This window comes from Spirosoma litoris (assembly GCF_054776755.1).
In genome coordinates this window covers 57672-153188 of record NZ_BAAHBI010000011.1, presented here as the reverse complement: position 1 = coordinate 153188, position 95517 = coordinate 57672, and the positions used below count along the sequence as shown (strand labels likewise).

At 46.8% G+C, this 95517-nt stretch carries 80 protein-coding genes, 1 tRNA gene and 1 pseudogene (1 of these 82 cut by a window edge); 53 read left to right on the top strand and 29 right to left on the bottom strand.

The features are described 5' to 3' along the window. The first annotated feature begins 231 nt into the window (after window positions 1–231). A complete protein-coding gene (locus ACYVGR_RS10640) occupies window positions 232–1212 on the top strand; it encodes a pyruvate dehydrogenase complex E1 component subunit beta (RefSeq protein WP_157584011.1) in 981 nt (326 codons plus the stop codon). A 222-nt stretch (window positions 1213–1434) separates the two neighbouring features. Then, a complete protein-coding gene (locus tag ACYVGR_RS10635; protein WP_460956331.1) occupies window positions 1435–1773 on the top strand; it encodes a hypothetical protein in 339 nt (112 codons plus the stop codon). 155 nt (window positions 1774–1928) lie between these two features. Here the strand turns inward: ACYVGR_RS10635 and ACYVGR_RS10630 are convergent, their stop codons facing one another. Continuing rightward, window positions 1929–2339, bottom strand: coding sequence for a winged helix-turn-helix transcriptional regulator (locus tag ACYVGR_RS10630; protein ID WP_460956329.1), 411 nt, complete (start codon window positions 2337–2339; stop codon window positions 1929–1931). A 103-nt stretch (window positions 2340–2442) separates the two neighbouring features. Between ACYVGR_RS10630 and ACYVGR_RS10625 the strand changes: the two genes are divergently transcribed. After that, window positions 2443–2577 (top strand): hypothetical protein, encoded by a 135-nt coding sequence (locus tag ACYVGR_RS10625; protein ID WP_460956327.1) that lies wholly within the window; start codon window positions 2443–2445, stop codon window positions 2575–2577. Continuing rightward, a complete protein-coding gene (locus ACYVGR_RS10620; protein ID WP_460956325.1) occupies window positions 2574–3314 on the top strand; it encodes an SDR family oxidoreductase in 741 nt (246 codons plus the stop codon). The genes ACYVGR_RS10625 and ACYVGR_RS10620 overlap by 4 nt, the downstream gene beginning before the upstream one ends. A gap of 214 nt (window positions 3315–3528) precedes the next feature. Here the strand turns inward: ACYVGR_RS10620 and nadC are convergent, their stop codons facing one another. From nadC to ACYVGR_RS10605, 3 genes are all read right to left on the bottom strand, one after another. Continuing rightward, window positions 3529–4362 (bottom strand): carboxylating nicotinate-nucleotide diphosphorylase, encoded by an 834-nt coding sequence (gene nadC, locus ACYVGR_RS10615; protein ID WP_460956323.1) that lies wholly within the window; start codon window positions 4360–4362, stop codon window positions 3529–3531. 83 nt (window positions 4363–4445) lie between these two features. Beyond that, window positions 4446–5426: a DnaJ-like cysteine-rich domain-containing protein gene (locus tag ACYVGR_RS10610; protein ID WP_460956321.1), complete on the bottom strand. Its 981-nt coding sequence runs from the start codon at window positions 5424–5426 to the stop codon at window positions 4446–4448. Between the two features lie 305 nt (window positions 5427–5731). Next, window positions 5732–9328, bottom strand: a complete 3597-nt coding sequence (locus ACYVGR_RS10605) for a T9SS type A sorting domain-containing protein (protein WP_460956319.1) — start codon at window positions 9326–9328, stop codon at window positions 5732–5734. A gap of 200 nt (window positions 9329–9528) precedes the next feature. Between ACYVGR_RS10605 and ACYVGR_RS10600 the strand changes: the two genes are divergently transcribed. The 5 genes from ACYVGR_RS10600 to ACYVGR_RS10580 all read left to right on the top strand — a co-directional run bounded on the left by ACYVGR_RS10600 (window position 9529) and on the right by ACYVGR_RS10580 (window position 17195). After that, complete coding sequence (locus tag ACYVGR_RS10600) at window positions 9529–9912, top strand: hypothetical protein (protein ID WP_460956317.1); 384 nt, start codon at window positions 9529–9531, stop codon at window positions 9910–9912. Between the two features lie 137 nt (window positions 9913–10049). Beyond that, window positions 10050–13124 (top strand): protein translocase subunit SecDF, encoded by a 3075-nt coding sequence (gene secDF / locus ACYVGR_RS10595; RefSeq protein ID WP_460956315.1) that lies wholly within the window; start codon window positions 10050–10052, stop codon window positions 13122–13124. 168 nt (window positions 13125–13292) lie between these two features. After that, window positions 13293–14795 carry an APC family permease gene (locus ACYVGR_RS10590; protein ID WP_460956313.1) on the top strand — a complete coding sequence of 501 codons (1503 nt, stop codon included), beginning with the start codon at window positions 13293–13295 and terminating at the stop codon, window positions 14793–14795. Between the two features lie 105 nt (window positions 14796–14900). Beyond that, on the top strand, window positions 14901–15698 hold the full coding sequence (locus ACYVGR_RS10585) for a sulfite exporter TauE/SafE family protein (RefSeq protein ID WP_460956311.1): 798 nt from the start codon (window positions 14901–14903) through the stop codon (window positions 15696–15698). Window positions 15699–15791: 93 nt separating this feature from the next. Then, window positions 15792–17195 (top strand): MBL fold metallo-hydrolase, encoded by a 1404-nt coding sequence (locus ACYVGR_RS10580; RefSeq protein ID WP_460956309.1) that lies wholly within the window; start codon window positions 15792–15794, stop codon window positions 17193–17195. Between the two features lie 249 nt (window positions 17196–17444). Here the strand turns inward: ACYVGR_RS10580 and ACYVGR_RS10575 are convergent, their stop codons facing one another. The 9 genes from ACYVGR_RS10575 to cobA form a co-directional block, all read right to left on the bottom strand. Beyond that, window positions 17445–17753, bottom strand: a complete 309-nt coding sequence (locus ACYVGR_RS10575) for a nucleotidyltransferase family protein (protein WP_460956307.1) — start codon at window positions 17751–17753, stop codon at window positions 17445–17447. Between the two features lie 55 nt (window positions 17754–17808). Further along, on the bottom strand, window positions 17809–20670 hold the full coding sequence (locus ACYVGR_RS10570) for a M16 family metallopeptidase (RefSeq protein WP_460956305.1): 2862 nt from the start codon (window positions 20668–20670) through the stop codon (window positions 17809–17811). Between the two features lie 73 nt (window positions 20671–20743). Beyond that, window positions 20744–21139, bottom strand: coding sequence for a hypothetical protein (locus ACYVGR_RS10565; protein ID WP_460956303.1), 396 nt, complete (start codon window positions 21137–21139; stop codon window positions 20744–20746). Between the two features lie 86 nt (window positions 21140–21225). Continuing rightward, entirely contained in the window at window positions 21226–21711 is a 486-nt protein-coding gene (locus ACYVGR_RS10560) for a nitrate reductase associated protein (RefSeq protein ID WP_460956301.1), read from the bottom strand. 172 nt (window positions 21712–21883) lie between these two features. Then, window positions 21884–23341, bottom strand: a complete 1458-nt coding sequence (locus ACYVGR_RS10555; protein ID WP_460956299.1) for a rubredoxin — start codon at window positions 23339–23341, stop codon at window positions 21884–21886. Window positions 23342–23404: 63 nt separating this feature from the next. Then, complete coding sequence (locus tag ACYVGR_RS10550; RefSeq protein ID WP_460956297.1) at window positions 23405–26953, bottom strand: molybdopterin-dependent oxidoreductase; 3549 nt, start codon at window positions 26951–26953, stop codon at window positions 23405–23407. 86 nt (window positions 26954–27039) lie between these two features. Beyond that, entirely contained in the window at window positions 27040–28335 is a 1296-nt protein-coding gene (locus ACYVGR_RS10545) for a NarK family nitrate/nitrite MFS transporter (protein WP_460956340.1), read from the bottom strand. A 50-nt stretch (window positions 28336–28385) separates the two neighbouring features. Further along, the gene (locus ACYVGR_RS10540) at window positions 28386–29915 is read right to left on the bottom strand and encodes an alginate export family protein (protein ID WP_460956295.1); all 1530 of its coding nucleotides are present in this window, start codon (window positions 29913–29915) and stop codon (window positions 28386–28388) included. A gap of 367 nt (window positions 29916–30282) precedes the next feature. Continuing rightward, window positions 30283–31041: a uroporphyrinogen-III C-methyltransferase gene (gene cobA / locus ACYVGR_RS10535; protein WP_460956293.1), complete on the bottom strand. Its 759-nt coding sequence runs from the start codon at window positions 31039–31041 to the stop codon at window positions 30283–30285. Between the two features lie 278 nt (window positions 31042–31319). Here cobA and nirB point away from each other — a divergent pair, with 278 nt between their 5' ends. The 4 genes from nirB to ACYVGR_RS10515 all read left to right on the top strand — a co-directional run bounded on the left by nirB (window position 31320) and on the right by ACYVGR_RS10515 (window position 36520). Beyond that, entirely contained in the window at window positions 31320–33839 is a 2520-nt protein-coding gene (gene nirB, locus ACYVGR_RS10530) for a nitrite reductase large subunit NirB (RefSeq protein ID WP_460956291.1), read from the top strand. A gap of 143 nt (window positions 33840–33982) precedes the next feature. After that, entirely contained in the window at window positions 33983–34336 is a 354-nt protein-coding gene (gene nirD, locus ACYVGR_RS10525; RefSeq protein ID WP_460956289.1) for a nitrite reductase small subunit NirD, read from the top strand. Between the two features lie 22 nt (window positions 34337–34358). Continuing rightward, window positions 34359–35843, top strand: coding sequence for an ATP-binding protein (locus tag ACYVGR_RS10520; protein WP_460956287.1), 1485 nt, complete (start codon window positions 34359–34361; stop codon window positions 35841–35843). A gap of 2 nt (window positions 35844–35845) precedes the next feature. Next, complete coding sequence (locus tag ACYVGR_RS10515) at window positions 35846–36520, top strand: response regulator (RefSeq protein WP_460956285.1); 675 nt, start codon at window positions 35846–35848, stop codon at window positions 36518–36520. Here the strand turns inward: ACYVGR_RS10515 and ACYVGR_RS10510 are convergent. The 4 genes from ACYVGR_RS10510 to ACYVGR_RS10495 form a co-directional block, all read right to left on the bottom strand. Continuing rightward, window positions 36517–37674: an acyltransferase family protein gene (locus ACYVGR_RS10510; RefSeq protein ID WP_460956283.1), complete on the bottom strand. Its 1158-nt coding sequence runs from the start codon at window positions 37672–37674 to the stop codon at window positions 36517–36519. The two genes, ACYVGR_RS10515 and ACYVGR_RS10510, sit on opposite strands and share 4 nt — an antisense overlap. 46 nt (window positions 37675–37720) lie before the next feature. Beyond that, window positions 37721–38494, bottom strand: a complete 774-nt coding sequence (locus ACYVGR_RS10505; RefSeq protein ID WP_460956281.1) for a hypothetical protein — start codon at window positions 38492–38494, stop codon at window positions 37721–37723. A 230-nt stretch (window positions 38495–38724) separates the two neighbouring features. After that, window positions 38725–40698, bottom strand: a complete 1974-nt coding sequence (nagB, locus tag ACYVGR_RS10500; RefSeq protein ID WP_460956279.1) for a glucosamine-6-phosphate deaminase — start codon at window positions 40696–40698, stop codon at window positions 38725–38727. 127 nt (window positions 40699–40825) lie between these two features. Further along, entirely contained in the window at window positions 40826–41968 is a 1143-nt protein-coding gene (locus tag ACYVGR_RS10495; RefSeq protein ID WP_460956277.1) for a Gfo/Idh/MocA family protein, read from the bottom strand. A 237-nt stretch (window positions 41969–42205) separates the two neighbouring features. Between ACYVGR_RS10495 and ACYVGR_RS10490 the strand changes: the two genes are divergently transcribed. Further along, the gene (locus ACYVGR_RS10490) at window positions 42206–43609 is read left to right on the top strand and encodes a hypothetical protein (RefSeq protein ID WP_460956275.1); all 1404 of its coding nucleotides are present in this window, start codon (window positions 42206–42208) and stop codon (window positions 43607–43609) included. A gap of 92 nt (window positions 43610–43701) precedes the next feature. Here the strand turns inward: ACYVGR_RS10490 and ACYVGR_RS10485 are convergent, their stop codons facing one another. From ACYVGR_RS10485 to ACYVGR_RS10475, 3 genes are all read right to left on the bottom strand, one after another. Further along, window positions 43702–44304 carry a GNAT family N-acetyltransferase gene (locus tag ACYVGR_RS10485; RefSeq protein WP_460956273.1) on the bottom strand — a complete coding sequence of 201 codons (603 nt, stop codon included), beginning with the start codon at window positions 44302–44304 and terminating at the stop codon, window positions 43702–43704. A gap of 179 nt (window positions 44305–44483) precedes the next feature. Then, entirely contained in the window at window positions 44484–44885 is a 402-nt protein-coding gene (locus tag ACYVGR_RS10480; protein ID WP_460956271.1) for a ketosteroid isomerase-related protein, read from the bottom strand. Between the two features lie 61 nt (window positions 44886–44946). Further along, window positions 44947–45711, bottom strand: coding sequence for an NUDIX hydrolase (locus ACYVGR_RS10475; protein WP_460956269.1), 765 nt, complete (start codon window positions 45709–45711; stop codon window positions 44947–44949). A 230-nt stretch (window positions 45712–45941) separates the two neighbouring features. Here ACYVGR_RS10475 and ACYVGR_RS10470 point away from each other — a divergent pair, with 230 nt between their 5' ends. The 7 genes from ACYVGR_RS10470 to ACYVGR_RS10440 all read left to right on the top strand — a co-directional run bounded on the left by ACYVGR_RS10470 (window position 45942) and on the right by ACYVGR_RS10440 (window position 52608). Continuing rightward, window positions 45942–46448: a (2Fe-2S)-binding protein gene (locus ACYVGR_RS10470; RefSeq protein ID WP_460956267.1), complete on the top strand. Its 507-nt coding sequence runs from the start codon at window positions 45942–45944 to the stop codon at window positions 46446–46448. Next, window positions 46445–48634: a xanthine dehydrogenase family protein molybdopterin-binding subunit gene (locus tag ACYVGR_RS10465; RefSeq protein ID WP_460956265.1), complete on the top strand. Its 2190-nt coding sequence runs from the start codon at window positions 46445–46447 to the stop codon at window positions 48632–48634. The genes ACYVGR_RS10470 and ACYVGR_RS10465 overlap by 4 nt, the downstream gene beginning before the upstream one ends. Before the next feature lie 107 nt (window positions 48635–48741). Further along, window positions 48742–49920 (top strand): XdhC family protein, encoded by a 1179-nt coding sequence (locus ACYVGR_RS10460; protein WP_460956263.1) that lies wholly within the window; start codon window positions 48742–48744, stop codon window positions 49918–49920. Between the two features lie 2 nt (window positions 49921–49922). Next, window positions 49923–50555 carry a nucleotidyltransferase family protein gene (locus tag ACYVGR_RS10455; protein WP_460956261.1) on the top strand — a complete coding sequence of 211 codons (633 nt, stop codon included), beginning with the start codon at window positions 49923–49925 and terminating at the stop codon, window positions 50553–50555. An 89-nt stretch (window positions 50556–50644) separates the two neighbouring features. Next, the gene (gene ruvX, locus ACYVGR_RS10450) at window positions 50645–51079 is read left to right on the top strand and encodes a Holliday junction resolvase RuvX (RefSeq protein WP_460956259.1); all 435 of its coding nucleotides are present in this window, start codon (window positions 50645–50647) and stop codon (window positions 51077–51079) included. Window positions 51080–51153: 74 nt separating this feature from the next. After that, on the top strand, window positions 51154–51726 hold the full coding sequence (def, locus tag ACYVGR_RS10445) for a peptide deformylase (RefSeq protein ID WP_460956338.1): 573 nt from the start codon (window positions 51154–51156) through the stop codon (window positions 51724–51726). A 99-nt stretch (window positions 51727–51825) separates the two neighbouring features. Continuing rightward, window positions 51826–52608, top strand: a complete 783-nt coding sequence (locus ACYVGR_RS10440) for an amidohydrolase (RefSeq protein WP_460956257.1) — start codon at window positions 51826–51828, stop codon at window positions 52606–52608. Window positions 52609–52695: 87 nt separating this feature from the next. On the opposite strand, the gene ACYVGR_RS10435 is transcribed toward ACYVGR_RS10440, so the two are convergent. The 3 genes from ACYVGR_RS10435 to ACYVGR_RS10425 are packed head-to-tail and all read right to left on the bottom strand — an operon-like array spanning window position 52696 to window position 54203. Further along, window positions 52696–53115, bottom strand: coding sequence for an HAD family hydrolase (locus tag ACYVGR_RS10435; protein WP_460956255.1), 420 nt, complete (start codon window positions 53113–53115; stop codon window positions 52696–52698). A gap of 27 nt (window positions 53116–53142) precedes the next feature. Beyond that, entirely contained in the window at window positions 53143–53778 is a 636-nt protein-coding gene (locus ACYVGR_RS10430) for an IS630 family transposase (protein WP_460956336.1), read from the bottom strand. Continuing rightward, window positions 53724–54203, bottom strand: coding sequence for a helix-turn-helix domain-containing protein (locus ACYVGR_RS10425; RefSeq protein ID WP_460956253.1), 480 nt, complete (start codon window positions 54201–54203; stop codon window positions 53724–53726). Before ACYVGR_RS10425 ends, ACYVGR_RS10430 begins: the two co-directional genes overlap by 55 nt. A 418-nt stretch (window positions 54204–54621) precedes the next feature. Here ACYVGR_RS10425 and ACYVGR_RS10420 point away from each other — a divergent pair, with 418 nt between their 5' ends. From ACYVGR_RS10420 to ACYVGR_RS10385, 8 genes and pseudogenes are all read left to right on the top strand, one after another. Continuing rightward, window positions 54622–54990, top strand: a complete 369-nt coding sequence (locus ACYVGR_RS10420) for an IS110 family transposase (RefSeq protein ID WP_460956251.1) — start codon at window positions 54622–54624, stop codon at window positions 54988–54990. A 238-nt stretch (window positions 54991–55228) separates the two neighbouring features. Further along, on the top strand, window positions 55229–55678 hold the full coding sequence (locus ACYVGR_RS10415) for a transposase (protein ID WP_460956249.1): 450 nt from the start codon (window positions 55229–55231) through the stop codon (window positions 55676–55678). 33 nt (window positions 55679–55711) lie between these two features. After that, window positions 55712–56052: pseudogene (locus tag ACYVGR_RS10410) on the top strand (transposase). Window positions 56053–56151: 99 nt separating this feature from the next. After that, complete coding sequence (locus ACYVGR_RS10405) at window positions 56152–56529, top strand: hypothetical protein (protein ID WP_460956247.1); 378 nt, start codon at window positions 56152–56154, stop codon at window positions 56527–56529. 113 nt (window positions 56530–56642) lie between these two features. Continuing rightward, window positions 56643–57428 carry a phosphoribosyltransferase family protein gene (locus ACYVGR_RS10400; RefSeq protein WP_460956245.1) on the top strand — a complete coding sequence of 262 codons (786 nt, stop codon included), beginning with the start codon at window positions 56643–56645 and terminating at the stop codon, window positions 57426–57428. Beyond that, window positions 57412–58278, top strand: a complete 867-nt coding sequence (locus ACYVGR_RS10395) for a radical SAM protein (protein WP_460956243.1) — start codon at window positions 57412–57414, stop codon at window positions 58276–58278. Before ACYVGR_RS10400 ends, ACYVGR_RS10395 begins: the two co-directional genes overlap by 17 nt. Window positions 58279–58288: 10 nt before the next feature. Next, window positions 58289–59338, top strand: a complete 1050-nt coding sequence (locus ACYVGR_RS10390; RefSeq protein WP_460956241.1) for an AIR synthase related protein — start codon at window positions 58289–58291, stop codon at window positions 59336–59338. A gap of 761 nt (window positions 59339–60099) precedes the next feature. After that, complete coding sequence (locus tag ACYVGR_RS10385) at window positions 60100–61617, top strand: DUF4301 family protein (RefSeq protein ID WP_460956239.1); 1518 nt, start codon at window positions 60100–60102, stop codon at window positions 61615–61617. A gap of 100 nt (window positions 61618–61717) precedes the next feature. Here ACYVGR_RS10385 and ACYVGR_RS10380 read toward each other — a convergent pair whose 3' ends face one another. Then, complete coding sequence (locus ACYVGR_RS10380; RefSeq protein ID WP_460956237.1) at window positions 61718–62212, bottom strand: RrF2 family transcriptional regulator; 495 nt, start codon at window positions 62210–62212, stop codon at window positions 61718–61720. A gap of 483 nt (window positions 62213–62695) precedes the next feature. Here ACYVGR_RS10380 and ACYVGR_RS10375 point away from each other — a divergent pair, with 483 nt between their 5' ends. Beyond that, a complete protein-coding gene (locus ACYVGR_RS10375; RefSeq protein ID WP_460956235.1) occupies window positions 62696–65920 on the top strand; it encodes a TonB-dependent receptor in 3225 nt (1074 codons plus the stop codon). 403 nt (window positions 65921–66323) lie between these two features. Here the strand turns inward: ACYVGR_RS10375 and ACYVGR_RS10370 are convergent, their stop codons facing one another. Continuing rightward, window positions 66324–67733 (bottom strand): M14 family zinc carboxypeptidase, encoded by a 1410-nt coding sequence (locus tag ACYVGR_RS10370; RefSeq protein ID WP_460956334.1) that lies wholly within the window; start codon window positions 67731–67733, stop codon window positions 66324–66326. Window positions 67734–68028: 295 nt separating this feature from the next. Here ACYVGR_RS10370 and ACYVGR_RS10365 point away from each other — a divergent pair, with 295 nt between their 5' ends. The 3 genes from ACYVGR_RS10365 to ACYVGR_RS10355 all read left to right on the top strand — a co-directional run bounded on the left by ACYVGR_RS10365 (window position 68029) and on the right by ACYVGR_RS10355 (window position 72019). Beyond that, window positions 68029–69330, top strand: coding sequence for an APC family permease (locus ACYVGR_RS10365; protein ID WP_460956233.1), 1302 nt, complete (start codon window positions 68029–68031; stop codon window positions 69328–69330). A 126-nt stretch (window positions 69331–69456) separates the two neighbouring features. Beyond that, window positions 69457–69627 (top strand): hypothetical protein, encoded by a 171-nt coding sequence (locus ACYVGR_RS10360; protein ID WP_460956231.1) that lies wholly within the window; start codon window positions 69457–69459, stop codon window positions 69625–69627. Window positions 69628–70138: 511 nt separating this feature from the next. After that, a complete protein-coding gene (locus ACYVGR_RS10355; protein ID WP_460956229.1) occupies window positions 70139–72019 on the top strand; it encodes a heparinase II/III domain-containing protein in 1881 nt (626 codons plus the stop codon). A gap of 17 nt (window positions 72020–72036) precedes the next feature. Here the strand turns inward: ACYVGR_RS10355 and ACYVGR_RS10350 are convergent, their stop codons facing one another. From ACYVGR_RS10350 to msrB, 3 genes are all read right to left on the bottom strand, one after another. Beyond that, complete coding sequence (locus ACYVGR_RS10350) at window positions 72037–73320, bottom strand: D-alanyl-D-alanine carboxypeptidase (protein WP_460956227.1); 1284 nt, start codon at window positions 73318–73320, stop codon at window positions 72037–72039. A gap of 17 nt (window positions 73321–73337) precedes the next feature. After that, on the bottom strand, window positions 73338–75983 hold the full coding sequence (locus tag ACYVGR_RS10345) for a T9SS type A sorting domain-containing protein (protein ID WP_460956225.1): 2646 nt from the start codon (window positions 75981–75983) through the stop codon (window positions 73338–73340). Window positions 75984–76154: 171 nt separating this feature from the next. Further along, window positions 76155–76559: a peptide-methionine (R)-S-oxide reductase MsrB gene (gene msrB, locus ACYVGR_RS10340; protein WP_460956223.1), complete on the bottom strand. Its 405-nt coding sequence runs from the start codon at window positions 76557–76559 to the stop codon at window positions 76155–76157. A 161-nt stretch (window positions 76560–76720) separates the two neighbouring features. Here msrB and ACYVGR_RS10335 point away from each other — a divergent pair, with 161 nt between their 5' ends. From ACYVGR_RS10335 to ACYVGR_RS10240, 20 genes are all read left to right on the top strand, one after another. Continuing rightward, the gene (locus ACYVGR_RS10335; RefSeq protein WP_460956221.1) at window positions 76721–78634 is read left to right on the top strand and encodes a RecQ family ATP-dependent DNA helicase; all 1914 of its coding nucleotides are present in this window, start codon (window positions 76721–76723) and stop codon (window positions 78632–78634) included. Between the two features lie 241 nt (window positions 78635–78875). Beyond that, entirely contained in the window at window positions 78876–79343 is a 468-nt protein-coding gene (locus tag ACYVGR_RS10330; protein WP_460956219.1) for a DUF2141 domain-containing protein, read from the top strand. Window positions 79344–79878: 535 nt separating this feature from the next. Further along, window positions 79879–80523 carry a hypothetical protein gene (locus ACYVGR_RS10325; protein WP_460956217.1) on the top strand — a complete coding sequence of 215 codons (645 nt, stop codon included), beginning with the start codon at window positions 79879–79881 and terminating at the stop codon, window positions 80521–80523. Window positions 80524–80584: 61 nt separating this feature from the next. Continuing rightward, window positions 80585–80661: transfer RNA gene (locus ACYVGR_RS10320), tRNA-Pro, on the top strand. 276 nt (window positions 80662–80937) lie between these two features. Continuing rightward, a complete protein-coding gene (locus ACYVGR_RS10315; protein WP_460956215.1) occupies window positions 80938–82371 on the top strand; it encodes an anthranilate synthase component I family protein in 1434 nt (477 codons plus the stop codon). 101 nt (window positions 82372–82472) lie between these two features. Further along, on the top strand, window positions 82473–83039 hold the full coding sequence (locus tag ACYVGR_RS10310; protein ID WP_460956213.1) for an anthranilate synthase component II: 567 nt from the start codon (window positions 82473–82475) through the stop codon (window positions 83037–83039). An 84-nt stretch (window positions 83040–83123) separates the two neighbouring features. Further along, window positions 83124–84110: an anthranilate phosphoribosyltransferase gene (gene trpD / locus ACYVGR_RS10305; protein ID WP_460956211.1), complete on the top strand. Its 987-nt coding sequence runs from the start codon at window positions 83124–83126 to the stop codon at window positions 84108–84110. A 97-nt stretch (window positions 84111–84207) separates the two neighbouring features. Continuing rightward, window positions 84208–85032, top strand: a complete 825-nt coding sequence (gene trpC, locus ACYVGR_RS10300; protein ID WP_460956209.1) for an indole-3-glycerol phosphate synthase TrpC — start codon at window positions 84208–84210, stop codon at window positions 85030–85032. Then, a complete protein-coding gene (locus ACYVGR_RS10295) occupies window positions 85029–85673 on the top strand; it encodes a phosphoribosylanthranilate isomerase (protein WP_460956207.1) in 645 nt (214 codons plus the stop codon). Before trpC ends, ACYVGR_RS10295 begins: the two co-directional genes overlap by 4 nt. A gap of 57 nt (window positions 85674–85730) precedes the next feature. After that, window positions 85731–85946, top strand: coding sequence for a hypothetical protein (locus ACYVGR_RS10290; protein WP_460956205.1), 216 nt, complete (start codon window positions 85731–85733; stop codon window positions 85944–85946). Between the two features lie 29 nt (window positions 85947–85975). Continuing rightward, window positions 85976–86401 (top strand): DUF4262 domain-containing protein, encoded by a 426-nt coding sequence (locus ACYVGR_RS10285; RefSeq protein WP_460956203.1) that lies wholly within the window; start codon window positions 85976–85978, stop codon window positions 86399–86401. Window positions 86402–86417: 16 nt separating this feature from the next. Beyond that, window positions 86418–87617: a tryptophan synthase subunit beta gene (trpB, locus tag ACYVGR_RS10280; protein ID WP_460956201.1), complete on the top strand. Its 1200-nt coding sequence runs from the start codon at window positions 86418–86420 to the stop codon at window positions 87615–87617. 97 nt (window positions 87618–87714) lie between these two features. Beyond that, a complete protein-coding gene (trpA, locus tag ACYVGR_RS10275) occupies window positions 87715–88515 on the top strand; it encodes a tryptophan synthase subunit alpha (protein WP_460956199.1) in 801 nt (266 codons plus the stop codon). A gap of 17 nt (window positions 88516–88532) precedes the next feature. After that, complete coding sequence (gene hisIE, locus ACYVGR_RS10270) at window positions 88533–89159, top strand: bifunctional phosphoribosyl-AMP cyclohydrolase/phosphoribosyl-ATP diphosphatase HisIE (protein WP_460956197.1); 627 nt, start codon at window positions 88533–88535, stop codon at window positions 89157–89159. An 85-nt stretch (window positions 89160–89244) separates the two neighbouring features. Then, window positions 89245–89580 (top strand): phage holin family protein, encoded by a 336-nt coding sequence (locus ACYVGR_RS10265; protein WP_182459386.1) that lies wholly within the window; start codon window positions 89245–89247, stop codon window positions 89578–89580. 110 nt (window positions 89581–89690) lie between these two features. After that, a complete protein-coding gene (locus tag ACYVGR_RS10260) occupies window positions 89691–90065 on the top strand; it encodes a RidA family protein (protein WP_460956194.1) in 375 nt (124 codons plus the stop codon). Window positions 90066–90157: 92 nt separating this feature from the next. Further along, the gene (locus tag ACYVGR_RS10255; RefSeq protein WP_460956192.1) at window positions 90158–92491 is read left to right on the top strand and encodes an ATP-binding protein; all 2334 of its coding nucleotides are present in this window, start codon (window positions 90158–90160) and stop codon (window positions 92489–92491) included. Between the two features lie 120 nt (window positions 92492–92611). Further along, window positions 92612–93865 carry an OmpA family protein gene (locus ACYVGR_RS10250; RefSeq protein WP_460956190.1) on the top strand — a complete coding sequence of 418 codons (1254 nt, stop codon included), beginning with the start codon at window positions 92612–92614 and terminating at the stop codon, window positions 93863–93865. A 171-nt stretch (window positions 93866–94036) separates the two neighbouring features. After that, the gene (locus ACYVGR_RS10245; protein WP_460956188.1) at window positions 94037–94549 is read left to right on the top strand and encodes a hypothetical protein; all 513 of its coding nucleotides are present in this window, start codon (window positions 94037–94039) and stop codon (window positions 94547–94549) included. A gap of 25 nt (window positions 94550–94574) precedes the next feature. Further along, the gene (locus ACYVGR_RS10240) at window positions 94575–95360 is read left to right on the top strand and encodes a hypothetical protein (RefSeq protein WP_460956186.1); all 786 of its coding nucleotides are present in this window, start codon (window positions 94575–94577) and stop codon (window positions 95358–95360) included. 24 nt (window positions 95361–95384) lie between these two features. On the opposite strand, the gene ACYVGR_RS10235 is transcribed toward ACYVGR_RS10240, so the two are convergent. After that, on the bottom strand, window positions 95385–95517 hold the 3' end of the coding sequence (locus ACYVGR_RS10235; protein ID WP_460956184.1) for an alpha-2-macroglobulin family protein. It continues 5990 nt past the right edge of the window; only the last 133 of its 6123 coding nucleotides appear in the window; its start codon lies beyond the right edge, outside the window; the stop codon is at window positions 95385–95387.

Below are 95517 nucleotides of genomic sequence, written 5' to 3'. Positions count from 1 at the left end.
GTTGGCCCATGTCGGAAAGATACTTAATTTTATCTAATCATTAAATTGGAAGAGTACTAGTCTCTGCTGGTGAAATAAACTGTATTTCTCACGGTATTTTCCCACATACCTAAAGAAGCTATCAACCCGCATTTGACGAATCAGGTCATTTTGCCTACTTTTGATCAATTTTTCAGCCATCTGGCCTGATTTCGATCAGGCAGGTAACTAACCGAAAGCAACACACTCAGCATGAGAGAAATACAGTTCCGCGAAGCCCTGCGGGAGGCCATGACGGAAGAAATGCGCCGGGACCCACTGGTCTATCTGATGGGCGAAGAGGTCGCCGAATACAATGGTGCTTACAAAGTTAGCCAGGGTATGCTGGACGAATTCGGTCCGGAGCGCGTAATCGATACCCCCATTGCCGAACTTGGCTTTGCCGGTATAGGTGTTGGTTCAGCCATCAATGGTCTGCGCCCAATTATTGAATTCATGACCTTCAACTTCTCGCTCGTTGCGATTGATCAGGTCATTAACTCGGCAGCTAAAGTTATGTCGATGTCGGGTGGGCAATACTCCTGTCCTATCGTATTCCGGGGACCAACGGGCAATGCCGGTATGCTGTCTTCGCAACACTCACAGAACTTCGAGAACTGGTTCGCCAATACGTCGGGGTTGAAAGTAGTTGTTCCATCCAATCCTTACGACGCCAAAGGTCTTCTCAAATCATGTATCCGCGATAACGACCCTGTTATTTTCATGGAGTCGGAGCTGATGTATGGCGATAAAGGCCAGGTACCCGAAGAAGAATACTTGATTCCGATTGGCCAGGCCAAAGTTGTTCGCGAAGGAAACGACGTAACCATCGTATCGTTTGGCAAAATCATGAAAGTAGCTTTAGCTGCTGCTGACGAGCTAGCGAAAAACGGAGTTTCGGCCGAAGTAATCGACTTGCGTTCGGTTCGTCCGATTGATTACGCAACCATCATCAACTCGGTGAAGAAAACCAACCGTTGTGTGATTGTCGAAGAAGCATGGCCATTGGCAGCTATCTCGTCGGAGTTAACTTATAACATCCAACGTAACGCCTTCGATTATTTAGATGCACCGGTTGTACGCGTAAACAGCATGGACTTACCGTTGCCTTACGCCCCTACGCTCATCGAAGCGATTCTACCAAACGTGAAACGCACATTGCAGGCGGTAGAGACAGTTATGTACAAGAAGTAAGTAATGCGGTTGGTCCGCACTACACAAAAAAAGCGTTGGCCTTACAGCCAACGCTTTTTTGCTTTATTATAAACAAAAATCCCCGGTCGTTTGAAGCGGCCAGGGATTTTGATTGATGCAATTGTAGGTAAAACGCCTGAAGTATATTTTTAGTTTAGGCTTTGAAAAATAGTTAGATAGTTTTTCGGTATAATCGCATTGTAGATAAAACCAGGCATCATCATGGCAAAAACCAGTATACTACGTCCTTCAGGCCGAACAATTTATGAAGTGACCATACAGTACACAGGGTCATTAACAGCCATTCGCCAACGTGAGCCGACTGTCATCTTTTTTTCTAATTTACGTAAGGCGGTAGATGCTATTACAGCAGAATTGGCTTTGAATAACTGGCCACCGAAAGTCAATTACATGGCTGTTTATCGGGGAGTTAAGCTCCGAAATTTTTATAGCTGCGATTTCCACATGGCCGATATGCGGATTTTTCGGATTAAAATCATTCCAAGAATCCTAAATCCAGCTTTGCCTCGATTGGGGATTGATGAAAACCCAGCGAAGTAGGATAGTGCCAGGAAATGGTCATGTGCATTATTGACGCAACAAATAACCGAAAGTGAGCTGTTGATTTACGGGACGGCAATTTGAGATTAAAGTCAACTGTCTACAAATATGCTCTTCCTTTCAAATAAGGTTTGCCAAATCACTAGTAAGATTCGTTAAGGCTTACTTCTGAGGGTTTCCTGGATACGTCTGATCGTTCCTTCTTTGTCCTGCTGCAAGGCTTGGAGCAGTTGCGGATTCAGGCCGGGTGGATTATACAGGGACCCCCAAAGGCCGATTTCCATAATGACCGGTACCAGCGAAATACCCTTTTCAGTCAGCCGGTACACAAACTTTGATTTCTTATCCGGGGCTACCTGCTTGGTCACAAACCCATTCGTCTCCAACATACTGAGTCGATCGGCCAGAATATTGGTCGCGATCTGTTCCTCCGAGCTCAGAAACTCGCCATAGGTCGATTTGCCGTTTAGGGCCATATCCCGCACGATCAGTAGCGACCATTTATCACCAAAGAAGTCGAGCGTATAGCTTAATGGGCATCCCGACCGGATTTTGATCTCTTTCATAAAAACAAATAATTTAACTTGCAAATCACAAGTTAAATACCCTACCTTTGTTTACTTGCAAATTACAAGTAAAGTTAATAGTATTTTTAACGCAAACAAACCGATGCCCTTAGTAAAAGCCTTTGAGTGGCGATATGCCACCAAAAAGTATGATACGGCTCGACAATTAAGTGATGAATACCCCATCAAACAAGGTGGCGACTTATCGATCAAGATTTCTAAACAAAAACAAGTATGAATCTCACAAATAAAACCGCCCTGGTTACCGGTGGCGGATCAGGTATTGGCTATGCTATTGCCAAATTGCTGAAAGAAAAAGGCAACCAGGTCATCCTGGTCGGGCGCAATGCCGATAAACTTGATCAAGCTAGTCAGACACTCGGCGTGGACACCATTCAGTGCGATGTCAGTAAAGAAGTAGACATTGAGGCTCTGGCAGTCCGGCTTAAACAGGACTACCCCACGCTCAGCCTACTCATCAATAACGCAGGAGTGGCCAATATATATCAGTTGGGAGAAGGGGCTGATGCGTATAAAAAAGCCCAATACGAGTTCAGCGTTAACTATTTTGGACCCGTTTTATTGACTGAAAAACTCTTAGGGCTTCTCAAGCAGCAACCAGAAGCCGCCATTGTCAATATTACCTCGAATGTGACGTTTCATCCGTTAGTTGTCTTACCTACGTATTCTGATTCAAAAGCGGCTCTGCACTCGCATACCGTTGCCCTGCGCCTGGGATTAGCGAAAGATACGTCTATAAAAGTATTCGAAGTGATGCCTTCGCTGGTTGATACCGAAGCGACGAAAGACATGGGTGGTCATAACGGCATGGCGCCCTATGTGGTAGCCGAAACGATTGCCAAGGCCATTGAAGCCGATCAATACGAGGTATATGTGGGCGAAACGGCAGAGCAACGCACGGCCTACCTGGCTAATCCTGATCAGGCTATTCTGGATTTCAATAAGGGCTTATAAGTATGGCTTGGGTCAATTAAATCGTTAATTGACCCAAGCCATAGAACTTGATGAATAAGTTGGTTACGTTGTTGCATTCTGCCGGAACGCAGTTGTACATCCCTACAGGTACAAGATTTTTCTTACTATGCTTTGCCACAGCATGGTCAACTATTCCCTTATGCATTCACAATTCTTGACAACGTTTGACTATTCCCCGGCAACAACCTATCCTTTAATACGCCTTCAGGCTCAAATCCAAGCTCTTGATTTGGTGAGTTAAGGCTCCTGATGAAATAAAGTCAACACCCGTTTCGGCATAGGCTCTAAGGTTCGTTTCGTCGATTCCACCCGATGCCTCGGTAATAAATCGCCCATTAATCAGGCGCACCATGTCGCGGATACCATCTGGACTAAAGTTATCGAGTAAAATCACATCGACTTGTCCAACCCGAAGCACTTCTTCCACTTCGGCCCGATTCCGAGTTTCGACTTCAATGCGTAATTGCCGACCAGTTTCTTCCAGATACGCAACCGCTTTGGTGATGGCCGCTTCGATACTTCCAGCATAATCGACGTGATTGTCTTTAATGAGAATCATGTCATATAGACCGAATCGGTGATTCACAGCTCCACCTATTTTGGTCGCCATTTTCTCACAGATACGGAAGTTGGGCGTGGTTTTGCGCGTATCCAATAGTTTGGCTCGTGTACCTTCTAACAAGTTGACCAGTTCACGCGTATGTGTGGCAATGCCGCTCATGCGCTGCATGCAGTTGAGTACCAATCGCTCGGCAGTCAGGATATTGCGGGCGTTTCCGCTAACAGTAAGTACAATATCGCCGGGTTTAATATTGGCCCCGTCGTGCATCAATACTTCGACTTCGAAGGCTGGATCGACTTCGGCAAAAATGGCCTGGGCCACTTCCACCCCCGCCAGAATACCCGCTTCTTTGACTAACAGCCGAGCGCGTTTCTGAGCGTCGGCAGGAATCGTTGAGAGCGATGTGTGATCACCATCACCGACATCTTCGGCTAAGGCTAATTGAATAAATTCATGCAGATTCATAACGTAAAAATAGAGAAATTTAACTGTGCCTCCCGGACAGGCTTTAGCAAGTATATCAATTGCATGCTTACATGCTATAGTTTCTAAGGGACTTCAGGATGATTAGGGCGATTGGGACAGATATAACTTCCTTTCCCCTCACAGACTGGGCATGTCGTCTCCTGGCTGACAATTCGATAGTCCTTTCTATTGGTAAGACTTACAGGAATGTGCTTGGTCGTTTTAATTGTACCATTCCCTAAGCAGTTAGGGCAACGCACCTTTCCCACATTACCACAAGTAATGCAGCTCAATTTAGAGGCTCCAAAGGTCATTGCTATTGATGCCGATCCGTTCGCTTCACTGGCAACAAGGGGATTGTTAATTAAAAGTCCAGTAATTAAGTAGCCACTCGCAGGACCACCTAATAAACCTGTAGCAATCGGCATACTTTTGAAATTAACCTCTTCCAGCCCTGGTTTTACTCGCTCGAAGTACAATTCATACTGTAACGAATCGACACTTGCAGGAATCGTAATTGGCACATCCAGGTCAAATCCTACTATTTTACTGATGCGAAATGCCTCTCGAACATCCTGACGGTTGTATAAATAGGTAGCTGAACTTATAACAAACTGGGTTCCAAATAAGCCATAATTCTTATGAATAAACGTCAAAATCGTGTTATTCTCCGTATGCCTTACATTGGCTAATGTAAGTGACTGTCCCAAGAAATTCGACCACTCAAATGCAACAGGCCGAGGCAATCCATCATCAGCTGCCGATCGACTGGCTTCTTTTTTGATAAACAACGCTACCTGATCAGCTGGTGATCGACGCTGTGAAATATCAGTGGCAGTTAGCACTATACTATCTGCCATAACAATACGGTCAATGCTATTTTTGGGGATTTCCTGAATCGGAGAGCGGGGACTGTCGAAACTTTTTAGAAGTACCGTTTTCTCTTTAAACTCGATTACGCTAGCCCGTCCAGAATGGCCGTTGACAAAGAAAATGGTATGTTGGGCGATCAATTGCCCCGAGAATAGCAACCAGGAAACGAATAAAGCAATTAAAGTCTTCATCAGTAAAAGTATTTAACGCTGAACAAACACCCAATTTTAAGTAAAGTTACGGTGATGCATCAACGGATTCTTGCCTGATTATAGTCCTATCGGGTTATTGCTTATAGAAGGTCAGTAAAACTCATTTTTACCGGTTTGTTAGCAAAGGATTCCTATGCTCTATTCACAGTTACTCCTTTTATTGCTGATTAGCCAAGCAGTGAGAGCCCAGTCCGCAACAAAGGTTACCAGGAAGGCAGTTATTAACCTATAAACAAACAAGACCAATCAGTTGATCGGTCTTGTTTGTCGATTGGCTCGTCTACTTAATGCACTTTCAAAATTTTCTTAATCGTTCGATCAGTCCCCTGGTTTACTTCAAGCAAATAAATGCCGTAAGGAAGTGTCGATAAATCGACTTTCTCCGAAAAGGTCGTTGAGTTTTTTTGCAGCGTAACCTGCTGCCGCGACACGCCCAGATTAGCATCAATCAACTTGACATCCACATTGCCTACATATGGGCTATTGAGCTGGAGGACGACATGATCGATCGACGGATTTGGGTAAACACGTATCGATTCGGTATCAATTGAACCCGTTCCCAAACGCGCAGCGCCTGTACCACCCGCCGAAACGAATATGGGCGTTTCGGAGAGCGTGAGCGTAATCTGATTATTGACGGTTGGTCTAACCTGTAACGCCATCGTATCGCACCCGGCTTTAGGAGTATACACATTCGCTACGTTACCCGTCTTCAAATCCAGCGTATATTGTCCCGTTCGGCCAACTTCGTCTGGAATCCATAAGGCATACATTGACTGACCATTGTGTTCGTATCGATCCACATTTGGGTTTGTACTCAGCGACTCTTTAAACACATAATTCCCAATCAGTTTTTTCGCCTGATAAAAGTAGTCGGCAGTGGGTTTTCGAGTGAAATCAGCGTTGATAAAACCCATTGAGCAGAACTGGGTAGAACAATCCAGATTCAGGTCGTAGGTCTGGTAAAAATCAACCCGATCTATCCCTTCACGAGCATACAAAAGAGCCGTTCGCAAATTCCAGTCGGCCTGTGTAGTGGTTACCGGTTTATTGCCAATGGCTATTGTGTGTAGTGGGCTTCCCTGATTTAAATCGTAGCCCGTTTCTGATATATAAACCGGCATATCGTAGCAGGCATCGTGAGCAAGTTTCAGTACGTTTCGTGCCACATGCGTTGCAACCGACAACTCAGGGGCCGAACCCCGTGCCGAAGCCCCACTCCCATTTTGCATCGAACCAGAATTGTCTGGATAAAGATGATAGTTAATAACGTCCCAGCAAAGGTCGACGCGCCCATCAGATTTGTAGCCCCGAAACTCTTTACACCAGTCGATCATACCCCGGATATAATCGGTACCATTGGCAATTGAGCATAGGCCACCCATCACCACCGTCATACCTGGGTCGGCGTTTTTCACCCCAACGCCAGCACCCATTGTATTTTTATGTCCATCATAAAACGCCGACATATTAGCCGCGTACTCACGACCGGTTTGGTAAGCCACTCGTCCCCGCCACCATTTGTCACGCTCGTTATCGCATTCGATGTAGTTAATCAGTCCAAGGCCAATTTTCACGACGTTAGGCGGATCATTCGTCCAACGAGCGTTAGTATTTACCTTTACCAAAGCCGGATCGATCGATGTATTTTTTCCATAACGGGCGGCATACTGAAAGGCCACCTTTGCCTGTTCGATATACGACAATGGGCTTGAATAATCTTTCCCATACCGTACTGGCACGTTATCGCTACCTTGTTGATTGGCGGGGTACGTGGCATTCATCCAGGGAGCCATATCTTTCAGGCAGGCCATCACCTCAATACCGTCCGCTTTGCAGCGTTCATACATCAGATCATAATTCCAGCCACCCGAATGCGTCGGGTTAAAAGTGTAATTGCCTTCGGTCAGTTCCAGTTTCTCCCAGTCCATATAGTGCCTCATCACACCGAACGACTGCATCGCCTTTACTTTAGGGGCCGAAATACCTGAAACGCCAGTCTGATAAAAATCCCATTCAAACGCGTTTATACCGAGCAGGTTTTTAAAGGTTGGATTTTTAGTCGGTAATGCATTGGCGGTTCTACTCCCAACTTGATAGGAGCCGTAGAGTTCGAGTTCACGTGGCCAGAAATCTGTTGTATTAATCACCAGATAACGTGCTCCGGTCACCACATTGTCGAGCAGAAACTTAGCATCTCCCTGTGTACTTCGGGTTGGGTAAGGGCCTACCCAGGTATTGTATTCGAGGCCCTGGAATTGAGCGATTTCAATTCGTCGCCAATCATTGGTGATGATCGACAATCGCATTGGACTTGAGGAATTACTGCCATTTCCGTCATATAGTTTAATGGCTTTAATATCCATCGATTCACCCGGTAGCAAAGGGTAATAAGCATCGTACGTACGCAAAATTTTGCCCCAACCCGTTTGTACCTCATCGCTTGTGTTTCCATCAAACAAGGCATTCAGCCCATTGCTAACATTATTAAGTTGATACCACCGATTGGCGTCGATGGGAATTTTATCACCCAATACGACTGGCGCAGTTGTCGTTGTGCTACCCGGTGTCGTTACTGTTCCTGCATCCTCAACCGGATGCCCATACACCCGAATTTTAATGGGTAGCGCATTACAGTATTTGTGAATGACGATGGCCTCAGCAACTACCGACGGAAACGACAACTCCTGCCACTTCATATAATCTGGCCCCGTAAAAGAGCCGAGTAGCGTTTTCTGCGTTCCGTTGAGGGCATAAATCAAGGCTGGCGTACTCGAAAACTGATCTTCACCGTCGTACAATTCCAACTTAGTCAGGGTGCTTTTGGCTTCTAGTTTGAGTGTCAGATCCATCCATCGGCAATTGTCGCTACTCCAGTCGGTTTTCACCAGGCTACTCATATCATCGTTGAGGTAGGGCGTGTAGTTTTGTGGCGTGGATAGACTCGATACCACACTCGTAACATTTACGCGCTCCTGAGCGTATAAAATAGCATCGAGTGGGTCGTCGGGTAATACTTTCCCGTATGCCCGAATCTTGACAGGAATGTTGTTGCAGTATTTATGAATCACGATACCCTCGGCAACCATCGGCTCCGTTAAGGCATAGGATTTGAATTCCATGTATTTGTCGCCCGTGAACGTACCGATCAAGGTTTTCTCCTTCCCATTCAGTACATAAATCTGGGCTGGTGCCGATTCAAATGTTCCCTCCGCATCATACAAGTCCAGTTTAGTCAATAAACTCTTTTTGCTGAATTTGACGGTTACATCTGTCCATTGAAAATTAGACGGCTGCCAGTAAGAAGGCACCAGGTTAGCCAGATTATCATTCAGGTAAGCCGAATAATCTTCGCCCGTAACGGGTTTGTCTTTTGCCGAAACAAGCGTAAGCAAATCGAGCGGCTTGGGAATTGTGGTTGTCGATGTAATAGGCTGGCCAAATACCTTAATTTTTTGCGGGATATTGTTGCCATACTTATAAATCATAATGGCATCGGCTACCAACTCCTGAAACGGCGTGAGCGTTACCCAGTTCATGTACGTAGAACCATCAAACGAGCCAATCAACACCCGTTGGGTCCCGTTCATGGCATAGAGCAAAGCAGGTTGATCGGGAAATGAGCCATCGTAGTCATACAGCGACAGGCTTGATATCAGGCTTTTTTTCTCCAGTTTGAGCGTGACCTGAACCCACTTGGCATTATCCGACCAGGCACTCTGTACGAGTTTACTAACATCATCATTAAGCCAGGGCGAATAATCCTGACCCGTGTTTTCGCTGGGTGTAATGGATACAACTTTAAGGCGAATGGGAGTGGTTGCGGTGTGCCCTATGGTGGCAATAAGGACAAAGAGGAAGGTAAGTAGTAGTTTGAACATAGATGGTGTTTGCGGTTATTCAGCTACCCACAAAACCCATGCCGTTTAACTAAAACACATTGATAATCTGAAAGTTAAACCGTTTACCGTATTTTAGTATAGTTATCAGGAGACCACAACTCGTTTTTTGAAACTCTATACAATTTATACTTGCATTCTTCCAATATTGGTACGAAATTTGTCATCCGCAAAAGGAATCTATGAAGCAACCGCGCATCATACAACGTCTTTCGAGCCTCATGCTGGCCTCCCTGCTGCTGTTTACAGCTGTTTGGGGCTATGGTAATGTGGCCCGCGCCAAGACTGCTATAGTGCCTAAAGCCGTTGCCGAACAGACGAAATCAGGTAAATCGACTGATGCGCCCGCTGCGGCTAAGCTAAGTACGGCCCAATTTGAGGCAGTCGTTACTCCCGCGATTCAATTGGGAGAGTCAGGCCAGAGCGCCTTTTTTCTTCCTGCACCAACGCTCCTGATTTTATTATTGTTGAGCGTTCCGCTCCTGCGGTCTTTTACGTTTCCGCATTTCTATTTTTCTTACTTCAAGCACGTTTTTGGCCATCATATAGCCACAAATGCCCCCTAGAGTGCGCGTTTAGGCTCAGGCAGCCTTGCCATGGCCTTATTTATTCCCGTTTGAGTCAGTGCCCACCAGCGGCCGACTTCTTTATTTATCACCCTAGTAATTTATAGCCAAATCACGGGCGTAGCCTGTGTATCCCAATGCAAAACAGAACCGGAATTCTCATTCTGACAGGCGTCATTGCAGCCATCTGCATCTACTTCCTGTCGTTTACATTCGTCTCACGGAACATCAAGTCCGATGCAGAGGCTTATGCCACTGACAAAGCAGGCGTAGTTGACCGTAACAAAAAACAGCATTACCTCGATTCGCTCTGGAAAGAGCCCGTTTATCTGGGAAGTACCCTTCAGGAAGTAACCGAGCGTGAATTAGGCTTGGGTCTTGACCTGCAAGGCGGTATGCACGTTGTATTAGAGGTATCGCCTGCCGATATTCTTCGCAGTTTGTCGGGCAACAACCGAGATCCTAAATTCAATCAGGCGCTGAAACAAGCGCTGGAAGATCAGAAAACCAGCAACACCAGCTTTGTTGATCTGTTCGCAAGTGCATTTAAGAAACTGGCTCCCGATACGAAACTGGCCAGCGTATTTGCAACGAGTGCGAACCGTAGCAAAATCAACTACCAATCGTCGGATACCGAAGTACGGAAGTTGCTGAACGACGAAGTAAACGGTGCTACAACACGGGCCTTCCAGATTATCCAGGCGCGGGTCGATAAATTCGGTGTGGCTAACCCTAACATTCAACGGTTGCCAGGTTCGGGCCGGATTCAGATTGAATTGCCCGGTGTTGATAACCCAGAGCGTATCCGCCGTCTGTTAACGGGCGCTGCTAAACTTGAATTCACTGAAGTTTATCGTCTGAACGAACTGGCTCCAGCTATCGAAGGCATTGGTGCTTATCTGTTAGCCCAGGAAGCGGCTCGTAAAGCGGCTGTTAAAACGACAGCACCTGCTACAGGTTCAGCTGCTAAAGGCGCATCGAGCCTTGAATCGCAATTAGCACAGGGAAGCAAGAAGGATTCGACCGCTAAAAATGACACAGCGGCTGCCGCTGCTCAGGGTACAGCGCTGACGCAGCTGTTCTTACCCGTTGGCCAGGACCAATTAGGTGTTTACCTGAAAGATACGGCCCGTGCCAATGCTGTTCTGAATGCTCCTGAAGTAAAAAGCCTGTTCCCTGCTGATGCATTCTTTGCCTGGGATCGGAAGACGTTCAAAGCAACGGATGGCAAAGAGATTCTGCCCTTGTATTTCCTGAAAAAATCAGGTGGTCGTGCTCCATTAGAAGGCGATGTAATTACAGATGCGGCTAATGATTACGATGATCGTGGCCGTCCGGAAGTAACGATGAACATGAACCCTGAAGGTGCCCGTAAATGGCGGAACCTGACGGCTGCAAACGTAGGTCGTCCGGTTGCTATTTTGCTGGATAATCTCGTATACACCGCACCAAACGTACAGAACGAAATTCCAAACGGTCGTTCGAGCATCTCGGGTAACTTCACTGTAGAAGAAACCAAGGATATGGCCAACGTATTGAAAGCCGGGAAGTTGCCTGCTCCAACCAACATCGTTGAAGAAAGCGTTGTGGGTGCTACCTTGGGTTCTGAAGCCGTTAGTGCTGGGGTTCTTTCGTCGGTTATCGGTATTTTGTTAGTACTTGGTTTTGTGGTGTTCTACTACAACCGCGCTGGTCTTATTGCCGATGCTGCCCTGATTGTTAACCTGTTCTTCCTGATGGGCGTTATGGCGTCGTTGGGAGCGGTATTGACCATGCCAGGTATTGCGGGTATCGTACTGTCGATCGGTATGGCCGTTGATGCGAACGTACTTATTTTCGAACGGATCAAGGAAGAGCTGGAGCTAGGTAAGAGCTTTAAAGTAGCCGTTGCCGATGGGTTCAAGAACGCGATGTCGTCGATTATCGACTCAAACGTAACGACCTTCCTGACGGGTATCGTACTATTCATCTTCGGTACAGGTCTGATCCTTGGTTTTGCTACAACACTGATCATTGGTATTCTAACCTCGTTGTTCGCAGCCATTTTCATTACTCGCCTGCTACTGGAATATTACATCCGCAATGGTAAGACATTAAGCTTTAGCTCAAACTGGGCAAAGAAACTGTTTGCTGATTCTGATTTTGATTTCGTATCACGTCGGAAACTGTACTACACCGTTTCATCGGTCATCATCGGTTTAGGTATCATCTCCGCTATTTTCCGGGGCTTCGGTTTAGGTGTTGACTTTAAAGGTGGTCGTTCTTATGTCATTCGTTTCGAGAAATCAGTAAGTACGGATGACGTTCGGAACGCGTTAGAACCCGTTTTAGGTGGATCGCCAGAAGTAAAAACTTACGGTGGTACAGGTATCGGTGCCAATCAGGTTAAAGTAACGACGCCTTATCTGGTTGACGATAATTCGCAGGGTGCCGATAAGAAAGCTGAAGCTACGGTTTACAAAGGTCTCAGCAGCATTCAGGGCAATCCAGCTAAAATCGAAAGTTCACAAAAAGTTGGTCCTACCATTGCCTATGACTTGCTGACATCGGCTTTGTGGTCTATTCTGCTGGCTGTAGCGGTTGTATTCGTATACATCCTGATCCGGTTCAAGAAACTGGCTTTCGGTTATGGTGCTATTGTGGCCATGTTCCACGACGTACTGATCATCCTGGCTATCTTCTCGATCTTCAACGGGTTGCTTCCATTCTCGCTTGACGTTGATCAGGCTTTTGTGGGTGCCTTGCTGACCATCATGGGTTACTCTATGAACGATACCGTTGTGGTATTTGACCGGGTTCGTGAGTACCTGGCCGAAAACAAAGGCAAGAAAGAATCAATTGCCACGATCATTAACAACGCCCTAAACAGCACGCTGAGCCGTACGGCAGTAACCGGTTTCTCGACCATTCTGGTACTGTTAGTCCTCTTCATCTTCGGTGGCGAAACCATTCGTGGTTTCTCATTCGCAATGTTGATTGGTGTTGTGGTTGGTACGTACTCGTCGCTGTTCGTTGCTACACCGATTGTGGTTGACGCCCTGAGCCGCGATCAGGAAAAAGAAGTGATTACCCCAACTATTAGCGAGAAGAAAACAGGCTACGATGCCGTTCCTGCTGACTTCACGACGGCTGCTCCTGCTACACCAGAAGAGTTCACAGCCAAGAAGGAAAAGAAAGAGAAGAAACCTCTAATCCGCCCTTCACAATCGTAAATGATTGAGTGATTGAGCGAATGAGTGATTGAGTGAAAAAAAGTAGCGAGAAATAATTCGCTCAATCACTCAATCACTCATTCGCTCATTTTATTTCGTATCTTTCCCGACGTTTTAACCTAAGATTATTTCTCCAAACGACACAATCACCAAACTCTATTTCCCTACATGGAAACTAAATTAAAACCTGTTGATACCAGTGTCTGGCGTAAAAAGCCCCTTGCGGCTTATGAAGCCGACATGAAGAAAAGTGAACTCAAGCGCGTATTAACGCGCTGGGGATTGACCTCGCTGGGCATTGGTGCCGTCATCGGGGGCGGTATTTTTGTATTAACGGGTATTGCTGCCCACGACTGGGCTGGTCCAGCGTTGGCCTTGTCATTTGTACTAGCCGGTGTAGCCTGTACGTTTGCCGCTCTTTGTTACGCTGAGTTTGCTTCGATCTTACCGGTAGAAGGTTCGGCCTATGCGTATTCGTACGGAACAGTTGGTGAAATTTTTGCCTGGCTCATTGGCTGGAACCTGATTCTGGAATACATGATGGGAGCCACAACTGTAGCGGTGAGCTGGTCGGGGTATTTCGAGAAATTACTCCATCTCTTCCACATCGACCCACCTATCTGGTTGATGAACGATCCCGTTACAGCACAGGAAAAAGCCGCAGCACTTCGGGCTGCTGGCGTGGCTGTTCCAGACTTCTCCTTCGCCATGAACCTCCCTGCTTTCCTGATTGTACTGGTCGTCACGTACATTTTGGTGAAGGGTATTAAAGAAGCCGCCAGCACGAATAACATCATCGTAATTGTGAAAGTAGCTGTGGTTATTTTCGTGATTGTTGTCGGTGCTTTTTACGTGGATACAGCTAACTGGCACCCATTCCTTCCCGATCCTGTTATCGACAGCGGTGGCCAACAGCACTACGGCTTCAATGGTATCGTAACGGCAGCGAGTATTGTATTCTTCGCGTATATCGGCTTTGACGCCGTTTCGACGCAAGCTGGTGAAGCAATTGACCCCAAGAAAGACGTACCCTTCGCTATCATTGCTTCACTCGTTATTTGTACTATACTCTATATTCTGGTTTCACTCGTGTTAACAGGTATGGTGCCATTCAAGAATCTTGATTTGAAAGCTCCTGTAGCGCAGGCATTTGCCGATAAGGGTTTAACCTGGGCCGTTTACATCATCACCATTGCCGCGCTGGGTGGTCTAACTTCCGTAATGCTGGTAATGATGCTCGGTCAGACACGGGTTTTCCTGGGTATGGCCAAAGATGGTTTGATTCCTCCGAGCCTGTTTGCGGCCATTCACCCTAAGTTTAAAACACCCTGGAAAAGCACGATTCTGGTCGGTATCATTGTATCAATCGTTGCTGCCTTAACGCCAATTGATAAAGTGTCGGAGTTAACCAGTTCGGGAACATTGCTGGCCTTCGCCATGATTTGCGGTGCCGTTTGGCTGTTGCGGGTTCGGGAACCGAATCTGGAACGACCTTATAAAACACCCGTTTTACCCTTAATTGCTACATTGGGTATCTGTGCCAACCTGTATCTGATGTACAATCTGCGTACCGATACCAAAATATCGTTTGTGGTTTGGTGCATAATTGGCTTGATTGTTTATTTCACCTACAGCCGGAAGAATAGCCATCTGAATAAGCCACAGGAATAATTCTTGGTTTTACTAGTACCATTTAATGAAAAATGCCCGCTAGCTTTAAGTTAGCGGGCATTTTTCATTAGTCTATAGACTAAACAAGTGTAGTTTTGTTCTGCAATGAATGGACAGGAATTATTCGGATATGCTTCAGCTCTGGTAGTAGGCTTAGTGATTGGTCTGGCCGGGGGCGGAGGTTCTATTCTGACTATACCCATTTTTGTCTATATCTTCAGCATTCCTCCCATTCTGGCAACGACCTATTCGCTGTTTGTTGTAGGGTCGACTTCATTGGTAGGGTCAATCAATCATATCTGGAAAAAGCAGGTCGACTTAAACGTTACCGCAGCGTTTGCGTTACCTTCGTTCATTTCCGTCTATTTGAGTCGCCGATTTCTGGTCCCTGCCCTACCAGATCCGTTATTTCAATTCGAAAAGTTCCAACTTTCGAAGAGCGACGCCATTTTATACTTCTTCGCAATTGTTATGGTAATTGCTGCTAGAGCTATGATCCGTAGTGATCGCCCGGAGCAAGGTGAAGCCGCCGACGGACATCCACGCTATGGCAGTCTGGCCCTAGATGGACTAGCCGTAGGCTTACTGACAGGGACTATTGGCGCAGGTGGTGGATTTCTGATTGTGCCAATGCTGGTACTGATGGCTGGGCTACCGATTCATCGGGCAGTCGCGACTTCTGTTTTGATTATTGCTGTTAACTCGTTTGTTGGTTTTTTAGGTGATATTCATCATACCGGCTTAAACTGGAATTTTCTGCTGCCCTTTACGGGTTTATCCATAATCGGGATTTTTGCGGGAATGTATTTAGCCCGCTTCGTAGCCCCTGACCGACTAAAAAAAGGATTTGGCTGGTTTGTGTTAGTGGTTGCGCTATATATTATTAGCCGGGAGATTTTATAAAACTGTTTCAGGTTCCACATTCCAAGCTTAGGTTAATCAATTGCACGAGTTGCTCAGTTGGAATATGAAACCTGAAACTTGAAATAGTAATTCATGATCATCGAACAACTATACACAGGCTGTCTGGCTCAGGGAGCTTATTATATCGAAAGTGCTGGTGAAGCCGCCATCATCGATCCCCTTCGTGAAACCGCGCCTTATATCCGCAAAGCGGAGAAAGCGGGAGCCCGGATCAAGTACGTTTTCGAGACGCACTTTCATGCTGATTTCGTTTCGGGACATATTGATTTAGCCAAGAAAACAGGTGCTACCATCGTGTATGGCCCCAATGCAAACACAAGTTACGAGGCTTATCAGGCAAAGGACGGCGAAACCTTTTCGCTAGGCGATGTGACCATAAAAGTGCTGCACACGCCTGGTCATACACAGGAATCCACAACCTATTTGCTCATCGACGAAACGGGAAAAGACCACGCTATTTTCACCGGCGACACGCTTTTCATTGGCGATGTAGGGCGGCCCGATTTAGCGATTAAAGGCGACCTGACCGAGCGCGACCTTGCTGGAATGCTCTACGACAGTCTACATACGAAAATTATGCCCCTTGCTGATGACGTCATTGTTTATCCGGCTCACGGCGCGGGTTCGGCTTGCGGAAAGAACATGAGCAAGGAAACGACCGATAAACTCGGTAATCAGAAGCGCTTCAATTATGCCCTTCGCGCTAAATCGAAGGAAGAGTTTATTGAAAAAGTACTCGATGGACTAACCACGGCTCCAGCTTACTTTGCCGAAAACGCCCGGCTCAATAAAGAAGGCTACGAATCGATTGATCGTGTTATGCAACGGGGCAGTCAGGCACTTTCGCCAGAAGCCTTCGAAGCAGCGGTTAACGAAACAGGGGCGCTGATTTTAGATGTTCGTGATGCCGTTGTCTTTGCCAAAGGGTTCATTCCTAACTCCATCAATATTGGCCTAAATGGGCAGTTTGCCCCCTGGGTTGGCGCGTTGATTCCTGACTTAACCCAACCGATTGCACTTGTTACTCCCATAGGTCAGGAGAGCGAAACTGTGCTACGACTAGCCCGTGTTGGTTATGATAATTGTATTGGCTTCCTGGATGGCGGATTTAATTCATGGCACCAGGCAGATAAGGAAGTCGACACCATTGAATCCCTTTCGGCAGAGGAGTTTGCGCAACGCTGGCAGCAAAATCCTGCCATGCAAATTGTAGATGTACGCAAGCCTGTTGAATTTGCGACAGAACACGTTAAGGATGCTGAAAATCTGCCATTAGACAATTTAAACGACCATATGGCTGCCATCAGCCGCACGGAACCGGTTTACGTACACTGTGCCGGTGGCTACCGGTCGATGGTCGCCAACTCAATTCTGAAAGCGCGTGGTTTCGATAATGTCGTGAACGTGGAAGGCGGGATGGGAGCTATCAAAAAAACAAGCGTACCGATTGTAGTCGATACGCCTGTTTCTCATTAATAGGTGTTTGCCTGTCTCATATTTTCCCAGCCATCAATGTAATCTGAATTATACGGATCGACATTGATGGCTGATTTTATTCGATGCCTTTTGCCTGCAAATCGCCAATGATTTGTTTAACCTGAAAAGCTAACTCTGGTATTTCATTTTGCCCGTTTACGTAACTCATCGTCAAGCAGTTGCTCCAACGAGAGATTCTCAGATACGTTAACCAAAAAGTTGGCTTCCGTCAGAACATGTTCTAAATATTCAATCAGTGAGCGTGACATATTCAACTTCTTGAGCAACGTATTGCTTAAGTCGATTGCTTAATGATAAGGGCGTTACAAGCTCAATTTTACGATGCAGAGAATCTTCAAAAAAGAAGGCTAAGTACATCAGATTTTTAAATGATGCTTGTCCAGCCTCGTACTCAACTAGTAAATCTATATCGCTATCAGGACGTTGTTCATTTCTGACAAACGATCCAAATAAGCCAATTCTCTCGACACCGAACGCTCTAATCTGTGCCCGGTTTCGTCGTATGAATTGAAGAATCGTTTGCTTATTCAGTTCCATGATAGGCTACTATATGACTGGCAAAGGTCGTTAAAAACCAGACATCTCTCATTGACTACTTCTTCTCCGGCATTAATATCAGCTTGATATAATTTGAGCCGAAGTACTGATTCGCTGCCGCCTTCGTGCTTTCGACGGTCACTTTGTTGAGTTGTTCGCTTTCATGCAGCACTTCGTCGGGGGCATCACCATTGTAATACTGATTCTGAAGATAGCCTAGCCAGAATTGATTATCTTTTAGTTGGACTTCCGTTTCCCGGCGGGTTTCGGCTTTGAACTTAGCGATGTCGGCTGGGAGCGCGCCTTTCTGTTTTAAATCATTGATCAACTCCTGTGTTTTGGCAATGAGTTTTTCGACATTTTCAGGGGCACAACCGAAATTGATACGGAATGTATAACGAGGCACCGGGTACTTGGCATAAGCCGCGTTGGCTGAAACTCCGTAAACACCACTCTCTTCCTCGCGAAGTTTTTCAAGCAATTTGATTTCGAGCACTTCGGCCAACGCATCCAGTTGAGTAGCCGTTTCTGGCGACCAGGTAATATCTCCCGTATAAACTAGCTGCACCGACGCTTTTGGGTCAAGCCCTTTATAAACCGTTTTGCTGATTTCGCCTTTCGGTGCACGAATACCCAAATCTTTGAATTTCTCAGGTTTATCTGTCGCAGGTAAACCGCCCAGGTATTTTTCGACTAAAGGCTTCAATTGATCCTCCTTAAAATTGCCGACAAAGTAGAACGTGAAATCGCCAGCGTTAGCAAAACGCTCCTGGTAGATTTGCAACGCTCGGTCAAGATCAATTTTATCTAAATCGGCTGGCTTGAGCGGCAATCGACGTGGATTGTAATTCCCCAGCGTAACCGCCACCGTATCCTGAAATACGCCCTGCGGTGTTGGTGTATTAATCCGGTTTTGTAAGGCACTTCGCTGGTTCGAGAGAAAACCCTTTACCACGTCGGCGTCTTTACGCGGTTGTGTGAAATAACTATACAGCAATTGTAACGCCGTTTCCAGATCTTTTGGTGCCGCACTACCATTGATGCCCTCGCTCAGTTCGCCCACATATGGAAATACACTTACTTGTTTTCCAGACAGGAATTTACCCAGTTGAATCTGGTTGTAAGCGCCCGTACCACCCATAGCCGTAAGCGTAGACGAAAACCGCGCCGATTGAAAATCGTTCAGATCGTAGAGTGAAGTACCTCCGAAACTGCTGGCCGAGAAGAGAATCTGGTCATTCTTAAAATCGGTTGGTTTCAGGATCACCCGAACGCCATTTTTGAGTGTCCACTCCGTTACACCGATGTCGGCAACTTTCTTTTCATTAACGACGGGCGAACCCACTGGTTGAGTAGCCAGCAACGGGCTATCGATGGTTTTATCTTCGTAGGCAGTCAGGCCTTTTCCAGCATCATCTATAAAGCTCAGAATCTGCGCTTCAGTCGGGAGTTTGGCTTTATCCTTTTCAGGAGCCATGACAATAACGGCCCGGTTGTCGTTATGAATGAATTGATCAACCAGTGCATTCACCTCACCCAGCTTGATACCATCCTGCTCTTTTTTCAGAAAATCGTAATAGAACTCAATGCTGGTATACGGCTCTTTATCCGTGAAATTCTGAACGTATTCGTTAACATAATTAACCGAGCGGGTTTTATTCCGTTCGCTGTAGGCCTGCTCAACGTTTGTCAGGAATTCCTGCTTGGCACGAGCCAATTCTGTTGCCGTAAAGCCGAATTGTTTGACACGAGCATTCTCGTCCAATACTGCCCGAATAGCTTTTTCTACATTACCTTCCTTAGCGACAGCAATAGACGTAAATGCATCCAGATTACCCAGGAAGTCGCTATAATTGCTGTAGCCACCTAAAAATGGAGGATCAGCACGTTGGGTTAACTCCTGAATTCGGTTGCCCAGCATGGTGTTGAATAAACCCCGCTTGATGCTCTCACGTAGGTCATTCAGGGTTTTCTCTTTGATTTCAGGACGTTTGTAAATCACCTGCACTACTGTGTTGGGCTGTTCAGGATCAGTCACAATAACCACTTTCGTGTCTTTGTGCGCGGGAATCTCGTACTCGGTGCGTGGCTTCGGATTTTTCACCGCCGGAATCCGCCCGAATTTTTCGCGGATAATGCCTTCTACCTGCTTAACATCGAAATCGCCTACGGCAATAACCGCCATCAGATCAGGCCGATACCAGTCTTTATAATATTGCCGCAAAGTTTCGGGTTTAAACGTCGTCAGCACCTGCTCGGTACCAATGGGTAGCCGTTTCGAGTACTGCGAATTATTCAGCAAAAGGGGGAAATACTTATCGCGCATCCGCTGGCCAGCCCCGCGTCCAAGCCGACGTTCTTCCAGAATTACCCCCCGTTCTTTGTTTACTTCGGTTGGGTCGATTGTCGCGTTGTGTGCCCAGTCTTCCAGAATCTGAAACGCTTTCGAAAACACATTGGCTGAATCTGTTGGGACAGGCAGTTGATAAACCGTTTCATCGAAACCAGTGTACGCATTCAAATCGGCTCCAAAGCGAACGCCCGCCGATTGCAGAAAATTGACCAGTTCGTTTTTGGGAAAGTTCTTCGTGCCGTTGAACTCCATATGCTCCATGAAGTGGGCCAGCCCCTGCTGATTGTCAGTTTCCAGCACCGAGCCCGCCCGAATAACCAGTCGCAATTCAGCTCGATTTTTGGGTTCAACATTTTTACGAATGTAGTAGGTCAGGCCGTTGGGCAACTTCCCGACTTTAACCGCCGGATCGAGCGGGATGAGCGCGTTCAGATTAGGAGAACCTGCTTGTGATGTAGGCTTCGAAGCAGGTTTGGCAACGGTTGTCTTAGACTTAGGAACGGGTTGCGCTACTACCAGCGTAGCGCTCATTAACAAACTCAGTGAGAATGGAAAACGTACCATTTGGTCGTTTGAATTAGGTTATGATTTGGGGAACGAATGTACACAACAATAACGATTGGAGAATGCGAATCGTTTAATGCTTCCAGATAAGGAGAACGGTAATTACCAGTGACGCAAGCACCGAAAACCAGCAGATAGCAACAACCCATCGCGTTGGAATTTCCCACATGGGCGCGTACAACCGCTCTGTTTCCTCATCAACTTCTACAGTGCCGTAGAAATTTCGTGTACAAAAGTCATCCCAGTCCTCATAATCAACAAACTGGGCAAGGGTATCCAGAAAATAAGACGAAATAATGACCGACGATTGCCAGAAGAGCTGTAACTCCTGGGCATCGACAAGCCGATGGGTGTGTTTACGAATCAGTTCACTTAGCTGCACAAAGTCGCTGAAACGCCAGTGGGACGATTGTTCCCAGTGCAAGACGCGTTCGATCTGCTGTTTGAGGTTGTTCGTATGCCGATTCACACAGTAATACTACTGATTTAATACTAATAAGCGCAAGGGTGAATGAGTGAAAGAGCGTAAAAAACTTGCGTCAGCTTTGCGCTCTTTCACTCATTCACCCTTGCACTCATTAAGAATTCCCGAATCGCTCTGGGGAAATTTGCTCCCTCGTGGCCAGAGCGACTCAATTTAACCAGGGCAAAGCGCTGTAAACCATCAAGCTGGAGCCACTCCTGAACTGTTAATGGCCTACATTCCCACTCAAGTGCTTTCTGCTGAACCTCGTTCGGTACTTCACCGAGGTATTCCCATGTAGCATCAACCGGGCCTAGTTCGCTAACGTGATGCTGACAACGTAGCCGAACTAGATCAATTAAGTCAAGTCGATACTGGTCAATTTCGGTAGGTGTATAACAGGGTTGTTCAGCTAGTCGGGCTTTGTCGGCAACGGTGAGTTTCACCCATTCGGGGAGCTTTAGCTTGATGCCACACGTATCCAGTTTATAGCGAACAACCATCGGAATGCACCGAAGCGATTCAACAAAGTCGCTCTCAAAAGCAAAGAAAATAGGGTCTATAGCAACTGGTTTCATGGAACAGTATTTTTAAACACAGAGACACGGAGTTTACGTTTCGATGTGACCCCGACGGGGTCAAACGTTTATAGAGGTAAACTTGACTATAAACATTCGACCCCATCGGGGTCGCACTAAACTCCTATAATACTTAAGTCTGGTTCTCCGCGTCTCTGTGATTAATGTATGTTTAGTTTACCAACTCTATTGTCAGTTCGCGTAGCTCTGCTTTGGGCGCATCGCAGGTTGAACATTGATAATCAGCAGACAGCTGATCGAACGGTATACCTGCCGGAATATTACTTCGTGTGTCGCCATATTGTTCATCGTAGACGGTAAAACAATGTGGGCATTGATAGGACCTAGCCGCTTTATTGGGCGAGAACTCGGTTTTCTCGCTATCGACGCGCACCGTTTCAATGGTTTCTTCCTGCCGTCGGGCGTTAAATTTCCGGCACAGGCGATTGAGTTGATTTGGCAAATGAATCTTCAATAACCCCTTTTCAAACAGTCGGTATGTGCGACTGTTCGGGTTGAAGTTTTCAGTAAAATAAACGTCGTAAACGCTGAATAAAGCCAACTGCCCTAGCTGAAGCAGTGGCCGTTTACGCACTAGCACCGAACCAAACACTTCTGATTTGGGGCGGGTTTGAATACCAAAACATAAACCAAACGTTCGGGTATCATTTTTAGCGAAGTTCCGCAGAACGTATTTTTTCAACTCAGTTCCCTCATCGGTATGATCTTCGGTTTGCCAGGCCAGTTCGTTGGCCGCATGGCGTACGTTGATGTTGTGTTTACCCAGTACATACGACCAGGCAGCTCGGTCTTTTTCGCCAATACCTTTAATAATGAGCGATTTCCAGGGTGTGACACACAATTCGCCGATTCGGGTTTTCAGACAGAGCGCACAAACATCCAGCAAAAAGGCAATCGAAAATTGTTCGTCGCGACGGTATAAACCCAACCACGACCGTTGGCCATATCGGTTGAAACCTTCGTAATAGGGTAACGAAAATTCAGGCAATTCGACTTCCTGTGTGGCAGGTTGCGTAATGAATGTCTGTGTTTTCGTGACAGCTTTGTAAAGCGACTCTTCATCCAGATGGCCTTCTCCCAATAGGCTATGCTCAACGGCTTTAGCCAACCGGCCAATGTCGTTGGTATAAATCAATTCCGGCCAGCGAAAGAGCGTATTCGTTTGTTTCGGGCGGACATATAGATACCAGAAATGAGGATCAGGCGACGTAATGAAATTGAGATTTCCGGTAAAGAAGGGCGTAAAACTCTGGTTCGAATCCGACAAGTTAACTTTTAGTCGTGGCTGATAATCAAACTGATCCAGTACGGTATGGTACTCGCTTTCGCGCAACCAGAGCCCTGTTCTAAACACCTCTTCGCCACAATATGAACTGATAATATTGGGGTGCTGCTCCGAATTTAGTTCATAAGCAATCGAATGCTGTTTCAGGTCTTTTTCCAGAAACAGCATGTCTTCATAATGCACCGTCATCAACAATTGCTGACGCGCGCCAAAGCGCACCGTGCGTACTTTAGCGTCATAGGCCAGTTTTAGTAGCGTCTGTAATGCGCCAGGGGATACAATCCCGCCGGGCAGATTGACTTTCAGCGTATAATAGTCGCGCATGTTTTTAAAGAGCGAAAGAATGAAAGAGTGAAAGAGTGAACAAACCGACGGGAGCTAATCCGATTATAGCACTCTTTCATTCTTTCGCTCTTTCATTCTTTCACTCATTATTTCTAAAATACTCCGCACCTCTGGCCTACATGAGCCGCAGCCGGTGCCAGCGCCGGTTTTCTGGCAAAGCTGCTGGAAATCCGTGCAGCCAGCCTGAATAGCCCGTTCCAGATTACCCTGCCCGACGGTGTTGCAGGAACAAACTAGCTTGCCTTCTACCGGATCTACTTTTTTACTGGCCCGTAGAAGCTGAAGCCGTTTATCCGATAGCTCAATACCGTTTGCAATCAGGTCGCGGAATTCGGCAAACTCGTTTTTATCCCCGACCAGAATGGCACCAACCAGTTTATCGCCCTGAACGATACACTTTTTATAGTACCGCTTCGACTTGTCAATAAAGACGATTTCCTCAAAGTTAGCTGCCTGCCCCGCAGGTACTTCATTAATACCAATGCTGCATAAATGTAAACCTTCCATTTTCAGGATGTTCATCGATAAGCTTCCTCGGTACGGTTGAGAGATATCGCCCGCCAGAAAACGAGCGGCAGTTTCGGCCTGTTGCTCGGCGGCTAACGTAACACCCCACATCTGGCCATTCCATTGGGCCACTTCGCCAGCCGCAAAAATGTCAGGGTCAGAGGTTTGCAGATAATCGTTTACCACCACACCTCGATTGCAGGTGAGCCCGGCAGCGCGCGCCAGTTCAATATTCGGCTCGGTTCCAATGGCCATGACAACAACCTGACAAGCCAGCTTTCGGCCCGATTTTAGTTGAACACCGTCGAGCCGATCAGTTCCGGCAAACGTCTGGATTTCTTCATTAAGATAAATCTCGATGCCTCGATCCAGCAGTTCCAGATACAATAATTCGCTGGCCAGCGGATCGAGCTGACGTTCCATAAAACGACCTGACCGGTGAATCAGCGAAACGCGAATGCCAATCTGGCGCAACGAAGCCGCCAATTCCAGGCCAAGCAAACCACCACCAACCACCACAGCCTGTGGCGATTCTCGGTTAAGAAAAGGTAAAAGCGAATCAGCATCGAGCCGCGAACGCATATTGAAAATGCCCGGCAACCGGGGTACGCCTTTGGGCATAAACGCACGACTACCTGTTCCCAGTAGTAGTTTGTCATATGCATGCTCTACGCCGTTTGTATCTACGACGACTTTAGCGTTTCGGTCGATGTAAGCAATGCCTACACCTTTATGAACCGTGATGTTTGCTTCGGCAAACTGATCTTCACGCAGTTTGACAAGTTGCTCCCAGGTCTGCTCTCCACTAATGTAATCGGGCAGCAGGACCCGATTGTAGAACGGGTAAATCTCTTTGGAGAAGACGTGTATTTCGTCGTTAGCATTCAGGGCTCGGTACTGATTAATAAAACCTAAACCCGCTGAACCAGCCCCAATTATGATAATTTTCTCGACGGGTTTCCGGTACAGGACGACCTCAACCGCCGAGAACTTAAAATCGGGTTCTTTCGAGCGTGGATCAACGAGTGAGCTGGTCAGGTTATTAGCCCGATTCAAATTACTGTTTCCCGGAGCGCTGGTCGGCATTTTGCCCCAGTGCATCGGCAGAAAGCACAAACCAGGTCGTACATCGTCAGTTAGTTGCGCTTTTACGCGAACCTCACCACGTCGGCCCCGTACCTCTACCAGTTGACCGTCCTGAATTCCGCGCTTTTTGGCATCGTCGGGATGAATTTGTAGAAACGGCTGCGGAATGTGCTGGTTCAACTTGGCCACCCGCCCCGTTTTGGTCATGGTGTGCCACTGATCGCGGATGCGACCAGTGGTTAGTACAAGCGGAAAGTCCTCATCAACCGGCTCCGACGTATTTCCATCCGGTACGGTATGGATTTGGGCTCGGCCATTCGGTGTGTAAAACTGATGATCGGTAAACAGGCGTTCTGTCGCCCCTGCTCCCAGCTCCTTGCGCCCGGCTGGATATGGCCACTGAACTGTTCGTTTTTCTTTCAGCAACGCATAACTCACACCCGTAATGTCAATGTTGGTTCCGGCCGTGATTTGCGTATATTCCTGATATACTTCCGATGCGTTGGCGTAATTGAACTCATCACCAAAGCCCATTTTCTGAGCAAATCGCCAGATAATTTCGGCGTCGGGCAGGGCTTCACCGGGCGCATTGAGCATTTTCGGCAAGTAAGAAATCCGGCGCTCGGCGTTGGTCATGGTGCCTTCCTTTTCGAGCCAGGCAGCCGCTGGTAATACTACATCGGCAAACTGTACGGTGTCGGCCCGATTCGATACATCCTGAACCACAACAAAACGGGCATTTTTCAACGCTTTTTCGGTAGCATTGACATCTGGCATGCTCACCAATGGATTCGTATTGATAATCCAGATCGCTTTCAACCGATCATCGCCCAGGGCTTCGAACATTTCGGTGGCCGTCAGCCCCGGCTTAGCCGCGATCTTGACCGGACTTCCCCAAAACGCTTCAACTTCGGCACGGTGGGTGGCATTCGCTACCTCGCGGTGAGCGGGTAAAATGTTGGCCAATCCGCCCGTTTCGCGGCCACCCATGGCGTTGGGCTGGCCAGTTAACGAAAAGGGACCATTGCCGGGCTTACCGATACGTCCGGTAATGAGGTGCAGATTAATGAGCGATAGGTTTTTATTCACGCCAATTACCGATTGGTTCAGGCCCATTGTCCAAAGCGACAGAAAGCCTTTCGAACGCCCAATCCAGTCAGCGGCCGTTCGAATGTCGGCGGCAGAAACGCCACATAGTTCTGCAGCCTCTTCCACCGAGCGTCGCATTACCTGCTCCTGATAGGCCAGAAAACCATCGGCATGATTGGTAATAAACTCGTTATCAATGAACCCATTTTCAATCAGCAACCGCCCAATGGCGTTGTTCAGCACAATGTCGGTGCCGGGGCGAAGCGGCAAATGCAGATCCGAAGACCGGGCGGTATCGGTTCGGCGGGGGTCAACACAAATAATTTTGACGTTCGGGTTAGCCGCTTTATGCGCTTCAATCCGACGCCAGAGAATAGGGTGGCACCAGGCTGGATTTGCTCCTTCGACCAGAAAGAGGTCGGCCTCTTCGATGTCGTCGTAACAAACCGGCACCGAATCTTCACCCAGCGACAGCTTATATCCAACCACCGCCGAACTCATGCACAACCGGGAGTTGGTATCGATGTTATTGGAGCCAATAAACCCTTTGATGAGCTTGTTGACCAGATAATATTCTTCGGTCAGGCATTGCCCCGACACATAAAACGCGACGGAATCGGGGCCGTATTTTTGGATAAACGTCTTAAAAACAGCTGCTGTACGTTCCAGCGCAGCATCCCAGCTCACCCGTTGCATGGGCATGGTCCGGTTGAATCGCATCTGCGGATACAGCAACCGATCCGACTGATCCATAACCGTGTAATGCAGGTTCATGCCCTTCGAGCACAACATGCCCTTGCTGGACGGATGCTGTTTATCGCCCTCCAGGCTCAAGCGTCCGTTCGGTTCCTGTTTGACTACGATTCCACAGCCAACACCACAATAGCAACAGGTCGTTTGATGAGTCATGTCTTTCTAATGATGAATTATAAATGATGAATGATGAATTGCGGTACCGATGTATTTATCATTCATCATTTATAATTCATCATTCTTTAAGCGGTTTGCAATTCAACATCTGCCGTTTCTACCACCGTTTCTTTGCTGAAATTGACCAGGAACAAGAGTAATCCAGCGGCAGCTACCGCGCAGCCAATGTACAGAAAGGCTTGTCCGTAGCTGATGGACTGTGATTTGAACAAAAAGGCCATCAGCATACCGCCAAGGTTACCACCCGCGCCAACTACCCCAGAAATAACACCGACGGCCTTAGGATTTACAAAAGGCACAATGGCATAGGTACTTCCGTTCGACATTTTCAGGAAAAGCGCAAAGGCAATCATCGACAAAATGGCCATTGGTAAGCTTCCGGCCTGGGCAAACAGTATGATACCGGCCCCCTCCAGCACCAACATACCTGCCAGCAGAACCCCTTTGCCGCGCATGCCGTATTTGTTCCCAACTTTATCGGCTACGATACCACCCAGCGCACGGGCAAAAATGTTCATCCCGCCAAAAAGCATGGCCCAGAACCCCGCCTGCGTTTCTTCCAGTTTGAAATTGTCAAAGAAATAAAGGGCCGCCACGCCATCGAAGGTGATTTCCATACCGAAGCAGCATGCATAAGCCAGCGCCAATGCCCACACGCGAATATCCGCGCAGGCTGCCCAGAAACTCACTTTCTCCGCTTTTACCGTCGACCGTTGAATTTCGTCGTAGTTGCCAGCAGGGGTGTCTTTTGTAAAGCGGTAATAAATGAATGCCATCACGAGCATCAGTACACCCGGCACAATCATAGCCAGCCGCCATGCTTCGGCCTTTGTGTAGCCGAAGCCAACGATCGTTGCCATGATGATGGGCATAGCTAATTGCGTGATGCCACCGCCCAGATTGCCCCAGCCACCTGCTACCGCATTGGCCGTACCCTTGATTTTAGGAGCAAACATCATTGATGTATGAAACTGCGTAATCACGAACGAAGCCCCAATCACACCAATCGCCAGGCGGAACAACAGGAAAGTGGTGTAATCGTGCGCCAAACCGACGAGCATAACGGGTAACGATCCCAGCACCAGCAAAGCTGTGTAGGTCTTACGTGGGCCCCAGGTATCGCATAACCGCCCAATAACCAACCGAGCCAGAATGGTAGCCGATACGGCTGCAATAATGGTATTGCCAACTTGTGGTTTTGTCAGGCCCAGATCGGCCCGGATGGCGGGCATCAAGGGAGCCAGCCCAAACCAACCAAAGAAACAGACAAAGAAGGTAAGCCACGTAATGTGAAATGTTCGCATCTGGACACCGGTAAAGCTGAAGATGTTTAACTTAGCAAGTGGTTGATTAGCAGTCATATTCATGGTTTTTTGTGTTTAGAAAACTATAACTGATCATTTTGGGAGGTCTATTTTTGAATTGGCTTAGCAGCCAGAAAATCAGGGCGAATATTGATCATTAGGTAAGCCCAGGTACCTGTTTTGCTCCTCTGATCCATTGTGCCCTGCTTGGCGTATTCGAGGCTATTCGTTCCACTCATGATGGAATAGCCAAATTCTACGTTGGTGAACTTGTTCAGTGCATAGTTGGCAATGAAGTCGTACTCTATGCCGAGCTTGGCTGACAGTAACGTACCCGCAGGCACATCGGCCATTTTGTTGTAAGTCGGTGCGGCTAAAGCTAAATAGTGAATATCCAGACCCGTTGTCAGTCGCTTGCCGATGTACTTGAATTTCAGGAACGCATCCTGCACACCACCTGCGGGCGAGCCGGTTCCGGCATAGAAATAATCCATTGATCCCCGGAATTTGTGAGGAGTGCCGTACAATGGATCAAATCGGCTGGTTTCGCCTGATTGAATAGTCGTAGCGTTATTGCCGGAAAGTACCTCATAACCAGGACCGAAACTCAGCAAGCCTTTTTGAAGCATAACGTTTGCCCCGTAGTGATACGCATTTTTTATCGCCAGCCCATCCCGATCTTTTCCACCCTGGCCATAGGCGAAAGCCTGCCACTGTACTTTTCCTTTCCCCAGCTGACCAACCAGCATAGCGCCATAGGTTATACGGGAATTCACGCCCGCAACGTCATAACGCCTACCATATACGTAACCCTGGGATGCACTGCCCAGACTATCGATTCGATACTTCTGGAAATCATCTTTAAAGAACAGGGCCGAGAATTTCGTGGCGTTAAACTTGCGTGTCAGATAGATCATCTGAAACGACTTAAACTGCTGATTCTGGCCATTCGTGCTTAAGGGCGTTAACAAAACAGGTGCTCCCCCTTTTCCCGACGTTGGCAGAAAACCTGCCGGAATAGCGAGGGTTATGTTTTGGGTAGACAAGGCCGATGTTGGCGCGTTACCAGCTGTATAATAATCGCCCACTACGCCAAAAGCATCGGTATTCTGATTAAAGCCAACCCCTAAATCGAGTGCCCAGCCTTTATGCTGACCTTTCAAAATGGCCGCATCGAACCGACGGCCCTGCTGAAGCCAATCCAGATTTCCGATCAGACGGGAATCGTCATAAACCATTTCCTGTCGACCGATTTTCAGCGACAGATTCTGAATGGGCCTGAATTTGATAGTTGTGTCGGCGCTGTTGGCCAGTGTAATATCGGCCCAGGCTTCATGCACCATCAGCCGGTTTCCATCAGCATTATTGATCGTGGCCGCATCTTGGCCCCACACCCGAATATCCTGAACAGATGTTTGGAACTGGACGCGCTCCCATTTGTAGCCGAATGTAAGTCGGGTACGTTGCGAGGTAAAGAAGGCGGCTGGCGCATCTTTCGGAGCCAGGTTACCAACGCCATTTCGTAACTCGGTTCGCGTACGCAACTGCCCAACAAGCGAAAATTGCGCAAATAGAGTTGACTGCACTGCCAGCAAAAGAATGCCAGCATACGACAGCCGTTTGATTGTATAATTCATGAGAATAGGCAATCAGCTAAAGAAGAAAATGAACAGTAGAGACAACAGGGAATCAACCTACCCAATTAGGGTAAGGACGTGTAGAACAGACCAGAATGATGACTCTGAAGAAGAGAAGATAAACGCCTGACGGACTATCGATTAGCTAATCCCGCGATGAGGCCAATTTGCTTTACCTGTGATTTTTCATTTTCTTTGAAGTGTTTGTGTTTTTCGCATAGACAAATCCCGTTTAGCCGATCCAAAGGTGCCCCCACACCGGATCGGCTTTTTTCTTTGTAGTTTGAAGTTTGTGGTTCGTAGTTTGAGGTTAGCTGACGCATGCTTTACGAGTGTAAAAACTTCAAACCACGAACTACAAACTCCCTCAGTACGCCATAGAAACGTTCCGCATACATTCGGCCAGATAGGACGGATGTAACGAAACAACCTCGCCGATGATCAGCACAGCGGGCGCCCCCACGCCTTGCTCTGCCGCCAACTGCGGTATACTCCAAACCTGGCCAATTACACACTGCTCATCGGCACGCGTACCATTCTGCACGATTGCCATAGGCAAATGACCGCGTCCGGCCTCACAAAAAATCGCACAGATTTCGTTTAGCTTGCGCAAACCCATCAGGACAACAATAGTTGCTTTCGACTGAGCCGCCAGATAAAGGTCTTCCGAAAGCTCTCCGTTCCGAGTGGTACCCGTAATAACCCAAAAACTCTCACTTACACCCCGGCTCGTTACTGGAATACCCTGCGAAGCCGGAACCGCTATACTACTCGATACGCCCGGTATAACTTCGCACTGAATACCATATTGTCGGGTATAGGCAAGCTCTTCATAACCTCGCCCAAATACAAAAGAATCTCCCCCTTTGAGCCGTACCACATGGCCATGTTCCTGAGCGAGCCGGACAATTAGCTCATTGATTTCTTCCTGCGAGAACGATGCTTTTCCAGCCCGTTTTCCCACATAGACTTTCAGAGCCTGTTCGGGCGCAAAGTCCAGCAATGCATAATTGGCAAGATCGTCGTATAAAATAACGTCGGCTTGCTGGAGCGCCCTGATCCCTTTTAAGGTGATCAATTCGCCGTCGCCGGGACCCGCCCCCACGAGTGTTAGCTTTGGCATCATTTGGCTTTTCGTTTAGTACTCAATAGTAATATTATACTATTATTAACTAATAACTCTCATTGACGATTTATGGCTCAAAAGTAGAGACGAAATTCTTAAAAACAAGTCTTTTTCAAAAAAATATGTTTAAAAATCATATTAAAACGGAATAATACATTAGGATTTACCAAAAACACCTTCTATTTTTGACTAGCCTTTTTTGGGAGGAATAAGGCTATTTTATTAGATAAGTACAATAATAAAACGGGGTTTTCACAATGATATAGTTATAGTCAACTATGAACACAAACAAAAACAAGCATGTCGTCGTTATTGGCAACGGTATGGTAGGCTACAAGTTCTGCGAAAAGCTATTAGCCAAAGAAAAAAATGAACACCGATTTACACTGACGGTTTTTGGGGAAGAACCACGTGTAGCCTATGATCGGGTTCACTTAAGTGCCTATTTCGATGGCAAAACAGCCGACGATCTGACCCTTGCTCCCCAAAGCTGGTACGCCGAAAATGGCATTACGCTCTACCTCACCGACCCGGTTGTTGACATTGACCGGGAGCGAAAAGAGGTTCGTTCGCATCACGGTGTCGTAGTGCCTTATGACTACCTGGTATTAGCTACTGGTTCGGGAGCGTTTGTTCCGCCAGTAGCGGGTGTAGAGAAAGACGGCGTCTTTGTCTACCGTACTATTGAAGATCTCGACCTTATTCAATTGTACGCACGGAAAGCGCGCCGAGGAGCCGTTTTGGGTGGCGGCCTGCTCGGCTTAGAAGCCGCCAAAGCCCTGCTCGATCTGGGTATGAAAGAAGCCCACGTCGTTGAGTTTGCTCCTCGATTGATGCCCCGGCAAATTGACGAGGCAGGCTCGGGCATTCTACAGCGACAGTTGGAATCACTGGGCCTGAACATTCATCTATCGAAAAGCACGCAGGAAATTACGGGCGACAATTCCATTACGGGCATGCAGTTTTCCGATGGCTCGCATCTGGATGTCGATATGCTGGTTATTTCGGCAGGGATTCGGCCACGCGATGAGCTGGCAAAATCGTCTGGTCTGGATACGCACCCACGCGGAGGGATACTTGTCGATAACTTTCTGCAAACCTCCGATCCGGCCATTTTTGCCATTGGCGAGTGTGCCGTGGCTCACCACATGATTTATGGGCTGGTAGCTCCAGGCTATGAAATGGCCGAAGTAGTAGCCTCGCGCTTACTAGGTGAAGAAAAGGAGTTCAAGCCCTATGACATGTCGACGAAGCTCAAGCTTATCGGCACCGACGTAGGGTCATTCGGTGATCCGTTCGCTTCAGAACCCAACTGCAAAACGGTTGTCTATGAAAACAAGGCGAAGGGCGTTTATAAACGGATCAATATATCGGCCGACGGGAAAGAGCTGTTGGGCGGGATTCTGGTTGGCGACGCCGAGCAGTATAATATGCTCCTACAAACCTGCAAGAACAAGACCATTCTCCCGCCTGACCCCGAGGATCTGATCCTGGGGTCTCGGGGTGGCGAAGAAGCTGGTGCCGGAGTTATGGGCCTACCCGATGATGCCTTGATTTGCTCCTGCGAAGCCGTAACCAAAGCCATGCTTTGCCACGAAATCGGCGAAAACGGGCATGATACGGTCGATGCGCTTAAGAAATCGACCAAAGCCTGCACGGGCTGCGGAGGCTGTACGCCTATGGTGAAAGACATTATTCAGGGCGTGCTGAAGCAGAAGGGGGTGTATGTTCGGAATATCCTTTGCGAACACTTCGATTTCACCCGGCAGGAATTGCTGGACCTGGTAAAAATCAATAGCCTGAAAACCTTCAACGCCGTGCTGGATCATCTCGGAAAAGGTGACGGTTGTGAAGTTTGTAAACCAGCGGTTGCTTCAATTCTGGCCAGTCTCTGGAACGAGAACATTCTGGAAAAAGGCCGGGCCACTATTCAGGATTCTAACGATCGTTTTTTGGCCAACATTCAAAAAGGCGGTACGTATTCGGTAGTGCCTCGTATTCCAGGGGGAGAAATTACGCCCGATAAATTAATTGTAATTGGGCAGGTGGCCAAGAAGTACGGCCTCTATACAAAAATCACAGGCGGCCAACGCATTGATCTGTTCGGAGCGCACGTTGGTGATTTACCCGTCATCTGGGAAGAACTCATAACCGCCGGTTTTGAAAGCGGACATGCTTACGGAAAATCGCTGCGTACCGTGAAAAGTTGCGTCGGCAGTACTTGGTGTCGCTATGGTGTACAGGATTCGGTCTCTTTTGCCATTGAGGTCGAAGAACGCTACAAAGGCATCCGGTCTCCGCACAAAATCAAGTCGGGCGTATCGGGTTGTGTCCGCGAATGCGCCGAAGCCCAAAGTAAAGACTTCGGAATTATTGCTACTGAAAAAGGCTGGAATCTATACGTGGGTGGCAATGGCGGCTCTAAGCCTCAACATGCTCAGATCCTGGCCACCGATGTTGATAAGGAAACCTGCATTCGCTACATCGACCGGTTCCTGATGTTCTACATCAAAACCGCCGATCCGCTCACCCGCACCGCTACCTGGCTCAATAAGCTGGAAGGCGGCATGACGTATTTGCGAGCTGTTGTTGTCGATGATGTGCTGGGAATTGCTCATGACCTGGAGCGCGAGATGCAATTGCTGGTCGATACGTTCAAGTGCGAATGGAAAGAAGTGGTTGACAATCCACACCTCCGCGCGCGCTTCACCCACTTCGTAAATGTGCCCGAACAAAAAGATCCGACAATTCAATTTGAGGCATTGCGCGATCAGAAGCGGGCTAAAGAATGGGTTTAGTTAAGTACTGGCGCGGGTATTTACCCGTGCCTTTTAATTAAGTCAGCCTTCGCTGACGCATACATTAGACGGTACGCCAGTGAATACTGGCTTTATAAATAGGCGCGGGTAAATACCCGTGCCAGACCAAAAATATCAAATCAATGGAAACACCTACAATTCATAAAGACGAAATTACCTGGCACCCAGCTTGCCAAACTGATCATATTCCTGAAGATGGGGGGGCTTGCGTGCTACTGGGCGGACGACAAATCGCCATTTTTAACTTTTCGCGTCGGGGCGAGTGGTATGCAACTGAGAATGAGTGTCCGCACCGTCAGCAGATGGTTTTGTCGCGCGGTATGATCGGCACACAAAGCGATGAACCTAAGGTAGCCTGTCCGTTTCACAAAAAGACATTTTCACTGAAAACGGGCGACTGCCTCAATGACGATGGCTATAAGATCGCCACGTTCCCGATAAAAGTAGTCGACGACATGGTTTATATTGGGGTATAAACAGAAAACGATAAACTGATTTATGACTCAACTCGATCAACAGGTAGCTAGTCGACTAACCCGGTTTTATATGCTGGCACTCGCTGTCATAGCGGTGCTATCGTTGAGCGGGCTACTGTTCATCAAGCATACGATCAGTACACATTATGACGATAGTCGTATTCTGAACGTAGCCGGACGGCAGCGTATGTTGAGTCAGCGCCTGACCAAACTGGCTATGTTACGCATTGAGGGCATTACGACGGCCGATACGGTTTCGTTCGATTCGTTGCTTAACTCCTGGAGCCAGAGTCATATTCAGCTCCGAAACGGCATGCTGCACATGGAAAAAGAGTATGTCGTCCGAAAGAGCAGTCGACTCGACAGCATGTTTACGCGTATTGCTCCCATATTCGAATCCATTTATCAGGGTTTTTCCCGGATCAACGACCCAAAACGTACGATTGAGGAGAAAAAGGCAGCGCTTCAAATTATTCTGCGCGATGAGTTTTCGTTTATCCAGCAGATGAACGACATCGTTTTTCAGTTCGATACAGAAAGCTTTGATCAGGTGAAGCGTCTTGAACAAATTGAATGGCTGCTCACCCTCGCTACCTTGTTGACGCTATTGACTGAAGGGTTGTTTATTTTCAGGCCGGTGGTTAATCATACCAGACATGTAGTTCGTCGGCTGGCCCGATCGGAGAAAGCGTTACAGTTAGCCAATAATCATTTGGAAATTGCTAACCGGGAGCTGGAATCAACGAATCAGAATTTGGTAGCCTCGAACCGAAAACTCGTTGAAACTCAACAGGAACTGCTTCGTACTACCGAAGAAAAATACCAATTGCAACTGGCCGAAGACACGGTTCGGTCGGCTGCACTGCTCGAAGGGCAGGAAGAAGAGCGCCGTCGCTTTGCCCGTGAGCTGCACGATGGTATTGGCCAGATGCTTACGGGCCTAAAACTCCATGCCGAAAAACTAAAGACGACTTCGTTTACGGATGAAAAGCAACGGGCGCGGTTTGCCGAACTCTGTGATCTGATTGGTGATACGATTCAAACAACGCGTCAGGTTTCCTACAATCTAATGCCGTCGACACTAAGTGATTTCGGACTGGGGTCAACGTTGCAGCTCCTGGCCGAGCAAACAACCCGTTCTTCGGGTGTTTCGGTCGTTTTTACGGGTCCTACTGATGCCAAACGACTCAGCCCGGCCATGGAGATCGGCTTGTACCGTATTGCTCAGGAAGCATTACATAATGCCCTGAAATATGCGGAAGCACATAGTATAAAAATTAACTTGCAACAGAGTACCCAAAAACTGCTGCTAACCATAGACGACGACGGAAAAGGGTTTGTTTTAAACGCATTACCCACCGACGATAAGCGACTATCAACAACGAATGGTCTTGAGAACATGCGCACCCGAACCCGTTTGCTCAATGGTGATTTTAGCATTAGCTCGAAACTCAAAAAAGGAACGAAAATCAGTGTCAGTGTCAACCTATCCGAAAATCTCACCTAACTATGTCGATACGAATTCTTATAACCGATGATCATTCGGTAGTCCGAAAAGGAATTCGGATGCTACTTGAAGACGAAGCCGACATCCAGATTGTTGGCGAAGCCTCAGATGGCGACGAGGCAGTCGAGTTGCTATCAAGCCTCCAGACAGATGTCTTGTTACTTGATATAACCATGCCTCGTATGTCGGGGATTGAAGCGCTCAAAGTCATTACACAGCAATACCCCAGGGTTAAAACAATTATGTTTAGCATGCATAATAACCCGGACTACATCATAAAAGCCGTCCAGCACGGAGCCGCAGGTTATCTACTAAAAGACACAGGACTGGAAGAAATCCTGCACGCTGTACGCACTGTGTACGCAGGAGACTTGTACTACCCACCCAGTGCTTCGTCCGTAATCATTCAGCATTTAGTATTACCAGGTGCAACCCAGCGCAAAGAAGGCGGAACGACAGAGCCCCTACGAGGATCGGTCTGGAATAAAATCACGTCTCGCGAGGCCCAGATTCTAACCTGCCTAATCGACGGCATGAGCAGTCCCGAAATTGCCAATCGATTCGGAATTAGCCCGAATACGGTGGCCAATCAGCGGGCGAGCATCATCCGCAAAGCAGGCGTTAAAAATACCGTCGATTTAATTCGTATCGCCCTGGAAGAGAAAAGCAGGTACTAAACCTTAATAATTACATTTTTTCGGTACATCCACCAAAGAATACCGAACCAGATCAGTACAAAAGTTAATGCTCCTGCCAGCGATGCATTTTTCGGGTCAGCAAAATGTGGGGCAATAAAAGTTCGATACAGATACTCTTTCGACCCAATTTCGGTACCGTCAGGCTGAGTTACATGAATCAGGTTCATGATGCGCGGAATCAGTCCAGACAGAAAAAATACGGTGATGGCATTAACACCAAAGGCAACGAAGGGCAGCACACCTCGTTTATAGTGCTGTACATCGATCAGCCAATAGCATAACGCCAAGCCAAGCATTGCCAAACCACCTGCCAGTACTACGTACGAGCTGGTCCAGAGTGCTTTGTTGATCGGAAAAAGGCCATCCCAGAGTAGCCCAAGCAATGTAAGTAGACAGCCCGCGGCAAAAAGCCAGGCTATTTTCTCGGCCGCCATCCGATTGCTTCGTAACCATGTTCCGGTTAGCAGGCCGAGCAAGCCCGTTCCAATAGCAGGTAGTGTACTTAGCAAACCCTCTGGGTCCCAGACTTTCGCGGGTTTATATACGTGCGCAGGCGTCAGAATCGTCCGGTCGAACCAGGCAGCCAGATTAGTTTCAGGTTCGAGATTGGCATAGCCTACGCCCGGCACCGGAATAACCGTCATCAGGAACCAGTATCCCAAAACAATACCGCAAAAAATATAGACTTGCTGACGAGGGGTTGTCTTTAGAAAAATAAGCGAACAGGCCAGATAAACCACGGCAATTCGCTGTAAAACACCTGGAATCCGAACGATTGTAATATCAAACTTCGGGAAGAAATTCAAAAACAGGCCCAGCAAAAACAGCGTCACGCTCCGTTTTACAATCTTCCCGACTACGCCCTTTTCCATTCCATCAGTTCGCCCCAGCGCAAAAGTGATCGACACGCCAACAATGAACAGAAAGAACGGAAAAATTAAATCGGTGGGCGTCCAGCCATTCCAGGGCGCATGTTCAAGCGGTGCATAAATATGCCCCCAATCGCCGGGATTATTGACTGTAACCATAGCTGCGACGGTCAGCCCCCGAAAGAAATCAAGTGAGAGCAGCCGTGATACACCAGCTGGAGTAGATTGATTATTACTGCGGTTTGTCAAAACGGAGGGTTCCATACATCAGGTAGGTTCCCCCGAATATACAACAAGGAAAGGAAAGACGTCAACCAAAAACCTTCTCCAGCTTTTTCTCAAGATCTTTCTCCAGTTTCAACAACCCCTCTGTATTGGAGAGATAGGTCAACGCCCGGTGGTGTCGGAGATCGAACGGAATGTCATTGGTCGATTGGGTAATCGGAATTACCAGTTTTCCGAGTGTGTGTGCAACGCCCGTTTCGTAAAACACATTAGGGTTACGATCCGTGAAATCGGTGATAACGGCTTTTGACGTAAAAATCAGATCGAATACGTCCTGAATCAGAATACTATTGTCCCAAATGCTGTCGGCCCGTTTGCATTCGATACCAAGCCGAGCGCATACATTCTGAATGGCCACGTAGGTGCCCAAAAATCGGCTCTCAAACGGCATCATTACCGATAACAGATTCGACTCAACCGATTTCACAGGTACGCGAAACACATCAGGCGCAAACGTAATGACTCGCTCGGGCACAACCGTTTGAACTGTCGAGATAAACTCCGGCAACTCCCGAACCGATCGATACATCGTCGATTTTTTGGCTTCAACAAATCGTTCGATCTCGTACAGATTACTGGTGCTTTCGCTAATCAGTTTCGATAAAACCTGTAAGCTATTTCCCTCGTAATCATCATCCTTAAAATCCAGACTACGAAATAATCGAGGATGATCTTCGATTATTTCGAGACTATCCGTCAAATAACCAACCTTGATCCAGTCCGACTTAGTGAAGTGATCCTGGATAAATTCATGCAGAGCAAAAAGTCGAAATGTTCTCTGGCTATTCTGTCTGGTCATATCACTAAAAAGGAGGTCGTTGGTGTCTGAATTATAATACAACTATATTATATACATGCAAGTATATTCAATTTTTATATCATAATGCATCTACACTCTAATTTTTTAACGACTTATTCTTTTCTGGGAGACTTTAGTTACTATAGATTCAGCAAGATATAGCCATAAAAAAACACCCTAAAAATTGTCTTCTGGCAATTTTTAGGGTGTTTACTAATTAACTTTTCTACTTAAAACCGCCAGCGCACAAATGCTTCCATGGCTTCGTATTCAGCTAAGCCTAATCGGTTGTATAAGCCAGCCGTAGCACTGTTTCGCTCTTCGGCCCGTTGCCAGAACTCCCGCGAATCGGTGCCCTGATACACAACGCCATCTTTCTGCGACTGGTGTTTGAAAATACCCAACCGCTTTTTCATGACCTGATCCGGCGACATTGGTACGGCCATTTCAATTTCGTGAATATCCCACTCGGCCCAGGCTCCACGATAGAGCCAAACCCAGCAGTCTTTCATGAAGTTCTTATGTTTTAACCGACGAACCGATTCCAGGATAGCATCTAAACAAACTTTATGCGTTCCGTGCGGATCGGCCAGATCACCCGCAGCATAGATTTGATGCGGTTTCACTTCCTCAATCAGCGCCATCGTAATCTTGATGTCTTCTTCGCTAAGCGGCTTTTTGGCTACCGTTCCGGTTTCGTAGAACGGTAAGTTCATGAAGTGGGCATTCTCGACCGGAATACCAACAAACCGGCAAGTTGCTTTCGCTTCACCCATCCGAATCAGCCCTTTCACGTAACGTACCTCAGCAGTATCCATTTCGGAGTCTTTTTTCTCGCGAAGGGAAGCAGCTGCATCCTGGAAAATCCGGGTAGCTTCGGGGCTTTTGATACCGAATTTTGCGTTGAAATCAACTACATAATCCGCAAACCGTAGCGCTTCGTCATCGGCAACAGCAATGTTACCGGAAGTCTGGTAGCCTACGTGTACCTCGTGACCCTGATCGCGCAGACGCTGGAAGGTTCCGCCCATCGAGATAATATCATCGTCGGGGTGCGGGCTGAAAATCAGGCAGCGTTTGTGAGCAGGCAACGCCCGTTCAGGACGGTTGGTGTCATCGGCGTTGGGTTTACCACCTGGCCAACCAGTAATGGTGTGCTGAAGCTGGTTGAAAACGTCGATGTTGATATCGTATGCCTGTCCATATTGGGCAAGCAGGTCACTCATACCATTGTCGTTATAATCGCGGTCGGTTAATTTCAAAACTGGCTTACCGAGCGTTAGCGACAAATAAGTGACCGCCTTTTTCTTCATCTTGTTGTCCCAAACAACCGAATCCACCAACCAGGGTGTTTTCATACGGGTCAACTCCGAAGCAGCGGCCTCATCAATGACAAACAAGGCATTTGGGTGCGTTTGCAGATACGATGCTGGATTCAGTTCGGTAACCAGACCTTCTACAGCTCCCCGAATAACGGGTGCTTTCCGCTCACCCCAAGCTAGCAAAACCACTCGCCGGGCACTCAGAATACTCGAAACACCCATCGTAATCGCTTTACGAGGGGTTTTGGGCAGTCCGCCAAAATCAACTGAAGCGGCAGCCCGTGTCGAGTTATCGAGCATCATCAATCGCGTATGCGAATTGATCAATGAACCTGGTTCGTTAAAACCAATGTGGCCATTACCACCAATACCCAGCAGTTGGAAATCCAGGCCACCAACGGCTTCAATTTCGGCTTCATATTCCTTAGTAAACTCCGCGACCTTATCAGTCCGAAGCGTTCCGTCTGGAACATGGTAATTTCCGGCAGGAATATCGACATGGTCGAACAGTTGCTCCCGCATAAAACGCCAGTAGCTTTGCAGGGAGTCGGGCTCCATTGGGTAATATTCGTCCAGGTTGAACGATATCACATTGTGAAAACTCAGGCCTTCTTCCCGGTGCATGCGAATCAGTTCAGCATAAACCGTTTTGGGCGAAGAACCCGTTGCTAACCCCAGAACACAAGGCTTTCCTTCGCTTTGTTTCTGGCGAATCAGATCAGCAATTTCCTGAGCCACAGCCCGCGATGCATCCTTAGCATCAGCGTAGATGTGAGTTGGAATTTTTTCGTAAGTGATGGCGGCCTGAATGGGGCCACCGGTAGGGGTTGTTCCTGGCAATTGGCCGTCCGGATTGTCAAGCAGAGTGGACTCCGTAATCATGATGCGCTATGCGGAGAAAAGATGAGACGCCACAAAGGTCGAAAAAATTCGGCTAGTTTTCAGGTATTTTACGGACTAAGCTCAATATTTTAAATTTTTTTATTAACTCTCCTTCTCTATACAATTATCAGCTACGCGCCAGCGTATCGGCTTCGGTTGCAATGATCAACGAGTTAAGCCCATTCTGCTCTGTAATGATCCGGTGCGCTTCGGGATAATGAATGGCTCTGACCTGATCTCGAAACATCAAACGAAGTAATTCGCTGTAAATGTGTTGCTTCTCATCGCCAAAGCCGAATCGAAGTTCAATTTGCTGATACGCGTCGAACTCTTTATGCCGACCACGTAATGGGCGATCTTTCCCACCAATATTGGCCGTTACATTTAGTTGAGCGCCCGGAAAGAGTTCCATCAGTGCCCGAGTCGTTTCTTCATCAACGGCGCAACGCATAATCATGCGGGTCGGAACCCATTCGAATAAGGTAATATCACCCCGTTCAAACAGTAAGCGCATTTCCTGACGATCCATTCGGCCGGTTTGTGTAAAACCGTGATAAAAGTTCACCAGCTTCTTGCCCAATTCCTCATTACCATATTCGACCGTAGCCTGCACCTGATCCTCAATATCTTTACTGTTCGGGCGCTTTACCACTTGTGAGGCTTTCAGAGTTCCATCACCCAACCAGCCCGTAAACATGTCGAAGAAGTGAACACCATGCTCGATAAAAATGCCCCCCGATTTCGTGCGATCCCAGAACCAGTGTTCGGGCGAAAGCCCTTCATCGCCTGCATAGTTTTCAAAATAGCCATGCAGGAAATCGCCTAGTAAGTTTTTATCGATCAGATGCTTAACCCTAGCGAACATCGGATTATAGCGCTGCATCAGGTTGGTTACCATCAGCAAGCCTTTTGCCTGGGCCGTTTCGATCATTTCGCGGCCCTGCTCCGGATTCATGGCCAGCGGTTTTTCGCAGATAACGTGTTTACCGGCATTCAGGGCCAGCATAGCCTGCTCGTAATGCATAAACGGAGGGGTAGCAATATAGACCAGATCGACGTCAGGATGATTGACCAATTCGTCGATACTCGCCAACGTCTCGGCGCCAAACCGCTTAGCAGCCACAATAGACTCCTCTCGTTTCGAGCCAGCAATGGCAATTAATTTTGTATGCGGAGTCTGTAAAAATTGCTGAACGGCGAACAATCCGAAGCCCCCCATACCAATAACGCCAAGCCCAATCGTGCGGTCTTCCGATGCAGTTGTTTTCATGATACTATGTGTTGTATTCACAAAAACAACTGCCAAAGGGGGTTTATGTTAGGAAAAGGAAGGCATTGGATTAAGCATTAGCACAGAATTAAATTGTGTTACGCTCTTTGTACGACCCCGCTGGGGTCGAATGTTTATAGAAAATAACGTTCACTATAAATATCTGGCCCCAACGGGTAGGTTGTCCAGAGAAACAAAAAAGTTCTTGCACTTTTGTAATCGCCAAACTACAAAATCGTGCAAGAACTTCAGCCAAAGCTGGCTTTGGAAAGCAAGCTACAACGCTTACAGGCCAAAACCAAATCCCAACAACTCACCATTCGCTATCAAAAACAACGCATTAACGAACTCACCCAGAGTCGCCATGCCTGGAAAGTTAAATACAACGCGGCTCGACAAGCTTCTCCACCCAGCGCGCTCAAGCCTGCCCCCAGCCTTCGACCCACTGGCTATCACTACTCGCTGGACACGATTCGATTGAGTGTGTGGTTGTATGTGCTCGGTGGTTGCAGCTACCGGAAGGTCGTGGCCGTCTTGCTCTACTTGCAAACCGAATGGGGTATAGCCCTGGAAGTGCCTGCCAAAAGCAGCGTGGTGGGTTGGGTGGAGAAGTTGGGGTGCTACCGCTATGAGCATCCACCCCGGCCCACCGCTCAGCCTTACGCCCTGTTGGTGGATGAGTGCATGATCATTGGCGGGCAGCGGTTGGTGGTTATTTTGGGATTGCCTGCTCACAAAGCCGACACCCAACCCACTCGCTTTGAGCAGGTTTGGTTACTGCGGCTGGCGGTGCGGGCGAGTTGGACGGCTCAGGCCATCCAGACCGAGTTGGAAGCGGTGATCCAGACGATGGGTCGTCGTCCGGCCTACGTAGTCAGTGACGGAGCGGCCACCCTCAAAAAGGGGATCGCTGACGCGGGGCTGGTGCGAGTAGGCGATGTGTCGCATGAATTGGCCCTGTTGCTGGAGCACTCTTATAAATCCCAGCCGATGTTCATGGGTTGGCAGCATGAATTAGCCCAGAGCAAGTTCAAGTACATCATGACCGATTCGTCGTATCTGTTGCCGCCTAAACAGCGGAGTGTGGCCCGCTTTATGAATCTGTGGGCGAGTATTGAGTGGAGTGAGCGGATGTTGCGGGTGTTGCCTGGCCTAAGCCAAGAGGAACAGGCTCGTTTTGGATGGTTAAGGGCCTATGGGGCTCTGATTGGGGAATTGGGGGTAAGTTTTGGGTTAACTCGTTGTGTGCGGGTGCATCTGCAAAGGCATGGGATCAGTGCGGTTTCAGTGGCTCACTGTCGGCAGCTAGTGGCTCAGAGTGGGTGCGTTGAATCGGTCAAAGAGCGACTCGAGTCGTATCTTGAGCAGCAGCTAGCCAAGATAGGTGTTGGGGCCTGCTGGCATGGGTGTACGAGTGTGCTGGAGTCATTGTTTGGTCACTACAAGTCTGGCTTGCCCACCAATCCGCTGGCTGGGGTCAGTGGTGTGGTGTTAAGTCTGAGTTTGCGCACCGATAAGGGTCCTGACTTTGAGCTGTGCCAGGGGTTAGAATCAGTTTCACTAGCGGATGTGGCGATGTGGAAAAGGAAGCATTTAGTTCAAAGCCAAATTGTTAGGCGCCGAAAAGTCATTCATAAATGACAGAGCTTTTTGCTAAACTGGACAACCTACCCAACGGGGTCAGACAGAAGAATGATTCAATCAAATTTGCGTGATTGCTTAATTTCCCCCAATTACTCAAGCAGCCGCGTCCAATAAATCATCGGTTTAGCGGTTTCAATGCTCTCATTTCGATCGGGCCAGATGAATTCACTTTGGAGACTTTCGTCACGTCGATACCCTCGTTTTGTCCAGAAATTATCAAGGGGTTGGTAATCGGCCGGGCGAAGTGGATGATCTTCCGGGCGCTTTACAGCGCAGAAGCAAGTCATTGTGTACTGACCAAACTGCCGGGCGTGGGCTTCGCGCTCCTCAAAAAACTGCTTGCCCAGACCAAGACCCCGGTAAGAAGGCAACAGAATACTTTCTCCGAAATAGAATACTGTATCAAGATCATAGCCTGCTTTCAGAAAAGGAGCCTGTACATCGGCGGTTTCGTCTCGTAAGGGCAACGCTGTGGTGGCGCCCACCATCTGTTCGCCATCGTAAACTGCAAACAGAAACGACCGCTCGGCACAGGCATAGGTTTCCAGATAGCTTTTCTCATATTCGACCGTTCCCTCATACAAATAGGGGAAGTCATAAAAAACAGCGATCCGCAAGGCCGCTAAGTCGTCGAAGACGGTTCGGAAATCTGTGCCTGTTAATCGGCGGAAAGTTAGGTTGGTATTTGGCAATGGAAGAAAATAATTAGGCGCGTCTGGCGCGAGTATTTACCGCTCGGGCGGCCCCGTCGTGCCTTTTAATGTAGTCAGTATTTACTGGCGTTTTGCTAATAAATGTCAGCGAATGCTGACTTCATAAAAGGCACGACGGGGCCGCCCGAGCGGTAAATACTCGCGCCAGGGTCATCCTATTACCCAAGCACCAGTGACTCCCAAAGGGGTAAATTGTAGTACGTTGTAACGCGGGTAATTAGGCCATCTGCAACGTCAAGGAATGAGCCAGCGGGCAATACATAAGTTTGACCGGTAGCTGCGGGCAAATCGCCGTCCGTTTTTTTATAGACACCATTCACAACGAATTCGCAGGCAGCCCGTGTTCCGGTGGGTTCGGTCATAACAACGATATCGGTCAGGGTTTCGTCGTAGCAGTCGTCCATGTGTTGAAGAAACTGGCTAAACGCTTCTTTACCAATGCGTGTCGCCCCCTGATTGCTGTCGTGGCGAACCTCTGGATGAAGCAGGCTGAGCATGGTTTCCCAATCTTTTCGATTAAAAGCGTCGTAATAGCGTGAAACAGTATCGAGAGCAGTCATAAAAAGCGTTTTTGGCAAAGATAAGTATTAACCACAGAGGCAGGGAGATCACAAGAAGAACTCAAACGAAATTCAGGTTGCCATTGATCAGCGCTTTCTGGTAGTTCACCGTATCGAACTGATATAGATAGGGAGACTTATGCGCTCCGCCCGTCCGCCGTTCGTCTAATCGGGTTAGAACACTCAACCCGGTTATTTTTTTATGAAAATTTCGGGCATCCAGGGGGCGGCCTAAAACGGCTTCATAAAGTCGCTGCAACTCAGGTATGGTGAATTTTTCGGGCATTAGATTGAGCCCAATCGGCTGCCAGTTCAACTGAAGGCGAAGCGTTTTCAGGGCTACCTCAATAATGTGTTGATGATCATACAACAAGGATGGCAGTTCGCTAATATCCCACCAGCAACATTCGTCCGACATAAAATCGGCGGTCGGCATCACCTTCGTATAGTCGACGAGCGCGTAGTAGCCCATCGAAATTGTCCGGTCGGGCCAGTTAATGCCGTATTTCATGGGCATTTTTAACCGTTGCCAGGTATCTTCAATATCATACCGAACCGCATCACCGAATAGGTGAAACTGTTGCAGAAATAGTTGATCCAGACCCGTTCGCTCGCGCAGTACCCGCCCGGCTGCCGTATCGACCGACTCATCTTTGTATATAAATCCCCCGGGTAGACTCCACTCGTTTGTGTCTTTCCACTTCAACAGCAGCACTTTAAGCCGGGTATCGTGAAATCCGAAAATAACGCAATCGAGCGATAGGCCAGATACGCACTCTTCGGTTACTCGTTCATAGTAAGTCCGTAATTGGTCAATGTAAGTCATACAGAATAGTAAAACTTTCGCTGCATTATTTTTACTTGTCACTATCAGAGCAAGCTACTTAATAAATTAGCTTGTCTGTTGATTTAGTAAAAATCGTATCTTTCCTAATAGAATGGACCGCAGATTTTCAAGATCTGCGCGATCAAGAATGATCCAAAGATCATAACTACTCATAAAAGTCATAAAAATCAGCGTTCTAGATTTCATTCAACTCTTATCCGTAATTGGCGATGGCATCCCTAAAATTGACAATTAATAATCAGCCACATACGATTGACGCAGATCCCGAAATGCCGCTGTTATGGGCTATTCGCGATGTGGTCGGCCTGACAGGCACCAAGTTCGGTTGTGGAATTGCACAATGTGGCGCTTGTACTGTCCATTTAGATGGTAATCCAACTCGCTCGTGCAGCGTTCCGGTATCGGCAGTTGTTGGGCAGAAAATAACGACGATCGAAGGACTCTCTAAAAACGGCGACCATCCGGTACAGAAAGCCTGGATTGAACATCAGGTACCCCAATGTGGCTATTGCCAGTCGGGACAAATCATGTCGGCGGCAGCATTACTGAAACAAACGCCCAAACCAACCGACGAAGATATTGACATCGCTATGCAGGGAAATATCTGCCGATGTGGCACCTACGACCGTATTCGGAAAGCCATTCATACGGCTTCGGCCGAGATGCAATCAGCCCCTAAAATGCCAAAATCTACACCTAAAATCGGGAAGCGATGAGCCAGAAACCTACCACCAGCAACACCAATACATCCCGACGGGCTTTTTTAAAAGCAGCTGGCCTGACCGGAGCGGCTTTTGCCCTTGGTTTTCCTACAGCCGAAGGCTTTACCAGCCCCATACTGAATCTCAGTGCCTTACCGGACTCCGTTGAGCTAACACCCTATATTATTATTGAAAAATCGGGACGGATAACGATCATGAACCCTCGACCCGAAATTGGTCAGGGTACCTATCAATCCGTGCCAGCCATGATTGCCGAAGAACTTGAAGTTCCTCTGGACAAGGTTATTATCCGCCAAACAGGTGGTGAGACCAAATACGGGGGAATGTGGTCGCAAGCCGTAGGAGGCAGCGGCTCAATTCGAGGTGGCTACACGCAGATGCGTAAAGTAGGTGCATCGGCCCGCGAAATGCTGGTTAAAGCCGCTAGCGATCAATGGAGTGTACCCGTCGATGAATGTTTCGCCGAGAATGCGACTGTTGTCCACAAACCAACGGGTAAAAAACTTACCTATGGGCAAGTAGCCGAACCAGCCGCCAAACTCCCGGTTCCGAAAGACCCGAAGCTAAAAGACCCGAAGCAGTTTACGATGCTGGGCAAATCGATGCCCCGGCCCGACGTCCCGCTAAAAGTAGTTGGAAAAGCCAACTTCGGTATGGATGCCAAAGTACCCGGCATGGTGTATGCCTCCATTGAGCGCTGTCCGGTATTAGGCAGTAAACTGGTGAGTTTTGATGCCGCTCAGACCCTGAAAGTCAAAGGTGTTCAGAAAGCCGTGAAGGTTGAGCGAGTTGTTGGTAAAAATCGCTACGAAGGCGTGGCCGTTATCGCGGATAATTACTGGGCCGCTTTACAGGGCCGTAAAGCCCTGAAAGTAAAATGGGATCATCAGGGACATGATACCTTCCAGTCGGCTGATTTCGAAAAAAATCTTCGGGAATTAGCTAAATCCGATGGCGTCGTTGGTCATAACGCAGGTGATTTCGACAAGACATTCGCCGACGCTCCCACGAAACTCGATGCCCTCTACGAAACGCCCATCGTGAGTCACTCGCCGATGGAGCCGATGAACGCGTTGGCTCATTACCAACCGGGCGATAAAATTGAACTCTGGGTGTCGTCGCAGGGCGGTGATTTAGTTCGAGATGAAGTGGCGAAAGTGCTGAAGGTTCCTGCCGACAATATTACGGTACACATTATGTTCAATGGCGGAGGATTTGGCCGTCGGCTTACCCAGGATTTTGCTACTGAAGCCGCTCTACTTTCCAAAACGGTTGGCAAGCCTGTTAAAGTAGTCTGGACCCGGGAAGATGATACGCAGCTAGGCCCATTCCGTCCCATGACCTATTCAGCCATGCGTGGCGCCTTATCGGCAGATGGAAAAGCGGTAGCCTTCCAACACAAAGTCATCTCGCCGTCAATCGACGCAACGATGAGCGAGAAATATGATAAGACCAAGCCCGACGGCACCATGCTCGAAGGCACCAACGAGCAGAAATACGAAATCCCAAACCTAAACACGCGCTACGTTCACGCCGAAACGCACATTCCGCTAACGTACTGGCGGTCAGTAACAAGTTCGACGCTGGCGTTTGCGCATGAGTGCTTTTTAGACGAAATGGCCCATAAAGCGGGTCAAGATCCGCTGTCTTTCCGGCTGTCGATGCTGTCGAAAGAATCTGATGCGAAACGGGTGCTGACAAAACTGAAAGAAGTATCAGGTTGGGACAAACCACTCCCGGCTGGTAAAGGACGCGGTGTTGCTCAATGGGAATTTTTCGCAGGGCTGGCTGGCCAGGTTGTCGAAGTCTCGAAAAACAAGTCTGGGGGTGTCACGGTTGATAAGGTCTATTGTGTTATTGACTTAGGTACTGTCGTTAATCCAGATACCGTAAAAGCGCAGGTTGAAGGCGCTATTGCGATGGCGCTAACAGCGGCAACCAAAGACGGCATCACGTTCGAAAATGGGCGAGCTGTCCAGAAAAACTTTGACGCTAATCGGATGTTACGCATCAACGAAATGCCTGCGATTGAGGTACATATTTTAGCCGAAGGCGGGCCGACCATCAAAGGCGTTGGCGAACCGGGTTTACCACCATTAGCCCCCGCCTTAGCCAATGCCGTTTTTGCTGCAACCGGTAAACGCGTCCGCCGATTGCCATTCGATTTAGAGAAGGTATAAGTAAAGGTATTCGGTTTTCAGTTTACGGTATTTGGTTGGCTGAAGCAAGAAATAGTGACGCGTCAGCCAACCAAATACCGTAAACTGAAAACCGTAAACTAAGTGCTATGAAAGAAATAAGCCGTATCGTTGAGGTGTTTGAGCAGGTTGATTTCAGCCAGCGGAAGGCAGCTTTGGCAACCGTCGTATGGGTTGAAGGGTCGTCATATCGGCGTCCCGGTGCGCGTATGCTCATTACCGACGACGGGCGTTGGGAGGGTGCTATTAGCGGTGGCTGCCTGGAAGGAGATGCGTTACGGAAGGCCCGGCAGGTCATGCTCGATGGCCAACCGATTGTGGTCACTTATGATACAATGGACGACGGAGCGAATAGCTTCGGGGTTGGGCTTGGCTGTAATGGCATTATTGATGTGCTGATCGAGCCAATTGATCCCACTAGCTCACAAAATCCGATCACACTCCTGAAAGAGTTTATCCAAAAACGCGACGTCCGGGCGTTGGCTACCGTTCTGAAAAGCGATGAGTTTTCAGAACTGGCCCCAGGTAATCGGTTTGTGCTCACCGAAGAAACCACCGAATCTATTCCCGACTGGCTTTACGACGACATACATCGTGTATTCGGCTCAGGCAAGCCATTAACACGCTCTTATTCTGTACTATCGGGCAGCGCCGAATTATTCATCGAGCGGATTGATCCGGGTATTGAATTGGTCATTTTCGGTGCTGGTTACGACGTTATTCCTGTCGCAAAACTGGCCCGCGACCTTGGCTGGCAGGTGACCGTTACCGATGATTGTATCGCCCATCTATCGCCCAAGCGATTTCCGGCCGCTACCTGCGTGCTCTATTCCGACCGACAGGCAGTTATTGACCAACTGACGATTACCAATCGCACAGCTGCCGTGCTGATGTCGCACAATTTCAACTACGACAAAGCTGTACTCGAAAAGCTACTCGCAACCGATGTTCCTTATATTGGGATGTTAGGCCCTCGCAAACGATTTGATAAGATGCAGGACGAGTTCAAAAAAGACGGTCTACAGTTTAGTGATTCCTCATTAAATCGAGTTCATGCGCCTATCGGACTGGATTTAGGGGCCGAAACGCCTGATGAAATTGCCCTGTCCATTATGGCCGAAATTAAAGCATTTTTTACCAAAGGCGCGGCTGGCTTTCTGAAAAATAAAACCGGTCCTATTCATGAGCGACTATCAGGTAACTCACCGAATCATAGTCGGCAAGCTATGTTCGATTCCGATTCCATGAGCATAGATGTCGCTAGCTAAGCATGTCTATTGCAACAATCATCCTGGCGGCAGGCGCGTCAACCCGCTTGGGTGGCCAGCCTAAACAATTGCTTACTCATAATGGCACGACCCTTATCCGGCAAATTGCCGATGCGGCTTTGGCGCTCCAGGCTGGTCCAGTAGTTGTTGTTTTAGGGGCCAATCAGGAGCAGGTTCAACCCGAACTTATTGATTTACCTGTTCGCATCGCCCAAAATCCCACTTGGCACGAGGGCATAGCCTCTTCCCTTCGGGCAGGGCTGAATACCTTAGCCGATGAGCCTGTCGATTTCTTTCTGGTTGCCTTAACAGACCAGCCTTACGTAACAGCTGATCTTCTTCAGCAATTAATTAGTTCGCAGCAACAGACAGGCCGGGGCATTGTTGCGTGTCGCTATGGCGAAATGGGCCATCTGGGTGTACCGGCCTTGTTTGATATTCGCTATGCTCCCGAATTCATGAACCTTTCAGGCGACATAGGGGCCCGCAAGCTCATTAAACAATATGCTGGTGACTGCGCCGAGATTCCATTCCCACTAGCCGAGATCGATATAGATACAGCTCAGGATGTAGAAGTGTGGAATCAAAGGCGGGGAGCAGAGAGCGCGGGGCGAGGTTTTCCCTATAACGAATAGTCAATTGCGAATTTTCTCTACCCCAGCCCCGCGCTCCATACGCCCCGCCTTTTGCCCCTTCCCCTCCCCTTCGTACCTTTGCTACTGAAATGGCACGACTCCTGGCAATCGATTATGGCATGAAACGTACGGGTATCGCCGTTACGGATTCTTTACAACTCATTGCGTCGGCGCTGGAAACAGTTCCCTCGCATGAAGTGCTGAAGTTTCTGAAAGCCTATGTTCTTAAGGAGCCGGTCGAAGCGTTCATTGTTGGTCTTCCCAAAGGGTTAGATGGTCTGGATACCGACAATACTGCTCGGGTCAGGAAGTTCGTAACGCATTTGCAGAACGCATTGCCCGACATTCCGGTTTATTGGCATGACGAACGATTCACGTCTGTTATGGCCTTACAAGCCATGATTGCAGGTGGAAGTACCAAAAAAGATCGACGAATAAAAGGTAATATCGACAAAGTAAGCGCGGCTATTATTCTTCAGTCATATATGGAAAGTAAACATCTGAACCGGGATTTATTTGATTAAACTGACCGACTATGATTTCGAACAATCATAAAAATCAGCTTAATCAAACAAATCCTGGTTCAGACATTAAAATTATGATTCTCCCAATTATTGCCTACGGCGATCCGGTTTTACGGAAGCGAGCTAAAGATATTGAACCCCATAGCCTCGACGTGAAAACGTTGAGTGAGAATATGTTCGAGACGATGTATGCTGCATCGGGTGTTGGGCTGGCCGCTCCGCAAATCGGGCAAAGTATTCGGATGTTCGTAGTGGATGGTGAACCGCTGAACGAAGACGAACCCGAAGAAGACATCGATCAAAGCCTGATCGGGTTTAAAAAAGTATTCATCAACCCCGAAATCATTGAAGAAGCGGGCGATGATTGGGGTTTTGAAGAAGGTTGTCTGAGTATTCCGGGTATTCGTGGGGAAGTATTTCGGCCTGAGATTGTCGTTATCCGATACCTTGATACTGATTGGAACGAGCACGAAGAAGAATATGAAGGCATGGCAGCCCGTATTATTCAACACGAATACGACCATCTCGACGGTAAGCTCTTCACCGATTATCTGCCTACCATCCGCCGGACGCTTATCAAGAAAAAACTAGCCGACATTTCGAAAGGCAAAACCGATGCCGAGTATAAAATGAAGTTTCCTAAGTAAGGGAGTAGAGGGAGAAAGGAGGAAAGGGACGAAGGATTAGTAGCTCCCCCTTTTCCCCTTCCTCCCTCTCTTCCTTCTTCCCTTTCCTCCCTCCTTCTTATGAACATCACTCTCCTCCAAACCGAACTTTACTGGCATGATCCGGTGGCCAATCGGGCTATGTTGGAGGAGCGTATTTTCAATCTGTCAAAGCCTACAGATCTGATCATTTTGCCCGAAATGTTCACAACAGGTTTCACGATGGATGCCCAGGCGGTGGCCGAATCCATGAAACTGGCGACGTTTCGATGGCTAAAGCAGATGGCCGCCCAAACGGGAGCCATTGTAACAGGCAGCTATGTGGTTCAGGAAAAAGGCAACTATTTCAATCGCCTGATCTGGATGCAGCCCGACGGTCAATTCGATGTGTACGACAAACGTCACCTATTTCGGATGGCGGGAGAAGATAAAGTTTACACAGCCGGAACACGTCGGATTGTGAAAGAATGGAAAGGCTGGCGCATTTGCCCACTCGTTTGTTATGACCTCCGCTTTCCCGTTTGGAGTCGTAACAAACTGGCTAATTCTATTGATTTCGATTACGATTTATTAATCTACGTCGCCAACTGGCCATCTGTTCGGCGCAACGCCTGGAATACGTTACTTCAAGCCCGCGCCATCGAAAATCTGAGTTATGTGGCAGCTGTCAATCGGGTTGGGCAAGATGCAAACGGGCACCCGTATACGGGCGACTCTGCCGTCATTGATTTTAAGGGTGACGTCCTATTCCGACATTCTGACACGGAAATTGTCCATCACCAAACCCTGTCGCTGGATGAGTTACGAACGTTTCGGGAGAAGTTTCCGGCTAATCTGGATGCCGATAGTTTTACGTTGGTGTAGACGCATCGTCGCCTATTAACTAACCGACCAGGTTTTAATTGAGGCATTAATCCAATAGGATCAGCGGCATAGTTCTGGCATTACCAATTACAGCAAGTCCAGTAATTCGCGCATATGCCCGAGGGTTGTAAACGATTTTCCGGTCAGTTGCTCATCCGCAACCTGTTCATGCGCCCACGTAATGGCATACGGTATGTGTATAGCGCGTCCGCCAATGTGAACCACGGGCAGGACGTCAGACTTCAACGAATTACCAATCACCAGAAAATCAGCGGGTTGAACATTGTATCTTTGTAAAACGCGCTGATATGCCTGTTCGTTTTTCTCACTGACGATTTCGACATGCGTAAAATAATGCCCTAAGCCTGAGCGAGCAATCTTGCTTTCCTGATCGAAAAGATCGCCTTTAGTCAGCACCATCAGGTCAAATTTTTTGGAGAGTATGTCCAGCACCTCTGGCACCCCATCCAGTACCTCGATCTGGAAGTCGATCAATCTCCGACCCATATCAATAATCTGTTGAATCTTAAGTAATTACGCAGAATTAAATTTCACTATATTTTTCTTGACTAATTCATCAAAATTGATGAGATAGTCTTGCCCAAATGAGCGAATGATGGCGAAAATCGCTTTTTTTAGGCGGCTCCACGAACTGTAATAGAATTTTTGCAACCACCGATACTTGATAAATCGCCAAAGGATTTCGATTGGATTCAGATGTGGGCTGTAGGTAGGTAAAAAGAATAAATACACATCTTGTTCTTCCCAGCCTGCTTGTTGGTCATAGACCGCTTGGCAACGGTGTATGGGGCCATTGTCGAGTACAATTACCACCGGTTTGGAGTGGCCTTTACCAATGAAATCAGTCAGCGATTTACCAATAAATTCACCAGTCAAACTCTGTTCGCTATGATAAACACTTAACTGATTGTCCAACCGCATTAACCCAAATAGATTTAATCGCTTACTCTTAGTGCGGCAAAGAATCTGCACCTGATGGCCCGGTTGCTGCCAGCCGTAGGGTATATAGGACTGAAGGGTGATCCCGGTCTCATCGGCAAAATATAGTTCGATCAGGCCACATACCCACAGCGTTAGCAACATTTGCCACCGGCTCAGCCCATCGGCATAGGTCTGAGCGTTCTGCTTAGGTTTGGTCGTGCGTCGGATGCGTCGCCAGCGATAATTATTTTTTTTAGAAACCGTTTCACCGTATCGCGGCTCATGGATTTACCCAAAGCCGTTTGTAAGTCGGCTTTAATGCGCTCGGCATCCTGATAATGAGCCGTAACGGCTCGATTCAAGGCTTGCTGATGGAGACTGTTGGTCAAGCTCAGAATGGGTTTTCGGCCTTGCCCTTTTTGGCGCATAAGTCCAACCAACCCTCGTTCTTGCCAGAGCGAGAGCCACTTGCCAACCGAATGTTGGGAGACTTCGGTGTGAATGGCGACCTCTTTAGCCGAGAAGCCTTTATGGCTCCAAAGCAACGCTTGACAAGCCCGTCGAAACGCATGCTTGGGATGATTTTTAATAGCTTCTCGCAGAGTAAGTTGCTCCGTGTCAGACAGGGTAATACAGCGTTTTTGGCGGCTCATGAAGCAAGTTAATAAATGAAATTTAATTCTGCGTAATTACTTAGCACCTGTTATAGCTCCATTGGTCAATTCGATAGCGGTTTCAATCATTGAGAGAATGAAACTCTAACCCAATGCAGCAATCGTTATTGATCGCTTTCATGTGTTTACTCATCTGCATAAGACCATTAAATGGCTCCGCTCCGGCCTTTAGGTTTGAGGGCTGGTAAGAAACCAAGATTTAGGTAGCTTGCCAGACAAACAACCGAGCGGGCTTCCCTAACGTCTCCGGCCAGGTTTACGCCCTATGGGCCGATTCAGGTCCCGCTCGGTTTTTCTTGCTCAGCCTCGAATAGAAATTAGGGTGCTATGGCCCATTAGCAAGGTAGCGAGTGATGAGTAAGCATCTGATTATCGAACCATAAAATTAAGTACTTCAATGGGCATTCACCACTTTATTGGGATTGATGTATCAAAGAACACGCTGGATTGGGCTGTATACGCTCATAAAGGCATCAGTTGGCAAATCAAATCTGAGAATTCACCCGTCGCTATTCGAGCTATAATCAAACAACTCAGGACTTTACCAGGCTTTAATTACTTAAACTGCGTGGTCTGTATGAAACATACAGGGCTTTATAACGCACATGTCCTCGAAGTGCTGTTTGAGGCTCAATTTCCGATTTGGCTAGAAGCTTCTCTACATATTAAACAGGCAAGTGGTTTGCAACGAGGCAAGCCTAATAGTATTGATGCTCAGCGGATTGCTGAGTATGCTTATCGCTTTCAAGACCGTATCCGACTCTAGAAGCCTGCTCGACCAGTGATGAAAAAGCTAGCTGAATTTACTCGTCTTCGTCAGCGCTTGCAGGGTATGATCAGCCAGTTGAAGGTACCTTTAGCTGAGCAAAAACGAAGCCCTTACCGCCCAACTAGGCCAGCATTGCAGTATTTCTCTAAAGGCTTTAGTCAACGACCTGAAAGGTGTCGAAAAAGCCATTAAACAACTCATCGCTGATGATCCTACCCTCAAATCACTCTTCGAGTTGGTCACCTCTATCCCAGGTGTTGGTCAAGTTGTGGCTACTGATTTGATCTTGGCTAGTGATGAATTTAAAGCCATCGACGATCCCCAAAAGCTGGCCTACCACGCGGCCGTAGCCCCCTTTGAACATTCCTCAGGTAGTAGCGTGAGGGGCAAAACTCGCGTGAATCACCAAGCTCGAAAATCGCTCAAGAAGTTGCTCCACCTGGCGGCCATGTCGGCTCTTCAAGTGAAGGGCGAACTTCAGGACTATTATCAACGGAAAGTTAACGAAGGCAAAAACAAAATGCTGGTCATCAATGCATTACGAAATAAGCTCATCTATCGGGTCTATGCGGTGGTCAAGCAGGACAAAAATATAACAAAAATTATACGCCTGCGCTTGCTTGAGCTATATAAATCGGACCGGTTGTATCGAGCCTGGGAGAAGTTATCGATGGCTGAGAGGTAAACATTGTTGAGAGCTTTCCGACTTTCAGCGACCGTGCGGCATCTGTACTTCCTGAAGAACGAACTACGCAATATTTTTGAGACTGACTTGCCTGTAAGCGAGGCAGACGTGTTACTAGCGGACTGGGTCGCGCAGGCCAGTGCCAGCGCGATTGAGGGCTTAGATACGTTTTTGACAATGGTGCAAACTTGGAAAAAGTCTATTATTTCGTTTTTTCAGCCCACCACAGCAATGGGATAGTGGAAGGCATTAACAATGCCATCAAGACACTCAAGAGAGGAGGTTACGGTTTCCGCAACTTTGCGCAGTTTCGAGAGCGAATACTTGTCAATTTCTTGCAACCACTATTGAGCCCGAAGAACCTTTCTTTTTAGGGGTAACGCCTTTCAAATACGGGAAAATTCCCGTTGACGTTTGTTTGTAGATTTTCGTTCTTGAACGCCAATTCCTCCCTCTTTTTAGCCTGACCTTTAATGAATCCCACCACTCCTGCAAATGCGGTTTACCGCGAACTCGCAAAAAATTGGTTTGGCGTGCCCCTCGATAAGATTGGTCACTTCATGCAGTTTAATTCCAATTCCAGCGTTTTCAATAAAATTATTCTGTACGGAATCGGTTTGCTGTTGACTCCTATTACGTTGGCAGGGTATCTGCTTGGTTATACACGAGCTTATAACCGTTTCATGAAGCCATTTGGGGAATATCCTCTGCTGTATCCTTTACGGCCCATCGTCCGCTTTGCCATATTTGTCGGGGCAATCCTGGTCTGGGTTCTTATCTTTTGGATGCGGACTTTGCTGAGGGTCGTTGCCGCGGTGATCATTCAAAAACACCTTCTAAATAACCTATAATTCATATATCACAAAAGAATACATTAAATAAAACTTACAATGTTATTTTGAATTATAAACTTAACATAAGTGGCAAATATATTAATTTACCATATTTCATTTCCTAAATAACAATGGACCTTACATTAATAGGGTTAATTATGGCTGTTATTGCCTTCATATTTGGAATTCCTGGCAATTTAAAAGGATTGATAGATTTAACAAATCATCTAAAAGATTCTCGTAAAGATAAATATTCAGAAAAAGTGGGCAAAACAGATGCTAAAAAATTACTAGAGTCTTATCCTCTACAAGAACTAAATGGTATGGATGCGAGTAATGAAAGTCAATTGATTGAAATATTGTCAAATAATCTCTACATAAGCGACAAAGGTTATGTTAGGACAGGTATTGTTTCAAATATTGGTTGTTCAATATTTTTAGACATTTTCAGCCCATCTACTATTTTAAACAATAGAGGACTTATGGCCAAGGCTATGGCAGATAAAGTTCTAGAAATAGAACGGACTACTAAGAAAAAAATAGATATAATTGCCGTCCCTAAAATGGGGAATGTATTATTAGCAGACCAAGTAGCTCAAATAGTCAATAAACCTATTGTGATTGTAAGGCTAACAAATGCTATACGCTTCGGATATCCATTTGAGGGTTATCCACAAAGCGGTCAAAACTGTATCATTATTGACGATGTTGCCAGCGATGGTAATTTTCTTGGCGCATGTGTTACAAAATTACGTCAGTATGGTGTAAAAGTTCATAATTGTCTTTGCCTTTATCAAAGGACTGACGGCGATGCACTCAAAGAGCTTACCACCAAAAATGTAAAACTACACTACTTCTTTAGCCTAGATGATAACCATTTGAGCAATTATATTAACAAGAATGATGACAGAAAATAGGCCTCTAATAAAAGAGTTAAATACCCCTCCTTCAATTGATTGGTGGATAACCTCTGCTTGTAATTTAGATTGCGATTTTTGCTATGGGCCACTTCAAACAGGAAATGAAAAAAGAAGGTTAATGCTTGAAATACTAAAAAAAATAAACAAATCAAAATCATTAAATATTACATTATGCGGTGGAGAACCTTTGGTCGCAAAAGGAGTTGAAGAAGTTGTATATAGGCTTCATGTAGAGGGCAATAAAAATATAATTCTTAATACGAACGGCGAATTATTAAATAGAGAAAAAATTTTATCTTTAAACATTGGCAGTTATATAAAAACAGTTGGAATATCAATCGATGGATATGACTCTGAATCTCATTCAAATATGAGAGGAATAAAATCGAATTTATCAAAAATATTGTTTAATATTAATCTACTAAAGGATATACCTAATATTAGGTTAAAGATAGCAACTGTAGTTAGTAAAAAGAATATAGATGATCTACTAAAAATTGGCGAATTAGTACAGAAAATAAATCCAAATGTTTGGAGAGTATACGAATTTTCAGCGAGGGGACAGGCCAATAAATATGAAATTTTACATTCAATTAGCTCAATTAGTTTCGAGTTAAAAGTAGCTGAATTAAAAAAAAATTTCCCATTATTGAATATTCAATCTTCAAATAATGACCAAACCGCAGGATGTTTTATAATTGACAATAAAGGAGTTATAGTGCAACCTAAAGGAGCTAAATATACTAAAATAGGTTCTTGCTTAGATAATGACATAGATGAAGTTTGGAATAAAAACTTAAGCTTTAAAACCGCTGTCTACAAAAACAAAACATGGTTAAACGGATAAAATTATGATAATGGAACAAATTGGGGAGAAAATGTTTATTAAACAATTGCTCCCAGAATTAGTAACGCATAACTCATTTGTTAATGGGTTCGGCCATGATGCAAGCATTTTGGATATAGGGCTTGAAAAAAATATTGTTTTGAAAATTGATAGAGCAGCAAGTCCGATTGCATCTATTAAAGGTTGGTGTGATTACAGACTATGGGGAAAACTTGCAGTGACTTCAAACTGCTCAGACATTCTAGCTTGTGGTGGTTTTCCAACGGGCGTTATGATGGCTGTATGTGTTCCTAAATCATTTGAAGTAAAAGTAGCTCTTGAGATAATTAATGGAGCAAACGAAGAATGTGAAATTAATAATATTGCTTATTTAGGTGGAGATACAAAAGAAACAAAAGATCCAAATATCGTTGGATGTGCTGTTGGTTGGATAAATAAAGATTTTTTTCTAAATAGAAATACAATCAATGCAGGTGACTACATTGTTATAGCAGGCTATTTAGGCGGCTATATGGGTTCTTATATACTGATGATGAGCAATGAAGGAAACAATAACAATGAACATCTAATTCAGTATATGGCGAATCCAAAGGCCCAGTGGAACGAGGCAAAATTTATGATAGACAATAGAATTCCTAAGGCGGGAATGGATACCAGTGATGGTTTATTTGATGCGTTACTTTCTATGAGTGGAGGTAATTTTGGGGCAACGCTATTTCTTGATGAGCTACCTTTTCATGAGAATGCCGTCGAGTGTGTAAAAAACATGGATATAAATCTTTATAATTTAGCATTTACAGTAGGAGATTGGAATATTGTTTACACTGTTTCACCCGAAAAATTAGAACAGTTAAATCGAATAAATTTATATCCTCCAAATTTAAAACTTAAAGTTATAGGGCAATGGACTGATGAACATAAGTCTATAATTGGCTTAAAATCAAATGGTAATAAGTATTTATTAAGTGGAATAGTTAATGAGCACTTTAGAAAAAGAATGGAAGATCAAGGAGATTATATGGCTGTTGCGAAGACTAACATTTCGTTGACATCGATATAAATTTTAATTAAACTTCTATCGGCTCGAAGCCGATAGATTTACCTTCAGCTGAAGCCGACTAAAGAAAACAAAAGCAGAGGTGTCAATCTATGCTTTTGCTAGAACAAAAGGGTTAAACTCAAGTCTTCGCCTAAAGGCGAGGGATTTTCCCCCAGAGTGATACATTAAATCATTTGGCCAGAAGACAAGTGCCTAATTTTTAATAATTGCATACTTTACAAATCGTTCCGATTTTGAAGTCTTAGGATTGGTGATCTTCAAAAGCATTCTATCAACTTGATTGGATGCCTGATTTTCTATAAGTATGCATATTGAGAATGTTGTATCTATGTTGTACCAATAGTACATTAATATAAAAAACTGCCTCCATATACTCTCATTACAATTTTTAATACCAAGCAGCAGAGAATGAAACTCTTGGCTCCATACCCAAATACATGGAGGTTTCTAATCTGAGCATCATAGAAGCGTAGCGTGAGTGTTTCCTGGTCAATATGGTGCGACAGTAGTTCGCATAATTTTTCCTTAACATCTACATAGTTTGGCTCGTTAACCCATAAGGTGTCGTCGGCGTCAAAAGCAATTAGTTTCATGGCGAAGTTCTGGCTTTAGGAACTCGGCAAAAGTATGGGCAGAATCGGCAATCAGGTGATCAAGGATTCGTGGCCGACCTGATTTTACCATAATTTGATTTGCGTCATATTGCTGAAATACCCAATTTGCCACCCGTTCCTAACGCTATTTTTCCCTTTCTATATACTATGGCATTTACTGAACAAGATGAAGACCAGATTCTGGTACAGGGTGTATCGCTCGACCAGATTGACCAACAGATAAATTACTTTGTCAATGGCTTTCCGTTCCTAAACGTTATCAAAGCCGCCACCATTGGCGATGGCATCGTTCGGGTTGCTGAAGATAAAATACCCGATTATATCCGTCGTTTCGATGCCGCTGCTCATGAGCGCGACCTGGTCAAATTTGTACCCGCATCGGGAGCTGCCACCCGAATGTTCAAATCCTTGTTTGCGGCTTTGGATGGCAAGTCTGATAAGTCGGTCGATGAAGTGTTTGCTCGAATCACGGACTTTGCTTTTTACGAAGACCTCAAAGCGGCAATGGCGGCCAAAGGTCTGGATTTAGATAAAGCTGTTGCTGAGAACGACCGAAAAACGGTCTTAACATTTTTACTGACCGACGAAGGGCTCGAATACGGCAGTTTACCGAAAGGCCTGCTCAAATTTCACCAATATGCCGATGGCCCTCGCACACCAGTAGAGGAACATTTGGTAGAAGGAGCCGCCTACGCTAATTCGGATGGGTTGGTGAAGCTCCATTTTACCGTGTCGCCCGAACACCGTGATCGTTTCGAGCAATTGATTCACGAGCAAAAAGCCGACTACGAAGCCTGGCTGGGGGTTACGTTCGACATTACGTTCTCTGAACAGAAAAAATCGACCGATACGATTTCGGTCAATCTGGACAACTCACCCTTCCGCAACGCCGATGGATCTTTATTATTCCGTCCAGCAGGTCATGGGGCGCTGATCGAAAATCTGAATGACATTCAGGCCGACATCGTCTTCATTAAAAACATCGACAATGTTGTTCCCGATGAAATTAAAGAAACAACCGTAACGTACAAAAAAGTACTGGCAACGGTATTACTGGATGCGCAACAGCAGATTGCGCGAATCCAGGGATTGCTGGATAGCGAAGACGTAAGCGACGGTTACCTGGCCGAAGCAGATGAGCTTTTCCGCCGTACTTTATTTACGTTACCTCCCGAAGGCTTCGACAAGCTATCGAAAGAAGAGAAAGTAGATTACTTCCGCCGGAAATTGGATCGTCCTGTGCGTGCCTGCGGCATGGTGAAAAACGTTGGCGAACCAGGCGGTGGGCCGTTCTGGGCCAGAAATCAGGATGGTTCGGTTTCGTTACAAGTGGTTGAGTCGGCTCAGATTGATTTAGCAAACCCAGCTCAGAAAGCCATCTTCGACGAGGCAACCCACTTCAATCCAGTTGACTTAGTATGTGGCCTGAAAGATCATAACGGTCGGAAGTACGATCTACCTGCCTACCGAGACCCGCTTACAGGCTTCATTACAGCAAAATCGAAAGATGGCAAAGACCTAAAAGCCCAAGAACTGCCTGGTCTGTGGAACGGAGCCATGGCCGATTGGAACACCATCTTTGTTGAAGTTCCCCTTATTACGTTCAATCCCGTTAAAACGGTGAACGACCTTCTCCGCAAAGAACACCAGCCTGCGGAAGAGTAAGGTTTAAGTTATATAGTTAAAGGGTTATATAGTTGTAAAGTTCTGTTGGATGCGCCAGCCACTTTACAACTATATAACCCTTTAACTTTACAACTCAAATTTAAGCCGTCATCTGATTAGCCGAAGCGTCAGCTAATTGGGCAGTGGCGGCTCCAATACCAATTTCTTTTGTTTCGAGCAATTCCGGATTCTGGAATGTCAGCAACGTAGTGTTTTCATAAACACCGAGATTCGCATCCCGCACTCGTTCCATAATAGGCCGCAGGGCACAGGTTACTTCGTCGTTGCAATCGTCGCACTTTACATAGAAGTTAAACGATACACAGGGGGTTGGGGCAATTGGGCCATCGATTACCCGTAATACCTGCGCCAGATTCACCCGAGCAGGATCGACTCGTAACAGATAACCACCACCTTTTCCCTTCTGACTTTGCAGAATACCGTGATTACGGAGCTCCAGAAGGATAGCTTCTAAGAATTTCTTAGGGATGTTTTCTTTGGCCGAAATGTATGAAATCAGTACAGGGCCTTTCCCATATTCTTCAGTTAAAACCTTAAGCGCCTTGATGGCGTACTTCGCTTTCTTAGAGATCATTGTTACGGTGACTAGGGAGTTGTAGAGATGGTCTTGCCAATTACTTGTCAGGTATCATCTGGCAGTATGTGGGCAAATTAGTAAGTACTTAACATTCAGCCAAAACTTATCGAGCTTCAACGGAAAATCTTTTAGCCTAAGCTAGCTTTCCAGCAAATCTCCTCATTCACCCTAATAAGTTTACTGCCAAACATTTACAAATATCCTAAAAGTTCATCGACTTACTTGGGTATTGGACGCAGATATAATTTATAAGTCACTCAGTTTTTAGTAAGCTCCTGAATTTAACCTGCTTAATGTATTTATCTGTTTGTTTTGTTACCTCCACCAAGCGAAAATCAGGGTTCATTAACACTAGATTACAACCTGCTATAGGTTCTTAACAAATCCTTAATCGTACATCACCCTTTCATAACATTAGCCTAACAGAGGGCGTAGGTATTTCCGTGAATTTTGCAGCGAAATACACCTATTGATTTACAAATGAAATCATTTATTTCTACAACATTACTTGTACTACTTCTTTTTGCTGCGAGTTTATCCTCCTGGGCACAGGTAACAACGAGTGGACTCTCTGGCCATGTTACCGATGCCAAAAAAGAAGCCTTAGTTGGCGCAACTGTACAGGCCGTTTACACGCCCACCGGCACAAAATACGCAGCCGTTACGGATATCGATGGTCGCTACCGCATTAACAACATGAATGCAGGTGGGCCTTACGAAGTCGTCATTACCTATGTCAGTTACAAAACTGAAACCCGTAACGATGTAACGTTACAGTTGGGAGAAACAACGAATCTCAATATCACGCTTCAGGATGCCAGCACGCAACTTAGCGAAGTTGTAGTGAAAGCCAACCGCGAAGGTGAACGTCAGGGAGCAGGTCTGAACGTAAGCGGTGAAGCTATTCGTCGGTTACCGACCATCTCACGGAGCTTGACGGACATGACCCGCCTGTCTCCCCAAGTTAACAACAACAACTCGTTTGCAGGGACCAACTTCCGCTACAATAACGTAACTGTCGATGGTGCGATCAACAACGACGCTATCGGCTTTAGTCCTTCGCTTGGTGGTTCAACCGGCACATCGGGCCAGCCTGGTTCGAGTACACGTACAAACCCAATCAGCCTCGACGCTATCCAGGACATTCAGGTAGCCGTAGCTCCGTTTGATGTTCGTCTGGGTAACTTCCTTGGCGGTTCGGTTAATGCCGTAACACGCAGTGGAACCAACGATGTAACGGGCTCTGTATACGGATTCACCCGCAATGCAGCCCTGACAGGCTCCTGGAATGGCGCATCGAATGCGAAAGAAAAACTGCCAAGCACCTTTTATGAATATCAGACAGGGGTTCGGGTTGGCTTACCACTGATCAAGAACAAACTCTTCTTTTTCACCAACGAAGAGATTACTCGTCGCCAGGACCCTGTTCAGTTCCAGGCTGGCTCGCCCAGCTCGCTAATCAAAGATGCAGCGTTGGCTCAGCAGATCAGCGATTTCGTTAAAACAACCTACGGTCTTGATGCCGGTGCATCTGGCGATTATTCGATCTACTCGAAAAGCACGAAGTTCTTCAACCGCCTTGACTGGAATATCAACGACAAGAACCAGTTGAGCATCCGGAACAACACCGTATTCTCAGAAGCAACGAACTTAGAGCGTGATGCCCAAAACTTCCGTTTCGGCAGCATCGATTTCAAACAGACGAACAACCAAAGCAGCACGGTTGCTGAGTTAAAAAGTCAGTTTGGTGGTCGGGCTTCTAACAGCTTGATCCTGGGTTATTCGAACGTACATGACTTCCGGAATACGCTGTCTAATGTTCGGTCATTCCCACAAGTTGAAATTGGCTACAACGGCGGTACGATCTTCTTAGGAAACGACCGGGAGGCATCGGTCTTTAACCTGCGCCAGAAAACATTCGAAGTAACGGACAACTTCACGTTCTACCTTGGCAAAAACACGTTCACAGTAGGTACGCACAACGAGTTTTACACCATCGATTACGGCTTTGTTAACTCGCCTAACGGACGTATCTCGTACCGCTCTCCAGCTGAGTTTTTAGCACAATTGCCAAACCGGGTTCGGGGTTCGTACCCATTCGGCGACGCTAGCAACAATCTGGATAATCAATTCAACAATCCATACGCGCACTTCAATGTTAACCTGATGAGTTTGTACGCACAGGATGACATTCAGCTTAGCGATCGCTTTAAACTATCTCCTGGCGTTCGTTTCGACTATACAGGATTGCCCAACAAGCCAACCCTGAGCTCACAGGTAACTAATTCGGCCGGCGACCCAACCAACATGGGTACGACCTATAGCTTTACTCCGCTGAACAAAATCACGAATAACTACCTAAACAACGTTCAGATTTCGCCCCGCTTAGGCTTTAACTTCGATGTGAACGGTGATAAGAGTGTGGTAATTCGGGGTGGAACGGGCTTGTTCACGGGTCGGATTCCATTCGCCTGGTTAGGGTATGCGTTCTACAACAACGGTGTAGGCTATGGTGCGTATGACTTTAACAACAACGCTACAGCAACAACCAAACTGGTGGGCGATCCTTTAATACCGAATGGTGGGGTATTGATCAACAACAACCCAGCCAACGGTGGTGTAACCCGGACGCAGGTTGACTTGATCGACAACAACTTCAAAATGCCACAGATGTTCCGGAACAACCTTGCTGTTGATTACACGGTTTCTGGCTATAAAATCACGCTCGAAGGATTGTACACGAAGGTGATTCAGGACCTGAAATTCCAGCAGGTTAACACCAAAGATGTGGTTCGCTACTACAGCTACGATACGCAGCATCAGCAGCCAATCTACGTTGCAGCGAACGGAACTGCCGGAGCACAACGCATCGACAACAACTTTGCAAACGCCTACATGCTGTCGAACACCAATCAGGGTTATCGCTACAGCCTGACAGCTCAGATTCAGAAGAACTACGCAGCTGGTTTTGGTTTCTCGGCCGCTTATACCTACGGAAAGTCGTACGATATTACCAACGGTATTCGGAACTCGATGGAATCGAACTGGCAGTTGAACCAGTCGCTGAATCCAAACAATCCGCAACTGGCTTATTCGAACTTCGATATCCGGAACCGGATTGTCGGTACGATCAACTACCGCAAAATGTGGACTCCAAATCAGGCTACGACTGTTACCCTGTTCTACTCGCTACAATCGGGCACACCGTTTTCGTGGGGCTATGTTAACTCAACGATCGATGGAACAGGCCAGGCTAATAGCTTAGCGTATATCCCAAAAGACCTGGCCGAAGCACAAACACTGCTGCCAACAGGTTCGCAAGCTGCTGACTTCATGGCTTTCGTAGAATCAGATTCATACCTGAAAACACGTAAAGGCACCTTCACCGAACGGAATGGTGGTCGTACTCCCTGGAACAACACGATGGACCTGCGCTTCCTGCACGAGTTCAAACTGAAAGGCCGTCAGTCGATCCAGATCAGCTACGATATCATCAACTTCCTGAATCTGTTAGACAAGAAACTGGGGTACGTTTATTTCTCGCCTAACACGTTCAACTCAACTGCATCAATCGGTCTGGCACGGGCAACCAACCCTGGTACGGGTGATCCAACCTTTACCTGGTCTGCTCCTGCTGCTCCCTACTCAATTGATCCACTGGGATCGCGTTGGCAAATGCAGATTGGCGCACGGTACACCTTCTAAGATTAACACCTTTCTCTTCATAATAGCAATCGCCCGACTGAAAAGTCGGGCGATTGCTATTATGTGCTTAATGCTAGTTTGTGGTGTCGGTTTCTCAAAACCGACACTATGAGAAAGTCACGTATCCACAAAAGAAAAAACCAGAACAACGCCCTGGCCTTTCGTGCGACACCAATATGAAGAATGAGACAGATGCTTATCTGTGCAAACTTAATACACCAAAGGTAGTCGCCTAGTATTACACAAATGTTACGCTAGTATTACGCTTGCATTATACCTCGTCCAATTTAGTTTCTATCGATTCTTTGGATTCTATCGTCTTTGATTATCAGCACAATAGAACCAACCGCGCGGGCGGCCCCGAGAATCTATAGAATCCCCTAGAATCTAGTTTGCCAAAGCACTAGTCAATGATACCATTCTGACGATTTTCGGAATTTTCTTTCCAGAAACCATTGATGAATCGGTACTGAATTTTATTACTTTTCTTAAGAAGGAAGGTTGGTATCTGCTCTAATTCAAGGGGTTGGGCGGGCAGAGTACCTTCAAACAATAAATGCACGGCTTGCGTGGGGAAATTGTCCTTTTGTGCCTTCCGTACTTTAAAGGCCACGACACCATCCCGCCCAAGAGCTGGCAGATCAAGTTTGGACAGATCAGCCACTGAATCCAACGTATCTGGATAGGTATAAGCTGGAACCAGTGTCAAACCTGTTGCGTCGATTTCATCGATTCCGTAAAATGTAGAAAGGTCCCCGATGTCATCAACGCTACTCTTATAGTAAAACCCATCGGCCGCTTTCGTGTTGGTTTCATACTGGTTGATGCCCACATCGACAAGAACGGGGCGGCCTTCGCGAATAACGGTGGCATTTCGGATCAACACATCAAACAGCGCCCGACCATTTTCAGGGATCGCCTGGTAGTCGGCACTATTTTCCTGTTTGTACGACCCATCGGCAATGGATTTCAACGCAGTCAGGATCGCCACGAAATTTAATCGGCGGATCGTCATTTTTTCGGGATCACCTTTAAATCCGCCCGACTCAATCAGTATCAGCGTGGTACCCCATTTCTGAATGTTATCGCCAAAGGCACGGGGTTCAAACTCATCATCGTATCGACCGACCTGGCCCGGTATGAATTGTTGCAAGGCTCGGTTCATCCCCACAATAAGCTGCATCGATCGCTGCCGAACATCGTTGACGTTCCGGTCTTCGTCGTACGCCGTTGCCAGAAACGAAACGACGGCTTGTTTCCCCGTTTTACCAACACCATAGCGTGGATTCTGATCGTGTAGATTGAAGCCGACGAGCGGTTTAAGCGTTTGCTGGAGGTTTTTAAGAAGTGTCCCTTCGGGCGTTTGCAGGCGCAGCGCATCTCGGTTCATATCGATATCCGTTGCCGTTCGGCGTTGAAACCGCTCCGCTCCGTCAGGATTGAGCATCGGTACAAAGTACAGCGTGGTATTGGTCAGTATCGTCTGCCGTAGTTCATCGAAGCCGTCGTTTTTTGCTTGTAAAAAAGTGAAGATGTCGAACATCGCCATCGTAGCCGTAGCTTCATCGCCGTGCATCTGGCTCCAGAGCAACACCTTCGTTTGTCCTGTGCCCGCTTTCACCTGATGAATCGATCGCTTCTCCAACGACTCGCCCACCTGGCTAACAGACAATGGCCCGCCCAACGCATTCAGCAAGGGCAAAATATCCTTATGCTTAAACCGACGGTGGGTAAACGTTTTTTCTTTGTACGTCTCGTGGGCGTCATGTAGCCGACGCGCTAATTCCTGAGCTTGTGAATCTAGTACACTCATGCGTAATAAAAATAGAATCGTGACCGAGTTGACGCGCCAGTTTGCTGTATAGAAATCAATCAAACCAGCTACTTTCTCTTCAATCCACGCTTTCATTGGTTTATATGTTTTGTCCAAGCCAGAGGCCGCTCACCGAAGCCAATAAACTACCCTAGATGGGTGAATTAGCGAAAATCTCATATGGGCAAACTTACGAAAAAACGGAGTTGGCACGCAGATGACGCGGATATAGCAGCTTTTCACAGATTTTATTCGCTATTATTGTACAAACCACTTTCCTCCTACCCGCCGGACTATGGCCCAGAATCAACTCAAAAAATTGTTAGGCGTCGGCTTTGGCGTGGCTGTTACTATTGGCGGTACCATTGGCACGGGCATTCTCCGTAAACCTGGGCCTATTGCGCAGGATATTGGCAACCCTACCCTTATCATCGCTGTTTGGTTGATTGTCGGCGTATATGCCCTGGCGGGTTCGTTGTCGGTAATGGAGTTGGGAACAATGTTGCCTAAAGCGGGAGGCTGGTATGTATATGCGCGTAGGGCATTTGGCAACTATGCTGGCTTCATTATTGGCATTAGCAGCTGGCTGGGGAGTGTATCGGCTATGGCGTTTGGCGCAGCAGTCATGAGCGAATATACGGCCTTACTATTCCCATCCACAGCTGATTATCAAAAGGTTGTTGCTATTGGGATTCTGGTGGCATTTGTGGCGTTTCACTCTATTGGGGTACAATTGGCCAGCCGGGCGCAAGAAGTGATGAGCCTCCTGAAAGGCGTTGGCTTATTGCTCTTTGTTGTCGTTTGCTTTGTGGTAACCCCCGATCAGCCAGCTCTTTCCGCTACGAGTATCCGTCCATTAGCCGAAGGTGGTATCTGGATAGGCATTCTGGCGGCTCTCCAATCCGTTTTTTATACCTACGATGGCTGGCACACAGCGGCTTACTTTACTGAAGAAGACGTTGACCCCAGCCGAAACCTGCCTCGTTCGATGATGAGTGGTGTCTTGCTCATCATTGGTATTTACATTCTGGTCAATCTGGCGTTGCTATATGTACTTCCAGTTGAGACGCTGGCCAGCTCAAAGCTTCCAGCTGCCGATGCCATTCAGGTGTTATTCGGACCAGGGAGTGCCCAGGTTGTAACCTTCCTGCTCATGATCTCGATTATGGGGATCATCAATGCGCAAATCATGTTCAACCCGCGAGTCATTTTCGCGATGGGTAGGGATGGGCTATTTTTTCGATTCGTTACGCACGTAAATGCGGGAGGAACACCTACGTATGCGACCGTGCTGACAGCAGGGGCTTCTGCCCTGATGATTCTAACAAATACCTATAGCAAGCTCTCCGATATCGCTACTTTTTTCTTTGTGCTCTGCTATGCTTCTGCTTTTGCGGCTTTGATTCGGTTGCGCCAAACCGAGCCGGATCTCGCCCGACCCGTTCGGGCATGGGGCTATCCATTTACGACTTGGATACTCCTTATTGCTTCGCTTGCCTTTCTGCTGGGCGTGGTTATTGGCGATTTCTCAAGCAGCTTGTATGCCGTTGCCTTCATTATTGTGAGCTACCCGATCTATCAGCTAATCAAGCGGTAATAGAAACTTTCTATTATCTTTAATGCGTTGATTAAATGCCAATGATTTGGGTTAATATAGATTCACCTTATTAGAAATCCATAGACATTCATCGCTGATTATCAAAGAAATCCAAACTTTAGAAACATGGCAACTGTATTGACACCAACCAAAAGCATAGCCAAACAGATGCTTGAGGATAAAAAAAAGATTCAGGAATATTTGAAGACCAAAGATGAGTCTAAACGACCAGGAGGAATCAAATTTGCCGCACTTATTCCCCTATCAGCTTGTACCGATAGAGGACAAAGCCACTAATAGCATTATTTATTCGTTTGAAACTGACAGTCAGGTTAAATACGAACTTGTTTTTAAGTCTGATAGCGACTACCTCCCCGATGAATCTATTGCTGATAATGTTTACTCCTTCATTCTCACAAGAGTCAGTGGCAAAGTAGGTATTATTGATAAGAGAATCAGAGATACAGTTATTTATGGTTTGCGAGCCGCCTTCGATGCCAATCCAAACCTTGTTATTACATACACCTGTAGTACCGACAGCAATCAACAAAAGCAACGAGCTTTACTATTCCGTCGGTGGTTTTTTCAGTGCGGGGATAAATACAAAAGCATCGATTTTTCTGACAGTAAGCGAATTTACGCGACTGCCCTTTTCCGAAATGACCATCTTTTACAAGATCAGATAATCAATACCTTTTTCAGAGTTTATCAAAATAAATGATCGTTCGCAATAGACAGGTAAAGCTGTCTTATTTTCGACTTATGCGTTTGACTTCTCCGGACAACCTACTCAAACGCATAACTCGTTATGACCTCTTTATTTTTTCGACTTACATCTCTCCTGCTCCTGCTTCATTTCGTTGCCATAGCACAGGTCGATCATCTGGCTAAGGCCAATAAACTCCCCGCCCACCCACGATTATTGTTGTTGAAAGGCGAAGAAGAAGCCATTAAACGGACCATTAGTACAGATAAAACCTGGAGCAATTTGAACCAGGCAATTCTGAACGAATGCGATGCCTTGCTCGACAAGCCTTCACTGGAACGGATAAAGATTGGACGACGCTTGCTCGACAAATCCAGAGAAGGCTTACGCCGGATATTTTATTTAGCCTATACCTGGCGATTCACCCATCAGGAAAAATACCTGAAACGAGCGGAACAGGAACTACTGGCTTTATCAGCTTTTGACGACTGGAATCCGACCCACTTTCTGGATGTGGCCGAAATGACAATGGCCATTTCCATTGGTTACGACTGGCTTTACAACGACTTATCCGATCAGTCGCGGTCGATTATCAAAGGCGCTATTTTGAAAAAAGGAATTGAACCCTCTTTAGATTCGAAATACAATAGCTGGCTAAAAGCCACCCATAATTGGAACCAGGTTTGTAATGCGGGGATGGCTTATGGCGCGCTGGCCATTTATGAAGATCAACCCGAACTAGCCAAAAGCATCATTAACCGGGCGATCGAATCGGTTGTGTTGCCTATGGGCGATTACAAGCCCAACGGGGCTTATCCAGAAGGGTATGGCTATTGGGGCTACGGCACCAGTTTTAATGTGATGCTCATCAGCGCTGTTGACAAAGCCTTCGGAACCGATTTTGGCCTGACAAACGAACCGGGATTTTTGAAAACGGCGGGCTATCTGGAAAACATGACTGGCCCTTCCGGAAATGCCTTTAACTACTCCGATTCGGGTTTATCCGGTGAATTACAACCCGCTATGTTCTGGTTTGCTCAAAAATCGAAAGACCCGTCTTTACTGTGGGTAGAACGAAGTCGGTTACAAACGAATGACCCGAAGAAACATGTTAAGAATCGACTGCTGCCGGCTATTATGCTTTGGAGCAACGGTGTAAGTATGAATGCGATAGCCGAACCGAAACCTACCATGTGGGTTGGAGAAGGTCGCAATCCAGTAGCGCTTATGCGCACTTCCTGGTCCGACCCGGCAGCAATTTATGTGGGCTTAAAAGCGGGCAGTCCGTCGGTAAACCATGCGCACATGGATATTGGCTCGTTTATTATGGAAGCTGACGGCGTACGCTGGGCCATGGATTTCGGGATGCAGGAGTATGAGTCGTTAGAATCGAAAGGCGTGGATTTGTGGAATAGCAAGCAGGATTCGCAACGTTGGCAGATTTTTCGGTACAATAATTTCGTGCATAACACGCTCACAATAAACAACGGACTGCAACGCGTTGCGGGAAAAGCCGCTATCACGCATTATTCTAATACGCCGATGTTCATGAATGCGACCACCGATTTAACGGATGTCTACAAAGAGTCGTTGACAAACGCAAACCGGGGTGTCGCTATCCTGGATAAATCGTATGTAATCATCCGGGATGAACTCGAAACGCCATCCACCGAAACCACTGTTCGATGGACAATGCTTACTCCGGCTACAGTAACTCTTACGGGTAACAAAGCGGAATTGACTAAAGATGGCAAGAAATTAATTTTACAAGTCGACGAGCCCGCTCGTGTAGAATTAAAAACCTGGACTACCAATCCACCTCATGAGTACGATGCGCCCAATCCAGGAACCACGTTGGTTGGGTTTGAAATAACGCTTCCCGCTAATACGAAAACGGCGCTTACAGTACGGTTAATCCCTGAAAAATCGGTTAACCAGGCCGCTAAAAAAGTACCACCATTAGCGCAATGGCCGAGCAAGTAGTAAGGAACTACTCCCTTCTAAAACCGCTCATGAATTTCTTTCAACAGCTCCCCCGTTCGTCGGCGCATTTCGCTTACTGTCTGGGTAAAGTTGTTATGCATAATACTGAAGTAGAGCGTTTTGCCCGAACGCGTCAGTACATAACCACTTAAATTATAAACGCCCGTCATAGAACCCGATTTGGCAAAAATATAAGGCTTACCATCCATCGCTATACTTCGTAACGTACCCGATTGTCCAGCAGCTGGCAGCAACGCAAATAATCGTTGCCGCGGTACTTTCGCATCAATACGGCCGAGTAAGGCAATTAGCACGTTGGGCGTAAAAACGTTGTAACGTGACAGGCCCGACCCATCGACCCACCTGGCCGAAGTAGCCGGTAAGTGCAACACACTATCGGCCATTCTACGAAGTTCAATCGTTGGCGTAAGCATCGCAGAATTCCGTTCAGCGGAAGCCATAAACAGTACCTGTTCGGCAAACTGATTATCACTTACAAACAGCATCCGTTTGTAGAGTGAATCTGTCGCAGAACCTCGTAATAGTTTGGTTATCGGTGTTAGGGGACGGTTTATAACACCAATAGGGCGGTGCAATGTATCGGATAAGAGTTGAGCCACTAACTCCGCCGACCACCGAAATGGTACATCCTGCCGACCAGATTTATTACCATTCGGAAGGATGAATTGATTCGTATATTCCAACCTCCTAACACTGTTAACCACAGATTTACTATCTGAATTAATACGTAAACTATCCAAAAATCGGTGGGGACTCACCGTAACAGCAGTCTGCACTCCATTCTTAAATCGAGCAACATTTCCATAAATGGGTAGTGAAGCTAACTCAGGAGAATAATCGTCGTTATAGTCATCCCACGCCCAGCCTGGCCCGAAACGTGGCCCGTTATAATTAGCTGGAGAGAAAAACAGCTTTTCGGGCCGCTTCCGTAGAAAAGCCAATGCACTCGTGTCGGGCAAGTCAGGGTGGAGTAACAGGGGATTTCCGGTGCCCCAGAAAATCAGCGAGTCACCATTGGTAACATAGCGCAATGCCGGTAGTGAATCCGGCAAGGATAACAACCCGGTGTAAAAACTAAACAGTTTAGTATTCGATGCGGGGGTGAATGGTTTATCGGCATTATATTGAATTAACGCCTTTTTCTGAATGGGGTCATAGAGTGCAACACCTGTAAAATGATCCGTGTAGATTGGGTTGATTCGTAAATCACTACTAATACGCCGGGCGGGCGAACAACCTAGAACAATACAGGCAAAGACGAATGGCAATAATGCTTTCATACACAGACTTATGTGAATTACTTTGCAATAATAACCTTCTTCGTCTGTATCGAGTCGCCTACTTTCAACTGCATCAAATACAAACCTGCGGGCAATTGCCCAACATCAAGTTGCTCACTGATTTGCTTACCGTTCACTTTCAGAGTCAATTGCCGAATGGGTTGTCCAGTTAGGCTGCTAATCGTCAATCCGAGTTCGGAAGTTGGTTTCAGTAGTTCGGCCTCCAATTGCATAGTCCCATTGCTCACTGGATTGGGATATAACTTAAATGAACCTTCACGAATAGGTCCCTCGGCTAAGATTAACGGAACAGGCGTTTGAATAAACAAGTTGTCAATAGCCCATCCCCATCCGTACGAGAGTGGATCGGCAAACAAACGAAACCGAATCAGGAGTTGATCACCCGCCTTGAAACCCGTTGTTTGGTTCAATAACGGTATTTCCCGTCGCCGATACATGGCCGGAAAGCCGCCCGCTTTGGAGTTTTTCTCACTACGCAAACCCGTTACTAAATCGCTGTTATAGGCTGTTAACCACTCCGTTCGGGCATTTGCGCTATAGGCATCTAGCAGCGGTTTCCAGGTTTGGCCATTATTACTGGAACCTTCGACCACAACGTAATCATAAAAATTACTGTCACCCAGACGACTACCCGTCGCACCCGGCTCAACCAGCACAATTTCATCGAATCGAATAATAGCGCTGTCAGGGTTTGCTTTTATGCGAATAGGCGTTAGCAACGTGTAATCGTAGTTGCTTTGCGATTGAAAATCAGTGCCATTCGGATATGGGTGCGTTGAATGAATAGCCCCATCGCCGAAACTGGCTGGCGTAGTGACTGTAAATCCATAGCCCGCAAAATCGCTGGCTGTCGATCCATCATTGAAGGTATTCACATATTGATCACGTACCGCTTTTGTGGCTACAACCGTAAGCTGATAGAAACCGGTCGACGGGTTAGTAGTCTGATTTTTAGCCCGAGAACCATCCTGCGCAACAATCCGATAGGTAATCTTATCGCCAACTTTCAGTGAGTTGGCCGGAAAATTAATCCGATTGACGTAAACGCTGTCGTACGTATAGTTGCCGATCGTCAATCGATTATAGCTTAGTGGTAGTGCTGACTGCGACACGCCATTGATTTGATAATCAACATAAGCGCTGGAAATACCCGCCCGATCATCAGCTATCCGAGCATAGATTGGTAAGCTATCGGCAACGGCTGTCGAGAAAATACTTGTTTTTGCGGGCGCGTACTGAATAGTTGGTGGCACATTGTCGGGGCCGATCTTGACGTGATTCCAAATCTGCCCTCCCGCGAGTTGCTTTCCCGGATTTGAAAACGTCCGGCCCGACGCATCCTGTGCCTGGAAATAATACCAGATATCACCCTGTGCCTGGGCCGCTGGCAGTGTGTACTGATACGTATCGGTAGTTCCAACACGAATTAAGCTAACAGTTGTAGCCGCCGAATCAGTGGCGGCTGGCGCAGTTTTACGATAAACTAAGCGCATTGAACCTGCTATCAATGTTGTGTCGCTAATAATACGTGTACTAAATACCAGGTCTTTAGCATCTTCTGTATTCGCGATTGGATCATGCAGTACCGACGTTGTTTTCCATTCCAGATCGGAGAAGAATTTCAATACATTGATCCCCGGCGAATGAATCGACTCGGCAAGTCCCAGCTTCGGCGTCATGAGCGAGTTAATATTGCCGGGAGGATACGTATCCTCATCTAAATGGTAAATACTGGAAGCCCGCGAAAACGTAGATTTCGCGTGAACCCGGAGTTTTTGCCCCGTGGTTTGTTGCAAAACCGCGCCATTCAGAAACAGATCATTCCCGGTTAGTTGGCGGTTCAGCGGAATAGAGTTATTTGGAAAAACGTCCTGCGAGGTTACCAACCGTCTTTTCGGTCCACCGGCTCCCCCAGTTTCAATAAAGCAATCATAAATCGAGGGTAGAGCTGCCAGATATTGCCCATTGTTCATGTCGCCGGGAAAATCCGTAACGTTGAAAAAGCCAATGAATCCCAATCCGTGCGCCAGTTCGTGTAAGACGACCGTCACCATATCGGTTTGCCCCGCCGGTGTTAGCCCATCTGTGCCAAAATACCACTGATTATTCCGGTTGAAATCTGCAACAATATCAGCTTCATTGAGACCATTCAAGTTCTTATGGGCAATTTTTTCGGCCAATGCAATTGGGTAAAAAGCCGTTGCTTTCTGCCCTCCATCGAAATTATAGCGGTAAGACGTTGGCCCCGCCGATCCTAATAAATTGGGTTCGTCCGACACCCAATTAGCCTGAATACGGATTGGCACCGAGGAAACAATCAGCGTAGACCAAATGTCGACGGCATATTGAAAGGCTTTTTGGGCCTCTTGCGTAAAGTTGGTGTAGGTAACAATAAACTGGGCGGTTTGCGGGGCTAAGCGCCCGGACGAACTTTGCCTTTTCAGAAAGGCTTCGGGAGCGGGTACTCTTGAGAAAGCGTCACGGTCGTCTTTATAGTACTTGATTTTAGTTCCGGCGATGGATAAGCTAAGCGGGTACGTTGCTGCTGCGCCTGGTGTAGATGAGCCAATTTTCTGAGCAAACACGGGATTTAACAGCATCCTAACCGCGAATAATACTACCAGCAACTTCCCGTAGTTCATAGGTATTTATAGTGATTCATCTGCTGCAAGTTTCACTTCAAAACGGCCATTAGCAAATGGGGGCCCTAAAAATGATCGTACAACAGCCATTCCTCCACGGGCAGAATGCACAATCGCCCAGCCTGTTCCGGAGAATAAGCTGGGCGATTATAAACTAGGCTGCTGTGATTACTATGAATCGGCAGTCCGCTTCAGTACAAGCGAAACCGAGTTCAGGCAATAGCGCATTCCAGTAGGTGGCGGTCCATCGTTGAACACATGCCCGAGGTGAGCATCACACACATTGCATAACACTTCAACCCGATGCATCCCGTAACTATAATCTTTTTCCAGCCGAATTCGATCGGCCTCAATGGGTTCCGTAAAACTCGGCCAACCCGTACCTGATTCAAACTTGGTTGTTGATTCGAATAACTCTGTACCACAACAAACGCAGGCGTAAATGCCAGGGTCGTGGGCTTCGCAATATTCACCCGAGAAAGGTCGTTCGGTACCTTTTCCCCGTGCCACTCGATATTGTTCCGGCGTCAGGATTTCCTGCCATTCCGCATCGGATTTGATAACTTTCTGAAGCATAATTGTTGTTGCTACTGATTGCAGATTTGCGCACAAACGTAAAACGCAATCTCGCTGATTTGTGTTTCAGGCGTAAATTTGTAGAAAGGTATCTGGTTTATGGTGTTTGGTTTGCTGACGCGAACCATACCATAAACCGAATACTATAAACGATAAACACAGTGACCACCCGGCAGATATTACAACAGTTTTGGGGATACACCAACTTCCGACCGATGCAGGAAGATGTTGTGAATACAGTGCTGGATCGACAGGACTCGCTGGTGTTGATGCCTACGGGTGGCGGCAAATCCATCTGCTTTCAGGTACCAACGCTGGCCATGAAAGGCGTTTGTATTGTGGTCACGCCCCTTATTGCCCTGATGAAAGATCAGGTTGAGCAGCTTCGCAAACGGGGTATTCCGGCAGCAGCGATTTATTCGGGCATGCATTATCGGGAAATCGATACAACGCTCGACAATTGCATTTATGGCAATACCAAATTCCTATATGTCTCTCCCGAACGGCTTCGAACCGAAATCGTTATCGAGCGAGTCAAACAGATGACGGTTTGTCTTTTAGCTGTTGATGAAGCGCACTGTATTTCGGCTTGGGGGTACGACTTTCGGCCACCTTATCTGCAAATCGCCGAATTTAGAGAGCTCATCCCAGACACCCCAATTATTGCGCTCACCGCTTCGGCAACGCCTGATGTTCAGAAAGATATCATTGAAAAGCTGGTCCTAAAAGACCCTGCTATCTTTCGGCAAACCTTTGCCCGGCCCAATCTTTCTTACTCGGCGGTAGTGGAAGAAAACAAAGACGCAAGATTACTCCGCGCCTTACAAAACGTACCGGGTTGCGGCATTGTGTATGTGCGTAGCCGCAGGCAAACCCAGAAAGTGGCGCAGTGGCTAAATCGACAGGGTATTTCGGCAGATTTCTACCACGCAGGACTAACAACTCAGCAACGGGCTGAAAAACAGGACGCCTGGATTCAAAATCGGACGCGAGTGATGGTCGCCACGAATGCGTTCGGTATGGGTATCGACAAGCCCGATGTGCGCATTGTTATCCATTTAGATGTTCCCGATTCGCTCGAAGCCTACTATCAGGAAGCAGGTCGGGCTGGGCGCGATGGACAAAAAGCTTATGCGCTAATGCTCTACACACCAGATGATCTGGAAAGTCTCCGTTTCCGAACCGAGCAGCTTTATCAGCCCATTGAGATGTTACGGCGGGTTTACCAGGCATTGGCAAACTACACGGCAGTGCCCGTCGGCGGGGGTGAATTTGCTAGCTATGACTTCGATCTGGGCGCATTTTCGGCTACATTTAGTCTGCCTCCGCAAGAGACTCACTATGCGCTAAAGCAATTGCAACTGGAAGGCTTTATTCAGCTGAATGAAAATTATTTTCATCCATCACGGCTAACAATCGTTCTGGACAATCGGCAATTGTATGAATTTCAGGTCCTGCACTCACGCTTCGATTCATTTCTTAAACTACTCCTGCGCGTCTATGGAGGTGAGTTGTTCACCGACTTCATCACGATCTCCGAATCGACGCTGGCAAGAACCTTCATGATTAATCAAAGCGAAATTGAACAGTTGCTAACGCAGCTTCATGAACGCAATGTGGTTATTTATGAAAAACAAAAAGACAAACCTCAGTTAACCTTTCTGACTCCTCGTTTCGATGCACCTTCACTGCCAGTTAATATACAAGAGTTAAATCGGCGGAAGGAATTAGCAATGCGGAAAGTGCAGGCAGCCATTTTGTATACCGAACACCAAACTCAGTGCCGGACTCGTTTGCTCCAGGCTTACTTCGGTGAAAAACCGGGCGACGCCTGTGGCATCTGTGACAATTGTCTCAGGAAAAAGAAATCAGCCGAAACGGCCACAGCAGCCGTACGTGAGCAAGTCCGAGATTATGTCGCGCTGGCAAATGGGCCAGGCGTATCTCCAAAACAATTAGCTCACCATTTCGCCCAAACTGACGCCGAGTCGCTGGCTCAAATCGTGAAACTGATGTTGGCCGAAGAGGAAATCCGGTACAACAAAAACGGAAATTTGACGCTAAATCTGGGGTAGTTTTTGACAGGATTAACAGGATGGACAGGATTCCTGACAGTGCCAATCCTGTCCATCCTGTTAATCCTGTCAAAAAAATAGGGCAATCAAATTTGTCAAACGCCCCAATAATCTTGTCGTAATCTCCCAAAGTTGTCATTTATCCCACAACCATGCAGTTTGTCCCTTTGAGTTGGAGTGGTCAGTTGAAGGCTTTTATGTTTGTGCTATCGAACCAAACGAACATAAACCTGCATAACTCATGAAAACGATTATCACCACCTTCTTTATCATCGTCCTATTCATCACAAATCTGACTAAGCCTTGCCTGGCTCAACAAACAACACCCGCAACATCGGCTTCGGTTAGCGGGACTTATTCCCTTACGGTTGTCATTCACAATGTGAATACCCGTTCAGGCAAACTCTATGTTGGTTTGGCCAATAGCCCAGCTACCTTCACCGGCGAATCATTTCAGCGGAAAATAGTTGATGTAACGCCATCAGGTGAGCTCACTACTATTTTCGAGGGTTTACCAGCCGGGAAATACGCCGTTCGGCTTTTTCAGGATTTGAACGGGAATCAGAAAATGGACTTTTCAGGACAGATGCCATCTGAACCGTTCGGCCTCTCAAACGTATCGATGCTGATGGGCCCACCCGATTTCGACCAATCAGCCATTGAGTTGACCGAGAATAAAAGCATTCGAGTACGTGTGATGGAGATGTGAGAATCGAAAATCAGCGGAGTAATTATATTACAAAATGCCATAAAGAGTACAAGTTGATATGAATTATATATCAACTTGTACTCTTTATGGCAAATATATAATACATTTGCCTTTCGGTGAGATAATTCTATCCAGAATATATGTGGCTATTTCGAGTTGTTTATGACAAGTGGGGTTGGCCTGGTATTGGCGTTTTTGTATTAATAATAGTACTCGTAAGCACTTGCAAATCCTTTATGGATCAATCCACTTATGAATCCTCTTTGAGAGAGCCATCTATTGGTGATCTATATATTATTAAACGTAGTACTGATTATTACGCACATCGGTTAGTCTCAATCTCAAACGATTCCCTTTGCTTACAAAAGCCCAATTATGAGTTGGGCACTTTTGAAGACAAGGACGTAAGCTCCTTAAAAACAAACCCTTACTTATTTGCAAAAGATTCTGTTTGGATGAGCAAATCTGAGCTATCTAATTTATTAAAGAAGGATCGATTGAAAATTTATCATTAAATAAACCACCGTATATCACAATGGGAATTATTACTCGAATCATAATCCTTATCGCATGTTATATGCTTTTTAAAGAAGGATGGCAAGACTTTAAGTTTAACTCTACTGTAAGCGAAGCGAAGGTATGTACTATCGAGGAATTAGAAAAAATACCTCCTGGAGATATCCCTAGATACATCAAAGTCAAAGATGTAAAGATTTTAAAAGGTAATTATGTAGTCGAAGTGGGCAAAAAAAAAGGAGACTTACGGGCAGTAATATATCCAGTATTTTCCCTGAAAAATTTTTTGGCATCTGCGCTCCGTAAAGATTCGACTGTCAAAGGGGTAACTTATCAACTTGATACCACTGCCAAAATAAAAGTTAAATTAGTCGTTCGTGATAATCATGCAAACAAGGCAGATGTAGAGAGTGGTGAGTATTTTAAAAAACTAAAAAGCGAAGTAGAAGGTAAATATGACCCTGACTTAAGAATTAGTAATGACACAAAAAAATTACTGGAAGATAGTGGCTTCAATATAGATAAAGAAGCTATTGAGCTTAGTCAAGGTGGAAGCCCATGGGGAAATATAGGTAGTATTTCGGCAATGATAGGTAGTAGCCTTATCGGGCTATTGATGTTAATATCATTCCTACCAACGCGTCAGCCAGAAGATAAAGGTTAAGATTCAGAAAAATGCTTGTATTTTTTTCTTAAGGATTCGTTTTTATATTTGTGGCCCAGTGCGGGGTGTAGCGCAGCCTGGTAGCGCGCTACGTTCGGGACGTAGAGGTCGTGGGTTCGAATCCCGCCACCCCGACCAGAATAGCAGCTTGATAAAAGGCTATGTTGGGGAGGTAGAGGTTGTGGCCGGGGGCGCGTCCGCCTTCGAATCCCGCCACCCCGACCAGAAATAGAATTCAATTTGATAAAACGAGTTAGACACTCATGAATAATACGGTTAACAACATGATTTGGTGGTGGCATTCTTCTCAACAGGGATGAAGGTTGCCGCTATTGTTGTTTACCAGCAAATTTCTCAAGGCTCACCGACATCCCGGTGAGCCTTATTTTTTTATGCACTAACGACTATTGACTTATGACCATCGACTTAAAACCCACTTACCGCGTTGTCAGCCGTCATAAACGGATGCTGGCCGATATTATCACCCCCGTAAGTATTTACCTGCGCATTCGCGACCGCTTTTTGAATAGCATTCTGCTCGAAAGCTCCGATTACCACGGAAACGACAACAGTTTTTCCTACATCGCCTTCGATCCGGTTTCCCGCTTTTCGTATGAAGGAAATAAACTGACGATAAAAATGCCGGGCGAAGACGAGCAGACCACTGAGCTTCCCGTTCAGGAAATGCGCGCGGCTCTTCAAAACTATAAAGACAGCTTTAAGCACGAAAAAGCGCCGTTCCCCTTCATTACCAACGGTTTGTTTGGCTACTTCGGCTACCCAGCCGTGCAGGGTTTCGAAGATATCACGCTCCACGCGCCAGTACCAACCGAAAACCAGATTCCAGCGGCCGTCTTTACGGTGTACCGTTACGTACTGGCAATCAACCATTTCAAAGACGAGCTGTATTTATTTGAGCACAGCTACCTCCGCGATGGCGACATCGAACCGGAAAGCACGTTAGATTACATCAGCGATCTGATTACGAGCCGAAATTATCCGACTTATTCGTTCAGCCCTGCCGGACCCGAACAATCGAACTTCACCGACGATGAATTTCGGGCGGTTATTCAGAAAGGCAAAGATCACTGTCAACGGGGCGATGTTTTCCAGATTGTTTTATCGCGTCGGTTTTCGACACCATTCACGGGCGATGAGTTCAATGTGTATCGAACACTCCGATCGCTCAACCCCTCTCCTTACTTATTCTACTTCGATTACGGCAACTACAAAATCTTCGGCTCTTCGCCCGAATCGCAAATTGTGGTGAAGAATCGCCAAGCCACCATTTACCCCATTGCGGGCACCTTTAGGCGCACAGGCGATGACGTCCGCGATGCCGAACTCGCCCAGAAACTCTACGACGACCCGAAAGAATCGGCAGAACACGTTATGCTGGTCGATTTAGCCCGCAACGATCTTAGCCGGAACTGTGATGTTGTTAAAGTCGAGACGTTCAAAGAGATCCAGTATTATTCGCACGTCATTCACCTGGTGTCGAAAGTAGTGGGCGATTTAACCGAACAGGCCGACCCTTTACAAATCGTTGCCGAGACCTTCCCGGCCGGAACGCTCTCAGGTGCCCCCAAACACAACGCCATGCAATTGATTGACCGCTACGAAAACCTGAGCCGTAGTTTTTACTCGGGCAGCATTGGCTATATGGGTTTCGACGGCGAGTTCAACCACGCCATCATGATTCGGACGTTTATGAGTAAAGACAACACGCTTTATTATCAGGCCGGAGCCGGTATCGTGGCGAAATCGGTCGTTGAAAGCGAGTTGCAGGAAGTCCATAATAAACTAGCCGCCCTACGGATGGCCCTTGAGCAAGCGAAACAATTATAAAGTATTAGGAGAGAGCAGTGAGTAGAGAGAATCCATCCGGCAGAAGTTAGTTTACGCCAGCCATTCTCGCTCCTCGCTCCTCACTCCTCACTCCTCAGAACATGAAACTTTTAGTCTTAGATAATTACGATTCGTTTACCTACAATCTGGTCTATATTCTCCGCGAATTAGGGCTGAAGCCCGATGTCATCCGGAATAACAAGATCAGTCTGGAAGCAGTAGGACAGTACGACAAAATCATGCTCTCGCCCGGACCGGGTATTCCGTCGGAAGCGGGAATTATGCAGGATCTGGTTCGGGAATATGGGCCAGCCAAGAGTATTCTGGGTATTTGCCTCGGGCATCAGGGGATTGGCGAAGTCTATGGCGCTACCCTCGAAAACCTCGGTGATGTGCTACATGGTGTAGCCCACAAAGCAACCGTAACCGATCGATCCGAACGACTCTTTACCAATATTCCAGCAGATCTGGTGGTTGGCCGTTATCACTCCTGGACTGTTGTACCAGATTCAATGCCCGAGGAGTTGCGAATCACGGCTGTAGATGAGCATGGGCGCGTTATGGGCCTGGCTCATACACGATTCGATGTTAAGGGACTTCAATTCCACCCCGAATCAGTCCTGACCGAAAACGGCGTCAAGATGATTGAGAACTGGTTGAAAAATTAAAGAGTGAAAGAATAAATGAGCGAAAGAGTGGCTGACATACTTTCACTCATTCACCCTTTCGCTCATTCACTCATTATATCAAGAATGAAAGCGATTTTAAATCACCTTTTCGAATACAAGCATCTTACCAAAGACCAGGCGCGTGAAGTATTGCTGGGTATTGGTCGGGGAGAATATAACCCGGCCCAAATTGCCTCGTTTTTAACGGTTTACATGATGCGAAGTTTGCGTCTGGAAGAGCTCGAAGGATTTCGTGACGCGATGCTTGAGCTGTGTTTACCTGTAGACCTTGCCGCTTATGATCCTATGGACTTGTGCGGCACCGGGGGCGATGGCAAAGACACGTTTAATATCTCAACACTGTCCTCATTTGTAGTGGCGGGGGCTGGGCAGCGCGTGGCCAAGCACGGCAATCACGGGGTGTCATCGTTGGTCGGTTCCTCTACCGTAATGGAAAAATTAGGGTACCGATTTACGAACGACGTGGGCGAATTACAGCGAAAAATGGAAACGTCAGGCATTTGCTTCCTGCACGCTCCCCTGTTTCACCCAGCTATGAAAAACGTGGCACCCATCCGCCGGGACCTCGGTGTGAAGACATTTTTCAACGTTTTGGGCCCGATGATAAATCCGGCAAAGCCTGTTAAACAGCTTGTTGGCGTCTTTAACCTTGAATTGGCGCGATTATATGCGTACCTTTATCAGCAAACCGACAAGCGGTTCATGATTTTGCATGCGTTGGATGGTTACGACGAGATTTCGTTGACGGGCCCCTTCAAAGTCATTAGTAATCAGACCGAACAGGTGTTGGAACCCGAGCAGTTGGGGTTTAGCGCCTTAACGCCCGAATCGCTGGCAGGCGGACAGACGCTGGATGAATCGGCACAGATTTTCATGAACGTGCTGAATGACGAAGCAACTCTACCGCAAAAGCAGGCGGTTCTGGCCAATTCGGCGATGGCGTTGCTGGCAGCCGGAAAGGCAACTACCCGCGAAGAAGCTGTAGCGATGGCTCGGGAGTCTTTGGAAAGTAAGCGGGCGTTAGCGGCTTTTAAAAAATTGATAATGTAAAACGGAATGGTATTCCGTTTAGCCGTCAGGCTAATTAAATAGACATAAAAATTAGCCTAGCGGCTAAACGGAATACCATTCCGTTTTACAGATTAAAATGACGATTCTTGACGAAATAATTGCCCAAAAACGAATCGAAGTAGCCCAGCGAAAAGAAGCGACCCCCGTATCGGTACTGGAACAGATGCCTAACTTTAACCGCATCTGCCTGTCTTCGCGCGATGCGGTTCAGGATTTACACTCGACAGGCATTATTGCTGAGTTCAAGCGAAAATCACCATCCAAAGGTATTATCAACGATAAAGCCGATGTAGCCGAAACCACGCAGGGTTATGTGCGGGCGGGTGCGGCTGTGCTGTCGGTTCTCACCGATGAGCCTTTCTTTGGCGGAACCCCTGCCGATTTGCAGGCAGCACGATTAGCGAACCCCAATACGCCGATTCTCCGCAAAGATTTCGTTGTAGACCGTTATCAGTTGCTTGAAGCCAAGGCCTGGGGTGCCGATCTGGTTTTGCTTATTGCCACCTGCCTGACGCCAGAAGAGGTAGCCGAACTCAGCCTACAGGCGCACGATTTGAGTATGCAGGTGCTGCTCGAAGTTCATGATGAAGAAGAATTGGACCGAAGCCTAAATCCAAACATTGATTTAGTAGGGGTTAATAACCGGAATCTTAAAACGTTCAAAACCTCGGTCGATACGTCGCTCCAGTTGGTTGAACGAATTCCCGATACGTTTGCTAAGATTACTGAAAGTGGCTTGCACGATGCCGAAACGATGCTTAACCTGTTCCGGGCGGGTTTCGATGGTTTCCTGATTGGCGAAGCGTTCATGAAAACGCAAGACCCAGCCTCAGCTCTGCAAACATTAGTCACTGATTTTACTTCACGCATGATCACTTCTACAAACTTGTACAACTCATGAAAATCAAAGTGTGCGGTCTACGCGACGCCGACAACCTGAAAGAGATTGCCGCCCTGCATCCCGATTTTGTAGGATTTATTTTCTACGATCAATCGCCACGCTTTGTGGGAGACGATTTAGATGAAGCGGTTGTAAAAGCCCTTCCCCGATCAATTCGGAAAGTGGGTGTGTTTGTCAACGCCAGTCCGGATTTTATTCTTCGGTCAGTTAAAAAGTACGATTTTCAGTATGTGCAGCTGCATGGAAATGAAACACCCGAATACTGTCGGAGTCTGCGAAACCGGGGCATTAACATCATCAAGGCATTTCGGGTCGATGAGTCATTCAATTTTTCGATGCTGAACAACTATAAAGCGCAATGCGACTTCTTCCTGTTCGATGCCAAAGGCGATCAACCCGGCGGCAACGGCCACACGTTTGACTGGAGCATCCTGAGCCGGTATGATAACGAGAAACCATTTTTCATCAGTGGTGGCATTGGCCTGGACAACCTCGATCAGCTGGCGACCTTAAAAGGCATGAAGCTTTACGGAGTCGATGTCAACAGCCAGGTAGAAATTGCACCCGGCGTGAAAGACGTTGCCAAAGTGAAGGAATTGATCGACCGCGTACGACCCGTTGAAGAGGAAGAGACGGTGTAGGGAAACGCTAAAATCTTTCCAATGCCAATCTTGTTAACTACCTAAACAACAACGCTAATGGAAACGACGAAGCTTATTGAAGATGAGATTCCTCCTATGAAAAGGGGGCAGTTAAATTTCTATAAACCAGAAGATATTCGCCGTTGGGGAGTAGAGCGCTTCTTAGAAGCAACAGCTGTAAGAGAACCTTTCAATCGTGTCTTTCCTGAGTTTACAGATGAAGAAAATCGACGAATGGACGCAATATTAGAGGAAGAGAGAAACTGTAAATAATTCCTTCGTATCTATCAAAACTGCACCTGATGACTCGTAAAGAGAAGATAGAGAAAGATGTAAAACTGCATGGGTGGATCGTATACAATATAATTGATAAAACCTTACCAACTTTCGCTTATACAGTTGGCTTATATGCTACGTTTGGCCATCCCGAAATAATTATTTCAGGTCTTAGAAAAGAAATTGGCCATCAGATACTTAATGATATAGGCAATGATGTAAGGAAAGGCATTAACAGACAAGCAGACCAGAGCTACAGCGATATATTGCAAAATTACAATTGTGTATTTAAGCAAATATCAGAGAATACGTATCAGGATTATCTGGGACAAGCTATGGTCTTTTATGATGAAGAAAGAATCCCATTTCTACAATGTGTCTACCCAGATAAAATGGGGAAATTCCCTTGGGAAGATACTTACCAAGTAATGGATCAGGAAATATTATATTGAACTTAGTAGAGTAACAATGCAAACTACCCTAGAACCCCAAACCTCATTTGAGGTATCTAATAAAGGATTTTACGGCCATTTCGGTGGAGCATTTATTCCCGAAATGCTTTATCCAAACGTCGAAGAATTACGCCAGAATTACCTGAATATCATAGCTGATCCAGCTTTTCAGGCTGAGTTCTGGCAATTGCTTGAAGATTACGTTGGCCGTCCTACTCCCTTGTTCTTAGCCAAACGATTGTCTGAGAAAGTTGGCGGAACCGTCTACCTCAAGCGCGAAGACCTTTGCCATACCGGCGCACATAAAGTCAACAATACGATTGGGCAGATTCTGGTCGCGAAACGGCTTGGCAAGAAACGTATTGTTGCTGAAACAGGCGCTGGTCAACATGGTGTGGCAACGGCAACGGTTTGCGCCCTGATGGGTCTGGAATGCATTGTCTACATGGGCAGCATCGACATGGAGCGCCAGAAGCCCAATGTCGACCGGATGCGGATGCTGGGAGCGACGGTCGTTCCGGCAACATCGGGTAGTCAGACGCTCAAAGATGCTACGAACGAAGCCATGCGCCACTGGATTAATAACCCAGTCGATACGCACTATATCATCGGTTCGGTAGTTGGGCCTCACCCCTACCCAGATATGGTGGCGCGGTTTCAGTCCGTTATTTCGCAGGAAGTGAAGAAGCAGCTTTTTGCCAAAACAGGTCGCGAGAACCCGGATTATGTTGTGGCTTGTGTGGGGGGTGGCAGCAATGCCGCTGGCGCATTCTTCCATTACCTCAATGAGCCATCTGTTCGACTGGTAGCCGCCGAAGCTGCTGGGCAAGGCGTTGCCTCAGGCCACTCGGCTGCCACAACGGCACTGGGCAAGCCAGGTGTGTTACACGGCAGCCGGACCATTCTGATGCAAACCGAAGATGGTCAGGTTGTTGAGCCTTACTCCATTTCGGCAGGTCTGGATTATCCGGGCATTGGCCCCCTTCACGCCCACCTGTTCGAATCGGGCCGGGGTGATTTTTACGCCATCACAGACGACGAAGCACTACAGGCTGGCTTTCAACTGAGCAAGCTCGAAGGCATTATCCCGGCTCTCGAATCGGCTCACGCCTTAGCAGCCCTGGAGAAAATGAATCTTAAATCAGACGATGTCGTAGTCGTTTGTCTGTCAGGGCGTGGCGATAAAGATTTAAGTACGTATTCAAAGCATTTATAGTAGTTTTTGTCATTCTGGCGATAGCAGGAATCGCGATTCTTTAGCTAGTCAAGCTTGAGATTCCTCCTATCGTCGGAATGACAAAAAGTGACCACCAATGACACAAGAACTCACTAAAAACCGCATCACCGACCTGTTTGCTCGTAAACGTGAACGGTTGCTGAATGTATATTTTACTGCCGGCTTTCCCAATCTTACTGATACCGTGTCGATTCTACGCGGTTTACAATCTGCCGGTGTCGATATCGTTGAAATCGGAATGCCCTACTCCGACCCCGTTGCCGATGGGGAAACGATACAACAGAGTAATGACAAGGCCCTAAATAACGGCATGTCGTTAAAAACGCTGTTTTCTCAATTGGCCGATTGCCGAAAGGGAGCGGATCCAGTAACCGTACCTATTTTATTGATGGGCTATATTAATCCTGTCTTGCAGTTTGGCGTCGAAAATTTCTGTAAGAAGTGCCAGGAAGTTGGCGTTGATGGCGTTATTCTGCCTGACCTCCCGCTGGATTTATTTCTAGACGAGTATGCCCCCATCTTCAACGAGTACGGTATTTTGAACGTTAACCTCATTACCCCGCAGACATCGGAAGAGCGTATTCGGTTTATCGACGCCGAATCTGACGGATTTATCTATATGGTTTCGTCGGCGAGTATTACGGGTTCCGTAAAAGGCGTTAGCAGCACCATGCAGGCTTATTTTGAGCGCATTGCCGCCATGAACCTACGAAACCCTCGTCTGATTGGTTTTGGCATCAACAATCACGAAACCTTCGACACGGCTAGCAACTATGCTAACGGAGCCATTGTCGGGAGCGCGTTCATTCGGCATTTAACCGAAAAAGGTACATCGCCCGAGAGCATCCAGGCATTTGTGCAGACGATTCGCGCATAACGGTTTACCTTTGCAGCATGAATTCCGAGATTAATTTCGATAAATCGCCCGATGGGCTGATTCCCGCTGTCATTCAGGATGCCGAAACGGGCAAAGTCCTGATGCTGGGCTATATGAATCGTGAAGCGTACGACAAAACCACAGCCGAAAATGTTGTAACCTTTTTTAGCCGCAGCAAACAGCGGCTCTGGACGAAGGGTGAAACGTCAAATAATTTTCTGCACGTCAAAGAGATTCTGGTCGACTGCGACGGCGATACGTTGCTGATTAAAGCCAATCCTGCCGGGCCAACCTGCCATACAGGGGCCGATACCTGTTTCGATGAGGTAAATAAACCAGCTGGGGGCACTCCAGCCGGGGGCCAGTTTCTCAATTACTTACAAGGTATCATTCACGACCGAAAAGTTAATCCATCCGAGAAATCGTACACGACAACACTGTTTAATCGGGGAGTCAATAAGATTGCTCAAAAGGTTGGCGAAGAAGCCGTTGAGCTTGTGATTGAGGCCAAAGACAATAACGATGACCTGTTTAAAGGGGAGGCCGCCGATTTATTATTCCATTTTCTGGTGTTGCTTGAGCAGAAAAATATTGATTTAGACGATATTGTGGCCGTATTACAGGCCCGCCATGTCAAACAATAATTCGGCTTTGCGGTTTGTCTGTTCAACAAGGGTGGGCATCACAGGGGTGCCTGCATCATGTTATTCACCAAACACTCACTTTCCTATGGGACTGATTATTCGTATCCTTATCAGCGCAGTAGCCGTTTGGATAGCGGCTTATTTTATTCCAGGCGTTTCTGTTTCAGGAGGAGCCGGTACTTATCTGATGGTTGCCATTGTATTAGGCTTTCTAAACGCCTTTATTAAGCCAATTCTGACGGTTCTGACTATCCCGATTACCATACTGACGCTGGGGCTATTTTTACTGGTATTAAACGTCATGATGGTTTATTTAACAGCTTATTTAATACCGAGTTTCCATGTCTCTGGCTTTATTGCTGCGCTGTTATTTAGCTTTTTGGTTTCTATTGTGACAGCGTTGATCGACGCAATCGTCTAACCAACAATCTGTCTGAACATACGAATGCCGCGCCCCAGGTTGCGGCATTCATTGTTTTTAAGGATCGTCATTTTTCCGTAGGTTTCACCATAAAAATTGTAAGAACTGCCATGACATTTGTTCAAACTTCAGATGCACCAGTGCCCGGTGGCCATTATTCGCAGGCTGTAGTCCATAACGGACTCGTTTATTTGTCAGGTATTTTGCCGATTACACCAGCAGGTCAGAAATTGAATGAAACTAGTATTGCCGAACAAACCGAGCAGATACTGGCTAATCTTGACGCCATTCTGCAAGCGTCGGGTAGTAAACGGGAGCAGGTTCTTAAAGTCTCTATTTTCATCACCGATATTAGTGCCTGGGGTACCGTAAACCAACTGTATGCCGAATTTTTTGGTGACCACCGACCAGCACGTTCAGTTGTTCCCTGCTCTCCGCTTCATTATGGATTTGGTATTGAGCTAGAAGCGATTGCCATTATTTAAGTAGGTATTTATCAGCACATTAAAATTCAATTAAGCTAATCGCAAACAGCTGATTCTTCGTAGGTTTGATCATTACGGCGTTAGTAATCCGCATGTCTTTCGAAGAATTTATACTGGTTTTTCTGGGTGGGGTTGGCATGATGACGCTGTACATCGGTGCACAAGCCTTCATGACCGGCGAGAAAGTCTATCGCTATTACACAGCCTATGCCCTTTGCTGGATCAGTTATTTTTTTTTCAGAGTACTCTGGACATTCGGCGATGCTCGAATTGAGACCGTCATTTATCCTTTTGGGCGAATAGGCTTCCCAATGTTAGCTTATGTCTTTTACTATCGTTTCGCTGACGCATTTTTAGATCTGCGCCGATTAGTCCCACGTGTATTCTGGTTATTTCGCTGGACGGAAATTGTTCTGCTGACTTATGTCGCAGCCGAATTACTTGTTTGCCTGTTTTTCAATGACTGGACTAGCGCAGCGGCTCATGAGTGGGTCCATACCATCATGCGGTTGGGCGTGGCCATCGTTTCTGTTTACGGTATAACTAAAGCCTGGGAGCAGCGCAATCAACTATACTATTATTTCGTAACAGGGTCTGCACTGTTACTCTTTTTAGGCTTAGTGTCGATGGTGCTTTCATTTACCATGCCCAATGATGATGGTAATCTATTCAGTCCCTTATTCTTTCTTAACATTGGGATTTTACTCGAATTACTTTGCTTCTCGCTTGGGTTAAGCTACAAGAACCAACAAACTGAAATTCAGAAGATTACCATTGAACAAGAAGTCATCCGTGAACGTGAGCAACGAGAATTGGCCCAACTCAAAACGCAGTTTTTTACCAATATTTCTCACGAGTTCCGTACACCACTCACCCTGATTCTTGGCCCACTAACCGACTTGTTACAGAAGAACCCGGCCTACCCTACTTATCAACTGATGCATCGAAACGCATCGCGACTACTGGCCTTGGTCAATCAACTACTCGATCTGAGCAAGTTAGATGCGGGACAACTCCAACCTGATGTGAAACCAGGCAACCTTACCGAGTGGCTTCGATTGCTAACGGGTTCATTCTCTTCACTGGCAGCTAGCCGATCCATCCAATTATCCTTCCTGGCCAAAAGTCATTTGTTCGATTTGGCCTATTTCGACCAGGATAAGGTCGAAAAAATCGTTACGAATCTGGTAGCAAACGCCTTGAAGTTTACTCCTGCCAAGGGTGCAGTTCTTGTTCAACTAGACACCTCGGCCGACAAACAGGCAGTGATTCAGATTCAGGATACGGGCATTGGTATTCCAGCCGATCAGCAGGTGCGGATTTTTGAGCGATTTTATCAACGGTCCACCGATGCGGTAGCTGGCAATTCGTCAACAAACGTAGAAGGCACAGGTATCGGACTTGCTCTGGTACGTGAATTGGTGAGTGTCTTAAAAGGTTCGGTTTCGGTCGAAAGCCAGGTTGGACAGGGAACAACATTTACCGTAACGTTACCCGTCGATGCCGAAACCTGGGCCGCTTCGATAGACCTGTTTATCGAACATACTATTGAGAAAACAACGCATAATAGCCATTTATCTGAACCTGAGTTACCGATACAAGATGAGTCGCTAGAAGCCGTTTTTGACTCCAACGATGGCAATCGAACTGACTTACCGCTGCTGCTGATCATTGACGATAATGCCGACGTGCGTCAATACATTCGTCAGATCATGATACCTACCTATCGGATCATCGAAGCGGTAGATGGGCAAGATGGACTAAATCAAGCTACCCAGGCTATTCCAGATATTGTTATCTGCGACTGGATGATGCCAATCATGAACGGCGTGGAATTCTGTAAAACGCTAAAAACACAACCCACCACCGATCACATTCCAGTCATTATGCTCACGGCCAAAGCGTCTACTGAAAATCGGATTGAGGGCTTCAGCGGGGGGGCTGATGAATATCTGGCGAAACCTTTTAACCCTTTAGAACTAGCTGCTCGTGTCGAAAATCTACTGACACAACGGCAAAAGCTTCGCGAACGATTCAGCCGGGAATTATACCTGAAACCAACCAATATGCAGGTTTCGTCGGCCGAAGAAATTTTTCTGCAAAACGCGATTCGTATCATCGAACATCACTTGGGCGAGAGTTCATTTTCGGCGGAGCAGTTTGCCGATGAATTAAATCTCAGTCGAATGCAGCTTCATCGCAAACTGAAATCGCTGACCAACCAATCGGCAACGGAATTTGTGCGCCATGTTCGCCTGCAACGAGCCGCCGACCTGCTGGCAGCCCGCTCAGCAACAGTCTCCGAAATTGCCTTTACCGTTGGTTTCGAGAGCTTATCATATTTTTCAAAAAGTTTTAAGGAACAGTTTGGCGTATTGCCAAGTGATTATGAACCGATCACTCAATTAGCCAGCCGAACCGATTGAAACAGAGCTATTTTTATCGGCTGTTACATACCAGCAAAACAATGTTACACGGGCGTTTAGCGCTGGCTAAGCCCATAGAGTATGTTTGTGTCCGTCAACTCTGTCATTTTTTAAACGACAATGAAAACATTAGTAACACTGTTAATCGCTACGTTATTTGTCAGTCCGGCTTTCGCTCAATTCGGCAATATTCTTGACCGGGCCGCCAATGCCGCTACAAACCGGGCTAACCAAAAAATTGATCAGGGCATAAACAAAGGACTGGATAAAGTTGAAGAAGGTGTAAAAAACGGGGGAAAGAAGACAAGCGGAAGCCCTCAGGCACCAACCACTAATCCCGATGATCAAACAAAAAATACACCCAGTACTAATGGAGCTGGGCCGTCGGAGCCAGCCAAACCCGTAAGTATGAGATCGTATGCGAATTACGACTTTATACCCGGCAACAAAATCATTTTTGAGGACGACTTCCATACCGATCAGGACGGCGAATTTGCCGAGCATTGGGATTTATTAGGCGGACAGGCGATTCTGAATAAATCGGGCGATGGGCTGGTCATGAAAATTACCGATGGCAACTATGGCAAGGTTGCTCCGTTAATGAAAGAGAAAAACTATCTGCCTAAAGAATTCACGCTGGAGTACGATTATTATCAGACACCCGGTGCCTATGGTTTACAATTTTGGTTTGAAGATGCAGAAGGGCGTGAGGTAATTAAGTGCCAGGCCGACCGTGACGGAGCTTCAGCCACGTATATGGTCAATGATGAATCCAGAACGCTGGCCGGAAGTATGCCTGAAGAGCTAAAGTATGAAAACTTCAATAATCGCTGGCACCACGTTGCTTTCATTCTGAAAGGTCGTAGCATCAAGATGTATATCGATCAGTTTAGAGTATTAACTGTACCGCAGAATACAGCTGTACCCAGCCGCATCATTTTTGGTGGTATTGCTACGCAGGAAGAGCCGCTTATTTTTAAAAACGTACGCATTGCCGAAGGCGGTGGTGCTAACCTGATCGGGCAGAAATTTGGGGAAGGGAAATACGTCTCGCACGGTATCAATTTCGACTATGGCAAAGCCAATATTAAACCCGAAAGCATGGGCGAGATCAATGCCATTTACAAGTTTTTGAGCGAAAACAGCGGTTCAAAATTTGAAGTGGGTGGCTATACGGATGCAGATGGTTCAGACGCCAGCAATCTGACGCTATCCCAAAAACGTGCCGACGCGGTTAAAACACAACTTGTCAGCATGGGCGTAGACGCGGGTCGCCTAACGGCCAAAGGTTATGGCGAGACAAAACCAATTGCCGACAATGCCACATTTGAAGGCAAAGCTCAGAATCGTCGGGTGGAGTTTGTGAAAATGTAACTAGTTAGTATCTAGACTTTTGTCATTCCGACGTAAGGAGGAATCTTACGCTTGACTAATAAGGGACTTTAAGATTCCTCCTGCCGTCGGAATGACAAAAAAGAGTAGCAAAACCTCATTAGTGACCCACTCTTCTTTATCATAAAACTCCTTTAAGCCCAATCTCTTTTCATGCATTTCCGCAAACTACTTCTGGCAGTAGCTGGCCTTGCTGTGTCCGTTATTGCCAACGCTACTACCCCTATCCGTCCGATGGATGGCTCAGATATTAAAGTTGTTGTTACAGGTGGCCCAAACGCTGGTACCTATAATTTGAAATCCACTGAAACAACCTGTTCGCGCAACGCGACGGGTACTAACTCGTTTGGTAACCAATACTCTACCCGAGCCGCAACGGGTTTAACCAGTGTCCAACTTATTATTAGCGATGCTAAAAAAGCGGCATCGGGTGGCACCGCAGATTGTTATCTATCCATACGATTTGGGAAGTTGATCGGCGGAGTCAAGTATGAGTTTGGCAAACTACCAGCCTCATTCGGAGGTACAGATTCGGGAGGCAAAGGAACTGCCAGTCTTTCGGGTTCAGGCAACAATACGACCTCCACTATTGAAGGGACAACAAAAGCAGGCGTAAAAATACAGGTGACTATTCAGTGCCATTCTGTACTTGATTTAGGCAAGTAATCCCACATACATCTACCTGTTTATCATGAAAAAACTACTTATTCTGAGTCTGGTAGGTTTGTTGGCTTATCGGACAGCAGATGTTCTGTCAGACATTGGCCTAACTCACTCCCAGGCCGAGGAGACTGTCTTTAACGGAATAACTTCAGGCTATCTATCGATACCAGCCGCTTGCCGTAAACTAGCGGTTTCGCAACGGGCAAGCGTGGTTAATGGCGTTGTCAGCTTTGCTAAATCCTACACAAAAACCGATGATTTTAAAAAACGGTATGCTACCTGGCGATCAGATGCCAAACCAACATCGGATGCTAAAAGCTATGAACAGGTGCAAAAAGAACAGAAAGCCCAGATCACTGAGATGAAAAAAGGGCTGGCTGAGACAAAAGCATCGATGGCAAAGCTGGATGCGGCCACGCAAAAGTCAATACAGGGCGCGATTCAACAGCAGGAAAAGATGATTGCCGAAATGGAATCGGGTACAAGTCCAATGCTAATGAAACGGGAATCTGTTGACCAGCTCAATAAATATGCGGAAGCCGAGTATCAGGAAAAACTAAAAAAATGGGAAGTCGATTATCCTGCCGATCCTGGTATCCTGATTCATAAACAACTCAGCCTGTTTCTGGAACAGTCGGCCGGGGTTGATTTTACCGCTAAACTTACAGACCGTTCTGGTAAAAAGTATTTCGTAAATCCCTCCTACGAACAAAAACCCGACAACTGGAAACGGTGTTTTCGCGCTGGTGCAGAGGCTACTTCTGTGGCTCAGCAACTGGCCAAAACCTGGTTATTCGAGTTAGAGAAAAAGTAGTAACGCGAGTGGAAACCCGCCTTACTACTTCACTTTCACCCGCCCTCCTGTCGAATGCGCCGAGAACTCGGGTGCATAGAAACATTGTACGGTAGCAACCCCCGCGGAGAAATCGCCGGTTTGGGCAACCCGCAAGTCATATTCAAATACGTGCGTG

Excerpts from the sequence above, each read along its gene's own strand:
- trpB (WP_460956201.1), top strand. The coding sequence starts at position 86,418 with ATGCAAACTACCCTAGAACCCCAAACCTCATTTGAGGTATCTAATAAA.
- ACYVGR_RS10240 (WP_460956186.1), top strand. The coding sequence starts at position 94,575 with ATGAAAAAACTACTTATTCTGAGTCTGGTAGGTTTGTTGGCTTATCGG.
- ACYVGR_RS10465 (WP_460956265.1), top strand. The coding sequence starts at position 46,445 with ATGAGCCAGAAACCTACCACCAGCAACACCAATACATCCCGACGGGCT.
- ACYVGR_RS10360 (WP_460956231.1), top strand. The coding sequence starts at position 69,457 with ATGGCAACTGTATTGACACCAACCAAAAGCATAGCCAAACAGATGCTT.
- ACYVGR_RS10375 (WP_460956235.1), top strand. The coding sequence starts at position 62,696 with ATGAAATCATTTATTTCTACAACATTACTTGTACTACTTCTTTTTGCT.
- trpD (WP_460956211.1), top strand. The coding sequence starts at position 83,124 with ATGAAAGCGATTTTAAATCACCTTTTCGAATACAAGCATCTTACCAAA.
- ACYVGR_RS10295 (WP_460956207.1), top strand. The coding sequence starts at position 85,029 with ATGAAAATCAAAGTGTGCGGTCTACGCGACGCCGACAACCTGAAAGAG.
- ACYVGR_RS10425 (WP_460956253.1), bottom strand. The coding sequence starts at position 54,203 with ATGAGCCGCCAAAAACGCTGTATTACCCTGTCTGACACGGAGCAACTT.
- ACYVGR_RS10315 (WP_460956215.1), top strand. The coding sequence starts at position 80,938 with ATGACCATCGACTTAAAACCCACTTACCGCGTTGTCAGCCGTCATAAA.
- ACYVGR_RS10355 (WP_460956229.1), top strand. The coding sequence starts at position 70,139 with ATGACCTCTTTATTTTTTCGACTTACATCTCTCCTGCTCCTGCTTCAT.
- secDF (WP_460956315.1), top strand. The coding sequence starts at position 10,050 with ATGCAAAACAGAACCGGAATTCTCATTCTGACAGGCGTCATTGCAGCC.
- nirD (WP_460956289.1), top strand. The coding sequence starts at position 33,983 with ATGGAAACACCTACAATTCATAAAGACGAAATTACCTGGCACCCAGCT.
- ACYVGR_RS10545 (WP_460956340.1), bottom strand. The coding sequence starts at position 28,335 with ATGACTGCTAATCAACCACTTGCTAAGTTAAACATCTTCAGCTTTACC.
- cobA (WP_460956293.1), bottom strand. The coding sequence starts at position 31,041 with ATGATGCCAAAGCTAACACTCGTGGGGGCGGGTCCCGGCGACGGCGAA.
- ACYVGR_RS10585 (WP_460956311.1), top strand. The coding sequence starts at position 14,901 with ATGAATGGACAGGAATTATTCGGATATGCTTCAGCTCTGGTAGTAGGC.
- nagB (WP_460956279.1), bottom strand. The coding sequence starts at position 40,698 with ATGATTACGGAGTCCACTCTGCTTGACAATCCGGACGGCCAATTGCCA.
- ACYVGR_RS10480 (WP_460956271.1), bottom strand. The coding sequence starts at position 44,885 with ATGACTGCTCTCGATACTGTTTCACGCTATTACGACGCTTTTAATCGA.
- trpA (WP_460956199.1), top strand. The coding sequence starts at position 87,715 with ATGACACAAGAACTCACTAAAAACCGCATCACCGACCTGTTTGCTCGT.
- ACYVGR_RS10380 (WP_460956237.1), bottom strand. The coding sequence starts at position 62,212 with ATGATCTCTAAGAAAGCGAAGTACGCCATCAAGGCGCTTAAGGTTTTA.
- ACYVGR_RS10390 (WP_460956241.1), top strand. The coding sequence starts at position 58,289 with ATGGAACAAATTGGGGAGAAAATGTTTATTAAACAATTGCTCCCAGAA.
- ACYVGR_RS10555 (WP_460956299.1), bottom strand. The coding sequence starts at position 23,341 with ATGCGCGACTATTATACGCTGAAAGTCAATCTGCCCGGCGGGATTGTA.
- ACYVGR_RS10510 (WP_460956283.1), bottom strand. The coding sequence starts at position 37,674 with ATGGAACCCTCCGTTTTGACAAACCGCAGTAATAATCAATCTACTCCA.
- msrB (WP_460956223.1), bottom strand. The coding sequence starts at position 76,559 with ATGCTTCAGAAAGTTATCAAATCCGATGCGGAATGGCAGGAAATCCTG.
- ACYVGR_RS10260 (WP_460956194.1), top strand. The coding sequence starts at position 89,691 with ATGACATTTGTTCAAACTTCAGATGCACCAGTGCCCGGTGGCCATTAT.
- ACYVGR_RS10365 (WP_460956233.1), top strand. The coding sequence starts at position 68,029 with ATGGCCCAGAATCAACTCAAAAAATTGTTAGGCGTCGGCTTTGGCGTG.
- ACYVGR_RS10495 (WP_460956277.1), bottom strand. The coding sequence starts at position 41,968 with ATGAAAACAACTGCATCGGAAGACCGCACGATTGGGCTTGGCGTTATT.
- ACYVGR_RS10620 (WP_460956325.1), top strand. The coding sequence starts at position 2,574 with ATGAATCTCACAAATAAAACCGCCCTGGTTACCGGTGGCGGATCAGGT.
- ACYVGR_RS10550 (WP_460956297.1), bottom strand. The coding sequence starts at position 26,953 with ATGACTCATCAAACGACCTGTTGCTATTGTGGTGTTGGCTGTGGAATC.
- ACYVGR_RS10350 (WP_460956227.1), bottom strand. The coding sequence starts at position 73,320 with ATGAAAGCATTATTGCCATTCGTCTTTGCCTGTATTGTTCTAGGTTGT.
- ACYVGR_RS10290 (WP_460956205.1), top strand. The coding sequence starts at position 85,731 with ATGGAAACGACGAAGCTTATTGAAGATGAGATTCCTCCTATGAAAAGG.
- ACYVGR_RS10570 (WP_460956305.1), bottom strand. The coding sequence starts at position 20,670 with ATGGTACGTTTTCCATTCTCACTGAGTTTGTTAATGAGCGCTACGCTG.
- ACYVGR_RS10590 (WP_460956313.1), top strand. The coding sequence starts at position 13,293 with ATGGAAACTAAATTAAAACCTGTTGATACCAGTGTCTGGCGTAAAAAG.
- ACYVGR_RS10325 (WP_460956217.1), top strand. The coding sequence starts at position 79,879 with ATGGGAATTATTACTCGAATCATAATCCTTATCGCATGTTATATGCTT.
- ACYVGR_RS10630 (WP_460956329.1), bottom strand. The coding sequence starts at position 2,339 with ATGAAAGAGATCAAAATCCGGTCGGGATGCCCATTAAGCTATACGCTC.
- ACYVGR_RS10520 (WP_460956287.1), top strand. The coding sequence starts at position 34,359 with ATGACTCAACTCGATCAACAGGTAGCTAGTCGACTAACCCGGTTTTAT.
- ACYVGR_RS10370 (WP_460956334.1), bottom strand. The coding sequence starts at position 67,733 with ATGAGTGTACTAGATTCACAAGCTCAGGAATTAGCGCGTCGGCTACAT.
- ACYVGR_RS10605 (WP_460956319.1), bottom strand. The coding sequence starts at position 9,328 with ATGTTCAAACTACTACTTACCTTCCTCTTTGTCCTTATTGCCACCATA.
- ACYVGR_RS10255 (WP_460956192.1), top strand. The coding sequence starts at position 90,158 with ATGTCTTTCGAAGAATTTATACTGGTTTTTCTGGGTGGGGTTGGCATG.
- ACYVGR_RS10435 (WP_460956255.1), bottom strand. The coding sequence starts at position 53,115 with ATGGGTCGGAGATTGATCGACTTCCAGATCGAGGTACTGGATGGGGTG.
- ACYVGR_RS10405 (WP_460956247.1), top strand. The coding sequence starts at position 56,152 with ATGAATCCCACCACTCCTGCAAATGCGGTTTACCGCGAACTCGCAAAA.
- nirB (WP_460956291.1), top strand. The coding sequence starts at position 31,320 with ATGAACACAAACAAAAACAAGCATGTCGTCGTTATTGGCAACGGTATG.
- ACYVGR_RS10395 (WP_460956243.1), top strand. The coding sequence starts at position 57,412 with ATGATGACAGAAAATAGGCCTCTAATAAAAGAGTTAAATACCCCTCCT.
- ACYVGR_RS10470 (WP_460956267.1), top strand. The coding sequence starts at position 45,942 with ATGGCATCCCTAAAATTGACAATTAATAATCAGCCACATACGATTGAC.
- ACYVGR_RS10640 (WP_157584011.1), top strand. The coding sequence starts at position 232 with ATGAGAGAAATACAGTTCCGCGAAGCCCTGCGGGAGGCCATGACGGAA.
- ACYVGR_RS10600 (WP_460956317.1), top strand. The coding sequence starts at position 9,529 with ATGAAGCAACCGCGCATCATACAACGTCTTTCGAGCCTCATGCTGGCC.
- ACYVGR_RS10575 (WP_460956307.1), bottom strand. The coding sequence starts at position 17,753 with ATGGAACTGAATAAGCAAACGATTCTTCAATTCATACGACGAAACCGG.
- hisIE (WP_460956197.1), top strand. The coding sequence starts at position 88,533 with ATGAATTCCGAGATTAATTTCGATAAATCGCCCGATGGGCTGATTCCC.
- ACYVGR_RS10635 (WP_460956331.1), top strand. The coding sequence starts at position 1,435 with ATGGCAAAAACCAGTATACTACGTCCTTCAGGCCGAACAATTTATGAA.
- ACYVGR_RS10475 (WP_460956269.1), bottom strand. The coding sequence starts at position 45,711 with ATGACTTACATTGACCAATTACGGACTTACTATGAACGAGTAACCGAA.
- ACYVGR_RS10310 (WP_460956213.1), top strand. The coding sequence starts at position 82,473 with ATGAAACTTTTAGTCTTAGATAATTACGATTCGTTTACCTACAATCTG.
- ACYVGR_RS10385 (WP_460956239.1), top strand. The coding sequence starts at position 60,100 with ATGGCATTTACTGAACAAGATGAAGACCAGATTCTGGTACAGGGTGTA.
- ACYVGR_RS10245 (WP_460956188.1), top strand. The coding sequence starts at position 94,037 with ATGCATTTCCGCAAACTACTTCTGGCAGTAGCTGGCCTTGCTGTGTCC.
- ACYVGR_RS10285 (WP_460956203.1), top strand. The coding sequence starts at position 85,976 with ATGACTCGTAAAGAGAAGATAGAGAAAGATGTAAAACTGCATGGGTGG.
- ACYVGR_RS10560 (WP_460956301.1), bottom strand. The coding sequence starts at position 21,711 with ATGAAACCAGTTGCTATAGACCCTATTTTCTTTGCTTTTGAGAGCGAC.
- ACYVGR_RS10515 (WP_460956285.1), top strand. The coding sequence starts at position 35,846 with ATGTCGATACGAATTCTTATAACCGATGATCATTCGGTAGTCCGAAAA.
- ruvX (WP_460956259.1), top strand. The coding sequence starts at position 50,645 with ATGGCACGACTCCTGGCAATCGATTATGGCATGAAACGTACGGGTATC.
- ACYVGR_RS10265 (WP_182459386.1), top strand. The coding sequence starts at position 89,245 with ATGGGACTGATTATTCGTATCCTTATCAGCGCAGTAGCCGTTTGGATA.
- ACYVGR_RS10625 (WP_460956327.1), top strand. The coding sequence starts at position 2,443 with ATGCCCTTAGTAAAAGCCTTTGAGTGGCGATATGCCACCAAAAAGTAT.
- ACYVGR_RS10460 (WP_460956263.1), top strand. The coding sequence starts at position 48,742 with ATGAAAGAAATAAGCCGTATCGTTGAGGTGTTTGAGCAGGTTGATTTC.
- ACYVGR_RS10455 (WP_460956261.1), top strand. The coding sequence starts at position 49,923 with ATGTCTATTGCAACAATCATCCTGGCGGCAGGCGCGTCAACCCGCTTG.
- ACYVGR_RS10330 (WP_460956219.1), top strand. The coding sequence starts at position 78,876 with ATGAAAACGATTATCACCACCTTCTTTATCATCGTCCTATTCATCACA.
- ACYVGR_RS10610 (WP_460956321.1), bottom strand. The coding sequence starts at position 5,426 with ATGAAGACTTTAATTGCTTTATTCGTTTCCTGGTTGCTATTCTCGGGG.
- ACYVGR_RS10440 (WP_460956257.1), top strand. The coding sequence starts at position 51,826 with ATGAACATCACTCTCCTCCAAACCGAACTTTACTGGCATGATCCGGTG.
- ACYVGR_RS10400 (WP_460956245.1), top strand. The coding sequence starts at position 56,643 with ATGGACCTTACATTAATAGGGTTAATTATGGCTGTTATTGCCTTCATA.
- ACYVGR_RS10345 (WP_460956225.1), bottom strand. The coding sequence starts at position 75,983 with ATGAACTACGGGAAGTTGCTGGTAGTATTATTCGCGGTTAGGATGCTG.
- ACYVGR_RS10505 (WP_460956281.1), bottom strand. The coding sequence starts at position 38,494 with ATGACCAGACAGAATAGCCAGAGAACATTTCGACTTTTTGCTCTGCAT.
- ACYVGR_RS10250 (WP_460956190.1), top strand. The coding sequence starts at position 92,612 with ATGAAAACATTAGTAACACTGTTAATCGCTACGTTATTTGTCAGTCCG.
- def (WP_460956338.1), top strand. The coding sequence starts at position 51,154 with ATGATTCTCCCAATTATTGCCTACGGCGATCCGGTTTTACGGAAGCGA.
- nadC (WP_460956323.1), bottom strand. The coding sequence starts at position 4,362 with ATGAATCTGCATGAATTTATTCAATTAGCCTTAGCCGAAGATGTCGGT.
- ACYVGR_RS10540 (WP_460956295.1), bottom strand. The coding sequence starts at position 29,915 with ATGAATTATACAATCAAACGGCTGTCGTATGCTGGCATTCTTTTGCTG.
- ACYVGR_RS10420 (WP_460956251.1), top strand. The coding sequence starts at position 54,622 with ATGGGCATTCACCACTTTATTGGGATTGATGTATCAAAGAACACGCTG.
- ACYVGR_RS10580 (WP_460956309.1), top strand. The coding sequence starts at position 15,792 with ATGATCATCGAACAACTATACACAGGCTGTCTGGCTCAGGGAGCTTAT.
- trpC (WP_460956209.1), top strand. The coding sequence starts at position 84,208 with ATGACGATTCTTGACGAAATAATTGCCCAAAAACGAATCGAAGTAGCC.